The sequence below is a fragment of the Duganella phyllosphaerae genome, assembly GCF_001758785.1.
Classification (GTDB): Bacteria; Pseudomonadota; Gammaproteobacteria; order Burkholderiales; family Burkholderiaceae_D; genus Rugamonas; species Rugamonas phyllosphaerae.
This window is the reverse complement of sequence record NZ_LROM01000131.1, coordinates 1-106,483: the sequence shown is the minus strand read 5'-3', so window position 1 is coordinate 106,483 and position 106,483 is coordinate 1. Positions and strand designations below refer to the sequence as shown.

General features: G+C 64.3%; 96 protein-coding genes and 1 pseudogene. 34 read left to right on the top strand and 63 right to left on the bottom strand.

The features are described 5' to 3' along the window. From DUPY_RS28685 to DUPY_RS22755, 13 genes are all read right to left on the bottom strand, one after another. On the bottom strand, nucleotides 1-467 hold a 467-nt coding region (locus DUPY_RS28685), incomplete at its 3' end, for a hypothetical protein (RefSeq protein WP_371851816.1). Nucleotides 468-1,533: 1,066 nt separating this feature from the next. Beyond that, nucleotides 1,534-2,649 (bottom strand): ribonucleotide-diphosphate reductase subunit beta, encoded by a 1,116-nt coding sequence (locus DUPY_RS22810; protein WP_070251389.1) that lies wholly within the window; start codon nucleotides 2,647-2,649, stop codon nucleotides 1,534-1,536. Between the two features lie 129 nt (nucleotides 2,650-2,778). Further along, nucleotides 2,779-5,739, bottom strand: coding sequence for a ribonucleoside-diphosphate reductase subunit alpha (locus tag DUPY_RS22805; RefSeq protein WP_070251387.1), 2,961 nt, complete (start codon nucleotides 5,737-5,739; stop codon nucleotides 2,779-2,781). 311 nt (nucleotides 5,740-6,050) lie between these two features. Then, nucleotides 6,051-6,662 carry a 1,6-anhydro-N-acetylmuramyl-L-alanine amidase AmpD gene (gene ampD, locus DUPY_RS22800; RefSeq protein WP_070251385.1) on the bottom strand — a complete coding sequence of 204 codons (612 nt, stop codon included), beginning with the start codon at nucleotides 6,660-6,662 and terminating at the stop codon, nucleotides 6,051-6,053. After that, nucleotides 6,659-8,071 (bottom strand): sigma-54-dependent transcriptional regulator, encoded by a 1,413-nt coding sequence (locus DUPY_RS22795; protein WP_084640856.1) that lies wholly within the window; start codon nucleotides 8,069-8,071, stop codon nucleotides 6,659-6,661. The genes ampD and DUPY_RS22795 overlap by 4 nt, the downstream gene beginning before the upstream one ends. A gap of 14 nt (nucleotides 8,072-8,085) precedes the next feature. Next, nucleotides 8,086-9,780 (bottom strand): two-component system sensor histidine kinase NtrB, encoded by a 1,695-nt coding sequence (locus DUPY_RS22790; RefSeq protein ID WP_070251383.1) that lies wholly within the window; start codon nucleotides 9,778-9,780, stop codon nucleotides 8,086-8,088. A gap of 4 nt (nucleotides 9,781-9,784) precedes the next feature. Continuing rightward, a complete protein-coding gene (locus DUPY_RS22785; RefSeq protein ID WP_070251406.1) occupies nucleotides 9,785-10,090 on the bottom strand; it encodes a PP0621 family protein in 306 nt (101 codons plus the stop codon). Further along, entirely contained in the window at nucleotides 10,087-10,890 is an 804-nt protein-coding gene (locus DUPY_RS22780; protein ID WP_070251381.1) for a cytochrome C assembly family protein, read from the bottom strand. Before DUPY_RS22780 ends, DUPY_RS22785 begins: the two co-directional genes overlap by 4 nt. A gap of 58 nt (nucleotides 10,891-10,948) precedes the next feature. Beyond that, the gene (locus DUPY_RS22775) at nucleotides 10,949-11,743 is read right to left on the bottom strand and encodes an ABC transporter ATP-binding protein (protein WP_070251379.1); all 795 of its coding nucleotides are present in this window, start codon (nucleotides 11,741-11,743) and stop codon (nucleotides 10,949-10,951) included. Continuing rightward, nucleotides 11,740-12,579, bottom strand: coding sequence for an ABC transporter permease (locus DUPY_RS22770; protein WP_070251378.1), 840 nt, complete (start codon nucleotides 12,577-12,579; stop codon nucleotides 11,740-11,742). Before DUPY_RS22770 ends, DUPY_RS22775 begins: the two co-directional genes overlap by 4 nt. Beyond that, nucleotides 12,580-13,548, bottom strand: a complete 969-nt coding sequence (locus DUPY_RS22765; RefSeq protein WP_070251376.1) for an ABC transporter substrate-binding protein — start codon at nucleotides 13,546-13,548, stop codon at nucleotides 12,580-12,582. Nucleotides 13,549-13,645: 97 nt separating this feature from the next. Then, nucleotides 13,646-14,653 (bottom strand): M48 family metallopeptidase, encoded by a 1,008-nt coding sequence (locus tag DUPY_RS22760; protein ID WP_070251374.1) that lies wholly within the window; start codon nucleotides 14,651-14,653, stop codon nucleotides 13,646-13,648. A 5-nt stretch (nucleotides 14,654-14,658) separates the two neighbouring features. After that, nucleotides 14,659-15,750: a YjgN family protein gene (locus tag DUPY_RS22755; RefSeq protein ID WP_070251405.1), complete on the bottom strand. Its 1,092-nt coding sequence runs from the start codon at nucleotides 15,748-15,750 to the stop codon at nucleotides 14,659-14,661. 170 nt (nucleotides 15,751-15,920) lie between these two features. Here DUPY_RS22755 and ffh point away from each other — a divergent pair, with 170 nt between their 5' ends. Then, entirely contained in the window at nucleotides 15,921-17,288 is a 1,368-nt protein-coding gene (gene ffh, locus DUPY_RS22750) for a signal recognition particle protein (protein WP_026637523.1), read from the top strand. Between the two features lie 213 nt (nucleotides 17,289-17,501). Beyond that, nucleotides 17,502-17,933 (top strand): SWIB/MDM2 domain-containing protein, encoded by a 432-nt coding sequence (locus DUPY_RS27345; RefSeq protein WP_071651684.1) that lies wholly within the window; start codon nucleotides 17,502-17,504, stop codon nucleotides 17,931-17,933. A gap of 368 nt (nucleotides 17,934-18,301) precedes the next feature. Here DUPY_RS27345 and DUPY_RS22735 read toward each other — a convergent pair whose 3' ends face one another. Continuing rightward, nucleotides 18,302-18,862: a lytic transglycosylase domain-containing protein gene (locus tag DUPY_RS22735; protein ID WP_070251402.1), complete on the bottom strand. Its 561-nt coding sequence runs from the start codon at nucleotides 18,860-18,862 to the stop codon at nucleotides 18,302-18,304. A gap of 146 nt (nucleotides 18,863-19,008) precedes the next feature. Then, nucleotides 19,009-20,745 carry a proline--tRNA ligase gene (locus tag DUPY_RS22730; protein WP_070251369.1) on the bottom strand — a complete coding sequence of 579 codons (1,737 nt, stop codon included), beginning with the start codon at nucleotides 20,743-20,745 and terminating at the stop codon, nucleotides 19,009-19,011. A gap of 202 nt (nucleotides 20,746-20,947) precedes the next feature. Here DUPY_RS22730 and DUPY_RS22725 point away from each other — a divergent pair, with 202 nt between their 5' ends. Beyond that, nucleotides 20,948-21,571 (top strand): RNA pyrophosphohydrolase, encoded by a 624-nt coding sequence (locus DUPY_RS22725; protein ID WP_070251368.1) that lies wholly within the window; start codon nucleotides 20,948-20,950, stop codon nucleotides 21,569-21,571. Nucleotides 21,572-21,632: 61 nt separating this feature from the next. Continuing rightward, nucleotides 21,633-22,061 carry a DUF1841 family protein gene (locus tag DUPY_RS22720; protein WP_070251366.1) on the top strand — a complete coding sequence of 143 codons (429 nt, stop codon included), beginning with the start codon at nucleotides 21,633-21,635 and terminating at the stop codon, nucleotides 22,059-22,061. A gap of 203 nt (nucleotides 22,062-22,264) precedes the next feature. Here DUPY_RS22720 and mqo read toward each other — a convergent pair whose 3' ends face one another. From mqo to DUPY_RS22705, 3 genes are all read right to left on the bottom strand, one after another. Continuing rightward, nucleotides 22,265-23,899: a malate dehydrogenase (quinone) gene (mqo, locus tag DUPY_RS22715; protein ID WP_071651683.1), complete on the bottom strand. Its 1,635-nt coding sequence runs from the start codon at nucleotides 23,897-23,899 to the stop codon at nucleotides 22,265-22,267. 322 nt (nucleotides 23,900-24,221) lie between these two features. Continuing rightward, on the bottom strand, nucleotides 24,222-24,578 hold the full coding sequence (locus DUPY_RS22710; RefSeq protein WP_070251361.1) for a c-type cytochrome: 357 nt from the start codon (nucleotides 24,576-24,578) through the stop codon (nucleotides 24,222-24,224). Beyond that, nucleotides 24,575-24,919, bottom strand: a complete 345-nt coding sequence (locus DUPY_RS22705) for a c-type cytochrome (protein ID WP_070251359.1) — start codon at nucleotides 24,917-24,919, stop codon at nucleotides 24,575-24,577. Before DUPY_RS22705 ends, DUPY_RS22710 begins: the two co-directional genes overlap by 4 nt. A gap of 213 nt (nucleotides 24,920-25,132) precedes the next feature. Between DUPY_RS22705 and DUPY_RS22700 the strand changes: the two genes are divergently transcribed. Together DUPY_RS22700 and DUPY_RS22695 are read left to right on the top strand one after the other, a co-directional pair. Further along, nucleotides 25,133-25,987: an AAA family ATPase gene (locus tag DUPY_RS22700; RefSeq protein WP_070251357.1), complete on the top strand. Its 855-nt coding sequence runs from the start codon at nucleotides 25,133-25,135 to the stop codon at nucleotides 25,985-25,987. 12 nt (nucleotides 25,988-25,999) lie between these two features. Continuing rightward, the gene (locus DUPY_RS22695) at nucleotides 26,000-27,169 is read left to right on the top strand and encodes a vWA domain-containing protein (RefSeq protein WP_070251355.1); all 1,170 of its coding nucleotides are present in this window, start codon (nucleotides 26,000-26,002) and stop codon (nucleotides 27,167-27,169) included. A gap of 23 nt (nucleotides 27,170-27,192) precedes the next feature. Here the strand turns inward: DUPY_RS22695 and kdpE are convergent, their stop codons facing one another. From kdpE to DUPY_RS22665, 6 genes are all read right to left on the bottom strand, one after another. After that, complete coding sequence (gene kdpE / locus DUPY_RS22690; protein ID WP_070251353.1) at nucleotides 27,193-27,906, bottom strand: two-component system response regulator KdpE; 714 nt, start codon at nucleotides 27,904-27,906, stop codon at nucleotides 27,193-27,195. Beyond that, nucleotides 27,903-30,707 carry a DUF4118 domain-containing protein gene (locus DUPY_RS22685; RefSeq protein WP_070251351.1) on the bottom strand — a complete coding sequence of 935 codons (2,805 nt, stop codon included), beginning with the start codon at nucleotides 30,705-30,707 and terminating at the stop codon, nucleotides 27,903-27,905. The genes kdpE and DUPY_RS22685 overlap by 4 nt, the downstream gene beginning before the upstream one ends. 26 nt (nucleotides 30,708-30,733) lie before the next feature. After that, entirely contained in the window at nucleotides 30,734-31,309 is a 576-nt protein-coding gene (gene kdpC / locus DUPY_RS22680) for a potassium-transporting ATPase subunit KdpC (RefSeq protein ID WP_070251348.1), read from the bottom strand. 78 nt (nucleotides 31,310-31,387) lie between these two features. Beyond that, nucleotides 31,388-33,496, bottom strand: a complete 2,109-nt coding sequence (gene kdpB / locus DUPY_RS22675) for a potassium-transporting ATPase subunit KdpB (protein ID WP_070251345.1) — start codon at nucleotides 33,494-33,496, stop codon at nucleotides 31,388-31,390. Between the two features lie 37 nt (nucleotides 33,497-33,533). Further along, complete coding sequence (gene kdpA, locus DUPY_RS22670; protein ID WP_070251342.1) at nucleotides 33,534-35,357, bottom strand: potassium-transporting ATPase subunit KdpA; 1,824 nt, start codon at nucleotides 35,355-35,357, stop codon at nucleotides 33,534-33,536. Next, a complete protein-coding gene (locus DUPY_RS22665; RefSeq protein ID WP_070251340.1) occupies nucleotides 35,357-35,446 on the bottom strand; it encodes a potassium-transporting ATPase subunit F in 90 nt (29 codons plus the stop codon). Before DUPY_RS22665 ends, kdpA begins: the two co-directional genes overlap by 1 nt. Nucleotides 35,447-35,749: 303 nt before the next feature. Here DUPY_RS22665 and dapA point away from each other — a divergent pair, with 303 nt between their 5' ends. Continuing rightward, nucleotides 35,750-36,658 (top strand): 4-hydroxy-tetrahydrodipicolinate synthase, encoded by a 909-nt coding sequence (dapA, locus tag DUPY_RS22660; protein ID WP_070251338.1) that lies wholly within the window; start codon nucleotides 35,750-35,752, stop codon nucleotides 36,656-36,658. Next, complete coding sequence (locus tag DUPY_RS22655) at nucleotides 36,655-37,206, top strand: hypothetical protein (RefSeq protein ID WP_070251336.1); 552 nt, start codon at nucleotides 36,655-36,657, stop codon at nucleotides 37,204-37,206. Before dapA ends, DUPY_RS22655 begins: the two co-directional genes overlap by 4 nt. A 60-nt stretch (nucleotides 37,207-37,266) precedes the next feature. Here DUPY_RS22655 and DUPY_RS22650 read toward each other — a convergent pair whose 3' ends face one another. Further along, nucleotides 37,267-38,028, bottom strand: coding sequence for a TorF family putative porin (locus DUPY_RS22650; protein WP_070251335.1), 762 nt, complete (start codon nucleotides 38,026-38,028; stop codon nucleotides 37,267-37,269). Between the two features lie 13 nt (nucleotides 38,029-38,041). After that, nucleotides 38,042-38,290, bottom strand: a complete 249-nt coding sequence (locus DUPY_RS22645; RefSeq protein WP_229255471.1) for a hypothetical protein — start codon at nucleotides 38,288-38,290, stop codon at nucleotides 38,042-38,044. Nucleotides 38,291-38,520: 230 nt separating this feature from the next. Between DUPY_RS22645 and DUPY_RS22640 the strand changes: the two genes are divergently transcribed. From DUPY_RS22640 to DUPY_RS22630, 3 genes are all read left to right on the top strand, one after another. Next, a complete protein-coding gene (locus DUPY_RS22640; RefSeq protein WP_070251331.1) occupies nucleotides 38,521-40,518 on the top strand; it encodes a DNA topoisomerase IV subunit B in 1,998 nt (665 codons plus the stop codon). 13 nt (nucleotides 40,519-40,531) lie between these two features. Further along, nucleotides 40,532-42,877 (top strand): DNA topoisomerase IV subunit A, encoded by a 2,346-nt coding sequence (parC, locus tag DUPY_RS22635; RefSeq protein WP_070251330.1) that lies wholly within the window; start codon nucleotides 40,532-40,534, stop codon nucleotides 42,875-42,877. A gap of 144 nt (nucleotides 42,878-43,021) precedes the next feature. Beyond that, complete coding sequence (locus DUPY_RS22630; RefSeq protein ID WP_208600087.1) at nucleotides 43,022-43,489, top strand: cyclophilin-like fold protein; 468 nt, start codon at nucleotides 43,022-43,024, stop codon at nucleotides 43,487-43,489. Nucleotides 43,490-43,573: 84 nt separating this feature from the next. Here DUPY_RS22630 and DUPY_RS22625 read toward each other — a convergent pair whose 3' ends face one another. From DUPY_RS22625 to DUPY_RS22600, 6 genes are all read right to left on the bottom strand, one after another. After that, a complete protein-coding gene (locus DUPY_RS22625; protein ID WP_070251325.1) occupies nucleotides 43,574-43,873 on the bottom strand; it encodes a hypothetical protein in 300 nt (99 codons plus the stop codon). Between the two features lie 69 nt (nucleotides 43,874-43,942). After that, nucleotides 43,943-44,410 (bottom strand): hypothetical protein, encoded by a 468-nt coding sequence (locus DUPY_RS22620; protein ID WP_070251323.1) that lies wholly within the window; start codon nucleotides 44,408-44,410, stop codon nucleotides 43,943-43,945. 175 nt (nucleotides 44,411-44,585) lie between these two features. After that, entirely contained in the window at nucleotides 44,586-46,007 is a 1,422-nt protein-coding gene (locus DUPY_RS22615) for an IgA Peptidase M64 (RefSeq protein WP_070251321.1), read from the bottom strand. Between the two features lie 67 nt (nucleotides 46,008-46,074). Continuing rightward, nucleotides 46,075-47,337: a cyanophycinase gene (locus tag DUPY_RS22610; RefSeq protein ID WP_307188205.1), complete on the bottom strand. Its 1,263-nt coding sequence runs from the start codon at nucleotides 47,335-47,337 to the stop codon at nucleotides 46,075-46,077. Nucleotides 47,338-47,358: 21 nt separating this feature from the next. Beyond that, complete coding sequence (locus DUPY_RS22605) at nucleotides 47,359-48,666, bottom strand: cyanophycinase (RefSeq protein ID WP_070251317.1); 1,308 nt, start codon at nucleotides 48,664-48,666, stop codon at nucleotides 47,359-47,361. A 131-nt stretch (nucleotides 48,667-48,797) separates the two neighbouring features. Continuing rightward, nucleotides 48,798-51,593 (bottom strand): TonB-dependent receptor, encoded by a 2,796-nt coding sequence (locus tag DUPY_RS22600; protein ID WP_070251315.1) that lies wholly within the window; start codon nucleotides 51,591-51,593, stop codon nucleotides 48,798-48,800. 200 nt (nucleotides 51,594-51,793) lie between these two features. Between DUPY_RS22600 and DUPY_RS22595 the strand changes: the two genes are divergently transcribed. From DUPY_RS22595 to DUPY_RS22585, 4 genes are read left to right on the top strand one after another with little or no spacing between them, the layout of a single operon-like run. Then, entirely contained in the window at nucleotides 51,794-52,918 is a 1,125-nt protein-coding gene (locus DUPY_RS22595; protein ID WP_070251313.1) for a succinylglutamate desuccinylase/aspartoacylase family protein, read from the top strand. Between the two features lie 50 nt (nucleotides 52,919-52,968). Further along, entirely contained in the window at nucleotides 52,969-54,363 is a 1,395-nt protein-coding gene (locus tag DUPY_RS22590; RefSeq protein WP_070251311.1) for a YfcC family protein, read from the top strand. A 43-nt stretch (nucleotides 54,364-54,406) separates the two neighbouring features. Continuing rightward, entirely contained in the window at nucleotides 54,407-54,640 is a 234-nt protein-coding gene (locus DUPY_RS29285; RefSeq protein ID WP_071651682.1) for a colicin E3/pyocin S6 family cytotoxin, read from the top strand. Beyond that, entirely contained in the window at nucleotides 54,633-54,842 is a 210-nt protein-coding gene (locus DUPY_RS22585; protein WP_070251308.1) for a hypothetical protein, read from the top strand. Before DUPY_RS29285 ends, DUPY_RS22585 begins: the two co-directional genes overlap by 8 nt. Nucleotides 54,843-54,886: 44 nt before the next feature. Here DUPY_RS22585 and DUPY_RS22580 read toward each other — a convergent pair whose 3' ends face one another. Beyond that, nucleotides 54,887-55,321, bottom strand: a complete 435-nt coding sequence (locus tag DUPY_RS22580; RefSeq protein WP_070251306.1) for a GNAT family N-acetyltransferase — start codon at nucleotides 55,319-55,321, stop codon at nucleotides 54,887-54,889. A gap of 95 nt (nucleotides 55,322-55,416) precedes the next feature. On the opposite strand from DUPY_RS22580, the gene DUPY_RS28070 reads away from it, so the two are divergent. Both DUPY_RS28070 and argH read left to right on the top strand, forming a co-directional pair. Then, nucleotides 55,417-55,983 carry a hypothetical protein gene (locus tag DUPY_RS28070; RefSeq protein ID WP_141749645.1) on the top strand — a complete coding sequence of 189 codons (567 nt, stop codon included), beginning with the start codon at nucleotides 55,417-55,419 and terminating at the stop codon, nucleotides 55,981-55,983. Between the two features lie 119 nt (nucleotides 55,984-56,102). Beyond that, the gene (gene argH / locus DUPY_RS22570) at nucleotides 56,103-57,500 is read left to right on the top strand and encodes an argininosuccinate lyase (RefSeq protein ID WP_070251302.1); all 1,398 of its coding nucleotides are present in this window, start codon (nucleotides 56,103-56,105) and stop codon (nucleotides 57,498-57,500) included. Between the two features lie 10 nt (nucleotides 57,501-57,510). Here the strand turns inward: argH and DUPY_RS22565 are convergent, their stop codons facing one another. Next, nucleotides 57,511-58,167: a hypothetical protein gene (locus DUPY_RS22565; RefSeq protein ID WP_070251300.1), complete on the bottom strand. Its 657-nt coding sequence runs from the start codon at nucleotides 58,165-58,167 to the stop codon at nucleotides 57,511-57,513. A 303-nt stretch (nucleotides 58,168-58,470) separates the two neighbouring features. On the opposite strand from DUPY_RS22565, the gene DUPY_RS22560 reads away from it, so the two are divergent. Together DUPY_RS22560 and DUPY_RS22555 are read left to right on the top strand one after the other, a co-directional pair. Beyond that, complete coding sequence (locus DUPY_RS22560) at nucleotides 58,471-61,026, top strand: M4 family metallopeptidase (RefSeq protein WP_070251298.1); 2,556 nt, start codon at nucleotides 58,471-58,473, stop codon at nucleotides 61,024-61,026. A 229-nt stretch (nucleotides 61,027-61,255) separates the two neighbouring features. Then, the gene (locus DUPY_RS22555; protein ID WP_070251296.1) at nucleotides 61,256-63,076 is read left to right on the top strand and encodes a M4 family metallopeptidase; all 1,821 of its coding nucleotides are present in this window, start codon (nucleotides 61,256-61,258) and stop codon (nucleotides 63,074-63,076) included. A 10-nt stretch (nucleotides 63,077-63,086) separates the two neighbouring features. On the opposite strand, the gene DUPY_RS22550 is transcribed toward DUPY_RS22555, so the two are convergent. Continuing rightward, nucleotides 63,087-64,745: a CehA/McbA family metallohydrolase domain-containing protein gene (locus DUPY_RS22550; protein ID WP_070251294.1), complete on the bottom strand. Its 1,659-nt coding sequence runs from the start codon at nucleotides 64,743-64,745 to the stop codon at nucleotides 63,087-63,089. A gap of 111 nt (nucleotides 64,746-64,856) precedes the next feature. Here DUPY_RS22550 and DUPY_RS22545 point away from each other — a divergent pair, with 111 nt between their 5' ends. Beyond that, nucleotides 64,857-66,080, top strand: coding sequence for a M24 family metallopeptidase (locus tag DUPY_RS22545; protein ID WP_070251291.1), 1,224 nt, complete (start codon nucleotides 64,857-64,859; stop codon nucleotides 66,078-66,080). Nucleotides 66,081-66,201: 121 nt separating this feature from the next. Here DUPY_RS22545 and DUPY_RS22540 read toward each other — a convergent pair whose 3' ends face one another. From DUPY_RS22540 to paaA, 13 genes are all read right to left on the bottom strand, one after another. Beyond that, the gene (locus DUPY_RS22540; protein ID WP_070251289.1) at nucleotides 66,202-66,630 is read right to left on the bottom strand and encodes a hypothetical protein; all 429 of its coding nucleotides are present in this window, start codon (nucleotides 66,628-66,630) and stop codon (nucleotides 66,202-66,204) included. Nucleotides 66,631-66,715: 85 nt separating this feature from the next. Beyond that, entirely contained in the window at nucleotides 66,716-68,761 is a 2,046-nt protein-coding gene (gene paaZ, locus DUPY_RS22535; protein WP_070251287.1) for a phenylacetic acid degradation bifunctional protein PaaZ, read from the bottom strand. 19 nt (nucleotides 68,762-68,780) lie between these two features. Next, nucleotides 68,781-69,392 carry a phenylacetic acid degradation protein PaaY gene (gene paaY / locus DUPY_RS22530; RefSeq protein WP_070251285.1) on the bottom strand — a complete coding sequence of 204 codons (612 nt, stop codon included), beginning with the start codon at nucleotides 69,390-69,392 and terminating at the stop codon, nucleotides 68,781-68,783. A 1-nt stretch (nucleotide 69,393) separates the two neighbouring features. Next, on the bottom strand, nucleotides 69,394-70,608 hold the full coding sequence (pcaF, locus tag DUPY_RS22525; RefSeq protein ID WP_070251283.1) for a 3-oxoadipyl-CoA thiolase: 1,215 nt from the start codon (nucleotides 70,606-70,608) through the stop codon (nucleotides 69,394-69,396). 10 nt (nucleotides 70,609-70,618) lie between these two features. Next, complete coding sequence (gene paaK, locus DUPY_RS22520) at nucleotides 70,619-71,950, bottom strand: phenylacetate--CoA ligase PaaK (RefSeq protein ID WP_070251280.1); 1,332 nt, start codon at nucleotides 71,948-71,950, stop codon at nucleotides 70,619-70,621. Between the two features lie 9 nt (nucleotides 71,951-71,959). After that, nucleotides 71,960-72,409 carry a hydroxyphenylacetyl-CoA thioesterase PaaI gene (gene paaI / locus DUPY_RS22515; protein WP_070251278.1) on the bottom strand — a complete coding sequence of 150 codons (450 nt, stop codon included), beginning with the start codon at nucleotides 72,407-72,409 and terminating at the stop codon, nucleotides 71,960-71,962. Beyond that, on the bottom strand, nucleotides 72,402-73,979 hold the full coding sequence (locus DUPY_RS22510; RefSeq protein WP_070251277.1) for a 3-hydroxyacyl-CoA dehydrogenase: 1,578 nt from the start codon (nucleotides 73,977-73,979) through the stop codon (nucleotides 72,402-72,404). Before DUPY_RS22510 ends, paaI begins: the two co-directional genes overlap by 8 nt. Nucleotide 73,980: 1 nt before the next feature. Continuing rightward, nucleotides 73,981-74,787 carry a 2-(1,2-epoxy-1,2-dihydrophenyl)acetyl-CoA isomerase PaaG gene (gene paaG, locus DUPY_RS22505; protein WP_070251275.1) on the bottom strand — a complete coding sequence of 269 codons (807 nt, stop codon included), beginning with the start codon at nucleotides 74,785-74,787 and terminating at the stop codon, nucleotides 73,981-73,983. Nucleotides 74,788-74,799: 12 nt separating this feature from the next. Then, nucleotides 74,800-75,894: a 1,2-phenylacetyl-CoA epoxidase subunit PaaE gene (gene paaE / locus DUPY_RS22500; RefSeq protein ID WP_070251273.1), complete on the bottom strand. Its 1,095-nt coding sequence runs from the start codon at nucleotides 75,892-75,894 to the stop codon at nucleotides 74,800-74,802. Nucleotides 75,895-75,898: 4 nt separating this feature from the next. Beyond that, nucleotides 75,899-76,441, bottom strand: coding sequence for a 1,2-phenylacetyl-CoA epoxidase subunit PaaD (gene paaD / locus DUPY_RS22495; RefSeq protein WP_229255470.1), 543 nt, complete (start codon nucleotides 76,439-76,441; stop codon nucleotides 75,899-75,901). A gap of 116 nt (nucleotides 76,442-76,557) precedes the next feature. Next, nucleotides 76,558-77,310, bottom strand: a complete 753-nt coding sequence (gene paaC / locus DUPY_RS22490) for a 1,2-phenylacetyl-CoA epoxidase subunit PaaC (RefSeq protein WP_070251270.1) — start codon at nucleotides 77,308-77,310, stop codon at nucleotides 76,558-76,560. Between the two features lie 8 nt (nucleotides 77,311-77,318). Further along, nucleotides 77,319-77,627 carry a 1,2-phenylacetyl-CoA epoxidase subunit PaaB gene (paaB, locus tag DUPY_RS22485; RefSeq protein WP_070251268.1) on the bottom strand — a complete coding sequence of 103 codons (309 nt, stop codon included), beginning with the start codon at nucleotides 77,625-77,627 and terminating at the stop codon, nucleotides 77,319-77,321. Beyond that, nucleotides 77,624-78,613 carry a 1,2-phenylacetyl-CoA epoxidase subunit PaaA gene (gene paaA / locus DUPY_RS22480; protein WP_070251267.1) on the bottom strand — a complete coding sequence of 330 codons (990 nt, stop codon included), beginning with the start codon at nucleotides 78,611-78,613 and terminating at the stop codon, nucleotides 77,624-77,626. Before paaA ends, paaB begins: the two co-directional genes overlap by 4 nt. Nucleotides 78,614-78,757: 144 nt before the next feature. Between paaA and paaX the strand changes: the two genes are divergently transcribed. The 3 genes from paaX to DUPY_RS22465 all read left to right on the top strand — a co-directional run bounded on the left by paaX (nucleotide 78,758) and on the right by DUPY_RS22465 (nucleotide 82,225). Further along, entirely contained in the window at nucleotides 78,758-79,690 is a 933-nt protein-coding gene (gene paaX, locus DUPY_RS22475) for a phenylacetic acid degradation operon negative regulatory protein PaaX (protein ID WP_371851814.1), read from the top strand. A 102-nt stretch (nucleotides 79,691-79,792) separates the two neighbouring features. Further along, nucleotides 79,793-80,923: a M14 family metallopeptidase gene (locus DUPY_RS22470; RefSeq protein WP_070251397.1), complete on the top strand. Its 1,131-nt coding sequence runs from the start codon at nucleotides 79,793-79,795 to the stop codon at nucleotides 80,921-80,923. A gap of 105 nt (nucleotides 80,924-81,028) precedes the next feature. Then, the gene (locus DUPY_RS22465; RefSeq protein ID WP_070251265.1) at nucleotides 81,029-82,225 is read left to right on the top strand and encodes a hypothetical protein; all 1,197 of its coding nucleotides are present in this window, start codon (nucleotides 81,029-81,031) and stop codon (nucleotides 82,223-82,225) included. Between the two features lie 96 nt (nucleotides 82,226-82,321). Here the strand turns inward: DUPY_RS22465 and pmbA are convergent, their stop codons facing one another. Then, nucleotides 82,322-83,686, bottom strand: coding sequence for a metalloprotease PmbA (gene pmbA, locus DUPY_RS22460; protein ID WP_070251264.1), 1,365 nt, complete (start codon nucleotides 83,684-83,686; stop codon nucleotides 82,322-82,324). Nucleotides 83,687-83,780: 94 nt separating this feature from the next. Between pmbA and yjgA the strand changes: the two genes are divergently transcribed. The 3 genes from yjgA (at nucleotide 83,781) to DUPY_RS22445 (ending at nucleotide 85,757) form a co-directional block, all read left to right on the top strand. Beyond that, nucleotides 83,781-84,380, top strand: coding sequence for a ribosome biogenesis factor YjgA (gene yjgA / locus DUPY_RS22455; protein ID WP_070251262.1), 600 nt, complete (start codon nucleotides 83,781-83,783; stop codon nucleotides 84,378-84,380). Beyond that, nucleotides 84,370-84,987: a molybdopterin adenylyltransferase gene (mog, locus tag DUPY_RS22450; RefSeq protein WP_084640854.1), complete on the top strand. Its 618-nt coding sequence runs from the start codon at nucleotides 84,370-84,372 to the stop codon at nucleotides 84,985-84,987. Before yjgA ends, mog begins: the two co-directional genes overlap by 11 nt. 104 nt (nucleotides 84,988-85,091) lie before the next feature. After that, entirely contained in the window at nucleotides 85,092-85,757 is a 666-nt protein-coding gene (locus tag DUPY_RS22445; protein ID WP_070251260.1) for an alpha/beta hydrolase, read from the top strand. 130 nt (nucleotides 85,758-85,887) lie between these two features. On the opposite strand, the gene DUPY_RS22440 is transcribed toward DUPY_RS22445, so the two are convergent. Both DUPY_RS22440 and DUPY_RS22435 read right to left on the bottom strand, forming a co-directional pair. Next, nucleotides 85,888-86,886 (bottom strand): serine hydrolase domain-containing protein, encoded by a 999-nt coding sequence (locus DUPY_RS22440; RefSeq protein WP_229255469.1) that lies wholly within the window; start codon nucleotides 86,884-86,886, stop codon nucleotides 85,888-85,890. 304 nt (nucleotides 86,887-87,190) lie between these two features. After that, nucleotides 87,191-87,745 carry a carboxymuconolactone decarboxylase family protein gene (locus DUPY_RS22435; RefSeq protein ID WP_070251258.1) on the bottom strand — a complete coding sequence of 185 codons (555 nt, stop codon included), beginning with the start codon at nucleotides 87,743-87,745 and terminating at the stop codon, nucleotides 87,191-87,193. 118 nt (nucleotides 87,746-87,863) lie between these two features. Here DUPY_RS22435 and DUPY_RS22430 point away from each other — a divergent pair, with 118 nt between their 5' ends. Next, a complete protein-coding gene (locus DUPY_RS22430; protein WP_070251256.1) occupies nucleotides 87,864-89,222 on the top strand; it encodes an aspartate aminotransferase family protein in 1,359 nt (452 codons plus the stop codon). 9 nt (nucleotides 89,223-89,231) lie between these two features. Here DUPY_RS22430 and DUPY_RS22425 read toward each other — a convergent pair whose 3' ends face one another. The 4 genes from DUPY_RS22425 to DUPY_RS22410 all read right to left on the bottom strand — a co-directional run bounded on the left by DUPY_RS22425 (nucleotide 89,232) and on the right by DUPY_RS22410 (nucleotide 93,809). After that, nucleotides 89,232-90,086, bottom strand: a complete 855-nt coding sequence (locus DUPY_RS22425; protein ID WP_070251254.1) for a fumarylacetoacetate hydrolase family protein — start codon at nucleotides 90,084-90,086, stop codon at nucleotides 89,232-89,234. A gap of 96 nt (nucleotides 90,087-90,182) precedes the next feature. Continuing rightward, nucleotides 90,183-91,073 carry a 2OG-Fe(II) oxygenase gene (locus DUPY_RS22420; protein ID WP_070251251.1) on the bottom strand — a complete coding sequence of 297 codons (891 nt, stop codon included), beginning with the start codon at nucleotides 91,071-91,073 and terminating at the stop codon, nucleotides 90,183-90,185. A 4-nt stretch (nucleotides 91,074-91,077) separates the two neighbouring features. Continuing rightward, nucleotides 91,078-92,412 (bottom strand): MFS transporter, encoded by a 1,335-nt coding sequence (locus DUPY_RS22415; protein ID WP_229255468.1) that lies wholly within the window; start codon nucleotides 92,410-92,412, stop codon nucleotides 91,078-91,080. A gap of 5 nt (nucleotides 92,413-92,417) precedes the next feature. After that, nucleotides 92,418-93,809: a KamA family radical SAM protein gene (locus DUPY_RS22410; RefSeq protein WP_070251249.1), complete on the bottom strand. Its 1,392-nt coding sequence runs from the start codon at nucleotides 93,807-93,809 to the stop codon at nucleotides 92,418-92,420. Between the two features lie 236 nt (nucleotides 93,810-94,045). Here DUPY_RS22410 and DUPY_RS22405 point away from each other — a divergent pair, with 236 nt between their 5' ends. Together DUPY_RS22405 and DUPY_RS22400 are read left to right on the top strand one after the other, a co-directional pair. Continuing rightward, nucleotides 94,046-94,513 carry a cache domain-containing protein gene (locus DUPY_RS22405; RefSeq protein WP_070251247.1) on the top strand — a complete coding sequence of 156 codons (468 nt, stop codon included), beginning with the start codon at nucleotides 94,046-94,048 and terminating at the stop codon, nucleotides 94,511-94,513. A gap of 24 nt (nucleotides 94,514-94,537) precedes the next feature. Next, nucleotides 94,538-96,235, top strand: a complete 1,698-nt coding sequence (locus DUPY_RS22400; RefSeq protein WP_070251244.1) for a methyl-accepting chemotaxis protein — start codon at nucleotides 94,538-94,540, stop codon at nucleotides 96,233-96,235. On the opposite strand, the gene DUPY_RS22395 is transcribed toward DUPY_RS22400, so the two are convergent. Next, on the bottom strand, nucleotides 96,137-96,712 hold the full coding sequence (locus DUPY_RS22395; protein ID WP_070251242.1) for a DNA-3-methyladenine glycosylase: 576 nt from the start codon (nucleotides 96,710-96,712) through the stop codon (nucleotides 96,137-96,139). The two genes, DUPY_RS22400 and DUPY_RS22395, sit on opposite strands and share 99 nt — an antisense overlap. 200 nt (nucleotides 96,713-96,912) lie before the next feature. On the opposite strand from DUPY_RS22395, the gene DUPY_RS22390 reads away from it, so the two are divergent. From DUPY_RS22390 to DUPY_RS22380, 3 genes are all read left to right on the top strand, one after another. After that, a complete protein-coding gene (locus DUPY_RS22390; RefSeq protein WP_070251240.1) occupies nucleotides 96,913-97,785 on the top strand; it encodes an HDOD domain-containing protein in 873 nt (290 codons plus the stop codon). A gap of 15 nt (nucleotides 97,786-97,800) precedes the next feature. Then, on the top strand, nucleotides 97,801-99,021 hold the full coding sequence (locus DUPY_RS22385; RefSeq protein WP_070251238.1) for a DUF2863 family protein: 1,221 nt from the start codon (nucleotides 97,801-97,803) through the stop codon (nucleotides 99,019-99,021). 140 nt (nucleotides 99,022-99,161) lie between these two features. Next, nucleotides 99,162-100,364, top strand: a complete 1,203-nt coding sequence (locus DUPY_RS22380) for a tetratricopeptide repeat protein (RefSeq protein ID WP_070251236.1) — start codon at nucleotides 99,162-99,164, stop codon at nucleotides 100,362-100,364. Nucleotides 100,365-100,549: 185 nt separating this feature from the next. Here DUPY_RS22380 and DUPY_RS28480 read toward each other — a convergent pair whose 3' ends face one another. The 4 genes from DUPY_RS28480 to DUPY_RS28475 are packed head-to-tail and all read right to left on the bottom strand — an operon-like array spanning nucleotide 100,550 to nucleotide 101,666. Then, nucleotides 100,550-100,711: a hypothetical protein gene (locus tag DUPY_RS28480; protein ID WP_167359100.1), complete on the bottom strand. Its 162-nt coding sequence runs from the start codon at nucleotides 100,709-100,711 to the stop codon at nucleotides 100,550-100,552. Next, a complete protein-coding gene (locus DUPY_RS22375; RefSeq protein WP_070251234.1) occupies nucleotides 100,708-100,932 on the bottom strand; it encodes an addiction module protein in 225 nt (74 codons plus the stop codon). Before DUPY_RS22375 ends, DUPY_RS28480 begins: the two co-directional genes overlap by 4 nt. A gap of 52 nt (nucleotides 100,933-100,984) precedes the next feature. After that, nucleotides 100,985-101,491 (bottom strand): DNA-deoxyinosine glycosylase, encoded by a 507-nt coding sequence (locus DUPY_RS22370; RefSeq protein ID WP_070251232.1) that lies wholly within the window; start codon nucleotides 101,489-101,491, stop codon nucleotides 100,985-100,987. A 37-nt stretch (nucleotides 101,492-101,528) separates the two neighbouring features. Next, nucleotides 101,529-101,666 carry a hypothetical protein gene (locus tag DUPY_RS28475; RefSeq protein WP_167359099.1) on the bottom strand — a complete coding sequence of 46 codons (138 nt, stop codon included), beginning with the start codon at nucleotides 101,664-101,666 and terminating at the stop codon, nucleotides 101,529-101,531. A 165-nt stretch (nucleotides 101,667-101,831) separates the two neighbouring features. Here DUPY_RS28475 and DUPY_RS22365 point away from each other — a divergent pair, with 165 nt between their 5' ends. Together DUPY_RS22365 and DUPY_RS22360 are read left to right on the top strand one after the other, a co-directional pair. Continuing rightward, the gene (locus DUPY_RS22365; RefSeq protein ID WP_070251230.1) at nucleotides 101,832-102,740 is read left to right on the top strand and encodes a DMT family transporter; all 909 of its coding nucleotides are present in this window, start codon (nucleotides 101,832-101,834) and stop codon (nucleotides 102,738-102,740) included. Next, nucleotides 102,737-103,228: a GNAT family N-acetyltransferase gene (locus tag DUPY_RS22360; protein ID WP_070251228.1), complete on the top strand. Its 492-nt coding sequence runs from the start codon at nucleotides 102,737-102,739 to the stop codon at nucleotides 103,226-103,228. The genes DUPY_RS22365 and DUPY_RS22360 overlap by 4 nt, the downstream gene beginning before the upstream one ends. A gap of 182 nt (nucleotides 103,229-103,410) precedes the next feature. Here DUPY_RS22360 and DUPY_RS22355 read toward each other — a convergent pair whose 3' ends face one another. The 3 genes and pseudogenes from DUPY_RS22355 to DUPY_RS22345 form a co-directional block, all read right to left on the bottom strand. Next, a complete protein-coding gene (locus DUPY_RS22355; protein ID WP_070251391.1) occupies nucleotides 103,411-104,955 on the bottom strand; it encodes an ABC transporter permease/substrate-binding protein in 1,545 nt (514 codons plus the stop codon). 88 nt (nucleotides 104,956-105,043) lie between these two features. Further along, nucleotides 105,044-106,288: an imidazolonepropionase gene (gene hutI / locus DUPY_RS22350; RefSeq protein WP_070251226.1), complete on the bottom strand. Its 1,245-nt coding sequence runs from the start codon at nucleotides 106,286-106,288 to the stop codon at nucleotides 105,044-105,046. Nucleotides 106,289-106,297: 9 nt separating this feature from the next. Next, nucleotides 106,298-106,483: pseudogene (locus DUPY_RS22345) on the bottom strand (HutD family protein); the annotation flags it as partial.

Sequence of the window (106,483 nt, the reverse complement as noted above, 5' to 3'; positions counted from 1 at the left end):
GCCTTAGGTGCGGCTTTCGCTGATGGCTTGGCGGCTGCTTTTGGAGCGGCTTTGGCTGCTGGCTTGGCGGCGGCTTTTTTCGCTACCGGTTTGGCGGCGACAGCTTTCTTCGCTACTGGCTTGGCTGCTGCCTTAGGTGCTGCCTTAGCTGCTGTTTTAGCTGCTGGCTTGGCGGCTGCTTTTGAAGCTGCCTTCGCTGCTGCTTTTGGAGCTGCCTTCGGTGCTGCTTTCGCTGCTGGCTTGGCGGCTGCCTTCGGTGCTGCTTTCGCTGCCGGCTTGGCGGCGACAGCTTTTTTCGCTACTGGCTTCGCTGCCGGTTTGGCGGCTGCTGCTTTGGCGGCGACAGGCTTTTTGGCTGCGGTGTTGGTCGCGGCGGCTTTAGTAGCCGGCTTTTTTGCTGCTGGTTTTTTTGCGGCGGTTGCCATAACTAGTTCTCCTTCATCGGGGATGGGAAAATTCACATACAAGATTTAAAACCCGTCCGACCCCGGATTGGGCCAGGCGAATTATTCATCGGCGCAAACGATGTCGGTTGCGCTAATGAATTCGGCACTAGCTGAACTGCTGCAACCCCTCACGAGTGCAGCGCTTCAGCCATCGAGCTGTGCGCCGTCCGTGGCCGGCGCGGCGTACAGCATAAAATCTTGTTGCGACGTGTGCGGCAGGTCGGGCGTATCCTCAGCTCCATGACCTTCGTCGCAGCCACCATCGCTTTCGCTTCAAACAAAAAACCGCCCGGCCTGAACCCGGTCAGGCAAGACGGCTATTCGAAAACGGTGTGGTCTTGTGCATAGGTGTGAATCAGTGTCCCGGTATTCTGTCTCGCGGTCAGTGTTTACATACACGCTTTTTCATGTTCGTAAAGTACACGAAAACCTTATCGGTGCGCAACCAGCACAGCAGCGAATCGCCGGCTTTTTTACTTCATATGCTCGGCATTTCACATACGTGCCGCGCCGCGCTTCCATCGCGCCGCGCCGTCGCACCGCATCGCGTGCGCTCGTCCGCGTGGAGAAGCGCGTCTGCCACGCCGCACGAAACTTGACCGCTTCAAAGCGCACCAGTCTCCGCCTGGGTGTCTGCGTTTGCGACGCGCTCCGCGCACATCGCTCGCCACCCGCTTCCACATCCGCAACCGCACGCGCATCGCTTGCGCGCTGTCGCCACATACCGTTTTCAAATTCGTCGCGATTATGAGACAGAGTCCGGCGAATGGCAAGCACAAAGCAGTGGTGCACCGCATGTCTACTGCGTTTGGGAGGTACGCACCGCGCGGCCGCATCATGTAAAACCGCGTTAAGCGATTCGGCGCCGACGACGAAAACCCTTGCAGGCATTGGCGCGCTTCGATGCGGCGTCAACGCCGAACCGCATCTCGAGGGACGTGCGCTTACGCTATGGGTGCACGCCGAATCCATGGTGCTCGGCTATCGCACGATGCGGCCATCTCCACCACGAGAACAAGCCGGCGCCGTCGGGACGAAAAAAAACCCGGCGCAGCTGGCCGGGTTTTTGGTGGAGCGTGGCGGAAGCTTAATCCCAGTTCAGCGCGCCGCCGGTCTGGTATTCGATCACGCGCGTCTCGAAGAAGTTGCGCTCTTTTTTCAGGTCGATCATCTCGCTCATCCATGGGAATGGATTTTCTTCCTGGTCGAAGAGCGTCTCGAGGCCGATCTGGGTGGCGCGGCGGTTGGCGATGAAGCGCAGGTAGCCCTTGAACATGGTGGCGTTCAGACCGAGCACGCCGCGTGGCATGGTGTCTTCGGCGTACGCGTATTCGAGGTCCACGGCCTGCAGGAACAGCTGCTTGATCTCTTCCTTGAAGGCCGGAGTCCACAGCAGCGGATTTTCCATCTTGATGGTGTTGATCAGGTCGATGCCGAAATTACAGTGCATCGATTCGTCGCGCAGGATGTACTGGTACTGCTCGGCGGCGCCCATCATCTTGTTCTGGCGGCCCAGCGCCAGGATCTGGGTGAAGCCGACGTAGAAGAACAGGCCTTCCATCAGGCAGGCGAACACGATCAGCGACTTGAGCAGCTTCTGGTCGCTTTCCACGGTGCCGGTGGTGAAGGCGGGGTCGGTCAGGGTCTCGATGAACGGGATCAGGAATTCATCCTTGTCGCGGATCGATTTGACTTCGTTGTAGGCGTTGAAGATCTCGGCTTCGTCCAGGCCCAGCGACTCCACGATGTACTGGTAGGCGTGGGTGTGGATCGCTTCCTCGAAGGCCTGGCGCAGCAGGTACTGGCGGCACTCGGGCGCCGTGATGTGGCGGTAGGTGCCCAGCACGATGTTGTTGGCGGCCAGCGAGTCGGCGGTGACGAAAAAGCCGAGGTTGCGCTTGACCAGGCGACGCTCGTCGTCGGTCAGGCCGTTCGGGTTTTTCCACAGTTCGATGTCGCGCTGCATGTTCACTTCCTGCGGCATCCAGTGGTTGGCGCAGCCGGCCAGGTACTTGTCCCACGCCCACTTGTACTTGAACGGTACCAGCTGGTTGACGTCGGTTTTACCGTTGATGATGCGTTTATCGTCGGCGTTGACGCGGCGCGCCACCTGCTCGGCGGTGGTGCCTTCGCCTTCCAGCGCGGCAGGGTTGATGGCCGCTGGTGCGGCCGGTGCGGTGTCTTCGTCCCAGGAGAGCGACATGATGTAGTTCCTTGTATATATATGTATGGTCCCGGCAGCCCGGGACGGCGCTTGGGCTAGCGGTGCGCGGTTACGGCGGCGATGGCTTAGCAGTGGCTATAGCGTTCACCGTCACCGCACCGTGGCAGATTATTGGCAGGCTTCGCATTCCTCGAAACCGTCGTCGCCAGGACGCAGGTAGCAGGCTTCGCCATCGGCGTCGTCGGCGGTGGCAGCGACGGCGGACACCGCCGCCACCGTCACACCGGCCGACACCGGCGCGACCGGAGCCGCAGCCTTGGCGCTGGCCGACATGCCGCCATCGACTGCCACGGCGTTCAGGGCGCCGGTCTTGGAGGTCGATTTCTCGGTATGGGTGGCCGAGGTGGTGCGCAGGTAGTAGGTGGTTTTCAGGCCGCGCAGCCATGCCAGCTTGTAGGTCTCGTCCAGCTTTTTACCCGAGGCGCCAGCCATGTAGATGTTGAGCGACTGGGCCTGGTCGATCCACTTCTGGCGACGCGAAGCCGCTTCCACCAGCCAGCTTGGCGACACTTCGAAGGCGGTGGCGTAAATGTCGCGCAGGTCGTCCGGGATGCGGTCGATCTTGGTCAGCGAACCGTCGAAGTATTTCAGGTCGGCGATCATGACTTCGTCCCACAGCTCGCGGGCCTTCAGGTCGCGCACCAGGTAGCCGTTGATCTCGGTGAACTCGCCCGACAGGTTGGACTTCACGTACAGGTTCTGGAAGGTCGGTTCGATGCAGGCCGACACGCCGATGATGTTCGAGATGGTGGCGGTCGGGGCGATCGCCACGCAGTTCGAGTTGCGCATGCCGAACTTGGCGATGCGCTGGCGCACCGGGGTCCAGTCCATGGCCGCCGACAGGTCCTGCTCGAGGTAACCGCCGCGCTCTTCGGCCAGCAGCTTGATCGAGTCTTGCGGCAGGATGCCACGGTCCCACAGCGAACCTTTGTACGACGCGTAGTGGCCACGCTCTTCGGCCAGCTCGGTCGAGGCCAGGTAGGCGTAGTAGCACACCGCTTCCATCGAGGTATCGGCGAAAGTGACGCACTCCTGCGAGGCGAACGGCACACGCATCATGTGCAGGCAGTCCTGGAAGCCCATCACGCCCAGGCCCACCGGACGGTGGCGCATATTGGCGTTGCGGGCCTTATCGACGGCGTAGTAGTTGATATCGATGACGTTGTCGAGCATGCGCATCGCGGTGCGGATGGTCTTTTGCAGCTTGACGTGATCGAGCTTGCCTTCTTTCATGTGCGCCGGCAGGTTGACCGAGCCGAGGTTGCAGACGGCGATTTCGTCCGGACCGGTGTTCAGGGTGATCTCGGTGCACAGGTTGGAGCTGTGGACCATGCCCACGTGCGACTGCGGCGAACGGATGTTGCATGGGTCCTTGAAGGTGATCCATGGGTGGCCGGTTTCGAACAGCATCGACAGCATCTTGCGCCACAGGTCGAGCGCGGCGATTTTCTTGAACACGCGGATTTCGCCGGCGGCAGCCTTGGCTTCGTAAGCGACGTACGCTTTTTCGAAGGCCTTGCCGACCAGGTCGTGCAGGTCCGGGGTGTCCGATGGCGAGAACAGGGTCCAGTCGCCCTTTTCCATCACGCGCTTCATGAACAGGTCGGGAATCCAGTTGGCCGTGTTCATGTCGTGAGTGCGGCGGCGGTCGTCGCCGGTGTTCTTGCGCAGGTCGAGGAATTCTTCGATGTCCATGTGCCAGGTTTCCAGGTAGGCGCAGACCGCGCCCTTGCGCTTGCCGCCCTGGTTGACCGCCACGGCGGTGTCGTTGACCACTTTGAGGAACGGCACCACGCCTTGCGACTTGCCGTTGGTGCCCTTGATGTGGGCCCCCAGGGCGCGCACTGGCGTCCAGTCGTTACCGAGGCCGCCGGCAAACTTGGCCAGCAGCGCGTTTTCCTTGATGGCGTCGTAGATGCCTTCGAGGTCGTCCGACACGGTGGTCAGGTAGCACGACGACAGCTGCGAGCGCAGCGTGCCCGAGTTGAACAGGGTTGGCGTGGACGACATGAAGTCGAACGACGACAGCAGCTGGTAGAACTCGATGGCGCGCGCTTCACGGTCTTGTTCGTTGAGCGACAGGCCCATGGCCACGCGCATGTAGAACGCCTGCGGCATTTCGATGCGCACGTCGCGCACGTGCAGGAAGTAGCGGTCGTACAGGGTTTGCAGGCCGATGTAACCGAATTGCAGGTCGCGGTCGGCGACCAGCGCCTTGGCCAGGCGCTCCAGGTCGAACTCGGCCAGCTTGGCGTCGAGCAGTTCGTTCTTGATGCCGTTGGCGATGTATTGCGGGAAGTACGTGATGTACTCGGCGGCAGCGGCGCCTTGCGCGACTTCCTTGCCGAAGACTTCCTTGCGAATCGTGTGCAGCAGGATGCGGGCCGTCACTTGCGAGTAGGCCGGGTCTTTTTCCATCAGCGCGCGCGCTGCCAGGATGGCCGACTTGTGCAGTTCTTCGACCGGCACGCCGTCGTACAGGTTTTTCAGGGTTTCGGCGACGATGGCGTCGGCATCGACGTGCTTTTCCAGGCCGATGCAGGCGGCGTTGATCAGGCTCGTGACGCGGCTCATTTCCAGCGGCTTGCGTTCGCCGTTTTCCAGCACGTGGATTTGCGGCGCGGTGATGGCGGCGGCGCCACCTTGGGCTTCCTTGGCCAGGCGGCGCTCTTCCATGTGCTTGGCGCGGTACAGCACGTAGGCGCGGGCCACGTCATGCTCGCCCGAGCGCATCAGCGCCAGTTCCACCTGGTCTTGCACGTCTTCGATGTGGAAGGTGCCGCCCGAAGGCTGGCGGCGCACCAGGGCCGAGACCACGCTGGCGGTGAGCTGCTCTACCAATTCGCGGATGCGGGCCGAGGCGGCGCCCTGGCCACCGTTCACGGCCAAAAAGGCCTTGGTCACGGCGATCGCGATTTTCGACGGTTCAAACGCGACGACCGCGCCGTTACGGCGGATGATGCGGTAGTCACCGAGGTCGCTGGCGGCCGTGGACGGGCTGCTGGCGGCGCTCGCAGCGGCTGCTGGGACCAGCGCTGGATTGAAGGTGGTGTCTTGAGTAGATTGCATTAAAGCTCCCCGGTAACAGCGTGCAGCCGATGCTGCGCGATGTATGTTGTAAATAAAAATGGCAAAAATAAAGCATGCAGCCGGGCGAACCAGGCTGGCCGTTGGTGCTCAATGTGTTGCTGAATGTATTACTGAATGTCGTGCTGAATCAGGTGTTGCCCTGGCCCCGAGCCGTACAATTAGGTGAAGAACCAGTGCCTTGAGAACTACTACATCTAGTGGCAAAGCGAATTCCATGCACTGATTGTAGTAGCCGCCAAGTACCCATGCAAGGGTATTTTTTGGCGGTTAAGGCAATTTTTCGATTGACTTTACGGAAGCCCTTTCACCACGCGCAATCCGGGGTTAGCGGGTACTAACGATTCACATGATTCACTATATTTTTGCCAATCAAAAAACGCGCCGGGGTCGGTTTTACGGCCCGGCGCGACGTGTTCGTGCCCTTGTACATCGGTCACCGGGTAGCGCGCCAGCAAGGCCGCAGTCAGGTCCCCCAGCGCCGCGTATTGCGCCGCCTCGAACGGCGTATGGTCGTTGCCTTCGAGCTCGATGCCGATCGAAAAATCGTTGCATTTTGCCCGCCCCCGGAACTGCGAGACGCCGGCATGCCAGGCCCGGGCGCCGGCTGCGGCGTACTGCACCACGCGGCCGTCGCGCCGGATAAAGAAGTGGCTCGACACCCGCACCCCGCGCAGGTCGGCCAGCGAGGGGTCAACATTATAATCGAGGCGGCCGGTAAACAGGTCCGACACCTGCGGACCGCCGAAGCGCCCGCCCGGCAGACCGATGTTGTGGATGACCAGCAGGGAGATGTCGTCGGGGTCGGGCCGCGCGTCGATGAACGGGCTGTCATAGCGCGCGGCCGCCGGCCACCAGCCGTCGGCGTCGATGGCAGCTACCGCCACTGCTACTGCTTGCTTCATGTTTCAGGTTCCTGGATATTGAGTTTTTGCATTTGATAGCGCAACTGGCGGAAGCTGATGCCCAGCAGTTGCGCGGCCTGGGTGCGGTTGAACTGCGTCTGCGCCAGTGCCCGCACGATGATATCGCGCTCGATGGCGCTCAGGTAGTCGGGCAGGTTGGCCGGCAAGGCGCCTGGCGCTGGCGATGAGGATGACGCAGCGGCAGCAGACGACGGCGCGGCCGGCGCCGCATCATCGCTTGCCGGTCCGCTCAGGCCAGACTTGAGCGCCAGGTCGGCCACTTCGATCACGCCGTCGTTGGCAAATGCCAGCGCCCGTTCGAGGATGTTTTCCAGCTCGCGCACATTGCCGGGAAAGCGGTAGCCGGCCAGCGCTTCGAGCACGCCCGGCGCCAGCGCCGCCTTGTGCGGGCCACCGAGGCGCTCCAGGATGGCGTCGGTCAGCGCCGGCAAATCACCCTGGCGTTCGCGCAGCGGCGGCACCGCCAGCTCGATCACGTTGAGGCGATAGAACAGGTCCTGGCGAAACGCGCCCTGCTCCACGCAGCGCGCCAGGTTTTTGTGGGTGGCGCTGATCAGGCGCACATCGACCGGCTCTTCCGACGTGGCGCCGATCTTGCGCACGCGCCGCTCCTGGATCGCCCGCAGCAATTTCACCTGCATCGCCAGCGGCAAATCGGCCACCTCGTCGAGCAGCAGGGTGCCGCCGCTGGCGGCCTGGAAAAAGCCGTCGCGGTCATCGGCGGCGCCCGTGAAAGCTCCTTTGCGATAGCCGAAAAACTCGGCTTCCATCAGCGCCTCGGGGATCGCGCCGCAGTTCACCGCGATGAAGGGCTGGCCGGCGCGCGGACTGCGGGCGTGGATTTCGCGCGCGGCCAATTCCTTGCCGCTGCCCGATTCGCCGTGGATGGCGATCGGCGCCATCGACCGCGCCAGCCGGGCGATCTGCGCGCGCAGCGCCGCCATCACGGCCGACCCGCCTTTCAGGGGGCCATCGACGTCGTCGACATCCACCGCGCGCGCACCGGGCGCGGCGTCGTGCACGCGCAGCGCCGAGCGCACCAGCAAGCGTAGCTGGTCGAGGGCGACCGGCTTGGCGATGTAATCGAAGGCGCCGGCCTTGAGCGCCACCACCGCGTTGTCGGCGCTGCCAAAGGCGGTGACCACGGCGATCGGCGTGTTCTTGTACGTGGCAGCGACTTCACGCACCAGTTCGAGCCCGAGGCCATCGGGCAGGCGCATGTCGGTGAGGACCAGCTGATAGGGGTGGCGGGCCAGCAGCGCACGCGCCTCGGCCACGGTGGCGGCGCTGTCGACATCGAGCCCCATTTTAACCAGGGTCAGTTCGAGCAGTTCGCGCAGGTCGGCTTCATCGTCGACGACGAGCACGCGGGGAGACCTCACGCCCATGGGCAGCCTTTCGATTACTTTTGCGGTGGTGCGAAAGTGATGACAAAGCGACCGCCGGACCGGCGAGCTGCGCGATGCGTATCGTGGCTGTCCTCGAGACCATCATCGATAGCGGCACTATCGAGGCGGTATTCATAATCGAGCCGCGCTTCATTATTCAAACACATTTCGCGCGCCAGATACAGCCCCAGCCCGGTTCCTTTGCTCGATGTGGTGTAAAACGGTTCAAACAGATGCGCGCGCACCTCGCCGCTGATGCCGGGACCATCGTCCTGCACGTGCAATTCGAGCCAGTTCGGCTGCCGCACCAGGTCCAGCCGCACCGACGCCGGCGCGCCGCTGGCATAGCGCAAGGCATTGCCGACCAGGTTGGCGATCACCTCGCGCAGGTGCAGCGGGTCGAAATGCACGGTGGTCCCGGGCGCCACCGAGAGTGCGATGACGTCCGGCTGCAGGCCCTCGGTCTCGACGAATTCGTCGCGCAGTTCGGCCAGGAAGCTGTCCAGCGCCAGCGGCTCGTACCGGACGTGGGATTTGCGCGACAGCTGCAGGATGTCCTCGACGATGCGGTTGACTCGCTTGACGTTGTCGCCGACGATGCGCAGCAGGCGCCGCTGGCCGGGATCGTCGATGTCTTCTTCCAGCAGCGCGTTGGCGTGGCCGATCGCCGACAGCGGATTGCGCACCTCGTGGGCGATGCTGGCGGTGAGCCGGCCCATCGAGGCCAATTTCAGCTGCTGCGCGCGCTCCTCGATCTCGCTCACCTCCTGCAGGAAGATCACGCTGCGCGACTGGCCGGGACCATCCCCGCCCTCACTCACGCCGCCCAGGTCCACGCCCGCAAACCGGGCCTTGAGGCGGATGCTGAAATACGGCTTCAAGGTGATGAAGGCGGTATCGAGTGCGGGATCGGCGCGCCACTCGGCGTAGGCCAGCGCCAGCGGCGCATGATCTTCCGATGCCGACAGCTCAGTCCCCGTCAACCCCAGCATGCGCTGGGCGGCCGGGTTGCCGGCCCGGATGCGGCCGTCGGCATCGACCACCAGCACGCCGTCGGCCACGTTGGCCATCACCAGCCGGTTCACCGCCTGCTGCACGCCGATCTCCACCCCGCGCCGGATCGCCAGTTCCTCCTGGCCGATCAGCCGCGCCGCCATGCGGTTCACCACCAGCACGGCGGCAAAATAGGCGGCGCCGTACAGGCCCGATTGCAGCATCGGGCTGCCATCGTTGGCCGCCATCTCCAGCACCTCGATCAAGCCCACGCCCAGCATGAACAGGGCGACCAACGCGGTGCAAAACAGCGCCAGCACCAGCGGCGCCAGGATGGCCGTGCCGGCCAGCGGAAACAGGTACAGGATGGCCAGGCCGCTGCGCAAGCCGCCGCCGTCAACATATAAAAGAGAGATGATGGCCAGGTCGCAGGCGATTTGCGTGAGCACCTGCACCAGGAAGCGGCGCTGCAGGTACACCGCCATCAGCGCGAAGACGATGGCCAGCACCAGGTAGGCCACGCAGATCCACAAATACAGGTAGTGGCCGGAGGCGCGCAGGCCGCGGCCGTCAAAGCTCAGGTAGACCAGCAGCACCAGCGCGATGACGATGCGGGTGACGTTGAGGGTTTGCAGCGAGCGCCAGAAGGTGGCGCGGGTGGTCCCCGAAGCACTGGAGTCGCCGGGCGAAGCCGAAAGGGCTTGCAGGCGCTCCATGGCGTCAGTTCGGTGGCAGGGCGGCGTGCGCCTTGCTGCAGTAGATGGCGCCGTCGAAACGCACCGCTTCGCTGGCCGGGAAGAACACGCCGCAATGCGCGCATTCGAGCATGGTTTCGGCCTCGATCGCGGCCTGCGAGGTTGCGCGCGGGGTTGCGTGCGGCGCGTAGCCACCGGACGCTTGCGCTTGTTGCCGCTGCTGCGCTTCGCGCATCTGTTGTTCGGCGCGCTTTTGCGCACCGCGTATCTTGCTGCGGATCGCGAAGACGACCAGGCAGATCAAAGCTGTCCAAAACAAAATGCGGCTCATGCCCATCCCTTATGCAATACCACTTCAAACACGAAACGGCTGCCGACATACGCCAGCAGCAAGGTGGCGAACCCCGCCAGGGTAAAACTGAGCGCCGTCTTGCCGCGCCAGCCACGCAGGCGCCGGCCCGCCAACAGCGCCGCGAACAGCAGCCACGACAACATGGTAAACGCCGATTTATGGTCCCACTTGAGCGCCTGGCCGAACAGTTGTTCGGAAAACACGATGCCCGACAACACGGTCAGGGTGAGCAAGGTAAAGCCGATGCCGATCATGCGGAACAGCAGTTTTTCCATCGTCAGCAGCGCCGGCAACTGGTCGAGCGCGCCCGACAGAAAAGTCTTGCGGTCGGTGGCCGCGTGCAGGCGCGCCTCCTGCAGCGCCATCAGCACGGCGTGGAAAGCGGCAATCGTCAGGGTGCTGTAGGCCAGCGTGGCCACCGCGATGTGCCAGCCGAACAGCGGGGTCTTGTCACCGAGCGGGATCAGGGCGCCCGGATAGATCGCTTGCAACGCGACCGTGAGCGCGGCAGCCGGCATCACCAGGCGGCGCAGGCCGTCGAGGCCGAAATTGCGGTTTTCGATCCAGTACGCGGCCACCGACACCCACAGCGCCGACGACAGCATGGCGGCAAAACCGAGCCGCAGCGAGCCGTCGGCCGCGACGTCGGTCCACAACCCGGCGCCATGCACCATCCAGGCCACGACCGTCACCGCCGACACCAGCGTGCCACGGCGCGACGGCAAGGCGGCGCAAAGGAGATACAGCGCGATGGCTGCGATGAACAAATAGGTCTGCATGCACCCAGTTTACACTATCGCTCACTCGGCGGCAGCCATCCGTTCGCCCCAGTTCTGCCTAATCGACCGCCGCCATGCGCAGTTCGTCGTGGTGGTGGCGTTGTTGTTCCTCCATCACCAGCTGGCCCAGCTCGCGCTTGAGGGCATTGAATGCAGCATCGGCCGGGTCGCGCAGGCGCGGCAGGTCCACCAGCACATCGCGCTTGACGGTGCCGGGACGGTACGTCATGACCACGATGCGGTCGGCCAGGTAGATCGCTTCCTCGATGCTGTGGGTAACGAACAGGATGGTCTTGTTCAGCGCCGCCCACAGCCGCAGCAGTTCGTCCTGCAAATTGCGGCGGGTGAGCGCGTCGAGCGCGCCGAACGGCTCATCCATCAGCATGATCGGCGAATCGAGCGCCAGCACGCGCGCGATCGCCAACCGCTGGCGCATGCCGCCCGACAGGTCCTTGGGATAGCGGTGGCGAAAGTCGGCCAGCGCCAGCATGGCCAGCAATTCATCCACCCGGGCGGCTGTCGCCGCCGCGCTTCTCCCCTGGATGCGCAGGCCGAAACCGATGTTGTCGGCCACCGTCATCCACGGGAACAGCGCGTATTCCTGGAACACCATGCCGCGCTCGGGGCCGGGACCGGTCACCAGCCGGCCGCCGGCGGTGATCCGGCCGGACGTGGGCGGCGCGAAGCCGGCCACCGCGTTGAGCAAAGTGGACTTGCCGCAGCCGGAAGGCCCCAGCAGGCAGACGAACTGCCCTTGCGGGATGGCCAGGTCGATGCCCTGCAAGGCCACCATGTCGCGCCCGGCCGCGTGGAACACCTTGCCGACGTTGTCAATCAAGATATGTGGATTCATTGCTGCTCCAGGCCGCGGTGCCAGCGCAGCAAATGGTTATTCAAGCGGTTCATCGCCACGTCGATCGCCAGGCCCAGCAGGCCAATGGTGACCATGCCGGCGATGATCTTGTCCGACCAGAAGTACTCGCGCGCTTCCAGGATGCGGAAACCCAGGCCGTTGTTTACCTCGATCATCTCGGAGACGATCACCACGATGAAAGCGGTGCCGATGCCGATCCGTACGCCCGACAGGATGTACGGCACGGCAGCGGGCAGGATCACGCGCAGGAACAGGATGGCGCCGCTGGCGCCGAGGTTGCGCGCAGCGCGCAGGTAGATGCCATCGACCTGGCGCACGCCGGCGATGGTGTTCATCAGCACCGGGAAGAACGCCCCCAGCGCGATCAGGAACACCGCCGGTGGATTGCCAAGTCCGAACCACAGGATGGACAGCGGAATATAGGCGATCGGCGGAATCGGCCGCAGCAGCTGCATCATGGGATTGAGCCAGCGGTAGGCGCGGGCGTTGGCGCCCATCGCCAGGCCGAGCGGCAGCGCCAGCCCGGCGCCGATGGCAAAGCCGACCGCCACGCGGTACAGGCTGCCGAGCGAATCGACGACCAGCTCACCCGAAACGGCCCAGGCCAGCCATCCGCCCTGGCTGGCATCGTACGACTGCAGCGGCAGCAGGTACTCGAGCAACTTGTGCAACACCGCCAGCGGCGACGGCAGCACCTGCGGGTTGACCCAGCCCAGCGTGGTGGCGGCCTGCCACAGCACGATCACCAGCGCCGGCACGATGGCGCCGACCAGGCTGGCGCCGGCGCGCTGCAGGAGCAACGGAGCGGCGGCCATCTATTTCACCCCCAGGGTTTTCTTGGCCGCCGCCAGCAGGTCGGTGCGCACCCACTCGTGGGCGGTGGGCGCGTGGCGCAGGCGGCCCACGCCGGTCTTGAGCATGGTCTCGGCGGTGACCTGGATATGCTCGGCCGTGATGTCGTAACTGAACGGCGAATTGCCGATGGCGTCAACAAAATCGGCGCGACTGAGCTGGCCCTTGAATAGTACCTCGCGCACGTATTTCTCGGCGGTGGCCGGCTGCTCGATGAAGGTCTTGGTGGCCTGCACGAAGCAGCGCATGAATTTTTCGGCCAGCGGGCGCTGCTGCGTATAAAACTTCTCCGTCATCACCATGGTGCGCACCGGTTCGCCGATCGGGGTGTCGTACGGTTTCAGGATTTCGCTGCCAAAACCCTGGCTCAGCGCCTGCGACGACTGCGGCTCGGACTGCATCATGGCGTCGATGTTACGGCCCAGCAGTGCGTGGTTGAGGTCGGGATAAGCGAGGAACACCAGTCGCACATCCTTGCCCGGCTGGTCGGACGCGGTCATGCCGTGCTTGTGCAACTCGGCCAGCAGCAGCACGTCCTGGATGGCGCCACGGGTGACGCCCACGCGCTTGCCCTTCAGATCGCGCACGCTCTTGAGCTGCAGGTCGCTGCGGCCCACCAGCCGCGCCCCGCCCCGGGCAAAGCCGGCCACGACAAAAATCGGCGCGCCACCGGCACGGCCGAGAATGGCGGCCTCCGATGCCGTGGTACCAACGTCGAGCTCGCCGGCGATGATGGCCTGCATCACGTCCAGGCCCTTGGCGAAGACGTGTTCTTCCACCTTGAAGCCGCACTGCGGGGCGATTTCCTTGATATACGAGACGGCGCCGAAATGGGCCAGTTTGATATTGCCGAGCCGGACCACCTGCTGGGCACCGGCGCTGTGACAAACTGAAATGAGGGCCAGCAGGCAGCCCAGTGCTTTGAGGTTCATCCGATACTCCTGTTAGTTGTCTATCGGTAAGATATACCTTGAGGCAACTAATCAGGCTTTGCGGCGGGTCAACCCGGCGTGTGCTGGTGGAAAGGTGCTAGCGGGCGGCGCGGATACGGGCGATGCGCTCGCCGGTGGCCGGGTGGCTCGACAGGTAAGACGCATCCTGGCCGCCGCTGGCCTGGCCCAGCTTGACGAACGCCTGCGCCATGTGCTCGGGGTCGATGCCGTTATGGCGCAACATCGCCACCGCGTAGTCGTCGGCTTCGTACTCGGCCTCGCGCGAGTATTTCATGTCCAGCGCCACCGTCGGCAGCGCCGTCAGCATGGCCGAGAGATCGCCGAAGATCACCCAGGTACCCGCTGCCACGGCCGAGCTTTGCACCAGCCGCCGCGTCAGGTGGCGCCGGTGCAGGTGGCCCAGTTCGTGCGCCAGCACGGCCATCACCGCCTGGTCGTCCTTGAGCAGGTTTACCAGCTGGTCAGTCATCACGATGTCGCCCGACGGCAGCGCCAGCGCATTGGGGCCGATGCGGCTGCTGCGAAACACCAGCTTCCAGGTCGGCGCATCGGGCTCGGGCGCGACCAGCGCGGCGAATTGCCGGCGCAGCTGCTCCTGGCGCGCGGCCGGCAACCTGGTCGGGCCCAGCACGCGCCGGTCGAGTACCTCCAGCACGCCCTGCCCCATCTGGCGCTCCACGCTGACTGGCAGGGTGTTGGCCACCCAGCCGGCGGCAGCCGGCAGCAAATATACATACGACACCACCACCACGCCCACTGTCACCCCCAGCGCAACCAGCACGCCGCGCCAGCTTTGCTGGGCGCGCACCACGCCGGTATCGCGGTGGCCGGTGCCGGCCAGCAGCTGCGCAAAAGCGGCGCGGTCGTCCACCTCGAGCCAGGCGCCGTCCTCGAAGCTGACCTTGCGCGCGGCATGGCGCGCGCGCTCGGACACCCGCAAGCTGGCCAGTGGCGCGCTGCGCTCGACGTCGCCGGACAGGTGCGCCACGCCGTCCGTCACAGTCAAGGTCACGCGGTGCAGGCGCGAGGTCTTGCCGTCGAAATAGCGGCCGGTGACGCCGGTGCTGGCATTGCTGGTGTCCATACCGGTCACAGCGAGAAGTCGAAGTCCATGAAGTCGGACACGCCCTCGCCGGCGGCGTTGACGTCGGCGCTGGTGCTGGCGACGAATTCGTCCAGGCTGCCCGCAGGGATGATCATCAGCGATTCGATCCGGTAGCGCATCATGCGCACCTGGGCGAACGGCAGGAACAGGCCCAGCGTGAAAATCACGCCCAGGATATTGGTGACGATGATGAACAGCATGCGGCCGGTGCGCACCTCGGAGCGGAATTCGTGCTGGTCCAGGCTGGCGTTATTCCACACCAGGTTCTGGATCAGCGCGATCAGCAGCGGCGCCATCGACAGGATCAGCAAATAGAACAAGGCGATGCCGATGAACATGCCCGGACCGAAGCCCTGGGCGATCGCCTCGGCCTCGTTGCGCCCGGCGAAGGTGCTCGCCGCTTGCGCTGCAAACAGCACCATGAAGACCACAAAGGCGACGATGCTCACCAGCAGGAAAGCGCCGAACAGCTTGTAGAAACTGCCCACGCTGGCGCGCGTGGCGAACCGCGCCTGGCCGAAGCGGCTTTCATTGAACTGCCAGGCCTTCAGGCGCTGGTAGATATACGGCGTGGCCAGGCCGAACGTGACGATGTTGAGCAAGGGGCGCAGCAGGCAGTTGATGTAGGCGTCGCGCAGCTGGCCGTCGAAGCGGAAGCGGATGCCGCGCCAGGCCGAGTTATGCAGCTGGAACTGCAGGCTGCGCCAGATAAACCACGGCACCACCGCCGCCATCACCAGGAACATCACCACGGCCAGCAGCGGCGACACCTTGCCGGCCAGCGCGTAGGCGCCCACCACCACGGCAGCGACGATGCGGCCCTTGAGGATGGCGATCGGGTTGCCGTGGTATTCGAAGCTGCTGCCGGCCAGCTCGGTGCTGGAGTAGAAATACTGGTTGCGGCGCACCTTGGCCCAGGCCGAATAAATGCCGAGGGTGACAATGCTGAGCAGCAGGTTGACGATCCAGATGCGGAAATACTCGCTGCCGCTGGCGTGGAATTTCAGGTGCTGGGGCGGCGTTGCCGGTGCGGGTGCGGGCGCAAACGCCGCCCCCGGTTTTTCGAAGTCAACCATGTTGTTGATCACCTTGTTATCAAAACAGGAACCATGCGCCATTGCCAATATATTGTCAATAAGAAATTGACAGCCAGTCGTGGTGGCCGTTGTTGTCCGCGCGTCCTGAGGTAAAATGACGGCCATTGTCCGTCCGGACCCTGCCCTATCACCGCTTCCACAGGTTCATCATGCTAGATAATCTTACCCAACGCCTTGCCAAGGTGGTCAAAACCATGCGCGGCGAGGCGCGTCTGACCGAGGCCAACACCGCCGAGATGCTGCGCGAAGTGCGCATGGCGCTGCTGGAGGCCGACGTCGCCCTGCCGGCGGTGCGCGAGTTCATCGCCCGCGTCAAGGAAAAAGCCATGGGCGAGGAAGTCATCTCCTCGCTCTCGCCAGGCCAGGCACTGGTGGGCGTGGTGCAGCGCGAGCTGGCCAGCCTGATGGGCGCCGACCTCGGCCCCGAAGCGACCCAGTTGAGCTTTGCCCAGCAGCCGCCCGCCATCATCCTGATGGCCGGCCTGCAGGGTGTGGGCAAGACCACCACCGTCGGCAAGCTGGCCAAGTACCTGAAAGAAGAGAAGAAAAAGAAAGTGCTGACCGTCTCGGCCGACGTCTATCGTCCCGCCGCGATCGCCCAGCTGCAATCGGTCACCGCGCAAGTGGGCGCCGACTTCTTCCCGTCCACCGCGCAGGACAAGCCGGTCGATATCGCGCTGGCCGCGCTGGACTGGGCCAAAAAGCACTACCACGACGTGCTGATCATCGATACCGCCGGCCGTCTCGGTATCGACGAAGAAATGATGAAAGAGATCGCTGCCGTGCACAGCGCGGTCAAGCCGATCGAAACCCTGTTCGTGGTCGACGCCATGCTGGGCCAGGATGCGATCAACACCGCCAAGGCCTTCAACGACGCGCTGCCGCTGACCGGTATCGTGCTGACCAAGCTCGATGGCGATTCGCGCGGTGGCGCGGCGCTGTCGGTGCGTCACATCACCGGCAAGCCGATCAAGTTTGCCGGCGTGTCGGAAAAGCTCGATGGCCTCGAAGCGTTCGATCCGGCCCGCATGGCCAGCCGCGTGCTGGGCATGGGCGACATCATGGCGCTGGTGGAAGAAGCGCGCAAAGGCGTGGACAGCAAGGCCGCCGCCGACCTGGCCAACAAGATGAAGAGCGGCGCCAAGTTCGACATGAACGACTTCAAGGCGCAGCTGGGCCAGATGAAAAAGATGGGCGGCATGGCCAGCCTGGTCGATAAACTGCCGGCGCAGTTCCAGCAGGCCGCCGGCAACGCCAACATGGGCCAGGCCGACAAGCAGGTGCGGCGCATGGTCGGCATCATCGACTCGATGACGCCGCAGGAACGCGCCAAGCCGGAACTGATCAAGGCCACCCGCAAGCGCCGCATCGCGGCCGGCGCCGGCGTGCAGGTGCAGGAAGTGAACCGCATGCTCAACCAGTTCGAGCAGATGCAAACCATGATGAAAAAGCTGTCCGGCGGCGGCATGGCGAAGATGATGCGGTCGATGAAAGGCATGATGCCGGGGATGCGCTAAGGCGCACTGCAAACGGGCCGGAAACCGCGCCAATACAGGGAAAACAGCCGGTGCATGCCCCTGCGGGGTGCACTGGCGCGCATAGCCACAGAATTACGTGGTGTTTCCAGGCCAAAACGCGAAAAACGCTTGCATAAGGCATAAATCCCCACCAATATTAGCCGGTGCGATCAATTGCGCAATTTTCCATGTGTTCGTTAAGGAGGCTCGAATATGGCAACAGCCAAAAAAACCCCAGCAGCACCCGCCAAGAAGGCCCCGGCAGCAGCCGCAGCCGCTGCCGATAAACCGGCCGCTGCCAAAAAAGCAGCCGCTCCCAAAGCAGCAGCCCCAAAAGCAGACAAGCCAGCAGCAAAGCCCGCAGCAAAAAAAGCCGCAGCCCCTGCAGCACCGCGCAAGCCGAACGCCGCTTTCATGAAAGCGCTGACGCCGTCCGCATCGCTGGCCGCCGTGGTCGGCGAAGCACCGCTGCCGCGTACCGAAGTGACCAAGAAAGTCTGGGATTACATCAAGAAGCTGGACCTGCAAGATCCGGCCAACCGCCGCATGATCAATGCCGACGACAAGCTCAAAGCTGTCTTCGGTGGCAAAGCCCAAGTTTCGATGTTTGAAATGACCAAGCTCATTTCGGACCACCTGAAGTAATTCTCAGTGCTGCGGCCCCGCGCCGCGCCGGGATGCCCCCACCGCTCACGCGCTGGGGGCATTTCTTTTTTGGGAACCTCAAAAAACCTGCTGCGCGATCCGCTATCGCCGCTCCGTTGCTCCGTTGCTCAGCGCACCTCCGTACGCTTGCGCTACTCGCGACGATAACGAACCGCTCGCTACGGTTTTTTTCGAGGTTCTCCCCCTTCGGGGTCAGTGCCGACATTTAGACACGAACCCATCACTACAACGACCAATACCGTGCGGTTAAGTTCAATAATGTCCGAATGTCGGCACTGACCCCGAAGCTTACGTTCGATACCGCTTGACGAAAGACATAGGGACACCCCCCGCGGGGGGAAATTCCGCTATTTCCAGTTATTCCACGCCTTGAGCACCGCGTTCGGGTAGTCGGGCCTGCCGCGGCTGCCGTTGTAGCGACCGAGCGCCAGGTACAGGTTGCCGCCTTCCATGTCGAGGTACATGCGCAGGATGGCGCAGCCGTAGCGCAGGTTGGTTTGCATGTGGAACAGCGCGCTGCGGTTGCGGTCGCCGATCACGTTGGTCCAGAACGGCATCACCTGCATATAGCCACGTGCGCCGGCAATCGACACCGCGTACTTGCGATAGGCCGACTCCACCTGGATCAGCCCCAGCACCAGGCCGGGATCGAGCCCGGCGCGGCGCGCCTCGTACCAGGCGGTGGCGAGAAATTCGTTGCGTGTCTGGTCGTCGGGCAGCTTGCGCTGCAGCCGGGCCGACATGGTGGCCAGCCACAGTTGGTAGCGCTGGCGGTCGGCGTCGTTGCGGAAAGTGGGACTCGGTGGCGCCGGGTCCTTGATGGCGTTGGCCAGCGCCAGTCGCACGGAATCGGCAAGGGCTTCTTCCTTCTGGTTGCCGGCAATGGCAGCGCCGGGCAATGCCAGCATCACGATAAACGCCACAAGACACCGCCAAGCACCAAGCCGTCGTTCTCGCGTAAGCGGGAACCCATAGACCGCCTCCTCGGAGGCAAAGTATGGATTCCCGCGTTCGCGGCGTTTCGCCGCCGCGAAATGACGGATTAAAGTTCCGCTCACTGCGCCAGTTTGCCTTGCACGAAACCGAGGATCTCGGCCACTGGAACAGCCGTCGCTTCGGCATCACGACGGCCCTGGTACTCGAGATTGCCCTCTTTCAAGCCACGGTCGCCGATCACCACGCGGTGCGGCACGCCGATCAGTTCCCAGTCGGCAAACATCTGGCCCGGACGCAGGCCACGGTCGTCGACAATCACGTCGATGCCGGCAGCGACCGCCTCGGCATACAGCTGCTCGGTCGCTTGCTTGACCGCTTCGCTGCGGTCCATGCCCATCGGGCACAGCACCAGTTCGAACGGCGCCAGCGAGGTTGGCCAGATGATGCCCTTGTCGTCGAAGTTCTGCTCGATCGCCGCGCCCAGGATGCGGGTGATGCCGATGCCGTAGCAACCCATCTGCAGCGGCGCCGGTTTGCCGTTTTCGTCGAGGAACGTGGCCTTCATGGCGGCCGAGTAGGCAGTGCCGAGCTGGAACACGTGACCGACTTCGATGCCGCGCTCGATGGTCAGCACGCCCTGGCCGTCTGGCGACGCATCGCCTTCGACCACGTTGCGCAGGTCGGCCACGATCGCAGGTTCGGCCACGTCGCGCCCCCAGTTGGCGCCCGTGTAGTGGTAGCCGGCGTCGTTGGCGCCGCAAATGAAGTCGGCCATGTTGGCGACGGTGCGGTCGGCCACCACGGTCACTGGCGCCTTGGTGCCGATCGGACCCAGGTAGCCAGGCACGCAACCATAGACTTCGGCGATTTCTTCTTCGGTCGAGAAGCGGTGGTCGGCCAGGCCGGCCACCTTGGCCACCTTGATCTCATTGAGTTCATGGTCGCCGCGCAGCAGCAACATGAAATACTGTTTGGCTGTTTTGCCGTCCTTTTCGGTTTCCACGGTCAGCGCCAGGGTTTTGACCGTCTGCGACAGCGGCAGGCCCAGCTGGGCCGCCACCAGTTCGCACTTGGTGGCGTCGGGCGTGGCGACCTTGCTCAGCGCCTGGGCGGCTGCGGCGCGCTCGGCGGTGGCTGGCAGCGCCTCGGCCGCTTCCATGTTGGCGGCGTAATCGGACGTGGGGCAATACACCAGCGCGTCTTCGCCGGTATGGGCGATCACGTGGAATTCGTGCGAACCGCTGCCGCCGATAGCGCCGTTATCGGCCGCTACCGCACGGAACTTCAAACCGAAACGGTTGAAAATACGCGTATAGGCGTCATACATGATCTGGTACGAAGCCTGCATGCCGGCCAGGTCGCGGTCGAACGAGTACGCATCCTTCATGGTGAACTCGCGGCCGCGCATCAGGCCGAAGCGTGGGCGGCGTTCGTCGCGGAACTTGGTCTGGATGTGGTAAAAATTCAACGGTAACTGGCGGTAGGATTTGATCTCCGAACGCACGACGTCGGTGATCACTTCCTCGGCGGTAGGCTGGAAGGCGAACTCGCGGCCGTGGCGGTCCTTGATGCGCAGCAATTCGGCGCCCATCTTGTCCCAGCGGCCGGTTTCCTGCCACAGCTCGGCCGGCTGAATCAGCGGCATCAGCAGTTCGACGGCGGCGGAACGGTTCATCTCTTCGCGCACGATGGCTTCGACCTTGCGGATCACCCGCAGGCCGATCGGCATGTACGTGTAGATGCCCGAACCGAGGCGCTTGATCATGCCTGCGCGCATCATTAACTGGTGGGAGACGATCTCTGCATCGGCTGGTGCTTCTTTAAGCGTGGAAATAAAAAAACGTGAGGCGCGCATACGGTGAATTCTTTTTAAAAAGAGAGAGTTATAATCAACCTAATTTTAAAGGATTAGCTGGCTGATGCGTCCATACTTTATACAAATGCGTTCAATACATGGCCCTTCGACCGATTTCGTACCGCGGAATTCCCGCCGAAGCGTCTTTTTGTGGGCAAAAATATAAGCAGGGAGCTCAGTCGCAGAAAGTTTGAGGTGCAATATGCTGGATCGTGAAGGGTTTCGGCCCAACGTCGGCATCATCCTGCTCAACGCCCAGAACGAGGTGTGGTGGGGCAAGCGGGTGCGCGAGCATTCATGGCAGTTTCCACAAGGAGGCATCAAGTACGGAGAAACGCCTGAGCAGGCGATGTATCGGGAGCTGGAAGAGGAAATCGGTTTGCGGGCCGAGCACGTCAAAATCGTCGGTCGCACCCGCGACTGGTTGCGTTACGAGGTGCCCGACCACTTTATCAAGCGGGAAATCCGCGGCCATTACCGTGGCCAGAAACAGATCTGGTTCCTGTTGCGCATGTGTGCGCGCGACAACGACGTCAATCTGCGCCTGACCGACCACCCCGAGTTCGATGCCTGGCGGTGGCACGAGTACTGGGTGCCGCTCGATGTCGTGATCGAATTCAAGCGCGATGTCTACCAGCGCGCGTTGCAGGAACTGTCGCGGTTCCTCACCTGGCCGCCCAACGGCCAGGAGCGCCGCCACGGTTCGCGCTACCTGCGCCAACCGCGTGCGGGTGCGGGCGCCGGCGCGGAACTGGAACGGCGCGTGCAGGTGGCCGACCCTGCGGCCATCATCACGCCACCCACGGCAATCAAGACCGGCAGCTGAGGTCCTGACGAATGTACCCGCCCCGGCATGACAATGCCGTGGCGGGTACAATGTCGCCATCATGTTCAATCCCTCTTCCGACGATGTACGCCGCTTCTTTTGCGAGGTTTTCCGCAAGCAGCGCGCCAATGACATCCTGACCCCGCTCGAAGCGATGGCGTCCGACTGGGTGCGCCACCACCCCGAATACCACGACGTGCTCACCGACGTCGAGTCCGCGCTGGGCCGCAATTACTCGGTCGAAGGCGCGCAGGCCAACCCGTTCCTGCACCTGTCGATGCACCTGTCGATCGACGAACAGATCTCGATCGACCAGCCGCCCGGCATCCGCGACGCCGCCACCGCCCTCACCCTCAAGCTCGACGACGCCCACGCGGCGCAGCACGAAATCATGGAATGCCTGGGCGAGATGATCTGGAACGCCCAGCGCAACGGCACGCCGCCGGACGGTGCTGCTTACGTGGAAGCAATCCGTCGCCGCCTCCGCTAGCCACTACCGGCCATCGCGCCGCCGCTGCCGTCATCCTCGCGAACGCGGGGATCCATGGAACGGCTGATCCGTTCCAACTCAGATCGTAGCCAGTTCGACTCACAGGTTCCATGGATCCCGCCTGCGCGGCGATGACGGATTAACGGTCCCCGCATGAAAAAAGGCCACGCATCGCGTGGCCTTTCAGTTTCAGTAAGACAGAGTTACTTCACAACCGGCGCCGCCAGCGCTGCCGCCGGCACCACGGCTGGCGCAGGTTGCGCGCTGCCGGTTTCGTCCAGCGTGAACGCTTTCAGGCCCAGCACCGAGCTGCTGTACTGGCGAATCTGGTTGGCCAGCACGGGATCGCTATTGAGCTTGTGACCATACGAGGGCACCATGGCCTTCATCTTGGCATCCCACTCCGGCGTGGCCAGCTTGGCCTTGAACGCGGTTTGCAATACCTTGATCATGATCGGTGGCGCGGTCGAAGCGCCTGGCGAGGCACCGAGCAGAGCGACGATGCTGCCGTCAGCCGAGCCGACCACTTCGGTACCGAACTGCAGTACGCCGCCTTTTTCCGGCAGATCCTTGACGATCTGCACGCGCTGGCCGGCGTTTTGCAGGGTCCAGTCTTCCATCTTCGCTTCCGGCAGGTATTCGCGCAGGGTAGCCAGGCGGTCTTCCGGCGAGTTCAGCACCTGTTCGATCAGGTACTTGGTCAGCGGAATGTTGTCCCAGCCAGCTTGCAGCATCGGACGCACGTTGCCGGTGCCGATCGACGCTGGCAGGTCCACCCACGAACCGTTTTTCAGGAACTTGGTCGAGAACGTTGCGAACGGTCCGAACAGCAGGGCTTTCTTGCCGTCAATGATGCGGGTGTCCAGGTGCGGTACCGACATCGGTGGCGAACCGACCGATGCCTTGCCGTACACCTTGGCGGCATGCTTTTCCACCAGCGCCTGGTTGGTGGTGACCAGCCATTGGCCGCCGACCGGTACACCGCCGTAGCCCTTGGCTTCCGGGATGCCCGATTTTTCCAGCAGCGGCAGCGAACCGCCGCCGGCGCCCACGAACACGAACTTGGCGCGCACGGTTTTCACGGCATTGGTGTCGAGGTTCTTGACGGTGACGTTCCAGTTGCCGTCGGTGCCGCGCTTGATGTCTTCCACTTGCGTGCGCAGGTTGACGGTGGCGCCGTGCGAGTCGGTCAGGTGCTTGACCAGTGCGCGGGTCAGGTTGCCGAAGTTGACGTCGGTACCGATTTCCATGCGGGTGGCGGCGATCTTTTGCGACGGGTCACGGCCGGTCATCACCAGCGGCGCCCATTCGGCGATCTTGGCCGGGTCTTCCGAGTACAACATGCCCTTGAACAGGTTTTCCTTTTGCAGTGCAGCATAGCGCTTGCGCAGGAAATTGATGTTGTCATCGCCCCAGACAAAGGCCATGTGCGGCACATTGTTGATGAACGTGGTCGGCGCACCGAGGTAACCACTCTTGACCTGGTAGGCCCAGAACTGCTTCGACACTTCGAACTGCTCGTTGATTTCAACGGCTTTCTTGGTTTCGATGTGGCCGTCGGCCGCTTCCGGAGTGTAGTTCAGTTCGGCGAATGCCGAGTGGCCGGTGCCGGCGTTGTTCATCGCGTCCGAGCTCTCGGCCGCCACTTTGTCCATGCGCTCGTAGAAAGCCATGGTCAGGGTGGGATCGAGTTCCTTGAGCATGGTGCCCAGAGTGGCGCTCATGGTGCCGGCGCCGATCAACAGGACGTCGACCGGTTTGTCGTCGGTGGGTGCCGGCGGTTTGCTGCATGCGGCCAGGATCAGGCACGACATCAGGATAACAATTGACTTACGCATACGTAACTCCGTGGTGGTGATCGTGATGGGACAGTGCGGCCGGGCCATTGCCAGGAACGATGACTAGGTATCGAAGGTGGCTGTCTGCCGCTGAATCGAGGCGGATGAGGGGGTGACGGCTGCCGGCGCAAGCACGCATAAAGTTGCGCGCGTGTCCATAGTTAAAATCAAGGATATCGATTTTATCAGTGTACTCCTGGCGCCAAAATGGGGATAACACTTACGCAAACGTGCTCAAACTACGTAGTTACTAACCGCAGAACGATGTAAAAAAGCCACGACAACCGGAGATTGGCGTGGCTTTGATGAGTGGGAGAAACGATCAGCGATGCACGGCCATCGTCCCCGGCAAGCTATGCAGGTAAGCGGCCAGGTCCTTGATGTCCTGGTTGCTCAGCGGCTTGACCTGGCCGGTCATGATGGCGTTGTTGCGGCCGTAAGCGCCGTCACCGCGCTTGTAGGCGGTGAGCGCATGTTCGAGGTAGTCGCGGTGCTGGCCGGCCAGCTTCGGATAGCTGGGGTCGAGCGGCGTGTTGTAGTCCTTGCCGTGGCAGGTAAAACAGTTGTACTTGTCGGCCAGCGCCTTGCCATTGGCCACGTTGCCGGCGGCCTGGGCCGTCATGGAGATTGCGGCGCACGCGAAGGCGGCAACCAATGTTTTGATAGTGAGGTGATTCATTTTGCGCTCCCGGCCCTGGTTTGCTGCGCATAGAATGCGGCGACGTCGGCAATGTCCTGGTCCGACAGGCTGGCGGCGATGCCACGCATGCTCGGATGCTTGCGGTCGCCTTTCTTGTAGGCTTGCAGCGCAGCCTCGATGTACTTGGCGCCCTGGCCGCCGATCATCGGCACTTGGTAGACTTCCGGGAACGTGGCCTTGTAGCCGGGGATGCCATGACAGCCGATGCACATTTCGATCTTTGCTTTGGCGGCCTGGGCATTGCCCACGATTTCCGCCGCCGTTCCCGCCTGGGTAAAGCCGACTAAAAGAAGAAATGGAAGTGCTGTGATTTTTTTCATGGTCTTTGCTAGGTGGGTAATCGACGCCGGCTACTGAACACTTGACTTTTGCACTACCAGTGCAGGGATTCTAACCTAACAAATTTGACAAAGCTACACAGTCACGTCGCTGGAAACAACACCGGCGGCGCCGTCTTTTGCAGTGCAGCGTAAAGCGCTCACGCCCCTTCTCCACTATACTTGGTGCCATCGTCCACGCTCCGAGACCCACGCATGCAAGCTACTGCCCGCTTTGAAGGTTCCGATCAATACGTCGCCACCGCCGACCTCAAGCTGGCGGTCAACGCCGCCCTCACCCTGCAGCGTCCGTTGCTGATCAAGGGCGAGCCCGGCACCGGCAAAACCATGCTGGCCGAGGAAGTGGCCGCGGCACTGAACATGCCGCTGATGCAGTGGCACATCAAGTCCACCACCAAGGCCCAGCAGGGCCTGTACGAATACGACGCCGTCTCGCGCCTGCGCGATTCGCAACTCGGCGACGAGCGCGTGCGCGACATCCAGAACTACATCGTCAAGGGCGTGCTGTGGCAGGCGTTCACCGCGCCGGCGCCGGTCGTGCTGCTGATCGACGAGATCGACAAGGCCGACATCGAATTCCCCAACGACCTGCTGCGCGAACTCGACCGCATGGAGTTCTACGTGTACGAAACGCGCGAGATGGTGCGCGCCGTGCACCGGCCGCTGGTGATCATCACGTCCAACAACGAAAAGGAACTACCCGACGCCTTCCTGCGCCGCTGCTTCTTCCACTACATCCAGTTCCCCGACCGCGAGACGATGGCGCGCATCGTCGAAGTGCACTACCCGCATTTGAAACGCGAACTGCTGGCGCAGGCCCTGCAAACCTTTTACGCCGTGCGCGACGTGCCCGGCCTGAAGAAAAAGCCGTCCACCTCCGAATTCCTCGACTGGCTCAAACTGCTGATGGCCGAGGACATCGGCCCCGAAGCGCTGCACGGCGTGGACCACAAGTCCATCGTGCCGCCGCTGCACGGCGCCCTGCTGAAAAACGAGCAGGACGTGCACTTGTTCGAACGGCTGGTGCAGATGGCAAGGGCCAACCGTTGACCGGGCGCTGAGATGCTGATCGATTTCTTTTTCACCCTGAAAGACGCCAAAATCCCGGTGTCGATCAAGGAGTTCCTGACGCTGCTGGAAGCGTTGCAAAAGAACGTGATCGACACGTCGCTCGACGACTTTTACTACCTGGCGCGCCTGACGCTGGTCAAAGACGAAGCCCACTACGACAAGTTCGACCGCGCCTTTGGCCTGTACTTCAAGGGCATCGCCGCCCACTTCGACGAAAAGAGCGAGATCCCGCTCGACTGGCTGCTGCAAAAGATGAAGCGCGAGCTCACCGACGAACAAAAGGCGCAGCTGGAAAAATTCGGCTACGACAAGCTGATGGACCGCCTGGCCGAGCTGTTAAAAGAGCAGAAGGAGCGCCACGAGGGCGGCAGCAAGTGGATCGGCACCGGCGGCACGTCGCCGTTCGGCCACGGCGGCACCAACCCGGAGGGCATCCGCATCGGCGGCAAGGGCGGCAACCGCACGGCGGTCAAGGTGTGGGAAGAGCGCGCGTTCAAGGACTACGACGGCGAGCGCGAAATCGGCACCCGCAACATCAAGGTGGCGCTGCGCCGGCTGCGCAAGTTCGCCCGCGAAGGCGCCCACGAAGAACTGGCGCTCGACGCCACCATCCACGCTACCGCCAGCAACGCCGGCTTCCTCGATTTAAAAATGCAGCCCGAGCGCAAGAACAACATCAAGGTGCTGATGCTGTTCGACGTCGGCGGTTCGATGGACGACCATATCGAGCGCACCGAGGAACTGTTCGCCGCCTCGCGCACCGAATTCAAGAACATGGAGTTCTACTACTTCCACAATTGCGTGTACGACTTCGTGTGGAAGAACAACCGCCGCCGCCAGTCCGAGCGCTTCAATACCTGGGACATCCTGCGCAAGTACCCGCCCGACACCAAGCTCATTTTCGTCGGCGACGCCACCATGAGCCCCTACGAGGTGCTGCACCCGGGCGGCTCGGTCGAGTACAACAACAGGGAAGCGGGTAGCGAGTGGCTCACGCGCTTTACCAACGCGTTTCCGAAGTTCGTTTGGTTGAATCCCGAGCCGGAAGGCTCGTGGCAGTACCGGCAGTCGATTGCCATCATCCGCCAGTTGATGAACAACCGCATGTATCCGATCACGATCGATGGGCTGGAGCGGGCGATGCGCGCGCTCAGCAAATAGAGGGGCCGCTCACGAGCAGCCTGCTAGCCAGGCAACTGCAAGCGGTAACCAACCGCTGTCTCGGTCAGCAAAAACTTCGGCTGGGCCGGATCGGCTTCGAGCTTGTGGCGCAGGTGGCCCATGTAAATGCGCAGGTAGTGGCCGTTTTCCGACTGCGATGGCCCCCACACGGCGCGCAGCAGCTGCGGGTTGGTCATCACCCGGCCCGCATTGGCCACCAGCACCGCCAGCAGCCGGTACTCGGTGGGCGTGAGGTGCACATTCTCGCCGCCGCGCGTCACGCGGCGGTTCTGCAAATCCACGGCCACGTCGCCGAAGTTGATCAGGCCTTCCTTGCTGGCCGCCGGCTGACGCTGGCGGCGCAAGGTCGCGCGCACGCGGGCCAGCAGCTCCCCTACCCCGAACGGCTTGGTCAGGTAGTCGTCGGCGCCAGCATCGAGCGCGCGGATCTTGTCCGCTTCATTGACCCGGGCCGAGAGCACGATCACCGGCGCCGACGACCACTTGCGCAGGTCGAGCACGAAGTCGATGCCGTCGCCATCGGGCAGGCCCAGGTCCAGCACGATCAGGTCGGGCTTGCGGGTGCCGGCGTCGATCAGGCCCCGTTGCAGCGTGGCCGCTTCGAACACCTGCCAGCCCTCCTCTTCCAGCGCGGCGCGCACGAAGCGGCGGATTTGCGGCTCGTCTTCCACCAGCAAGGCGGTAGGCGCGGTGGCGAGATGGTCATGCTCGGTCATGGTGTCTCCGGTTCGGCTTCCAGCTCGGGCATGGCCGGTGGGGTGCCCAGTGGCAGGGTGAAGGTAAAGGCGGCGCCGCCGAGCGGCGCCGCGTGAGCGGTGGCGCTGATACGGCCGCCATGCGCTTCGACGATGGCGCGGCAAATTGCCAGCCCCAGGCCGACGCCGGGCTTGGCCGATTCGCGCTCGCCCCGCGTGAATTTTTCGAAGATCGCTTCCTCGCGCCCTGGCGGCAGACCGGGGCCGTCGTCCGCCACGGTGATATTGATCCACTGGCCGTGCAGCGCGGCGCCAATGGCGATGGTCGATCCGGGCGGCGTGTACTTGGCGGCGTTTTCCACCAGGTTGGCCAGCACCCGCTCGATCAGCACGGCGTCGTAGCGCAGCAGCGGCAGGTGATGGGGCAGCTCAGTGCGCACGTGGTGGCTTTGCAGTTGCGAGCCGCTGGCGCGCAAGGCGCTGCCCACCACTTCCTCGAGCGGCTGCCATTGCAGGTTGAATTTCACTTCGCCGCTCTGGATGCGCGCCATGTCGAGCAGGTTGGTCACCATGGCGCTCATGCGCAGCGCCTCGTCGTGCAGCGCCACCGCCACCTCGCGCTGGGCGTCGGGCAGCGGCGGTTTGGCGCCGGCCAGCGCTTCCGACAAGCCGACGAGCGACGTCAACGGCGTGCGCACGTCGTGCGACAGTGCCGCCAAGAGTGAATTGCGCAATCGCTCCGACTCCATGTTCACCAGCGCGTTCTGCGCCACCTCGATGTAATGCACGCGCTCGAGCGCAATCGCGGCCAGCGCGGCAAAGGTATCGAGCTGCTGGCGTTGTTCGGGAATCAGGAGCCAGCGCTGGCGCAGCGGCTCGATCGCCAGCACGCCCCGGGTGCGCATCGGCGCGACCAGCGGCAGGTAGAACAGCGCACTGGCCGGCAGCGTATCGGTACCCAGGCCCGCACTCTCGGCATTGTCGAACGCCCACTGGGCAATGCCCACGTCGAGCGTGACGCCGGCAGGCGGCGGCAGCAGGCGGCCATCGGCGTCGGGCAGCAGCAAGGTGGCGCGGGCGCGGAAGGCGTTTTCGATGAACAGGCGGGTGGTGTCGAAGATTTGCTCGGTTTGCAGCGCGCCCGACAGCTCGCGGGCGAACTCGTACAGGGAGCGCGAGCGCTTCTCGCGCTGCGCCGCCACCCGCGCCTGGAAGCGCAGACCAGACGTCAGGTGGCCTGTGATCAGGCCCACGGCCAGCATCACCATGAAGGTGATCACGTACTGGAAGTCGGAAACGGCAAAGTCGAAGCGCGGCGTGACGAAGAAAAAGTCGAAGCAGGCCACGCTCACGCAGGTGGCCACCACCGACGGGCCGCGCCCGAAGCGCACGGCCGTGAGCAGCACGCCGAGCAGGAACAACATGGCGATATTGGCCAGGTCCAGCCAGGCCAGCAGCGGCATGGCGGCCAGTGCGATGGCGATGCTGGAGACAACCGCCACGGCGTAGCCGGTGGCGCGTTGCTGTTGCCACGGCAGGCGCACGCCGGAGGCTCCCGGCGCTCCGCGTACATCATTGCCAGGTTCGCCATAGCCGTCCGCGTGGTCGGCGTCGGCAGCGGCATCGGCGCCCCAGGCGGTACCCGTGCTGTTTTTGCCCGGGTTGGCCGGCGCCTCGATGCTGGCCGCGCCGATTTCCACCAGGTCCAGGTCTGGCGCATAGCGGGCCAGGCGCTTGATGTGCGGCGTTTGCCACGGCCAGGATGAGCGTGAGCGTCCCAGCACGAACTTCGACAGGTTGTGGCTGCGCGCATACTCCACCGCCGCCAGCGCCACGTCGCGGCCCGGCACCACGGCCGTGGTGGCGCCCAGGTCTTCGGCCAGTTTCAAGGTGCGCAGGATCTGCTCGCGGCGCGCGGCGGGCAGCTTTTGCAGCGCCGGCGTCTCCACGTAGATCGCGTGCCAGTCAGTGCCCAGCTGGCCGGCCAGGCGCGCCGTGCTGCGCACCGTGTGCTCGGCGCCGGGATTCGGACCCACGCACGCCAGCAGCGCGGCGCCGGTTTTCCAGATGTCGGCAATCGACTGCTCCACGCGGTACGCGCGCACATCGTCCTCGATACGGTCGGCGGTGCGGCGCAGCGCCAGCTCGCGCAGGGCGATCAAATTCCCCTTGCGGAAGAAGTTTTTCGAGGCCCGCTCGGCCTGCGGCGCCTGGTACACCTTGCCGCTTTTCAGGCGCGCCAGCAGTTCGTCGGCCGGCAGATCGACCAGCACCACCTCGTCGGCCTGGTCGAACACGGTATCGGGTACCGTCTCGCCCACGCGGATGCCGGTGATGCCGCCCACCACGTCGTTGAGGCTTTCCAGGTGCTGGACGTTGACGGTGGTGAGCACGTCGATGCCGGCGTCGCGCAGTTCTTCGACGTCCTGCCAGCGCTTGGGGTGGCGCGAACCGGGCGCGTTCGAGTGCGCCAGTTCGTCCATCAGGATCAGCGGTGGATGGCGCTCGAGCGCGGCATCGAGGTCGAATTCGGCCAGGGTGCGGCCACGATGCTCGACCGCGCGCGGCGGCAGGACCTCCAGCCCGGCCAGCATGGCGGCGGTCTCGCTGCGTCCGTGGGTTTCCACCACGCCGACCAGGACCTCGTTGCCCTCAAGCTGAAGCTTGCGGGCGGCAGCGAGCATGGCGTAGGTTTTGCCCACCCCGGCCGACGCGCCAAAATAAATGCGCAGCTTGCCGCGCGCGGCGCGCCGCTCCCGGGCCTGGACTTGCGCCAGCAAGGCGTCGGGATCGGGGCGCTGGCTATCGTGGGGAATGGACATGCGGCGATTCTACCTGAGCGGATAAATCAGCGGCCAGTCTGGTCGAGCGCCAGGTTGAGCGCCAGGACGTTGACGCGCGGCTCGCCGAAAAAGCCCAGGTACTGCGGACGCGTATGCTGCTCGATCAGCGCCAGCACCTGCTTGGTGTTGAACTGGCGGGCAGCGGCCACGCGGGCGGCCTGGTAGCGGGCGGCGGCCGGGCTGATCTCGGGATCGAGGCCGCTGGCCGAGGCGGTCACCAGGTCCACCGGAATGGGCTGGGTGTTGGAGGGATCAAGCGCCTTGAGGGCGTCGATACGGCCTTTCACGGCGTCGATCTGGGCCGCGTTGGTGGGGCCGAAGTTGGTGCCGGAAGAACCGGCGCCGTTATTGGGCATCGGACCGGTGCCCGACGGGCGGCCCCAGAAGTATTTCGGTGAACTGAACGACTGGCCGATCAGCGACGAGCCGACGGTTTTGCCGTCGACCTGTACCAGGCTGCCCGCCGCTTCGGCAGGAAAGGCGGCGGAGGCAACCCCGGAGACGGCCAGCGGGTAAAGCACGCCGCAGAGAATGGTGAGTGCGCCGAAGATGACCAGGGCGGGACGGAAGTGGGATGTCATGACAGCTCCAATTATTTAAGTTAACTCTGAATCCGTCATCCCCGCGGAAGCGGGGATGACGGATTAAAGGCTGGTGGTTCAGACAAGATGCAGCGCAGCGAGCACCATGTCGATCAGCTTGATGCCCACGAACGGCAGCACGATCCCGCCCAGGCCATACAGCAGCAGGTTGCGGCGCAGCAGCGCTACCGCGCCAATGGCCCGGTACTTCACGCCCTTGAGCGCCAGCGGTATCAAGACCACGATGATCAGCGCATTGAAAATCACCGCCGACATGATCGCCGACGACGGGCTGGCAAGTTGCATCACGTCGAGCGCCTTCAGTTGCGGATAGGTGCCCACGAATGCCGCCGGGATGATGGCGAAATACTTGGCAATGTCGTTCGAGATCGAGAACGTGGTCAGCGCGCCGCGCGTCATCAGCATCTGCTTGCCGATTTCGACGATTTCCAGCAGCTTGGTCGGATTCGAGTCCAGGTCCACCATGTTGCCGGCTTCCTTGGCCGCTTGCGTGCCCGAGTTCATCGCCACCGCCACGTCGGCCTGGGCCAGCGCCGGGGCGTCGTTGGTGCCGTCGCCGGTCATCGCCACCAGGCGGCCTTCGGCCTGGTACTTGCGGATCAGTTTCAGCTTGTCTTCCGGCGTGGCTTCGGCCAGGAAGTCGTCCACGCCCGCTTCGGCAGCGATGGCGGCAGCGGTCAGCTGGTTGTCGCCGGTGATCATCACGGTCTTGATGCCCATGCGGCGCAGCTCGCCGAAACGCTCCTTGATGCCGCCCTTGACGATGTCCTTCAGTTCCACCACGCCCATCACGCGGCCACCATCGGTGACCACCAGCGGCGTGCTGCCGCGGCGCGAGATGTCGTCCACCGCGCGGCCCACTTCGGCCGGGTAAGCATTGGGCTGGCCCAGCGACTCGACGTAGCGGCGCACGCTGTCGGCGGCGCCCTTGCGCACGGCGCGTTCGCCGATATCGACACCGCTCATGCGGGTTTGCGCGGTGAACGGCACGAACACGGCGTTCAGGGACGCCATTTCGCGTTCGCGGATGTTGAACTTCTGCTTGGCCAGCACCACGATGCTGCGCCCTTCCGGGGTTTCGTCGGCCAGCGAGGCCAGTTGCGCCACGTCGGCCAACTGCTGCTCGGTCACGCCGGGCGCCGGCACGAAACTCGATGCCTGGCGGTTACCGAGCGTGATGGTGCCGGTTTTATCGAGCATCAGCACGTCGACGTCGCCCGCCGCTTCCACGGCGCGGCCGGAGGTAGCGATCACGTTGGCCTGCATCATGCGGCTCATGCCAGCCACGCCGATGGCCGACAGCAGGCCGCCAATCGTGGTCGGAATCAGGCACACCAGCAGCGCGATCAGCACCGTGATGGTGACCGGCGTGCCCGATTGGGCAGCCTGCACCGAGAACAGCGAGAACGGCAGCAAGGTGATGGTCACGATCAGGAACACGATGGTCAAAGCGACCAGCAAGATGGTGAGCGCGATCTCGTTCGGAGTTTTCTGGCGCTTGGCGCCTTCCACCATCGAGATCATGCGGTCGAGGAAGGTCTCGCCAGGATTGACGGTGACCTTCACCACCAGCCAGTCCGACAGCACGCGGGTACCGCCGGTGACCGACGAAAAGTCGCCGCCCGACTCGCGGATCACGGGGGCCGATTCGCCGGTGATCGCGCTTTCGTCCACCGAGGCTACGCCTTCGATCACTTCACCGTCGATCGGGATGACATCGCCCGCTTCCACCAGGATGTAGTGTCCCTTGACCAGATCGGTGGCCGGCTGCGGCAGCCAGGTGGTGCCGTACTTGGGCGTGGCCAGCTTCTTGGCGCTCACGGTTTGCTTGAGGTTGCGCAGCGACGCCGCTTGCGCCTTGCTGCGGCCTTCGGCCAGCGCCTCGGCAAAGTTCGCGAACAGCACCGTGAACCACAGCCAGACCGAGATCGCCAGGATAAAGCCGGCCGGCGCCTCGCCCTGGCCGAACAGCGCCTGCAGGTACAACAAGGTGGTGATGATGCTGCCGACGTACACGACAAACATCACCGGGCTGCGCACCTGGGTGGCAGGGCTGAGTTTTTTGAACGAGTCGGCAATCGCCGGCAGCAGCAGTTCGGCGTCGAACAGGCGCAGCTTTTTAGGCGCCGGATTGGCGGGGCTGGCGGGGTTGGTAAACAGCGTCATTTCTTTTGGAGTCGTTGACATGATGGGATCCTGCGAATTAATGAGCAAACATCTGCAAGTGTTCAACCACGGGACCGAGCGCCAGCGCCGGCACGTAATTGAGCACGCCGACCAGCACCACCACGCCGATCAACAGGCCGATGAACATCGGGCCGTGGGTGGGCATGGTGCCGGCATTGGCGCCCAGGCGCTGCTTGCCGGCCAGCGAACCGGCCACCGCCAGGATCGGCACGATCACGGCAAAGCGGCCGAACCAGATCGCCACTGCCAGCAAAGTGTTGTAGAACGGCGTGTTGGCGGACAGGCCGGCAAACGCGCTGCCGTTGTTGTTGGCGGCCGAACTCAGGGCATACAGAATTTCGGAGAAGCCGTGGGCGCCGGGGTTGAGGATGCCGGCGCGACCAAGATCGGTCATCACCGCCAGCGCGGTACCGGCCAGCACCAGGGTCGGCGTAACCAGGATGGCAATCGATGTCATCTTCATTTCGTACGCCTGGATTTTCTTGCCCAGGTATTCGGGCGTGCGGCCGATCATCAAACCGGCGATGAACACGGCCAGGATGGCGAAGATCAGCATGCCGTACAGGCCCGAACCGACGCCGCCGAAGATCACTTCACCGAACTGCATCAGCACCATCGGGATCATGCCGCCGATCGGGGTAAACGAGTCGTGCATGGAGTTGACCGCACCGCAAGACGCTGCGGTCGTGACAGCGGCGAACAGCGTGGAAGCGCTGATGCCGAAGCGCGTTTCCTTGCCTTCCATATTGCCGCCCGATTGCAGGCTGCTGGCCGTCTGGTCGATGTGCAACGCCTGCAGCGCCGGGTGGACCTGCTGTTCGGCGCTCATCACCACCAGCGTGGCGGCGACAAACAGCACCGTCATGGCGCCCAGCACCGCCCAGCCCTGGCGGCGGTCGCCGACCATGCGGCCGAACGCGAAGCACAGGCCGGCCGGGATCAGGAAGATCGCCAGCATCTGCACGAAGTTGGTCAGCGCGGTCGGGTTTTCATACGGGTGGGCCGAGTTGGCGTTGAAGAAGCCGCCGCCATTGGTACCCAGCATCTTGATCGCTTCCTGCGACGCCACCGGCCCCATGGCCAGGGTTTGCGTCCTGGTGGTCAGCGTTTCGGTCACCGGCTGGCCCTTGGCATCCTTGATCGGCTGGTTGTCGGCGTCCACTTTCGGCTGGGTGTAGGTGACTGCGTCGATCAGCTGCACCTCTTTATAGGCCGAGAAGTTCTGGATCACGCCCTGGCCGGCCAGGAAAATCGCCAGGATCAGCGACAGCGGCAGCAGCACGTACAGGGTCGAACGGGTGACGTCGGCCCAGAAATTGCCGATCGATTTGCTCGAGCGCGACGAGAAGCCGCGGATCAGCGCAAAGCACACGGCCATGCCAGTGGCGGCCGAGAAGAAGTTCTGGCCGGTGAGCACCAGCATCTGGGTCAGGTAGCTCATGGTCTGTTCGCCGCTGTAGCCCTGCCAGTTGGTGTTGGCGACAAAGCTCACTGCCGTGTTGAACGCGGAATCGGGGCTGACATTGGCCATGCCCTGGGGGTTCAACGGTAAAAATGCCTGCAGGCGCTGCAGGCCGTAAACGGCCAGGGCACCGAGGGCGTTGAACGACAGCAGTGCAATGGCGTAAGTTTTCCAGCCCTGGCCCTGCGCCTGGCCGTCCTGGTCGGCGATGCCGGCGGCGCGGTACAGCAGGCGTTCGAGCTTGCCGAGCCAGCCCAGGCCGGGAATGGCGGCGACAGTGCCATCGCCTGCCCGGGCCAGCACCACGCCCAGCGGCCAGGCCAGCGCCAGCAGCACGACCAGGAACATCACCAGCAGCACGATCGATTGGGTGGTCATCACAGTTCCTCCGCTTTCAGGAGCGCGAGCACCAGGTACACCAGCAAGCCGGCGGACGCGATACCACCGATCACGTAGAAGATGCTCATGGCTGGCCTCCCAGCTTGTCGCAGCCGACGGCCATCGCCCAGATCGCGACGGTGAAGGCCGCGATCACACCAATAAATATAAAATCCATCACACCCTCGAAGGTCTTGTTTTGATGGATGAGAGGTTAGCGGCAGGGGTCTAAAGATTTTGTAAAGACTTGGCTGGCGGGTGTAAACAAACTGTAAACGCGCCGTAAAAACCCGCCCCTTTTACGGTTTGTTTACGCGGGCCTGGGTACTATTTAGAACATTTTTACAGGCGCAGGCATAGGCTGGACCTCTCTTCCACCACTTGTACTCATCATGAATATTTCGTTTCGCGGCATCTGGGTGCCGCTGGCCACGCCCATGGACCACGGCGAGATCGACCTGGCCCGCCTGCAAACGCTGGCCGACCGCCTGATCGCCGAGGGCGCACATGGCCTGGTCGTCTGCGGCACCACCGGCGAGGCGCCGCAGCTGGACCTGGCCGAGCAATCGACCGTGCTCTCGGCCGTGCTGGAAACCGCGCACCGCCGCTGCCCGGTGCTGATGGGCGTGGGCGGCAGCGACACCCATGCCGCCGCCGCGAAGGTTCGCGAGTTCGACGACACTGAACTGGCCGGCTACCTGGTGGCCACCCCGGCCTACGTGCGACCGTCGCAGGAAGGCCTGCTGCGCCACTTCGAAACGATCGCCGACGCCACCGACCGTCCCATCGTGCTGTACAACGTACCGGCGCGCACCGGCGTGAACCTGGAACTGGCCACCGCGCGCACGCTGGCGCAGCACCCGCAGTTTGCCGCCATCAAGGAAGCGGGCGGCAGCCTGCAAAGAATGGAAGAGCTGGTGCGCCACACGCCGCTGGCCATGCTGTGCGGCGACGACGCGCTGCTGTTCGCTGCGCTATGCGCCGGTGGCCACGGCGCCATCTCGGCCGCAGCCCATATCCGCGTCGATTTGTTCGTGCAAGTCTATGACCTGGTCCATGCCGGCCACCTGGCCGAGGCCATGACCCTGTTCGACCATCTGCTGCCGGTGATCCACCTGCTGTTCTCGGAACCGAATCCGGCACCCTTGAAGGCCGCGCTGGCCATGCAGGGCCTGCTGCGCGACGAGCTGCGCCTGCCCATGACGCCCGCCAGCAGCCCCTGCCGCACCCGGCTGGCGGCCGCGCTGGCGGCGCTCGATGCCATACCAGCGTATCATCGTCACGAGGAGGTAACAGCATGATCGTCGCACTCACCGGTAACAACGAACACGATGGCAACCACGCCGTCTCCGACCTGGCCGAAGAACTGGCGCTGCTGCGGGTAGCCGCCGGCAACCGCGTGCTGCTGGTCTGCCCCGAACCCTGCGCCTACGATCCCCAGCTCTACGACGACCTGGTGATCGACGCCTCGCATAATCAGGCGCGCGATGCGGCCTCGCTGGCCGGCGCCGCCGTCATCGTCGCGCTGCTGCGCCGCGCCGACCTCGAACACCAGGACCACGCCGCGCTGCTGGCGCGCCTGCGTGAGGCCAGCGCCGCCAATCCCGGCGCCAGGCTGCTGGTCACCGTGGCCCACGGCAGCGAACCGCTCACGCCGCACCAGACCGGATGCCTGCTGGTATTCGTGGCCCAGCTGCCGGGCGCGCGCCTGGCCGACACCCTGGTGCTCGACCACGACACCTATCACTCGCACCACAGCGCCTTCGAGGCAGATGCCTACAAGACCGCCAACGTGCTGTGCGCGCCCGAAGTGCGCCACCTGTATCGCCAGGTGTTCAGCGGCAGGTAACGAAAATCGAGCCGGGCGGAATGAAACCCGGCCGGCTCGATCAGAACAGGTAAAAAATGATCAGAAGGTTTTGCTGATGGTGAGCACCAGCGCGGTCTTGCCGGTGAACTTGCCGTTCACTGGCGACGCGTACGCGGTCTTGCTGGCGTTCGTCCCCACCACGGCCAGCGCACCGGAGACGATGCCGAAGTCGCGGGTGACGCCCACTTTCCAGTCGGTGTAGTTCGATACGTCGTTGTTCTTCACCTTCTGGTGGCCGGCGTGCAGGTTGATGGTATTGCCCTCGCCTGCCTCGATATTGGCGCCAACATCGAGGTAGCCGCTGTTCTTGCTATCGACGAAGCCGAACAGGTTGGTCACCGAATGCGAGTACTTCACGTAGGCGGGACCGAAGCCCAGCTGACCATACACCTCGGTGGTATTGGCATTGGCAAAGCCGGCGACGTTTTTCAGGCCGTTCGACGGGTACACATAAGTGAGCACACCGACGTCGTAGGAGACCGCATCGCTCAGCTGTCCGCGCTTGCCGCCATAGATGTCGAGTTCCACGTCGCCATCGCCGCCGGCATCCCTGGTCCACTTGATCGACGATGCCCAGGCGCCGAGATACAGGCCGGTGGGGTTGTTGACGTAATCGGCACCGCCCTGCACGGCCGGCTGCAAACGGGTTTGCGAGATGCCGCGGAAGCGGTAGTCGGAGACCACGGCGGCGTTGAAGCTTACCTCGTTATCGGGCTTAGCTGCGACCGCAGCTTCCTGGGCGTGCACCGCACCTGCGGCAAAAGCGGCGCCGAGCGCGGCGGCCAGTAGTAATTTGTTCATGTTGCGCTTTCCATTAGTAGTGGGATGTCTGAGTAAATCGCCCGAACTCCGCGCCGGGCAGCGACTGCATCACCGCATCCATCACCGGCGTGACCATCGCAGCGCCCACGCACAGCCACACCTTCATGCGGGTGCCTTGTTCGCAGATTTCGATGCGGATGAATTCGAGCGAATCGCCGCAGATGCGCGTGACCATGCGGCGCAACTGGGTGACCGCTGCCGTGTCGACCTTGAGCGTCATTACGCAAGGGAACTGGTTCATAACGACTCCGATGAGGGTTGTGCGATGGAGTCAGCTTATCGGGCGGCCCGTAAAAACGGTCTAAAAAGACGGGGGCCTCCTGTAAACATCGTGTATAAATTGCCGCTGTTTGCTCCGGTTGAGGATAGAATACGCAAACACGCACAATTGACTGTACATAAACCCAGTACATAGTCCCAGTACTCAGTTCAGCACCTAAACCAGCATCGACATTATCAGCTTGATCACGTATGGCCACTAAAAAACCAGTTTCCGACTATAGCGAATCCTCCATCCGGGTCCTCAAGGGCCTGGAACCAGTCAAGCAGCGCCCGGGCATGTACACCCGCACCGAGAACCCGCTGCACATCATCCAGGAAGTCATCGACAACGCCTCGGACGAAGCACTGGGCGGCCATTGCAAGAACATTATCGTCACCCAGAACGCCGACGGCAGCATCACGGTGGAGGATGACGGCCGTGGCATTCCGGTCGGCCTGCACCCCGAAGAAGGCGTGCCCACGGTGGAAATCGTGTTTACGCGCCTGCACGCGGGCGGCAAATTCGACAAGGGTTCGGGCGGCGCCTACGCATTCTCGGGCGGTTTGCACGGCGTGGGCGTCTCGGTCACCAACGCGCTGTCCAAGCGCCTGGAGATCACGGTCTGGCGCAAGGAACCCAATGGCACCGGCCTGCACCACCTGGTGTTCGAGCATGGCGACGTGGTCGAACCGCTGACGTCCGTGGTCGCGCCGCGCGACGGCAAAAAATCCGGCACCCGCGTGACCGCCTGGCCCGATGCGAAATACTTCGACTCGCCGGCGATCTCGCAAACCGAGCTGCAACGCCTGCTGCGCTCCAAGGCCGTGCTGCTGCCGGGTGTGACCGTCACGCTCACCAACGCCAAGACTGGCGAATCGCAGACCTGGCAGTACAACGACGGCTTGCGCGGCTACCTGACCGAGGCGCTGGCGCAGGCGACCGACGGCGAAACCCTGATACCGCTGTTCGAAGGCGCGCAGTTTGCCGGCCCCGACACCGAAGGCTTTGCCGAAGGCGAAGGCGCGGCGTGGGTGGTGGCATGGACCGAGCAAGGCGCGGTGGTGCGCGAATCGTACGTGAACCTGATCCCCACGCCCAACGGCGGCACCCACGAATCGGGACTGCGCGACGGCCTGTATGGCGCCGTCAAAAACTTCGTCGAGATGCACTCGCTGCTGCCAAAAGGCGTCAAGCTGCTGCCCGAAGACGTGTTTGCGCGCGTGTCGTTCGTGTTGTCGGCCAAGGTGCTGGACCCGCAATTCCAGGGCCAGATCAAGGAGCGCCTCAATTCGCGCGACGCAGTGCGACTGGTCTCCACGTATTCCAAGCCGGCGCTCGAGCTGTGGCTCAATCACCACGTCGACTACGGCAAAAAGCTGGCCGAACTGGTGATCAAGCAGGCGCAATCGCGTCTGCGCTCGCTGCAAAAAGTGGAAAAGAAGAAGTCGTCGGGCGTGGCGGTTTTGCCGGGCAAGCTGACCGACTGCGAATCGACCGATGTCACCCGCACCGAATTGTTCCTGGTCGAGGGCGACTCTGCGGGCGGTTCGGCCAAGATGGGCCGCGACAAGGAATTCCAGGCCATCCTGCCACTGCGCGGCAAGGTGCTCAACTCGTGGGAAACCGATCGTGACCGCCTGTTCGCCAACAACGAGATCCACGATATCTCGGTGGCGATCGGCGTCGATCCGCACAGCGCCACCGACACGCCGGATTTGTCCGGTCTGCGCTACGGCAAAATCTGCATCCTGTCCGATGCGGACGTCGATGGATCGCACATCCAGGTGCTGCTGCTCACCCTCTTCTTCCGCCACTTCCCGGGCCTGATCGCCAACGGCAATATCTGCATCGCCCGCCCGCCGCTATATCGCGTCGATGCGCCGGCGCGCGGCAAGAAGCCGATCCAGAAGCTGTACGCGCTCGACCCGGGCGAACTGGTGGCCATCGAGGACAAGCTGCGCAAGGATGGCCTGAAGGAAGGCGCCTGGTCGATCTCGCGCTTCAAGGGCCTGGGCGAGATGAACGCCGAACAGCTGTGGGAAACCACGATGAACCCGGACACGCGCCGCCTGCTGCCAGTGGCCCTGGGCGAGTACGAACACGGCGCCTCGGCCGCACGCTTCAATATGCTGATGGGTAAAGGCGAAGCTGCCGCCCGCCGCGCCTGGATCGAAGAACACGGCAACGAAGCCGAAGCAGATATCTAATAGAACCACTGACATGACTCAAGCAAATCTCTTTGACGAATCGCTGCCCGACCCGGACGGCGCCCTGCCGCCCGGCGGCCCCACCGACGGCGGCGAAACGCTCACGCTGTCCACCTTTGCCGAACGCGCCTACCTCGATTACGCCATCTCGGTGGTCAAGGGCCGCGCCCTGCCCGATGTGTGCGACGGCCAGAAGCCGGTGCAGCGCCGCATCCTGTATGCGATGAACGAAATGGGCCTCAACTCCACCGCCAAGCCGCGCAAATCGGCCACGGTGGTGGGCGACGTGCTCGGTAAATTGCACCCGCACGGCGACCAGTCGGTGTACGACGCCATGGTGCGCATGGCGCAGGACTTCTCGCTGCGCTATCCGCTGGTCGATGGCCAGGGTAACTTCGGCTCGCGCGACGGCGACGGCGCGGCAGCGATGCGCTACACCGAAGCGCGTTTGACGCCGATTGCCAAGGTGCTGATGGACGAGATCAATCTCGGCACCGTCGACTTCCAGGCCAACTACGACGGCTCCACCGAGGAACCGAGCCTGCTGCCGGCACGCCTGCCGATGGTGCTGCTCAACGGCGCCTCCGGTATCGCGGTGGGCCTGGCCACCGAAATCCCGTCGCACAACCTGACCGAAGTGGCGCAGGCGGCGGTGGCGATGATCAGGAATCCCAAGATCACCCACGGCGAATTGATGGCGCTGATCCCCGGCCCGGACTTCCCGGGCGGCGGCCAGATCATCACCACGGCCACGCAGATCAGCGACATGTACGCCAATGGGCGCGGCAGCATGAAGGTGCGCGCGCGCTGGAAGATCGAAGAGCTGGCGCGCGGCCAGTGGCAGGCAGTCGTCAACGAACTGCCGCCCGGTACCTCGTCGCAGAAGGTGCTCGAGGAAATCGAGGAGCTGACCAATCCCAAGGTCAAGATGGGCAAGAAGGCGCTGTCGCCGGAACAGCTGGCGCTCAAATCGCTGATCTTGAATTCTCTCGACACCATCCGCGACGAATCGGGCCGCGCGGCGCCGGTGCGCCTGGTGTTCGAACCGAAGTCGAAAAACCAGGACCAGACCGAATTCATGCTGATGCTGCTCGCGCACACGTCGCTCGAGTCGTCGGCATCGATCAACCTGGTGATGATCGGCGGCGATGGCCGTCCGCGTCAAAAAGGGCTGACCGAGATTTTGCAGGAATGGATCGAGTTCCGCTTTACCACTGTCACCCGCCGCACCCAGTTCAAACTGGGCAAGGTCGATGCGCGCATCCATATCCTGGAAGGCCGCGAGACCATCCTGCTCAATATCGATGAAGTGATCCACATCATCCGTAACTCGGACGAGCCCAAGTCCGCGCTGATGGAGCGCTTCCGCCTGTCGGAAATCCAGGCCGAAGACATCCTGGAAATTCGCCTGCGCCAGCTGGCGCGCCTGGAAGCGATCAAGATCCAGCAGGAGCTGGCCGAACTGCGCAAGGAACGCGGCACGCTGCAAGACCTGCTCGACAACCCGGCGTCGATGAAGCGCCTGATCATCAAGGAAATCGAAACCGACGCCAAGACCTACGGCGACGCGCGCCGTACCGTGATCGAGGAAGCGCAGAAAGCGGTGGTCGAACAGAAGGTGGTGGACGAACCGGTCACCGTGATCATCTCGGAAAAAGGCTGGATCCGCGCCCGCACCGGCGTGGGCCACGACGCCAGCCAATTCACCTTCAAGGCTGGCGACGCGCTGTATGGCGCATTCGAGTGCCGCACGGTGGACAACCTGCTTGCCTTCGGCAGCAACGGCAAGGTGTATTCGGTGCCGGTAGCGGCCTTGCCGAACGCGCGTGGCGACGGCGTGCCGGTCACCACCTTGATCGACCTGGCCACCGGTGCGCGCATCCTGCACTATTTTGCCGGTAGCGGCGCCACCCAGCTGATGCTCACCACCAGCGCCGGCTTCGGCTTCATCGCCAAGGCCGCCGACATGGTCAGCCGCATCCGTGGCGGCAAATCGTTCATCACCCTGGATGATGGCGACGTGCCGCTGCCGCCATCGGTGGTCGGTCCCGAAGCCAATGCCGTGGCAGCGCTGTCGGCCAATGCGCGGGTGCTGGTATTCGGCCTCGATGAGATGAAGGTGCTGACCAATGGCGGTCGCGGCGTGATCGTGATGGAGCTCGAGGACAAGGAAACCCTGGTCTCGGCCAAGCCGATCAGCCAGAAAGGCGTGATCGTCAGCGGCATCGGTCGTGGCGCCAAGCCGCAGGATGTGAGGCTGTCGGCATCCGCCCTGGCCGAGCACATCGGCAAGCGCGCCCGCAAGGGCAAGGCGTTGGCCACCCGCATCAAGCCGAGTGGCCTGACGCCGATTGTCTGACCCGGTGATTTTTATGGGTCGCAGGGGCATAATCCTGCGACCTATTCATGAAACTATGTCATAAGCTCTTGCAATTGCGGCACGTTTCGCACCCGTGGTTGGGCCCTACAATCGGTGCTCCTCCAACTTTGCCGGAACGTCGCCATGCCACTTGCCTCCTCGTCTGCCGCTGCCATCGTCGTCTCGCTATTGCTGGCCGGCGCTAGCCTGGCGGCCGGTGCGCAGAACGCGCCGTCCCGTACCGTTCCCGTGAAAATCCGTATCGTCACCGAGCATGGGCCCATCGTGGCTTCGTTATCGGACACGCCCGCCAGCCGTGATTTCCTGGCGCTGCTGCCGCTCAAGCTCACCCTGGGCGACCACGCCGCCACCGAAAAAATCGCCGACCTGCCCGAGCGCCTGAGCAAAAAGGGGGCGCCAGCCGGCTATGCGCCGCGCACCGGCGACATGGCGTATTACGCGCCATGGGGCAACCTGGCCCTGTACCACAAGGATTTCAGATATTCGGACGGCTTGATCAAGCTGGGGCAGATCGACGAGGGCCTGGCGATCTTGCGCAGGAGCGGCGCCATGCGCGTGACGGTCGAACGCGTGGAGCCAGCGCAGCCGTGATCAGCTGGCCTCGAATAGCTGGCCCGAATAGCTGGCCTCGAATAGCTGGCCGCGATCAGCTGGCCGGGGTGGGCTGGCCGTGATTTAGCGCGCCGCCAGCAGCCAGTCGCGGCCGCGGTCGTCGAACGCTGCGGCGATCACGTCTTCGGGCAGGCTGTAGACGGTCGCCCACGTGGCCCGGCCGTCGGGACCATTCGATGGAAAGCTGGCCGTTTCGATCGGCCAGTGGTACTTGCGCTTCAAGGCGCGCACGATGGCTGCCAGCGTGACGCGGCCGCGCAGCGGTTCGGCGCCGGTCTGGTCGGCGTTGGAGAGCAGGACGGCCAGTACGGCGCCGCGCGCGGTGCGGGGACCAGGGAATACGGGAGTGAGTTTGCGTGTCATGCCTGCATTCTAAATAAAAAAACGGGCACACCCTCGCAGGTGCGCCCGTCTTTACATCAGCTCAGCAGATTAGTGCTTGGCTGCGGCTTCTTTGAGGTCAGCAGCGGCTTTGGCGCGCACTGCGTCGGTCTTGTTGGCGGCCAGCGCTTTGTCTTCGGTGGCGTCAACGGTTTTCTTGATCGCTTTGGCGTCCGCTTTCACGGTTTTCTTTTCAGCTTTTTCAACTGCCTTGGCGACGTCTTTCTGGCCTTCGGCAGCTGCTTTGGCTTTGTCTTCCGGGTCAGCTTTGGCCACTTTTTCGTTGGCTTTGGCAGCTTCGGTGTTTACCTTGGCTTGCTGTTCAGCGTGTACCTGGTCAGCTTTGTTGACAGCTTTGTTGGCTTTTTTGTCGGCCTTGGCTTCAACCTTGGCTTCTTTTTGCTGGGCCTTGGCGATGTCCTTGTTGGCTTCGGTCTGGGCGCGGGTTACTTCCGGCGTTTGGGCGAAGGCGGCGGTAGCGAACAGGCCGGCGATCAGGGTAGCGACGATTTTGCTCATGATAGTTCCTCTCAATTATGTTTGGATACGTTCTTATTTAGTGGGCCGGACCGTTCAGTTAAGTTAAACGATCCCGCCTCTAAACGCTTTCCGCTTTTTTGGTAGAAGCGCTAGGTCACGTAATCAGAATATCCAAAAGCACAAAATTTGACTGTTCGGTACCGTACGTAACCCCCTATTTGATTGCAGGACGGGAATACAGATCGATGATGGTAGTGACGGCGTCAGCGCACACCGCGCAGAATTTATCGCTGCGATCGAACATCAGGCACTGCATCTCGGGCCGGTAATAGCCCTTCGCTTCATAGTTGGCGCCCTCGAACGCGCCCACGGTGTGCAGGTGCGGATCGCGCGAGAACAGCGCCTTGGACTGCTCTAGATCCCTCTGGAACAGCGCGCTCATTTCCGACTCGGGACGGTTGGCGGCACGCAGCGCCGCGCGTTCTTTCTGATAAGCGCGCGACGCGGTTTCATACGCTTCCTTCGGCCACGGCGTGGGCAGCGGCGTGCCGTCCTTGACGAATTTTTTCCATTTCAGCTTGGCCGGGTCGCGCAGCGCGGTGGCGTTGGGTTCCCAAGGTTCGCGGCGGACGCCGCCGGTGGCGTAGGCGACGGGCGACGTGTAGTACTCGTCGGCCAGGCCGGCGAAGTGGTGGCCGAATTCGTGCACGAACAGGTAATTGGCCCAGTCGTTATTGGCCGCCGCCGTACTGAACTGGCCGAAGATGCCACCGCCACCGTAGGTGTCGTTGTTGACCAGGATTTCGATGAACTCGTACGAGGCGTTCTGCGCCAGTTCGCGCAGCGCACGGTTGTCCGTGGTGAGCACATAGCGCTCGCTGCCGAAAATGTCGTAGCGCGTGCCCAGCGGCGAGGCGTGATGGACACCGGTCGAGGGCCGCGACACGCCCGATTCGGCAGTGGGCACTGCCAGCGCCCACACGTTGAAGTCCTTGGCCCGTTCCTTGAATGGCGAGACGCTGAACAGGTGGTCGGCCAGCTTGCGCGCGGTCGCCTCGAATTTCTTCATCTCGCCGGCGGTGTAGCCGTCGCCGAGTATCAAGAGATCGACTTTGTCTTTCGGCGCGCCGTTGACGCGGATGGCGATCGGCTTGACTGGCGCAGCGGCCTGCTTGCGCACCACGTCCATGGCGTCGGCGTCCACCCGAGTGGTCCACACCACCGAGAACGCACCGCGCTCGTCACGCTTCAGGATGCGCACGCGCACCGGCTTGTCATGCTTGGGGAAGCGTACCGATTCCTGGAAGCCGCGGTTGGTGTGGGCCGCTTCTTCGGTACTGGCCCATTCCGCGAACACGGTGGAAAAGCCGCGCGAATACAGCAACTCGCCGCTTTCGGCATCGACCACTTCCACCAGGTTGTTGCCGCGGTTGGTGTCGTCGATGGTGCGGCTCATGGCGCCGGGCCACGGCAGCGGTTCGATCACCACGCGATCGACCGCGTATTGTTCGGAAAGAGCGTTGCCGCTGTGGAGGTAGTCGAGGCGGACGGTGGCCGGTTGCGGCGCTGGCGCGGCCATAACGTTGGCACAGGTGGCCGCCAGCAGCAGCGCACCGATCAGGGATTTACAGGACATGCAGGCCTCGCGTAGGTCGAAACGACCATTCTAGTGCCTGCATCCGCAACCGCACAGTACTCTGTGCTCAGTTGGACAGCACCGGCACCGGCTCTGACGCGGCGTCGAGCTGGCGGATATCGAGCCGCAGATTGAGGATCGAGTAGTTGTGCGTCTCCGGTTTTAAATAGGCGACGCTGTCGGGCGTCTTGCGGAAGGTGAACTGGAACGCCGGCGGCTGCACGCCCTCCCCCATCTCGCGCCCGCTGGTGGCAATCCCGATCGCTTCGTTCTCGTGGTTGTTGACCAGGTTTTCCATCAGCTCCACCACCGCGTTGCGGCCCAGGATATCGCTCGAATACACGGGCTGGCGCGCCAGTTCCCGGCCATCGGCCAGACGGCCGCCGGCCTTCTCGGGGGCCGGCGTGAAGGTGTGCGTGGCCAGGTCGTAGCGGTCGCCCCGGTCCAGGTAGCTGAGCACGGCGTTGGAGACGTTGAAACCGGCGCGCGCACTGTCGGTGGTGGCGTGCGTCAGGTCGATCAGCAGCGCGCCCTTGACGCCGATGATTTCCACCTGGCGGCGCCGGTCCACCACCATGGCCGTGTTCTCGTCGATGCCGAGGCCGACCTTGTAGCCCTTCTTGAGCATGGCCGGAATCATGCGCGCAAAGCGGCCACGCACCAGCAGGTGCTGATCGACGAAGACGTCGTCGCCGATGAAACCCAGGCCGGGGGCGATGTCGCGGCCATCGGCCACGCCGGAGCGCAGGGTGGCCAGCACCGAGTTGGGGGCGTAAAACATGGTGCTGCTCATGATGGCGGCGCCGGCGCTGTCGCCGGCCACCACGCCGCCGCGCCGGTACACGTCCCATACGGCGTCGAGCACGGCGGTGCGGCTGCCGTCGGCGCGCACCAGCGCTTCGGTGATGCGCGACTGGTCGCCGCCAGGGAAGAACACGCCGCCGGCGCTGCGCACGGCGCTGGCCAGTTCGGCGTCTTCGGCCACCTTGCGAAAATCGGTATCGGCCAGGCGCACCGACAGCGGCACCACGAAGGCGGCCGCGCCATAGCTGTTCAAGCGTTCCGAAATCCACTGGCCGGCGCGCTCGGGATTGGCGCTGGCCGACGGCAGCACGGCGATGCGCGCGCCGGGGCCGCCGGCCAGGGTGACGATGCGTTGCCAGATTTCGGCGTTATCGGCCTTCAGGCCGCCGCCGACGATGACCAGCGATCCTTGCGGCGCAGTGGCAGCATTGGTGGCCGCAGGCGCTGCAGGTGCTGCAGCTTGCGCCAGCGGCAGCGCCGCCAGCAGCGCGGCCTGGAACAGGGTTCGCAATCGCAGGGAGAACATGCGCATGGGCCTGAGTTCGATTTACCTGTAGCGATAGAGCGGCTGTTGCAGCTGGATCGGCCGGATATCCATGCGCAGCTTCAGCACCGAATAGGCCTCCACCTCGGTCGAGCTGTAGCCGACGCTGTTGACGGTCTTGCTGAAGCGGAATTCGAAGCCCATGTCCGGGTACGAATCGCGCGGATTGCCGAAGGCAATGCCGATCGCATCCTGCTGGGCGTTGTCGATCAGGTTGACCATCAGGTCGAGCACTGCGTTATTGCCGAGGATATCGTTGGTATAGACTACGCCCCGGGTGTCGGGCTGGTTGGGGTCGAGCTTGTTGTCGGCCTTGTCGGGCGATGGCGTGAAGTCGCGCGTGACCAGGTTGAACTTGTCGCCCCGGTCCAGGTAGCTGATGGTGGCGTTGCTGATATTAAAACCCTTGATGGCGCGGTCGGTAATCGCCGCCGACAGGTCGAGCAGCAGCGCACCGCTGTAGCCGATGATTTCCACGTCGCGCTTGGCGTTGACCACCATGGCCGTGTTCTCGTCGATACCGAGGCCGATCTGGTAGCCTTTTTTCAGCATCACCGGGATCATGCGGGCAAAGCGGCCGCGCACCAGCAAGTGCTGGTCGATGAAAACATCGTCGCCCACGAAGCCGAGGCCCGGTGCGATTTCGTTGCCGTCCGTCACACCTTGCTTGAGCATGTCGAGCGTGGACTTGGCGTCGTAAAACATGGTGGTGCTCATGATGGCGGCGCCAGCGGAAGAACCTGCCACCACGCCGCCTTCGCGGTACACGTCCCACACCGCTTCGAGCGCGGCGGTACGGGTGCCGTCCTGGCGCACCAGCGCCTTGGTGATGCGGGCCTGGTCGCCGCCGGTGAAATAGATGCCGGTGGCCGAATGGATCAGGGCGACCACTTCCGGGTCTTCGGCGGCCTTGCGGTAGTCGCTATTGGGCAGCGTGACGCCCAGCGGGATGAAAAACGCCTGGGCGCCATATTGGTTGAGCTTGTTGACCGTGTTCTGGGCGGCGTTTTCAGGATTGATCGAGGCCGAGCCGAACACGCCGATGCGCGCGCCCTTGCCACCGGCCAAGAGCACGATCCGTTGCCAGACCTCCGCATTGTCGGCGCGCAAGCCGCCACCGATAATCACCAGGTTGCCCGCCGGCGGCGCCACCACCGGCTTGGGCGGGGGCACCGCCTTGGCAGGTTTGACCGCCTTGCCGGTGGCTTGGGCCTTGGCTGCCGCGCCTTGCGCCGCGTGTACGCCGAAGCTGGCAAACACCAGCAGCCAGAGCACGAACAGGCGCTGGCACGTAAAACCTGAAAAATTCATGTTGCCCTTCCAAAGTGAAACCGGCGCCGGGGCTTGCGCGCGGCGCCGTCATAGTCCTGATGATACCAATCAATTACCTAAGGCTATATTACATTGTTGAGCGGAAGTAGAAACCATGAATTTAATCGTGCTCACTTGAAAGCGTAGTTAGCGGAAGCAAAGAAACGGCGGCCGCGCGGATCGGTATAGGTGGGATCGTAGCCGGACAGGAAGTAATACGCCTGGTTGGAGAACGGTGGCGTGCGATTGAACATGTTCTGCATACCGGCGCGCAGCTTGAAGTTCTTGTTGATTTGCCACGCGCCGGTCAGGTCCCACAACGAGTACGAGGTGACCTTGTTCGGCGCCACCACCGAGCCATCGTCGAGATTGATGGCCGAATTCTGGTCGTGGTAACCACTCGAGAACGTGTTCGACAGGGTGGCCGACAAGGGACCATTGTCCCAGTCCATCGAAATCGTATGGCGCCAGCGCTGCACCACGCCGTCGGTGACGAAGCGGCCCAGGTTGCTCACGAACGGGTCGCCCTTGGCGTTCTGGATCTTGGAATCGAGCACATAGGTGCCGGACAGGCGGCCGCCGAAACGGCCGGCAAAGGTCTTCACGCCACTGTAGTCGAGCACCAGGTCCAGGCCCGAGGCGATCTGGGCGCCACGGTTCTCCTTGCGCAGTTCGATGTAGTCGATCTCGTTGTCTTCGTCGCGGATCACCAGGTTGCCGTACTTGGCCGGATTGTTGAGGATGATGTCGTCACCGATTTCGCTGATCAGGTCGGTACGCTTGATGCGCCAGTAGTCGAGCGTCATCGAGGCATTGCGCGATGGCTGGATCACCATGCCGATCGAGGCCTGCTTGCTCTTCTCCGGCTTCAGGTTGGCGTTGGAATAGCGGCGCGTGTCCCAGTTGAACGCGCACTCGGCGTAGTCGTTGTTGACCGTGGCGCAATAGACCGGATCGGGCAAGGTGGCGGTAGCGCTGTAGACAGTAGGACGGTACAGCTCGTTCATCGACGGTGCGCGGAAGCCGCGGCCGGCCGAGGCACGGAACAGCATGGTCTTGGTCGGCGTGTACGTGAGGCCTACCTTGGGGCTGGCCGCGCCGCCCACCACCTGGTAGTGGTCGTAACGGGCCGACACTTGCGCTTCCCATTGCTTGCTGAACGGCAGCAGCAGCTCGCCGAAGATGGCTTTCACCTTGCGGCTGTTGGCGGTCGCCCCGCCGCCTTCCGGCGCGAAGTCGTCATTGATGTTGTCGCTCATCAGGAGCGCGGATGGCGTAAACGTGTTGCGCTCGCGGCGCCATTCGCCGCCGATGGCCAGGCCGGCATCGCCCCCGGCCAGGGTGCCCACCGAGTGCGACACCTTGAAGTCGATCGAATCCATGGTGCCCTTGGCGCGGCGCACTTCGTCGTTGACCTGGATGCTGTCGAGCAGGGCCACGCCGGCCGGGCTGGACGGGCCGAACGGGTTGATCAGGCCGTCGATGATGCCCTGGCGCACTTCGTTGTACAACACGTAGCCGTGGGTATCGCGGTCCTTGATGGTGTTGACGCTGTGGTTGAAGCCCATGTCGTAGTCCCAGCCGTTGGCGCTGCCGGTCAGGCCGACCACGTAGCGCTGGCTTTCGCTGGTAAGTTCGCTGGTGCGGCGGCCGGCTTCGTTCAGGCGCACGCGCAATTCCACTTCGCCGAGCACGTCGTCGTCGGCGCTCGCTTCGGGCGATAGCATGTTGTAGCCGGCCAGCGCCGGGATCACGCTGTAGTCCACGTAGGCGCGCACCCGTGCCGACGAACCGACATACGACGTGCGCGAACGGCTCAGCGCCACTTCGGCGTACAGCTGCGTGCTAGGGGTAATCTGGAACACGCCGCGCGTGAGCGAATTGAGCTTGTTCGATTTCGGGAACAACTCGGTGTCGCCCATGTAATCGTAGGTGCAGGCCTCGGAGCCACCGGTGCCGCTCGGCAAATACAGGTTGGCTGGCGGCGCGCAGTTGGGCACCGACGGGTTGATCGTGGTCCTGGTGATCGGCTGGCCGTTGATGGAAAAGCCTTGCGAGTTCAGGTAGTCGCGCTGGGCGCCGGTCAGGCGGATATTGGCGGGCGACGTAAAGCCCGACAGCAAGTGCGGCAGGCGCTCGGGTACGCGCAGGTCGCCGACGAACTTGCGCTGCGACGTGAACAGCGCGCTGGTGGCCTGGATATCGGCCACGGTGAAGATGTTGAAACCATTCGTGTCGAGGTCGCCGAAACCGGCGGTGATGGTGGCGGTACGCTTGCCGGCGCCGCCTTCCTGCGTCTTGTTGCCGTAGGTGCTCAGCTCGATACCCTTGAAGTCCTTGCGGGTGATGAAGTTGATCACGCCGCCAATGGCGTCGGTGCCGTACAGGGCCGAGGCGCCGTCGAGCAGGACTTCCACGCGCTGGATGGCCGAGGCGGGGATATTGTTGAGATCGACGCCGGTATCGTCGCCGGGCGAGGCGAAGTTGGCCATGCGGCGGCCGTTGAGCAGCACCAGCGTGGACGAGGTGCCGATGCCGCGCAGGTTGGCGCTGTTGAAGCCGCGCTGGTCGCCGCCGACGTTGATGCTGGCGCCGTCGGTGAGGCCGCCCACGTTGGATGACAGCCGGGCCAGGATCTCGGACGCGGTGGTCACCCCCACTTTTTCGATCTCGGCGCGGGTGATCACCTGCACCGGCAGCGCGGGTTCCGATTCGATGCGCTTGATGGCCGAGCCGGTGATTTCCACGCGCTGCACCGGCTTGGCGACCTGGGTTTCGCTATCGGCAGTGGCGGCTGCGGTGACCGGCGCCTGCTGCGCCAGCGCCTGCTGACCGGCCAGCCCCATCAGCCCGACCATCCCCAGGCCCAGCGTGCGGCGCACCGCGTGAGCCATCGTCGAAATTCGCATGCCGTGCAGGTCAGCCATAGTATTCTCTTCTTAGGTGGTAATGTTATAAACAAATACATCGTTAAAATCGACTGTACGCATAAGCAGCCAAAAACTCAAGGAAGCGCGGTCCGATACATGCACTATGATTTACTTTGTGAAAATAGTGCTACATACTCAAGCGTTTTGCACCATTTCTGCCCACCTTCAGCCCACTTTTTTACCAGTCGCCCGCCACCATGCAAGCACAAAAACATCCCCTTTCCGGCCTGCACAGCGCCAATACCTACGAGCTGACCAGTTTTCACTTCGGCACGCCCGGCGCCGGCAAAAAAGTCTATATCCAGGCCTCGCTGCATGCCGACGAGGTGCCCGGCATGCTGGTGGCGCAATGCCTGCGCAAGCAATTGACCGCGCTGGAACAGGCGGGCCGCATCACCGGCGAGATCATCCTGGTGCCGGCCGCCAACCCGATCGGGCTGGCGCAGGCGATCCAGGGCGCCGCCTTCGGCCGCTTCGATCTGACCACCGGCATCAACTTCAACCGCAATTACAAGCATGTCTTCGACGACCTCAAGGTGTCGCTCGACGGCCAGATGGGCCAGGACGCCCAGCAGAACGTGCGCCTGGTCCGCGAACACGCGCGCGCCTCGATCGCCACCTGGCAGCCGAAGACCGACGCCGAAACCCTCAAAAAAGTGCTGATGACCCTGGCGGTGGACGCCGACATCGTGCTCGACCTGCACTGCGACAACGAGGCCGTGATGCACCTGTACGCCGGCACGCCGCTGGCCGACGCGGTGGCGCCGCTGTCCGCCCTGCTCGGCGCACACGCGCTGCTGCTGGCGCTGGAAGCGGGCGGCGAACCGTTCGACGAAGCGTGCAGCCGCCTGTGGTGGGATCTCGACAATCACTTCAAGGGCGCCTACCCGATTCCGCCGGCCTGCGTGGCGGTCACGGTGGAGCTGCGCGGCGAAGCCGAGGTGAGCTACGACCTGGCCGAGCGCGACGCCAACGCGCTGCTGCGCTACCTGGCCCTCAACGGCGTGCTGACGGACGATGATCCGGCCGCCGACCTGCCGGCGCCGCTGTGCGCCGCCACGCCACTGGAAGGCGTGGAACCGCTGTACGCGCCGCACCACGGCGTACTGGTCTACACCCGCAACATGGGCGACAAGCTGCAGCCGGGCGACGCCATCGCCGACCTGATCGACCCGGTCAGCGGCCACACCACGGTAATCCGCGCCAGCGTGGCCGGCGTGTTCTTCGCCCGCAGCGCCCACCGCCACGTGCTGCGTGGCATGAACGTGGGCAAAGTGGCCGGCGCCACCGCCTTCCGCGCCGGCGACCTGCTCAGTCAATAAACCAATAAGCCAATAAGCCGATACGCCTCACTTCATAGCGACAATAAAAAATGGCCATCAAAAAATTCAAGCTACCGCATACCTTTGTCCTGCTGTTCATCATCCTGGCCCTGATCGCCACCGCCACCTGGCTGGTCCCCGGCGGCAAGTACGATACCCACCTGGTCAACGGCAAGCAGCTGATCGTGGCCGACAGCTTCCATTACGTGCCGAGCGCGCCGCAGGGCGTGGTGGCCCTGCTCAAGGCGCCGATCAAGGGTTTCGTGGAAGCGGCGCAGATCATCGCGTTTGTCCTGATCGTCGGCGGCGCGTTTGCGGTGCTGCACAAGACCGAGGCGGTCGATTCGATGATCAAGGCGCTGGCCGCCGCGCACAAGAATTCGCGCTTCATCCAGAAGGCGTTGATCCCCGTGTTTGTCACGCTGTTTTCGATCGGCGGCGCCACCTTCGGCATGAACGAGGAAGCGATACCGTTCATATTGATTTTCGTGCCGCTGGCGCTGGCACTGGGCTATGACACGATTACCGGCGTGTCGATCCCGTTCCTCGGTTCGCAGGTCGGTTTTTCGGCGGCATTCTTAAATCCGTTCAACGTCGGCATCGCCCAGGGCATCGCCGGCGTGCCGGTGTTTTCCGGCTGGGGCTACCGCCTGATCGCCTGGACCATCGCCACCGCGATTACCGTGGCATTCTTGATGTGGTACGCAGCGCGCGTCAAAAAAAATCCGCAGTTGAGTCCCACCTATGCGCTCGACCTGGAAAAACGCAAGGAGCAGCCGGAAGGCCTGGGCGAGTTTACCGGCATGACCGCGCGCCACAAGCTGGTGCTGTGGATGTTTGCCGGTTCGCTGGCGATCATGGTGGTGGGCGTGGTGCATTACGGCTGGTACATCGACGAAATCGCCGCCCTGTTCCTGACCATGGGCGTGGTGATCGGCCTGGTCGGCCGGCTCGATTCGGGCCAGATCGTCGACGGCTTCATCCAGGGCGCGCGCGACCTGGTGGGCACGGCGCTGGTGATCGCGCTGGCGCGCGGCACCATGATCCTGGCGCGCGACGCCCAGATCATCGACACCATGCTGCACGCTTTGACGCCACTGGTGCAGTCGTCGTCGCCGATCTTCACGGCGTGGAAAATGTTCGGCATCCAGACCGTGATCAATTTCTTCATCCACTCCGGCACCGGCCAGGCCGCGCTGACCATGCCGATCATGGCGCCGCTGGCCGACCTGGTGGGCGTCACCCGCCAGACCGCCATCCTGGCCTTCCAGTTTGGCGAACTGACCACGCCGATGATCCCGACTTCGGGCATCACCGTGGGCGTGCTGGCACTGGCGCGGGTGCCGTGGATTACCTGGGCCAAGTGGATGATTCCGCTGCAGCTGATCTACGCGGTGATGGCGCTGGCGCTGCTGGTGCCGCCGGTGTTGATGCATTGGCAGTGACGTAGGATGGAACTTCTTCGGGGATATGCTAGTCTAAAGTTGCATGTCCCCGAAACCGATCCCCAAGCCATCGTACCTTGACGAGTGCATCAGTCTTGGCGCTCGCGACGGTCAAAGACGTTGGCGTTCCAAGGATGGAACAAAACTCTATACTTGGGACTACACGCACGGCGACATAGAAGTCTTCAATAAACGAGGTCGCCACTTGGGCAGCATTGATGCGATCAACGGGAAATTTATCAAAGATCCAGTGCCTGGGAGGAGAATAGATGTCTAACTTTATTGACATGTGCCGTACGGGTGACGCGCAGCCTGAGGACATCGATGACTTTATCGACGCGTGGCATGATAATCCCGGCTCTGTGCCGCTTTACATATTTCTTGGCATGACCAGGGAAGAATACTCATCTTGGGTTGAGAACGTTGCAAGTCTGCCCGAGATTCTGAATGCACGCGACCATAAACCAAGCATCGCCTGATACCGCTGGAAGCGGTGGCAGACGACTGCTGGGCCTGGCGCCGATCAACTCGACGGATAGACATAAATCTCCGGGAAGTATCGCTCCATCAACGACGCCGGCCGCAATGGCGCGGTAAAGCCGAATCGTGCGTACAAGCCATGGGCGTCGCCCGTGGCCAGCGTGAAGCGGCGCAGTCCCTGCAAGTCGGGATGCGCCAGCACGGCTTCCATCAGGCGCTTGCTATAACCATGGCCGCGATACGCCGGCAGCACGAATACATCGACCAGATTAGCGAAAGTTGCGCCGTCGGTCACCACCCGCGCAAAACCGATCTGGCCGCCGTTGGTATAAGCGCCGAAGCACAAGGAGTTGGCCACCGCCCGATCGAATACGGGACGTGGCAGCCCCCTAGCCCAGCTGGACTGTTCACTCAAAAAACGGTACACCAAGTCAAGATCCAGCGCAGTCCGGTCGGTGCATATTTTCAAAGTAGTCATGGCGAGCCTAGCGAAAACAGCGATATTGACATGGTTTTAGGCAATTGGAACCCTTCTCTGCTAGCCGAGTCCAACCAACCATAGGTACCAAGTGCTTGATATGCAAATATAGCTGGCACGCGCTGACTTCGGCGGCATTCTTTGCATCGCTCCATGTCTGCGAGGTCGCGGTAAGAAACGGCGTTGATGCAGCACTGACGGCGACCTACGGCGCAGAATGGCCGTGGAATCCTACCTTTGAACACAGCCTTCCAAATCCGCGTGGATCGCACTTCAAGCCGCAGGATGAATTGCGCCGCGCACGTGCCAGGATGGTCAAAGGCGCAACCGGCAAGGTGATTGCAAAACTTAAATTTGCCTTTTGGTGCCACGCTTTTACCAGCCGCTACCAAGTGCGCGTATGGGATGCCAATATCAGACATGCGTTTCCCAACCTGCCTGCGGCCTACAGCGCGGCCCTCAACCGACAGGCCATCTATCTCGATCTCGATTCATTGCGCAAGTTCCGTAACCGCATCGCCCATCATGAACCTATCCTTGCCGAGCCCCTGCCGCAACGTCAGCAAAGCATTCGAACGCTGATCCGCTGGCGGTGCATCGAGGTTTCGGAATGGCACGCGACGTGGGAAGCAGTGAGCCAAAATATGGCCACCAAGCCATGATTAGCATGGCAAAGTCGGCAATGTTGACATATTTTTGTGCAGTAAGCGGTTTATAATCACCGCTGACTTTTTACCGCCCCGATACACGGCTCCTCAGTGCACCTCTTCAGAAAACCATCATGACTGATCAATTCTCCAAAAAAAGCGAAGCCTGGTCGGCCCGCTTCAACGAACCTGTTTCCGACCTGGTCAAGCGCTACACCGCTTCGGTCTTCTTCGACAACCGCCTGGCCAAGGCCGATATCCAGGGCTCGCTGGCCCACGCCGAGATGCTGGCCGCCCAGGGCATCATCAGCGCGGCCGACCGCGCCGAGATCGAGCGCGGCATGGCGCAGATCCTGGCCGAGATCGAAGCGGGCAAGTTCGAATGGCTGCTGGACCTCGAAGACGTGCACCTGAATATCGAAAAACGCCTGACCGAACTGGTGGGCGACGCCGGCAAGCGCCTGCACACGGGCCGTTCGCGCAACGACCAGGTGGCCACCGACATCCGCCTGTACGTACGCTCGGCCATCGACGACGTGGTCGGTCTGCTGGGCGCCCTGCGCGGCGCGCTGACCGACCTGGCCGAGAAAAATGCCGACACCATCATGCCGGGCTTTACCCACATGCAGGTGGCGCAGCCGATCACGTTCGGCCACCACATGCTGGCGTACGTGGAAATGTTCGGCCGCGATGTCGAGCGCATGCAGGATTGCCGCAAGCGCGTCAATCGTCTGCCGCTGGGCGCCGCCGCCCTGGCCGGCACCACGTTCCCGATCGACCGCCTGCGCGTGGCCGCCACGCTGGGCTTCGACGACGTCTGCCACAACTCGCTCGACGCCGTCTCCGACCGCGACTTCGCCATCGAGTTCACCGCAGCGGCTGCGCTGATCATGATGCACGTGTCGCGCATGTCGGAAGAGCTGATCATCTGGATGAGCCCACGGGTTGGCTTCATCGACATCGCCGACCGCTTCTGCACCGGCTCGTCGATCATGCCGCAAAAGAAAAATCCGGACGTGCCGGAACTGGCGCGTGGCAAGACCGGCCGCGTGTACGGCCACCTGACCGGCCTGCTCACCCTGATGAAAGGCCAGCCGCTGGCCTACAACAAGGACAACCAGGAAGACAAGGAACCGCTGTTCGACACCGTCGATACGCTGGTCGATACGCTGCGCATCTTTGCCGACATGGCCGGCGGCATCACCGTCAAGCCCGACAATATGCGCGCCGCCGCGCTGCAAGGCTACGCCACCGCCACCGACCTGGCCGACTACCTGGTCAAAAAGGGCCTGCCGTTCCGCGATGCCCACGAAGCCGTGGCGCACGCCGTGCGCGCCTGCGACGATTTGAAGATCGACCTGTCGGAAATGTCGCTCGAGCAGTTGCGCGCCTATTCGCCGCTGATCGGCGACGACGTGTTTGCCGTACTGACGCTGGAAGGCTCGGTTGCCGCCCGCGACCACGTCGGCGGCACCGCACCGAACCAGGTGCGCAAGGCGATTGCCCGCGTGCGCTCGCAGCTGGAAGGTTAAGCAGCGTCGGTCAGTGCATCTTGAACCGGGCCAGCGTGGAAAACGCCGGCCCGGTCTGGTCTTGCTCGATCAGCACCGTCAGCTCGGTATTGGTGCAGATCATGTTGACCAGGTTGACGCGGTCCCAGGCCAGCTGCCTGAGGATGGCTTGATAGGTGCCCGGTTCGCGGCTTGCCGCCGGCGCCAGGTGCAAGGTCAGCGCGTTCAGGTCGTCCAGCCGTGCCAGCAATTGCTCACCCTCGAACGCCGCTTCCACCAGCGGCGCCAAGGTGCGGCTGCAAATCACCATCACCTCGTTGACCCCGCGCGTGACTGTCAGGAACGCGCCGCGCAGCGGCCCGGTTGCGGCCAGCAGCTTGCGGTGGCACTCGTGGATGGTGTCGCTGTGGCGGAACGTGTACTCGGTCAGTTCGGTGCGCGTGGTGAGCTCGCCGGTCTTTTGCACCAGCACGATGTTCCCTTCCGGTGGTTCCGGCAGCCGCTCGGCCAGGCGGCGCAAGGCCGTCACCACGGCCGCTTGCCCGACCGGCTTCCATAAATCACTTTCGAGCTGCGGCTGCAACTGCCGCGCCAGCTCCGACAGGTTGATCAGTCCCCGCTTCAGCCCTTCCGTCAGAAAGGCCGACTCCCGCACGATACGTTCAACTTTAGTCGCAATCGACAACATTAACTATCCCCACGCTCTGTAGATGGCCGGCGGACTGCTATCGTCTCGTCCGGCTTCAAACAGTGTAATTCGTACCGGTAACAATCGTGCGATTTTCACGGAAATATTGTTCAGAGTGTTGCATCGCGGCCCACCCTAAATTGCAGAGTTCGCCTTTAGGTAAAGGCGCTATGCGATGACTCATCTGAGCCATTTCTTTCTTGCCCGACCCATTTTCGAGGTTTTTTGACTTGCCGATGGCAAGCGGAATAGTGTCGCCATTCCGGTCGGCATCACGTCGCCGTGTCACCATTGGGAGAAGAAATGAACTTACGTAAGACCCTGCTAGCCGCCTCCATCGCCGCCATGCCGCTGATGGTCACGACGCCCGCCTCGGCTGCAGCTCCGGTTGCGACTCCAGCTGTAACCGCCACGCTACAGGACCAATCGCTGCTGGCCACGCTGGCACAACGCGACACTCAACGCGGCCTCGGCAGCGACAACAGCTTCCGCCTCGCCAACCAGCATCCCGGCGTGGACGGCCAGAAGATCACGCGCGTGCACCACACCTACAAGGACCTGCGGGTGTTCGGCTCCGAAGAGGTGGTGGTGACCGATGGCGGCGGCAACATCGTCAGCCTGTCGGTGGCCGACAAGCGCGCCGGCCTGGACGCCAACGTGGCGCAGGACAGCAACCCCGACCGTACGGTGGCCCTGGCAGGCCCGCAAGCCACGCCACTCGATAACATCAAGCCCGCCTTCAACGCTGACGCCGCAATTGCCCGCGTGGCCAAAAAAGTCGCCCCCACCGGCGAGCACCGCTGGCCACCGACCGCCGAGCTGCTGATCTACCCGGTGATGGCCACCGTGCGCACGCCCGAGGCCGCCGACAAATCCGAAGACGCGCTCAACGCGCTCGACCTGCAGGACGTGGTGCAGCGCTACGCCCTGGCTTATTATGTGCAAACGCGCATGATCGTCGACCGCAAGCCGGTCTACCACGACACCATCATCGACGCCAGGACCGGCGACGTGCTGGCCCAGTGGCAGGCACTGCAAACCGTGGTGGGCACCGGCAACAGCCAGTACAACGGCGCCGTGCCGATCAGCACCAGCCAGAACGGCAGCAATTTCCAGATGCTCGACACCACGCGCGGCACCGGCGGCAAGTTCGGCGGCATGGCCATTACCAACGCCAACCATAGCTCGCAGCAAAACCCCAGCCCCGGCAACGTGTACACCAACAGCACCAACACCTGGGGCGACGGCAAGCAGTACATTCCCGGCGGCAGCACCACCAACGCCAACGGCCAGACTGCCGCCGTCAACGCGTTGTGGGGCCTGATGAACACCTATGACACCAACAAGAACGTGCTCGGCTGGCAGTCGCTCGACGGCAACAACACCGCGAGCTATATCGCGGTCCACGTGGACAATGCCTACGACAACGCCTTCTACGACTCGGGCTGCAAGTGCATGTTCATCGGCGACGGCGGCCAGTATTTCTACAACCTCGGTTCGATCGACGTGATCGGCCATGAAATGTCGCACGGCATTACCGACGCCACGTCCAACCTGGTCTACGCCGGCGAATCTGGCGGCCTCAACGAATCGCACTCGGACATCGGCGGCGACATGGTGGAAGCGTACGCGCGCGCCGGCGGCACCGGCACCGTGATACCGGCCAGCGGCAACGACTGGATGACCGGCAAGGAAATCGCCCGCGATGGCCAGCCGCTGCGCTACTTGTACAAGCCCAGCAAGGACGGCCGCAGCCCGGACGCCTGGAGCACCAACCTGAAGAACATCGACGTTCACTATTCCAGCGGCCCCAACAACCGGATGTTCTACTTCCTGTCGCAAGGCTCCAAAGCCGAGTCCGGTGACTACAACAGCCAGTATCTGACCAGGAGCCCGGCCGCGATGACCGGCATCGGCAACGACAAGGCGTACCGGATCTGGTTCAAGGCGCTCACCACCAAGTTCACGTCAAGCACCAACTATGCCGACGCCCGCGCCAAGGTGTTGCAGGTGGCGCAGGAACTGTACGGCGCCAGCTCGAAGGAAGCGATCGCCGTGCAGCGCGCCTATGCCGCGATCAACGTGGGCGCCGACATAGACGAGGCCGGCAGCAGCGGCGGCGTCAGCATCGCCACCCAGCCGGCCAGCGTGGCGGTCACCGTGGGCGCCACCGCCTCGTTCAGCGTGGCGGCCAGCGGCGGCACGCCGCCGTACACCTACACCTGGTACCGCAACGGCACGCTGATCGCGGGCGCCACCGGCCCCACTTATTCGCTCACGGCCACGCAGGCCGATAACGGCGCCGTGTTCACGGCGCAGGTACGCGACGCGTCGTCACCGGCCAAGACCGCCACCTCGGGCGAAGCCACGCTGACGGTGGTCACCGCAGGCAGCGGCGGCGAACGGATCACCAACGGCGGCTTCGAAGCGGGTACCACGGGCTGGGCCGGCAGCACCACCGCCATCGGCAGCTTCAGCGGCCAGGCGCCGTTCGAAGGCCAGCGCTTTGCCTGGCTGGGCGGCAACGGCAAACGGACCACCGATACGCTCACCCAGAGCGTGACCATTCCGTCGTCGGCTGCCAGCGCCAAGCTGAGCTTTGCGCTGCACATCGATACCGATGAAATCGGCCGGGCCACTTACGACCGGCTGGTGGTAGCAGTCAAGAGCAGGTCGGGCGCGGTGCTGGGCACGCTGGCCACGTACTCGAACGCCAACGCCGCCGACGGCTACCAGGCGCGCACCTTCGATCTGTCCGCGTACAAGGGGCAAACGGTGACGTTATCGTTCGTGGCGACCGAGGATTCGTGGCAGCAGACGTCGTTCGTGATCGATAAGGTCAGTTTGGTTGCGCAGTAAGCCCTCAACCCGCAAACCCGTGCGGGGTCGGACCCCGTACGGGGTCCGACCCCATTCGGTAGAGGTGACTTATCGAAACGGGTAGTGACCGGGGTTCCCGGTTACGGCAACTTGATCTGCCACAGTACCCCCTCCTCCCCGTCGTTCTAGCGTGGCCTGTCCGCTCAGGCGGACTCGGCGCCATCATCCGATGCACGCCGGAATCGTCATCAGGGTTCAGGAGGATACGATGAATCTGCACACGTCTCTATTGCTGCTCTCCACGCTGGCCACTGCGGCATCGGCATCGGCCCAGCCGCTGTCGCCCACCATGATGGGCGGGCCGGTGGCGCCGCCTTCGGCGCAGGAAAGCGCCAGTCTGCTGGCGCGCCTGGCCACCCTCGACCAGGCCGGCGCCACAACCCGCACGCTGACCGCGCCCCAGTACAGCTTCCGCCTGGCCGCCCACCACCCCGGGGCCGAAGGCCAGAAAATCTCGCGCGTGCAGCACACTTACCAGGGCTTGCGCGTGTTCGGATCGGAAGCGGTGGTGGTGACCGACCCCGCCGGCGCCATCGTCAGCGCTTCGGTGACCGACCGCCGGCCCGGCGCGCAAAGCCCGGCTGCCGGCGGCGCCGAGGGCACGGCTGCTGCTCCTGCACCGGCCGACCTGAAACCGAAGCTCTCGCCGCAGCAGGCCATTACCGTGGCGATCCGCTCGGTGCGCGAAGGGATGCCCAAGATCGAACACCGCTGGCAACCGGTGGCCGAACTGCTGCTCTACCCGGTCGTCGCCACCGCGCGCACGGCGGCAGCAGCCACCAAGCCCGAGGCCGAACTCAATGCGCTCGATGTGCACGAAGTGGTGCAGCGCTACGCGCTGGCGTATTACGTCAAGACGCGCATGGTCAAGGACCAGCAGCCGGTGTACCACGACACCATCGTCGACGCCAGGACCGGCGAGATCATCGCCCAGTGGCAGGCGCTGCAAACGGCCACGGAAACGGGTACAGGAAACAGCCAATACAACGGCGTGGTGGCGCTGTCCACGTCGCAGAACGACAAGCGGTTCCGCATGCTCGATACCACGCGCGGCAAGGGCGGGCGCTTTGGCGGCATGGCGATTACCAATGCCGATCACAGCTCGATGGTCAACCCCGATCCCGGCGACGTCTATGCCCACACCAGCAACACCTGGGGCGACGGCCAGCAGTACACCGGCGGCAGCACCAGCGACGCCAACGGCCAGACCGCCGCCGTCAACGCCTTCTGGGGGTTGATGAACACCTACGACACCAACCGCAACGTGCTCGGTTGGCAGTCCCTCGATGGCAACAACACCGCCACCCACATCGCCGTCCACATCGACCGCGAGTACGACAACGCTTTTTACGACGACCGCTGCAAGTGCATGTTCATCGGCGACGGCGGCACGTATTTCTACAACCTGGGATCGATCGACGTGATCGGCCACGAGATGTCGCACGGCGTCACCGCCGCCACGGCGGACCTGGTGTATTCGGGCGAATCGGGCGGCCTCAATGAGTCGCACTCGGACATCGGCGGCGAGATGGTGGAAGCGTACGCGCGCGCGGGCGGCACCGGCGCGGCGATTCCCGACAAGGGCAACGACTGGATGGTGGGCCAGGAGATCAGCCGCGACAAGAAGCCGCTGCGCTACATGATCAAGCCCAGCCTCGATGGCAAGAGCGTGGACGCGTGGAGCACGTCGCTCAGGCAACTCGACGTGCATTATTCGAGCGGGCCGAATAACCGCATGTTCTACTTCCTGGCGCAGGGCTCGAACGCCGATCCGGCCAGCGACGCCCACAGCAAATACCTGGTGAAGTCGCCGCAGGCGATGACCGGGATCGGCAGCGACAAGGCCTACCGCATCTGGTTCCGGGCCTTGAGCACCAAGTTCACGTCATCGACCAACTACGCGGTGGCGCGCGCGAGGGTCCTGGAGGCGGCGCAGGAGCTGTACGGCGCCGGCTCGAAGGAAGCCTTGGCCGTGCAGCGCGCCTACGCCGCCATCAACGTCGGCGCGGACATCGACGAGGCCAGGTGATGCCGGACGATCAACGTACCGTGACGAACACCGGGTTCGAATAGAACCACAGGCTGCGGTAGTTGCGGTCGTTGATGTCGTTGAAGCGCTGGGTGGCGTCGGCGGTGCTGGTGCGCTGGTCGGCCAGCGGCTCGCCAGCTTGGGTCAGGCCGGCCACGTCGGTGCCCAGGTTGGTGCCGCGCAGGCGGAAGTACTGGTTCCTGGTCGCGGTGGTTTCATAGGTGATGGTGTTGTAACCATCCGCGTCCGTCTTCCAGTCGGCGCTGGTGAAGCGCTTGACCACGCGGGTGCTGGCATTGGTAGCCACCGCATAGGCGGCGGTGCCTTGCGCGGCCTTGGCGCCCACGTCGCCGACGATCAGGTCCACGTGGTCCACCACCGGTTTCACGCTGGCCGAGGCGCCGCTATCCACCGGCTTCTCATAGTTGTTCTTGGCCGGGCTCTTGAAGCGGATGGTGACCACCACCTTCTCGCCGCTGGCCACTTTCAGCTCGCCGCCCATTTCCTTGCGGTCGCTGGTACTGGCCAGGTTGAAGTCGAGCGCGTTCACCAGGTCGCCGTACACCGAGAACATTTTGCCCGAGCGCAGGCCCTGCAGCAGGTCTTTCGCGGTCGGCGTGCCGGTGGCGCTGTTGAACACGTAGTTCTTGGCGTATTCGCCCGGGAAGTAGCCGCTGCTGTTGCTGCCAACGATTTTGAAGTGGGTGTCGGAGTCGGTCAGGTTCCACACCCGGCGGCCTTCGCCCAGCAGCGCATCCCACACGCCGCCCAGCTTGGCCACCACGTAGTCGGTGCCGCCGTAGGCGCGCAGCGGCGCGTTTTCGGCCGTGTAGGCGGCCGTGTAGCCGCCACGGTCCGGTTCCATCTGGTTGCCGACCATGCCTTCGATGGCGAACATGATGTCGGGCGCGGTGTCGTTGAAGCGGCGGAAGTCTTCCACCGTGTAGCTGCCCTTGTTGCGCGACGGGTGGTTGATCACCGCGTAACTGGTGGTCGGGTAATTGTCCTTGAGCCAGGAGATGGCCTTGAGCGCATCGTCGCCAGTCTTGTTGTAGCGGGTATCGCCGTACTTGGCCTTCCAGGCCGTGAGGTCGGCGGCGTCGAACATGGCGGCATCGCGGGTGGTAAACAGGTACTCGAATTCGCGCACGCCACGGGTGCTCACGGCCAGCGGAGCGCCGGCCGACTTGTCGCTGCCTTCGAAGATGCCGATGCCGATGTGGTCATGGGTGGGCATGTCCCACTCGAAACCGGAGAAGATCAGCTTGTCCGCATAGGTGCCGACACTGCCGCCTGCCTGCAGGGCGGCGAGGCGCGGCATCTCGTAGCGTTCCACGCCGGTGGCCATCGGGATCGGCGCGGCCAGCAGCACGCCCTTGTCGTCGCGGGTCGATACGCGCAGGTGATTGGTCACCGCCATCCAGTCCAGGCCATAGATGGTGAAGGCCTTGCCGAGGATTTTGTCGAGGGTCTGGCTCACATCGGCGTCGGCCGACTGCGTGGTGTGGGTGTGCAGGTCACCGGCAATCCAGCGGCCCTGGGCAATCGGCGGGACGTTGTTCTGGATGGTGTCGTCGTCGCTGCCACCGCAGGCGGCAAAGGCGATGGCGATGGCAATCGCAGCGGGAATGAGCATGTAGCGTGGGGACAGGCGTGGCAGGTGCGGCATTGTAATTCCTGAAAGTAGGTTCATGGTGGCGGCACGATACCAGCCCCCTGTTACGCCTTGATGACAGCTGCTATGATCGCGGATCATCATTCAATTCAAGCAGGAATAGCTATGGCAATAGGCGGCAAGACCATCGACGAGGCGCTGGCCTCGTTATCCGACATGACGGCAGGCGCGGTTCCGATCAAGAAGGAAGAGCACCTGGCGCGCGTGGCGCGCGCCCAGGCCTTCATGCGCGAACAGGGCGTGGCGGCGATCTACATCAACGCCGGCGCCAACCTCACCTACTTCACCGGCACCAGGTGGCATGCCAGCGAACGCATGGTGGGCGCCATCCTGCCCGCCAGCGGCGCCATCGAATACATCGCGCCCGCCTTCGAGGAAAGCACGCTGAAAGACTTCATGCTGGTGGACGGCCCGGTCAACTGCTGGGAAGAGCACGAAAGCCCGTACCAGCTGTTCATCGACACGCTGGGCCGCATGGGTATCGCACCCGATGCCGGCGCCGCGCCGCGCATCGGCATCTGCGAGAGCGCCGCGTTCTTCATCTACGACGGCATCCGTCCGCTGGCCGCAGGCTATGCACTGGAAAACGCCAGCCTGGTCACGGCCCACTGCCGCACCCGCAAGTCGGCCAACGAAATCGCGCTGATGCAGCGCGCCAAGGACATGACGATGGCCGTCCACGTGGCAGCCGCGTCGATCCTGCGCGAAGGGATCAGCACCACCGAGGTGGAACAGTTCATCGATCGGGCGCACCGCAAGGTGGGCGCCTCCGGCTCGTACTTCGTGATCGTGCTGTTCGGCGAAGCGACTGCCTATCCGCACGGTGTGAGCTACGTGCAGACCTTGAAGCCGGGCGACACGGTGCTGATCGACACCGGCTGTAAACTCCACAACTACATCTCCGACATCACCCGCACCTATGTGTACGGCGAAATCAGCGAGCGTCAGCGGTCGGTGTGGAACAGCGAGAAGAAGGCGCAGCTGGCGGCGTTCGAGGCGGCGCAGCTGGGCGTGCCGTGCGAAGCGGTGGACCAGGCGGCCCGCCGTGCCCTGGAAGAAGATGGTTTTGGCCCAGGCTACAAGCTGCCAGGCCTGCCGCACCGCACCGGCCACGGCATCGGCCTCGACATCCACGAATGGCCGTACCTGGTCGGCGGCAACAAGACGCTGCTCGACGTGGGCATGTGTTTCTCGAACGAGCCGATGATCTGCATCCCCGGCGAATTCGGCGTGCGCCACGAGGACCATTTCTACATGACGGAAAGTGGTCCGAAGTGGTTTACCGAGCCGGCGCATAGCATCGACGACCCGTTTGGCCTGAACCTTTAGGGAACCTCGAAAAACCGTAGCGAGCGGTTCGTTATCGTCGCGAGTAGCGGAAGCGTACGGCTGTACGCTGAGCAACGGAGCGGCGATAGCGGATCGCGCAGTAGGTTTTTCGAGGTTCCCTTTAGGCCTTAAGGTCTTTCACTGCGCGGTAAAAGCGCAGCGGCACGGTGGCGGTGAAGATGCTGCCCACCGTGCGGCCCACCACGATCGGGCTGTAGATGCGGCGCATCGGCGAGGCGCTGCGGTGAGTAAACACCTGGCCCTGCGCCGATTCGCCGGTGGGCACATAGCCGAACATGGCGATGCGCGCCAAAAAGGCCGTGCTGTCGGCCACGGCCACCGTGCCGCGCACCGGCAGGTGCTCGATGGCAGCAGCGCCGATATAGCCGGCCACGCCAAGCATGGCAATCCGCAAAATCCCCACGAAATCGAACCCGCGCGGCAGCAGCCCCACCGCCAGCAGGCAGGCCAGTGCCACGCCGAAAGTCACCCAGGTGCGCGGGTTTTCCAGCGGGTTGAGTACGAATTGAGTCTTGGTAAAGAGTGCCATGGCGCCGCCTGCTGAGGGAAAGCGCTATTGTGCAGGGTGGGCGTTGAAAAGGAAAGCACCGCCCTGCACAGCCAGCAGCGTTGTTTTATGTGCGCTTCATCACCAGGGTCAGGATGTCGTAACTGGCCACCAGTTCGTCGTGCTGGTTGGTGACCTGCACGTCCCACGCCACCACGCCCTGCCCCACGCCCTTGTCGTCGGTGCGGTTGCGGTCTACCTTGCGTTTGCAGGTGAGGCGGGCGCGGATGGTGTCGCCGATGGCTACCGGCGCCACGAAGCGCAGGTTGTCGAGGCCATAGTTGGCCAGCACCGGTCCCGGCGCCGGCGAGACGAACAGGCCGGCGGCGGCCGACAGCACGAAGTAGCCGTGGGCGATGCGCTGGCCGAACTGGGTGTCTTTGGCGGCGATCTCGTCGAAGTGCATGTAAAAATAATCGCCCGAAACGCCGCCGAAGTTGACGATGTCCGCTTCGCTGACCGTGCGCCGGTGCGTGAGCAGCGAGTCGCCGATGTGCAGCTCTTCGAAGTACTTGCGGAACGGGTGCACTTCGCTCTCCTGCACCCGCGCCCCGCGCACGTATTCTCCGGTCACCGCCGCCAGCATGGTGGGCGAACCCTGCACCGCTGCCCGTTGCAGGAAGTGGCGCACCGCGCGGATGCCGCCCAGTTCTTCGCCGCCGCCGGCGCGCCCAGGGCCGCCGTGCTTCAACTGCGGCAGTGGTGAGCCGTGGCCGGTGGAGTCCACTGCCGCTTCGCTTTCCAGGATCAGCACCCGGCCGTGTGACGCGGCGGCCATCGGCACCGCGTAGGCGGCGATCGCCGGCTCCCTGGTTACCAGGGTGGAGACCAGGGAGCCCTTGCCGCGCGCGGCCAGCGCCAGCGCCTGGTCGATGCCGTGGTAGCTGATGATGGTGCTCACCGGGCCGAACGCCTCGACATCGTGCACGGCGTCGTTGGCCATGCCGTCGCGGCACAGCAGCAGGGTCGGCGCAAAAAACGCGCCATCGGCCACGCCGTCGCCCACCGGATTGAAACCGTCGCGCTCACCGAACAACACCTCGTTGCCCTGCGCGAGCAGCGCCAGGCGTTCACCAACGTCGCGCTGCTGGTCTTTCGAGGCCAGTGCGCCCATGCGCACACCTTCCACGGACGGGTCGCCCACGCTCACCTTGGCCAGGCGCTCGCGCAGGCGCGTGCCCACCGCATCGACCATTGTCTCGGGCACGATGATGCGCCGAATCGCCGTGCACTTCTGCCCCGCCTTGCCGGTCATCTCGCGCGCCACTTCCTTGACGAACAGGTCGAACTCGGGATCGTCGGGCGTGACGTCGGGCGCCAGGATGGCGCAGTTGAGCGAGTCCGCTTCGGCCGTAAACGGCACCGAGTGGGCGACGAGGTTGCGGTTCACGCGCAGCTTGGCGGCCGTGTCGGCCGAGCCGGTGAAGGTGACAGCATCGAAACCTTCGAGGCGGTCGAGCAGGTCACCGGTGCTGCCGATGACCAGTTGCAGCGCGCCTTCTGGCAACAGGCCCGACTCGTGAATCATGCGCACCACGGCTTCGGTCAGATAGCTGGTCGCCGTGGCCGGCTTGCCGATGCACGGCATGGCGGCCAGGAAGCTGGGGGCGAATTTTTCCAGCAAACCCCAGATCGGGAAGTTGAAGGCGTTGATGTGCACCGCCACGCCGCCGCGCGGCACCAGGATGTGGGTGCCGGCAAAGCCGCCGTTTTTACCGAGTGCCATGGCCGGGCCTTCGTGCAGCACGTTGGACGACGGCAGCTCGCGCCCGCCCATGCTGGCGTAGGCAAACAGGGTGCCGGTGCCGCCTTCGATATCGACCCAGCTGTCGGCGCGGGTGGCGCCGGTGAGGTGCGAGATCGCGTACAGCTCTTCCTTGCGCTCGACCAGGTACAGCGCCAGCGCCTTGAGGATGGCGGCGCGCTGCTGGAAGTCGAGTTTCATCAGCGCCGGCACGCCGGTCTTGCGCGCATAGTGGACTGCTTCGCCGAAGTCGATGGCGTCTGCGTGGGTGTGGTAAATCAGCCCGCCGGTGAGGGCATTGTGCAGCGGCGTTGCTGCCTCGCGGCCGATCCAGCGGCCGCCGATCAGGCTTTGCAGGGTTGGAATCATCTAGGGTCTCCTCTATTCGTCACGCCGAAGCGTTCTTGTGCAGATGCAGTGGCAAGGCGCTGTCCCATTCGACGCGCGGACGTTCGGCCTCTACTTCGGTCAGCGCTTCCACCTCGCGCATGGTGTTCATCGAGCGCACCGCCAGCTCGTGGTAATGGCCGGTGCCGGTGGTCTTCCAGGCGATTTCGTCGTCGCGCAGCGGTCGCACCACCCTGGCCGGCGTGCCGACCACCAGGCTGCGTTCCGGTATCTCCATGCCAGCGCGCACAAAGCTCATCGCTGCGACAATCGACTCGGCGCCGATCACGGCGTTATCCATCACCACGCTGTTCATGCCCACCAGGGCATTGCGGCCGATGCGGCAGCCATGCAGCACGGCGCCGTGGCCGATGTGGCCATCGACGCCCACCACCGTATCGGCGCCGGGAAAGCCGTGCATCACGCAGGTGTCCTGCAGGTTGGCGCCCTCTTCCAGGATCAGTCGCCCGAAGTCGCCGCGCAGCGCGGCCAGCGGGCCGACGTAGCAGCGTGGGCCAACGATGACGTCGCCGATCAGCACCGCGCTGGGATGGACGTACGCGGTGGGGTGCACCACCGGCGTGACGCCGTTGATTTCATAGACCTTGACCATGTCAGCCCACCCGCTCGATGATCACCGCAATGCCCTGCCCCACGCCGATGCACATGGTGCACAGTGCGTAGCGGCCGCCGGTGCGTTCGAGCTGCGTGAGAGCGGCCAGCACCAGCCGCGCGCCCGAGGCGCCCAGCGGGTGGCCGATGGCGATCGCCCCGCCGTTGGGGTTGACGTGGGCAGCATCGTCGGCCAGGCCCAGGTCGCGCGTGACGGCCAGCCCTTGCGCGGCAAACGCCTCGGTCAACTCGATCACGTCCATCTGGTCGATGGTGAGGCCCACCAGCGCCAGCACCTTGCGCGAAGCCGGGGACGGGCCGAAGCCCATGATGCGCGGCGCCAGGCCGGCGGTGGCCATGCCCAGCACGCGGGCGCGCTTGCGCAGGCCGTACTGTTCGGCGGCAGTGTGCGACGCCAGCAGGATGGCGCACGCGCCGTCGTTGACGCCCGAGGCATTGCCGGCGGTGACGGTGCCGTCTTCACGCACCACGCCCTTGAGTTTTGCCAGCGTCTCGATGGTGGTGTCCGGGCGCGGATGCTCGTCGGTGTCGAAGATTTTTGGATCACCTTTTTTTTGCGGCAGCACCACCGGTACGATCTCGTCGCGGAATATGCCTGCCGCGTTGGCAGCGGCCCAGCGTTGCTGGCTGCGCAGCGCAAATGCGTCCTGGTCCGCGCGGCTGATGTCGAACTGCTGCGCGACGTTTTCGGCCGTCTCTGGCATGCTGTCGATGCCGTATTGTTCCTTCATGCGCGGGTTGACAAAGCGCCAGCCCAGCGTGGTGTCTTCGATTTTGGCGGTGCGCGAAAAGGCGCTGTCGGCCTTGCCCATCACGAATGGCGCGCGCGTCATGCTCTCCACGCCGCCGGCGATGACCAGGTGCGCTTCGCCCGCACGGATGGCGCGCGCGGCGCTGCCCACCGCGTCCAGGCTGGAGCCGCACAGGCGGTTGATGGTGCTGGCCGGGACCTCGACCGGCAGGCCGGCCAGCAGCGCGGCCATACGGCCCACGTTGCGGTTGTCTTCGCCGGCCTGGTTGGCGCAGCCGTAGTACACGTCGTCCACCCTGGCCCAGTCCACTGACGGGTTGCGGGCGATCAGCGCGGCGATCGGCAGCGCTGCCAGGTCGTCGGTGCGCACGTGGGCCAGGGCGCCGCCGTAGCGGCCGAACGGGGTGCGGATGGCGTCGCAGATGTATGCGGAGTTGTCAGTCATGTCGTGTCCTTTACTGCCTGGGGCGTTGATCGACCACGCGGCGGGCCTTGCCGGTCAGTGTGCGTTCGATGCCGTTGGGTGCAACCAGCCGGACCTTGGCCGAAACGCCCACGTTGGTCTTGATGCGGATTTCCAGCTCATTTGCCAACTGCTGGGCCAGGGCTACGTTGTCGCCGGCGAGCATATTGCCGGCCTCCGGGCGCAGTTCGGCCAGCACCTCCAGCTGGTCCAGGTGGCCGTCGCGCTTGATGATCAGCTGGTACTGGGGCGCGAGCAGCGGCATTTTCAGAATCAGTTCCTCGATCTGCGACGGGAATACATTCACACCACGGATGATCAGCATGTCGTCCGAGCGGCCGGTGATCTTGCCGATGCGGCGCATGGCTCTCGACGTTGGCGGCAGCAGCCGGGTGAGGTCGCGCGTGCGGTAGCGGATGATGGGCAGCGCCTCCTTGGTCAGCGAGGTGAATACCAGTTCGCCCTCCGCGCCGTCGGGCAGCACCTCGCCGGTGTCGGGGTCGATGATCTCCGGGTAAAAATGGTCTTCCCAGATCACCGGGCCATCCTTGCTCTCGATGCATTCGCTGGCCACACCAGGGCCCATCACCTCGGACAAACCATAGATGTCCACCGCGTCGATGCCGGCGCGCTGCTCGATTTCGCGGCGCATGGCGTCGGTCCACGGCTCGGCGCCGAAGATGCCGACCTTGAGCGAACTGGCGGCGGGGTCGAGCCCTTGTCGCTGGTATTCCTCGATGATGTTGAGCATGTACGACGGCGTGACCATGATGATCGATGGCTTGAAGTCCTCGATCAACTGCACCTGGCGCTCGGTCTGGCCGCCCGACATCGGCACCACCGTGCAGCCGAGCCGCTCGGCGCCGTAGTGTGCGCCCAGGCCGCCGGTAAACAGGCCGTAGCCATAGGAGATATGCACCATGTCGCCACGCCGGCCACCGGCCGCGCGGATCGAGCGCGCCACCACGTTGGCCCAGGTGTCGATGTCGTTCCGGGTGTAGCCGACCACGGTGGGCTTGCCGGTGGTGCCGCTCGAGGCGTGTACCCGCACCACCTCCTCGCGCGGTACGGCAAACATGCCGAACGGGTAGTTCTCGCGCAGTTCCTTCTTGCCGGTGAACGGAAATTTGGCGAGGTCGGCCAGCGATTTCAGGTCGCCCGGATGAACGCCGGCCGCATCGAACGCCTGGCGGTAGTGCGGCACGTTGTCGTACGCGTGTTGCAGCGTCCACTGCATCCGTTGCAATTGCAGCGCCTGCAGTTCGTCGCGGCTGGCGCGTTCGATCGGCTCCAGGTCCGATGGTTCGGGTGTGCGTTGTACCATGCCTGCTCCCTAAGTTGATGCCAGCACGTGGCCGCCCACGCGCAGCGATTTGCCGCGAAATAGCGCGACCGTACGGCCTTCCTGGTTGATCACCGCGACGTCGTACACGCCGCTCTTGCCCGCCAGCGCCTGCTCGCGCGCGGTGGCGGTGAGCACGTCGCCCGGCCGGCCCGGCGCCAGGTAATCGATGGTGCAGGACGCGCCCACGGTGGTGAGGTTGTAGCTGTTGCAGGCAAACGCAAACGCGCTGTCAGCCAGGGTAAATATGAAACCGCCGTGGCAGCTGCCGTGGCCATTGAGCATGTCGGCGCGGATCGTCATCGACATGGTGGCGTGGCCGGGACCGACGCCATCGAGCGTGATGCCCAGCCCTTGCGAGGCAGGGTCGCGCGCATACATGGCGGCCGCCACCTTCCCGGCCAGTGCCTGCGCAGTCAGATCATTCAACGTCTCATGCATGGATGGTTGCTCCTGAAGCGTGCTTGCGCCGCAGCAGCGGCGACACGCGATAGCGGTCTTCGCCGTAGCTGGCGGCCAGGTGGTTCAGTACCGTGACGACATGGCCCACGCCGATGGCGTCGGCCCAGGCCAATGGCCCGCGTGGATAGTTGACGCCCTTCTGCATGGCCAGGTCGGCGCCTGCCGCATCGCACACTCCCTGGTTGACGGCATCGGCCGCCTCGTTGGCCAGCATGGCCACGGTGCGCATGACCGCCATGCCAGGCACGTCGTCGAGCCGGGTGACGGTGAGACCCGCCGCTTGCAGCAGGCCCACCACCGACAGGTAAGCCTCGGGTGCGCACTGGTCGGCGCAGGCGACGGCGATGCGGGTAGCGCTGGCGTAGTCGAAGGCCAGGTCCACCAGCACGGTATCGGAGTGCTGGTTGTCGGCGGCGCGCTGGGTGGCGCTGCGGCCGTCGGTGAGATACACGGCGGCGCCGTTGCAGTGGAAGGCCGGTGCGTCGTCCACGCTCTTCTCCACCTTGCGATGGGCCACGTCGATGCCGGCGGTGCGCAGGCGCGCCGCCAGCGCGTCGGTCACGGCGCCGCCATGCGGGTGCGTGGCCGCTGCCAGCGCAGCTGCGTCACGGGTGTAGCTGACATATGCAGGGATGGGCTGCGGCGCCTCGGCCTGCGCCGGTGCGTTCACCGCGCCATCGCCGTAGCGGTAACAGCCGCGGCTGGTCTTGCGACCGAGGAAGCCGGCGTTGACCAGCTCCTGCTGCAAGACCGACGGCGTAAAGCGTGGATCGTTGAAGTAGGCTTCGAACACCGACTGCGTCACCGCGAAATTGACATCATGGCCGATCAGGTCCATCAGCTCGAATGGGCCCATGCGGAAACCGCCGGCCTCGCGCAGCACCGCGTCGATGGTGGCCGCGTCGGCCGCGCCTTCGGCCAGCAGGCGCCAGCCCTCCGCATAGTACGGGCGCGCCACCCGGTTGACGATGAAGCCGGGCGTGGAGCGCGCGTGCACCGGGCTCTTGCCCCAGGCGGCGGCCGTGTCGTACACGGTCTGCGCCACCGCGCTGTCGGTGGCCAGGCCTTCGACCACTTCCACCAGCGCCATCAGCGGCACCGGATTAAAGAAGTGCATGCCCACCAGCCGGCCCGGCACGCGCAGTTGAGCGCCAATCGCCGTGACCGAGATCGACGAGGTGTTGGTGGCCAGGATGCAGTCGTCATCCACCAGGTTTTCCAGCTGCGCAAACAGGGCGCGCTTGGCGTCGAGGTTTTCGACAATCGCTTCCACCACCAGGCCCGGTTTGGTGGCGGCCAGTTCGTCCAGCGTCAGTGACGGTTGCAGCCGGGCCAGAGAAGCGGCGGCATCGACGGGGCTCATGCGCTGTCTGGCCACCAGTTTATTCAAGGCCAGCGCGATATCGGACATGGCCTTGGCCACCGGTTCCGGGCGGCTGTCGTACAGCTTGACGGTGTAGCCGGCAACGGCTGCCACCTGGGCGATGCCGGCGCCCATGGCGCCGCTGCCGATGACGGCCACCACCCGTTCTCGAGACAATGCGGTCATGTCATTTCCCCGTAAATTGCGGTACGCGCTTTTCCATGAAAGCAGCTACGCCCTCGCGGTAGTCGGAGGTAGCACCCAGCTCGCTCATCATGGTGCATTCGAGCATGAGCTGCTGCTGCAAGGTGTTATGAGCACTGGCGTGGATGGCCTGCTTGGTAAACGCCAGCCCTTGCGTGGGGGCGCTGGCGAAGTGGCGCGCCAGCTTGTCGGTCTCGGTGGCCAGCTCGGCGTCGGGCACGGCTTTCCAGATCAGGCCCCACTGCTCGGCCTTTTCGGCGGTGAGTTTTTCGCCCAGCATGGCCAGTCCCATGGCGCGCGCGCTGCCGATCAGGCGCGGCAAAAAGTACGTGCCGCCGGTGTCCGGGATCAGCCCAAGCTTGCAGAACACTTCCACGAACGAGGCCGAACTGGCCGCCAGCACGATGTCGCAGGCCAGCGCCAGGTTGGCGCCGGCGCCGGCCGCCACGCCGTTGACCGCGCAGATCACCGGCATCGGCAAGGCGCGCAGCGCCAGCACCAGCGGCGCGTAGTTCTTTTCCACCGAGTCGCCCAGGTCCACCGGACGGGTGCCGGGGGCATTCGATACGGCGCGGTCGGACAGGTCCTGGCCAGCGCAAAAACCGCGCCCGGCGCCGGTGAGCACCAGTACCCGCACGCTCTTGTCGGCGCCAACCTTGCGCAGGGCGTCGCGCACCTCCTCGTGCATGGCCTGGGTGAAGCTGTTGAGTTTATCGGGGCGGTTGAGGGTGAGCGTGGCCACCCCGGCGTCGATCCCGAACACGATGTTTTGATAGTCTTTGGCGTTCATGCTGTCTCCTGGTTATTCGGCCTGGTCGAAGTCGAGCACCACCTTGCCGGTGATGGGGAAGCTCTGGCAGCTCAGTACAAAGCCGCGCGCCACCTCGTAGTCTTCGAGCGCGTAATTGATGTCCATGTCCACCTGGCCTTCGACCAGCTTGCAGCGGCAGGTGGAGCACACGCCGCCCTTGCACGAGTAGCGCATGTCGATACCGGCGCGCAGGCCGGCGTCGAGCAGCGATTCCTGGTCCTGCGCCATGGTGAAGCTGGTGGCGCTGCCGTCCATGATCACGGTCACTTCGGTGTTCTGGTGCGCGCCGGTTTCCATCGCCGCGTGGGCCCTGGCTTTGCGCGGACCGTTGGCGCCGGTAGCGCCGGTGGCTAAAAACAGTTCGACCTTGATCGCCTCCTTCGGCATGCCCGCTGCCTGCAACGCCGCCGAGACGCCCAGCATCATGTCTTCCGGCCCGCAGATGAAGGCGACGTCGACGTCATCCACCCGCGTCCAGTAGCGCAGAAACTCGGTGCACTTGTCCTGCGTGATGCGGCCGTTGAACAGGTCGATGTCCTGCTGCTCGCGGCTCATCACGTAGGCGATGCGCAGGCGGTCAAGATAGACATCTTTGAGGTCGGAGAGTTCCTCGCGGAAGATCACCGACGAGCTGGCGCGGTTGCCGTAAAAGAGCGTGAAACGGCTGTGCGGCTCGAACGCCAGCGTGGTCTTGATGATCGACAGGATGGGCGTGATGCCGCTGCCGGCCGCAAAAGCCAGGTAGTGCTTGCGGTTGGCAGCATCGAGCGGCACGTTGAAGTGACCCGACGGCGGCATCACGTCGAGCACGGCGCCGGGCTGCAGGTGATCCACGGCCCAGGACGAAAACAGCCCGCCCTGGGTGCGCTTGATGGCCACCCGCAGCGTGTCGTCCTGCACGGCCGAGCAGATCGAGTACGACCGGCGCACGTCTTCGCCGTCGATGTGCGCGCGCAGGGTCAGGTGCTGGCCCTGCTGGTAGGCGTAGCTGGCCCGCAGCGCGGGCGGCACGGCAAAGGTGACGGCGATGGTATCGCGCGTTTCGTGGCGTACCTGGGAGACGGTCAGGGGATGGAATTGGCTCATGATCTCAATGACACTTGAAGTAATCGAACGGTTCGCGGCAGTCCAGGCACTTGTAGAGCGCCTTGCACGGCGTGGAGCCGAACTGGCTGGTGACTTCGGTATGGGTGGAGCCGCAGTTGGGACAGGCGATACCGAGCTTTGGCGCCTTGCGCGAAATTGCTGATGCGGGGCCCAGGCGGCTGATGTCGATCACCTGTTCGGCCGGCGGCGCGATGCCGTAGTTACGCAGCTTTTGCTTGCCGGCGTCTGTCATCCAGTCGGTGGTCCAGGCGGGAGCAAGCTGGGTGTGCAGCACCACCTCAAGCACGCCACGCCCATGCAGGGCGTCGCTAATGGCGTCGCCGATCACCTGCATGGCGGGGCAGCCGCTGTAGGTGGGCGTGATCGTGACGTGACAGGCGCCGTCGTCGGCCACGCGCACGCCGCGCACGATGCCCAGGTCGGTGATGCTGATGGCGGGGATTTCGGGGTCGGGGATTTGTGCGAGCCAGCCGGCCACCTGCTCCTCGTCGAAGCCTCCATCTTCAGATCCGTCATCCTCGCGCATGCGGGGATCCATGGACCGCGTGATCGGATGCTCAGTATGGATTCCCGCCTGCGCGGGAATGACGGATTGAAGGTTGGCGGGAGAAAGAACCGTCTTCGTCGCTTTCATACGCCCCCTCACCACTGCGCATTCGGATACGCGCGCTGCAAGAACTGCATCTCGGCCAGGATGAACCCCAGGTGCTCGGTATGGCGTCCCTGCTTGCCGCCGCTCTGCATCCAGGCATCCTGCGGCGGCATCACCAGCGTGGCTTCGGCAAAAATCTCCGCCACGTGCGCCAGCCACTGCGTGCGCAGTTGGTCCGCTGGCGGGGCGATGCCGGCTTCCACCATGGCCTGGTCGACGGCGTCGTAGCCGAATACTTCGCCGCTGTACATCCACAGCGCGTCGGCGGCGGCCTGGGTTTTGGCGTGGCTGATATCGGTGCCGTCGCCCATGCGCACCACCAGGTCGCCGCTGCGGCGCAGGTGGTACGTCACTTCCTTCAAGGACTTTTCGGCGATGGCGGCGATGCGTTCGTCGCTGCTGTGCGTGAGGCCGGCGATCAGGAAGTAGTGCCAGGTGTCGAAGTAGAACTGCCGCATCATGGTGTCGGCGTAGTTACCGTTCGGTTGTTCGAGCAGCAGGCAGTTCTTGAAGTCGTGGGCGTCGCGGTGGTAGGCCAGGCGGTCTTCGTCGCGGCCCGCGCCCTCCAGCTCGGCCGCGTATTCGTACCACAGGCGGGTTTGCCCCAGCAGGTCGAGCGCCACGTTCGACAGCGCCATGTCTTCTTCCAGCGCCGGCCCTTTGCCGCACAGGCGGCTCAGTTGCTGGCTCAGGATCAGGGCGTTGTCGCCCAGGCGCAGCAGGTAGTTTACTTTGGCATCCATCGATGGCCTCACAGGTTTTTCACTTCTTCCGGCATCGGGAAGAAGGTGGGGTGGCGATAGACCTTGCTGTTGGCCGGCTCGAACAGGGCGCCCTTGTCGGACGGGCTGCTGGCGACGATGTCGGCCGCGCGCACCACCCAGATGCTCACGCCCTCGTTGCGGCGCGTGTACACGTCGCGCGCATTGTTGACCGCCATTTCGGCGTCGGGCGCATGCAGGCTGCCCACGTGCTTGTGCGCCAGGCCGTGCTGGCTGCGGATGAAAACTTCCCACAGCGGCCACTCTTTGCTGGTTTGGGTACTCAGTTGCGTGCTCATGCGACTTCCTTCACTGCTGCGTGTTTGTCGGCGTGCGCCACCAGGGCCTCGCGGAACCAGGCGCCCTCCTCCCAGGCCTGGACACGGGTGCGCAGGCGCTCGCGGTTGCACGGGCCATTGCCCTTGAGGACGTTGTGAAATTCGGCCCAGTCGATGGCGCCGAATTCGTAGTGGCCGGTCTCGGCGTTGAAGCGCAGGTCGGGGTCGGGCACGGTCAGGCCCAGGAACTCGGCCTGCGGCACGGTTTGATCGACCATGCGCTGGCGCAGCTCGTCGTTGGAAAACAGCTTGATGCGCCACTGCGCCGATTGCGCGCTGTTGACCGACTCGGCGTCCGACGGGCCGAACATCATCAGCGACGGCCACCACCAGCGGTTCAGTGCATCCTGCGCCATGGCCTTTTGTTCGGCCGTGCCGCGCGCCAGCGCCAGCATGATGTCGTAGCCCTGGCGCGCATGGAACGACTCTTCCTTGCACACGCGGACCATGGCGCGCGCATACGGACCGTACGAGCAGCGGCACAGCGGGATCTGGTTGATGATGGCCGAGCCGTCGACCAGCCAGCCGATCGCGCCCATGTCGGCCCACGACAGCGTGGGGTAATTGAAGATGCTCGAATACTTGGCCTTGCCACTGTGCAGGGCAGCGAGCAGCTCGTCGCGGCTGACGCCCAGGGTTTCGGCGGCGCTGTACAGGTACAGGCCGTGGCCGGCTTCATCCTGGATCTTGGCCAGCAGGATCGACTTGCGCTTGAGCGTGGGCGCGCGCGTAACCCAGTTGCCTTCCGGTAGCTGGCCGACGATTTCCGAATGGGCATGCTGCGAAATCTGGCGGATCAAAGTCTTACGGTAGGCGTCGGGCATCCAGTCCTTGGCCTCGATGCGCACGCCGGCGTCGATGCGGGCCTGGAAGGCGCGCTCGTCGTCGGCCATGTCGGCGGTGGTGCGGACCGTGCTCAAGCCGGTCTCTACTTGTTGGGCGTACATGCTGTCTCCTCGTTTGACCTCGGTTGAACTCATAATACGATACACAATTCGTTTACGCTACCGGTTTTTTGAGTCATAACGAAATTCCGCATTTAAATACCTTGCCGGGCGTTTCACCCGGTAAACTACGGTTTTCAGCTTTTGTTGGCCGCCATGCACTGCTCCGACTGGATCACCGACTTCCTTGCCCACGACCCGCCGCGCTCGAAATCGCTGGTGGTGACCATCTTCGGCGACGCCATCGTGCCGCACGGCGGCATGGTGTGGCTGGGCAGCCTGATCGAGCTGCTGGCGCCGTTCGGCGTGAACGACCGGCTGCTGCGCACGGCCGTGTTCCGCCTGGCGCAAGAGGGCTGGCTCGGTGCGCGGCGCGATGGCCGCCGCAGCGCCTACGCCATCACGCCCGACGCCATGGCGCGCTTTTCGCACGCCTACCGGCGCATCTACGCCGAACCGCACGCGCACTGGGACGGCAGCTGGACCCTGGTCATCAGCGGCGAAGGCGCGTTGACGCCGGCCGAACGCACGGCCGTGCGCAAGGAACTGTTGTGGGAGGGCTACAGCGTGATCGCACCCGGCATCCTCGGCCATCCGGCCGCCGAGCCGGCGGCGCTGGCCGAGGTGCTGGCTCGGCTGGGCGTGGCCGGTAAACTGTTCGTGGTGCGCGCGGCCACCGTGCCCGGCGTGGGCGCGCGGTCGCTGGGCGACCTGGTGGCCAGCGGCTGGGACGTGCGCGAAGTGGCGGCCGGCTACGGACAATTCCTGACAAGGTTTGCGCCGCTGGCCACCGCACTCGATGGCGGCGTGGCCGACCAGCTGACGCCGGAGCAGGCCTTCGTGATCCGCACCCTGCTGATCCACGCTTACCGCAGGGTGCAGCTGCACGACCCGCAACTGCCGGCCGAACTGCTGCCCGCCCCCTGGCCCGGCACCCAGGCCTACGCGCTGGCGCGCCAGCTGTACCTGGCCGTGCACACGGCCGCGGAACAGCACATCGACAGCGTGCTGCGGCGCGAAGACCCGGAGGCGCCGGTGGCGGAGGCGGCCTTTTATGCGCGGTTTGGCGGCTTGCGTTAGGGCGGCTCTCCCCTGCGGGCGTGCCGCCCAACGCCACCACCCTGTATGATGTCGCCACTGCGCCACAAGCGCTCGACACTGAATTCAACGGGACACACCACCATGCCTATCAAAATCAGCCAGCAGTTCGACGCCGGCGCCATCGACGTCATTTCCGCCGACAACCCGGCCGCGATCGACCTGAACATCCGCAAGGACTCGCACGCCGACATCACCCAGTGGTTCTACTTCCGCGTGCAGGGCGGCGCGTCCACCCCGCTGGCGCTGCGCTTCCTCAACGCCGGCAAGACCGCCTACCCGGACGGCTGGAAGGATTACCAGGCCGTGGCCAGCTACGACCGCGACAACTGGTTCCGCGTGCCGACCTCGTTCGATGGCGAAGTGATGACGATTAACCACACGCCCGAATACGACAGCGTCTATTACGCCTATTTCGAGCCGTACTCGTGGGAACGCCACCTGTCCCTGCTGGACAACGCGCAACTGTCACCGCTGGTCAAGCATATCGACCTGGGCAGCACCATCGACGGCCGCGACCTGAACATGCTGGTCATCGGCGATCCGGAAGCGGAACAAAAAGTGTGGGTGATCGCGCGCCAGCACCCGGGCGAGACCATGGCCGAGTGGTTCGTCGAAGGCATGGTCGAAGCGCTGCTCGATCCGGCCAACCCGTTCGGTCGCAATTGCCTGAAAGAAGCCGTGTTCTACGTGGTGCCGAATATGAACCCGGACGGCTCGGTACGCGGCAACCTGCGCACCAACGCTGCCGGCGCCAACCTCAACCGCGAGTGGCTGAACCCGACCATGGAGCGCAGCCCGGAAGTATTCCTCGTTAAAAACAAGATGCTGGAAACCGGCTGCGACCTGTTCCTCGACATCCACGGCGACGAAGGCCTGCCGTACGTGTTCGTGGCTGGCAGCGAATCGCTGCCGACCTGGACCCCGGACCAGGCCGAAGGCCAGCAATACTTCATCGACAACTTCCTGATTGCCAGCCCGGACTTCCAGGACGAATACGGTTACGGCGAAACGCCGTACACCGACGAAACCCTGACCATGGGTTCGCCACACATCACGCACCAGTTCGGTTGCCTGTCGCTGACGGTGGAACTGCCGTTCAAGGACAACGCCAACGATCCGGATGCCGACACCGGCTGGAACGGCGCCCGCAGCGCCGAGCTGGGCAAGGCTGTGCTGCAACCTGTTCTACAGACGCTGGTCGCGCAGCAGTAAGCACTTACCCGCCCTCCTGGCCTGCGCCAGGACAAGGCGGGCGCTGCCCGCAAAAATACACTGGCCTCCAGCGGCGCCACCCGGCGCCTTTCCTGGAGGTCCAGCATGAACATCCTGTCATCGGCATGCAGCACGGCTGCCGCCCTGTTGCGCCGCACCGGCTTCACACCTCGTCACCATGTCGAGCGCTGTCCGCGTGTGCGCCGCCTCACGCCTGCTGCGGCCCTGGCCTGCCTGGCCCTGCTGGCCGCCTGCAGCACACCGTACAGTCCGCCCGAGATCCTCGACGCCAACACCCGCTTCCCCGGCCTGGTCGACCTTCCCGCGCAAGCGGAGGGCCGTACCGAAGACGTCCTGCTGGTGCACGGCATCTGCACCCACAATGCGCGCTGGGCGCAGCAGGTGGTCGCGCAATTGATGGCGTCGATCAACGGCGCCAGCATGACTACCAGCCGCAGCGCCAGTGTTGACGCCAACGGCATCGAGATCGTATCGGCCACGGTGGCGACGCCCGCAGGCCGTCTGCGCTTCAACGCCCTGATCTGGTCCCCCCTCACCACGCCGCTCAAGCGCCAGCTGTGTTACGACCAGGCCGACAAGTCGGCCATCTGCACCGGCGCACCGCCGTACCCACACCAGCGCGCGCTTTTGAATGCACGCCTGAAAGACACGCTGATCGACGATTGCCTGCCCGATGCGCTGATCTACCAGGGCGTGGCGCGCGAGGCGATCCAGCTGCGCATGCGCGACGCCATCGTGCGCGTGCTGGCCGACAGCGACGCGCCCGACAATGTACCGCTGGTGGTGATTGCCCACAGCATGGGCAGCAAGATCATGTTCGACACGCTGCTACGGATGACGCAGGAGGCGCCCGGCTCTCACGCGGCGGTCGCGGCGCAGCGCACCATGGCGCGGATGCGGATATTGGTGATGGCGGCGAACCAGGTACCGCTGCTGTCGCTGGCCGATCAGCAGGTCGATATCGCAGCCGCGCGAGCAGCGCCGTCAGACAGCCTGCAACTGCTGCTGCAACAGCGCGGCAGCGAGGACCGGCGCCGCACCATGGCCCCGCTGACGCTGGTGGCGTTTTCCGATCCCAACGATCCGCTATCGTACACGCTGCCGCCGGAGCGCTACGCGGGACAAGGTGTTGCGGTATATAACATCCTGGTATCGAATGCGCCGACCTGGCTCGGTTTGCTCGAGCGGCCCGATGACGCCCACCTCGACTACTTGAAGAATCCCGACGTGGGCCGGCTGGTAGCCTGCGGGGTGCCGGCCAGTGCCTTGTGCACACAGTGAACCCCGCACTACCCGGTAGCGATACGCATGCCGTACCGCGTGGGGTCGGACCCAAGCGGGTCCGACCCCGGCCTGGCCGAATTCAAGAAGACGGGTTCAGGCCCCGCCCACCACCATCTTCTCGATCAGGATCGAGCCGGTCTGCTTGGTGCCGCGCATCATGGTATCCGCCCCCACCGCCACGATCTGCGCCAGCATGTCTTTCATGTTACCGGCAATCGTGATCTCCTCGACCGGGTACTGGATCACGCCATTTTCCACCCAGAAGCCCGAGGCGCCACGCGAGTAGTCGCCGGTGACGTAGTTGGTGCCCTGCCCCATCAGTTCGGTGACCAGCAGGCCGGTGCCGAGCTTGCGCAGCATGGCGGGAAAATCGTCGCCGGGCGTCGTCAGCGACGACGAGAGCGTGAGGTTGTGCGAGCCGCCGGCGTTGCCCGTGGTTTGCATGCCCAGCTTGCGCGCCGAGTACGTGGACAGGAAATAACCCTGCACCACGCCATCCTTGACCACGTCGCGCGCGCGCGTTTTCACGCCTTCGTCGTCGAACGGCGCCGAACCGACCGCGCCGATCACGTGCGGGTCTTCATGGATCTGCACATGCGATGGCAGCACCTGCTGGCCCAGCGAATCGACAAAGAAGGTCGACTTGCGGTACAGCGCCCCGCCCGACGTGGCCTGCACGTAGGCGCCCAAGAGGCCAATGGCCAGCGGCGCCTCGAACAGCACCGGGCAGGTACGGGTGGCGAGGCTGCGGGCATGGAGCTTGGCCAGCGCGCGCTCGGCGGCGTAACGGCCGATCGCCTCGGGCGAGGCCATGCGCGCCGCATCGCGCACCGACACGTACCAGTCGTCGCGCTGCATGCCGGCGCCACGCCCGGCAATCGCCGCCATCGACACCGTGTGGCGCGAATACGGGTAGCCGCCCATGAAACCGCGCGAATTGGCCGAGACAAAATGCGACTGCTGCGCGTGCACGCCCGCGCCCTCGCTGTTGGTCACCCGTGGATCGACCGCAAAGGCGGCCGCTTCGGCGCGCTTGGCCAGTTCCACGGCGCCGGCGGTGTCGATGTCCCATGGGTAGAACAGCTGCAGGTCGGGCGGTGACATTTCCAGCAGGTCGGCGTCGGGCAGGCCGCCACAATCGTCCTCGGCGGTAAAGCGGGCGATGTTGTAGGCCGCTTCCACCGTCGCTTTCAGGGCAGCGGTGGAAAAATCGGACGTGCTGGCGTTGCCGCGCCGCTGGCCGATGTGGACGGTGACGCCCATGCCCTTGTCGCGGTTTTGCTCGATGGTTTCGATACGGTTCTTGCGCACCGAGACCGACAGGCCGCTGCCCTCGCTGAAATCGACCTCGCAATCGGTGCCGCCCTGCGCTTTTGCGTAGCCGAGCACGTCGCGTGCAAGCTGTTGCAACTGGTCTTGCGTGTGGCTGAACATCTGGCTGAAATGCGGATCGGACATGGGCGGTTTTCGTCGGTCGGGTACTAAACCGGGTATCATAGCAGTCGTTCACAGTTTACAGGGACGGCTGCGCGCCGGACCGAAAGTTAATAATATGGTAAATCCAAACCGCGGCGCCGTCGGCTTCAGCTCGACCGAATTCGAACAGGAATACGAGCGCCCTTCCAAATCCGAGATGAAACGCCAGGTCGACGCCCTGCAAAAGCTGGGCGAAGCCCTGGTGGCCGAGCCGCGCGACCGTGTCAAACGCGTGCCGATGCCGGAAGATGTGCGCGACGCCATCCTCGAGTGCCAGACCATCACCAACCACGAAGGCCGCCGTCGCCAGATGCAGTTCGTCGGTAAGAAGATGCGCACCCTCGACGAAGCGGAAATCGCCGCCATCCAGCAAACCATCGATGGCTGGAAAGGCGCGTCCAAGTCAGACACCGCCGCCATGCACGCGCTGGAACGCCGCCGCGACAAGCTGCTGGCAGACGACAAGGCCCTGACCGTGCTGCTGTCGGAAAACCCGGAACTCGACGCGCAGCACCTGCGCACCCTGATCCGCAACGCCCGCAAGGAGCAGGCCGAGAACAAGCCGCCGAAGGCCTACCGCGAAATTTTCCAGATCCTCAAGCAGGTCGAGGCCAAGAAGAAGAAAGACGCCACCGCCGAAGTTGACGACGCCGACACCGAAGAAGATGACGAGTAACGTGGAAGCCATGCTGGTGATCGGCCTGGTGTCGGTCTCGGACCGCGCCAGCGGCGGCGTGTACCAGGACCAGGGCATCCCCGCCCTGCAGGACTGGCTGGCGCGCGCCATCACCACGCCGTACCGCGTAGAAACACGACTGATCGCCGACGAGCGCGCCCAGATCGAAGCCACGCTGATCGAGCTGGTCGATACCGCGCGCTGCCACCTGGTACTGACCACCGGCGGCACCGGCCCGGCGCGGCGCGATGTCACGCCCGAGGCCACGGTGGCCGTGGGCACCAAGGAAATGCCGGGCTTCGGCGAGCAGATGCGCCAGATCAGCCTGCACTTCGTGCCGACCGCCATCCTCTCGCGCCAGACTGCCGTGATCCGCGAAACGCTTGATCACGCCGCGCTGATCATGAACCTGCCGGGCCAGCCCAAGGCGATTGCCGAAACGCTGGGCGGCTTGAAAGACGCCGACGGCAACACGGTCGCTGGCGGCATCTTTGCCGCCGTGCCGTATTGCATCGACCTGATCGGCGGACCGTACATGGAAACCGATCCTGTCGTCTGCAAGGCGTTTCGTCCCAAATCGGCGCTCCGGCCCGCGCCGGCCGCGTGAAACCTTCCGTTCAGGCAAGGCGGCGCCGCTTTTTGTCGCGCGCCGCCATCTTGTTCCTGATGCCAGTTCTCCCCTCCATCGCAACCGCCACTCCGAGGAAACCTATGAGCCTGCTACACACCATTGAAAAAGAAACCGGCGCCAACCCCACCGTCGCCATCATCTGGATGCACGGCCTGGGCGCCGACGCCAACGACTTCGTGCCGATGCTGCAGGAGCTGGACCTGCGCGACCTGCCGGCGATCCGCTTCATCTTCCCCAATGCCGACACCATGCCCGTCACCGTCAACGGCGGCTACGTGATGCGCTCGTGGTACGACATCGTCGCCACCGACCTCGGTCGCCAGGAAGACGAAGCGGGCCTGCGCGCCTCGCAGGCAAAAGTGGAAGCGCTGATCGCACGCGAAAAAGAACGCGGCATCGGCGCCGACAAGATCATCCTGGCCGGCTTCTCGCAAGGCAGCGCGATGACCATGCAAACCGGCCTGCGCCAGAAGGAAAAGCTGGCTGGCATGATGTGCCTGTCGGGCTACCTGCCGATCGCCGCCAAGGCCACCACCGAGTTCACCCAGGAGAGCCTGGGCACGCCGGTCTTCATGGCCCACGGCCGCATGGACCCGGTCGTCCCGCTGGCCCGCGCTACCGCCTCGCGCGACCTGCTGCAACAGTGGGGCTACCAGGTGGAATGGCACGACTACCCGATGCAGCATTCGCTGTGCCAGGAAGAGGTCAACGATATCAGTGCCTGGCTCAAGCGCGTGCTGGCTTAAGGGAACCTCGAAAAACCTACTGCGCGATCCGCTATCGCCGCTCCGTTGCTCAGCGTACAGCCGTACGCTTCCGCTACTCGCGACGATAACGAACCGCTCGCTACGGTTTTTCGAGGTCCCCTTGACTTCGTTACGCCAAGGCAGCGGCGACGAGCTGCTGCCAGTCCCGGTCCACGCGGTCGGTATTGGCCAGCAAGATCACCGACTGCTGCCGCTGCGGCAATCGCAGCAGTATGGTATTGAAACCCCACAGGCTGCCGCCGTGGAACACCACATCGTGGCCATCGTGCTGCACCCACTCCAGTCCACAGCGGTAGTCCGGTATCGAACCGTCTTGCAACGCCGAGGGTTCGAGCATCGCGCGCAGCACGCTGCCGGGCTCGGCCCACTGGCGATGCCACTCACGCTCCCATAACACCAGTTCCTCCACGCTCGCAACCATGCCGCCATCGCCGACCGTGTTGGCGTTGCCGAGCTGCTGCTTGTAGCCGAACGGGCGCGCCGCGTCTTCCTCGTAGCTGAACACGCGGTGTGGCAACACGTTCTGGCGATCGTCGTCGAAGCCCGAGTGTTTCATGCCCAGTGGCTGCAGCAGCTGTTCCTTCACGTAGCGCGCCAACGGTTGTCCGCTCAGCCGTTCGACCAGGGCGGCGAGCAGGATGTAATTGCTGTTGCTGTAACGATGCGCGGTGCCGGTCGGCATCGCCACCTGGTCCATGCGGGTGATCAGCGCCATGATCTCGCGGTTGCTGAAATAGTCGGCCTCGTGGCGGCCGGGCTGGCATTGCAGAAACTGGAAATAATCGGGAATGCCGCTGCTGTGATTGAGCAAGCTGCGCAGCGCAAACGGCTGTTCGAAGCCGGCCAGTTCCGGCGAGTGTACACACACATCGTCATCGAGCGCGATGCGGCCCGCCTGCACCAGTTGCATGATGGCAGCAGCAGTGAACTGCTTCGATTCCGACGCCAGGTAATACATCGAACGCGCCGAGAGCGGCACGCCCAGTTCCAGCGACGCCAGGCCGTGGTGCAGTTCGAACGTGACTTCGCCGTGCTCGAGCACGAGGGCGCTGAAGCCGGGGCCGTCGCCGGGGAGTGTGGACTGCAGGTATTGAAAATGCTGAATCAAGGGGGTATGCATTAAGCTGGCATCCACACGGCCACCGACATTGACAGACATGGCGCAGGGGAAATTAAAAAACAAGGCCAAAAACGGGAATGGCCCACCGAAGTGGGCCATTCTAACTCGCTTGTTCCCGGGGGAAGGCCTAAGCCAACAAGTCCCAGAAAGCACAGTGTAATTATACGTGAATCCACAACCAGACTGGTCAAGAGCCGCTGTAGTGAAACCGCTGAATGGCTGAGGCAATGGGAAGTTGTTACGGTCGCACTGGCCGCCAGACCGTAAATTGGCTCTGGCTAGGATGCTCTTTTCAATCCGGCAATAACGGCGCATCCGTCCCCGGCACCGCCGTCTGCGCCGCGTTCATCACCATCGCCAGGAACGTGTAATAGCCGTTGATGCCCATCAGGTCCACTACGCCGTGCTCGCCGAAGGCGGCCAGTGCGGCGGCGTAGGTGGCGTCGTCCACCCGTTGTTGCTGGTGCAGTTGCAGGCAAAATTCCAGCACCAGCGCTTCGTCGGCTGGCAGTCCCACCGGCTGGCGCCGTTCGGCAATCGCGGCGATGGTTGCCTCGGCGATGCCGTATTCGCGCGCGATCGGGGCGTGGATCGCCCATTCCACTTGCTGGCTCCACTGGCGCGCCGTGACCAGGATCGCCAGTTCCGTCAGGCGCGTGCCGAGGGCGCTGCGGTAGCGCAGGTATTCGCCCATGCGCTGGGCGGCCGACATCAATTCGGGACTGCGTATCAACGGTACGAACGGCCCGTACAGCGCGCCGCGCGGGCCGTCGATCACCGCTTGCGCCGCTACCTGCTGGCTGGCGCTCATCTGCGCGAACGGTATAGGTCCCAGGCGATCGGTCATGTGCTTACTCCTAGTAAAGTTTTCTGAGCATGGTGCGGCATAGATCAACAGAAGACAAGCTGAACGACGATATTGTCTGCTGGCAATCACAAGAACCCACCTGCCAGAAAGGATGTCCATGAACCGCCCCAGCGCCGCCCATCACCCCAGCCACCTGATTCACCGCAACCTGCGCCACATGCCGCCTGTCGTCGGATCGGCATCCGGCATGATCGTGCACGACCGCGACGGCAAACGCTATCTCGACGCCAGCGGCGGCGCCGCCGTGTCGTCGCTGGGACATGCGCATCCGGAGGTGCTCGCTGCCATGCACGCCCAGATCGACCGCAACGCCTACGCCCACACGGCTTTTTTCACCTGCGAGGCGGCCGAGGAACTGGCCACGCGGCTGGCCAACGACGCCCCGGGCGACCTCGATCACGTGTACCTGGTGTCGGGCGGGTCGGAGGCGATGGAGACCGCGCTCAAGCTGGCGCGCCAGTATTTTGTGGAAAGCGGCGAGGAGCAGCGCAGCGTGTTCATCGCCCGCCGCCAGAGCTACCACGGCAATACGCTCGGTGCCCTGGCCATCGGCGGCAACGAATGGCGCCGCAAGCCGTTCGCACCGCTGCTGATCGACGTGCCGCGCGTGGCGCCGTGCTTCGAGTACCACGACCGCGCGCCCGGCCAGAGCGTGGAAGACTACACGGCCGCCCTGCTATGCGAGCTGGAAGACACCATCGTCAAGACCGGACCGGCGCGCATCATCGGCTTTTGCGCCGAGACCGTGGTGGGCGCCACCGCCGGCGCCGTGCCGCCCACGCCCGGCTACTTTCGCGGCGTGCGCAGCCTGTGCGACAAGTACGGCATCCTGTGGATCGCCGACGAGGTGATGTGCGGCATGGGCCGCACCGGCACGCTGTACGCGTTCGAGCAGGAAGGCGTGCTGCCCGACCTGGTGGTCCTCGGTAAAGGACTGGGCGCCGGCTACCAGCCAATCGGCGCGGTGCTGGCGCGCACGCCGATTATCGACCGCCTGCGCGATGGCAGCGGCGTGTTCATGCATGGGCATACGTATATGGGCCACCCGGTGGCCGCCGCCGCCGCGCTGGCGGTGCAGCAGGTGATCCGGCGCGACAACCTGCTGGGCGCCGTCACCGGCCGTGGCGCCGTGCTGCGCACGCAGCTGCGCGAGGCACTGGGCCACCATCCCCACGTGGGCGACATCCGTGGCCGGGGCCTGCTGATCGGGGTGGAACTGGTGCGCGACCGCGACACCAGGGAGCCGTTCGATCCCGCCTTGAAACTGCATGCGGCGCTCAAGCAGCAGGCCATGGCATGCGGGCTGATGGTGTACCCGATGGGCGGCACCATCGACGGCGTGCGCGGCGACCACGTGCTGCTGGCGCCGCCCTTCATCGCCAGCGACGCCGACCTGGCCGAAATCACCGAACGGCTGACCAGGGCGGTCACGCTGGCGCTGGCCAGCATGCGCTGACAGCGGTGATTACTTGCGTGGCTGCCAGTCGATCACTTCCTGCTGCTGCTCGCCCAGTCCGGGAATGCCCAGCCGAACCTGGTCGCCCTTTTTCAGGAAGCGCGGTTTCGGCAGGCCCATGCCCACGCCCGGCGGCGTGCCGGTGGCGATCACGTCGCCCGGTTCCAGCGTCATGAATTTCGACAGGTAGCTGACGATCTGCGCCACCGTGAAGATCATGGTGGACGTGTTACCGGTTTGCATGCGCTTGCCGTTCACTTCCAGGTACAGGTCGAGGTCTTGCACGTCGCCGATGTTTTCCGGCGTGACCAGCCAAGGGCCGACCGGGCCGAAGCTGTCGCAACCTTTGCCCTTGTCCCATTGCGGGCCGCGTTCGAGCTGGTACGAGCGCTCGGAGACATCGTTGACGACCGTGTAGCCGGCCACGTATTTCAGCGCATCCTCTTCCGTCACGTACTGCGCGCGCGAGCCGATGATGATGCCCAGCTCCACTTCCCAGTCGGTCTTTTTCGACCCCTTGGGCAGCATGATCGGATCGTCCGGGCCGGTGAGCGCGGTGATGGCCTTCATGAACACGATCGGTTCTTTCGGCAGCGGCATCTTCGCTTCTGCCGCGTGGTCAGAGTAATTGAGGCCGATGCAGACGAACTTGCCGACGTGCTTGACCGGCACGCCGAAGCGCGGGTTGCCGCGCACCAGCGGCAGCGTGGCCGGGTCGATTTTTTCCAGCTTGCGCAGTGCCTTGGGGGCCAGCTGCGCCGCGTCGATATCGTCGATGACGGCGGCCAGCGAGCGCAGCTTGCCCTCGTCGTCGATCATGCCAGGTTGTTCTTTGCCGGGACGGCCGTAGCGCACAAGTCTCATGGTTCACTTTCAATCGGTACAGGACTTGGCATTGTAACGCCGTGGGGCCGGACAACCTACTGCGCAGCCCGCTACGGTTCTTCGGCCCCCCTTGCCTCAGCCGTAACGCTCCTGCCGCAGCCATTTGTTGGCGATGATCTTGGTGCCGGTGACCACCGGCGCACCGCCGTGCAGGGTCTGGCGGTCGGGCTGGTGGTTGCTGTCGGTGTTGAGAAACCACAGCGCGCTGCCCTTTTTGGGATACACCTCGAGGCCCAGGCCGGGGAAGATGGTGCCGCCGCCCTGCTCCACCTCGGTCAGGTACAGAATGAAGGTGGCCAGGCGCTGACCACCGCGCGCCAGGTGGCTGCGGTGGCCGGTGGTGTCGGGGTCGAGCCAGTCGTAGTGGGGCCGGTATTCCTGCGTGCTCGCATATTTTTGCAGCTGGAACGGCTCACCGCATTCGGCCGGCCAATGCGCCAGCGCGGCCAGGCGCCGTTCGATGCGCTCGGCGATATCAACCTCGCCGCGTTCAATAAACGCCATCTCGCTGGTGCGGCCCTCGTGCACCACGCTCGAGCCGTCGTCGGCGCCGGTGACGGTGGAGCGCGAATAGCCGCTGCTGGAGCCGGACTCGCAATGCGCGACGATGGCGTCGCATTCTTCGCTGCCCAGTACGTTGCCGAGCAAGATCACCTGCGGGCTCTTGAGCACGAACAGGATCTCGACTTCGCGCTGGTCCACCACGATCTTGTTGCGCGTGGTGTCGATGAACGGCATCACCTGGGCCGGCGTGAAAATGCTGGCGCCGGCGTCTGCACCACCACGCTGGCGCACCGCCTCGGCGAGCGCGGCGCGCGCCACCTCCATGGTGTACTGGCCGGAGCGGGCCATGCTGTTGGCCATGTCGAGCGGGCTGCAGCCACGCGCCAGGTTGGCGGCGATCCAGTCCTGCCACGACGGTGGCAGCGAGGCGAGCACGGCAGCAGTGGCGAAAGCGTCGGGCATGGGATTATCTGGTGCTGGTGGCCGGGTGATGGTCCATTCTACCGGAAGGCGCCGGACGCCTCCAGCGCCGCCAACCGTACCAGGCCAGTCCCGGCGCCTGCAGCGCAATCAGCAACGCAAAGCCCGCCTGGTAAGCCTGCGCCGGATACTGCCCGCGCAGGTTCGGCTGCCAGCCATCGAGCACCAGCCCGAAGCCGGCCTGCACCGCGAACGCGCCCAGAAAAATCAGCAGGTTCAGGCAGGTGGTCGCGCGCCCGGTCAGCCGGCCCGGCAAGCCTTGCGCGACCATCGTGTACTCGATGCCGGTGACCGTACCCACCAGGGTGAACAGCACCGCCAGCACCGCGTAGCCGGGTCGCCAGCCGCACACGAAACCGGCCTGCACGATGATGAACAGCGCCACGCCGGCAGCGGCCACCCGCACCGGCCGCACGCCGCGCTTTCCTGCCCACTCGGTGATCATGCCCACCACGATCGCCCCGACGATCACTGCGCCCATGCCCACGTACAGCAGCCAGCTGACCTGGTCTTCGGAGTAGCCGGCCACGTCGCCGAGCCAGCGGCCGAGCCACAGGCCCTGGATGCCGAAGAACACCATGTGCGGCACCAGCACCAGTTGCGCCGCCTCGCGAAACGACGGGTGGCGGCATATCTCGGCCATGGCCGCGCGCAGCGGCTGGCGCTGCACGACGGCCGCCTGCGGTGGCGCCAGCAGCCGGATCAGCACGGCGGTAAACATCAGCGCCGACGCCAGCGCGATGAACAGGCTGCGCCAGTCCACGTGCTCGAGCGCGATGCGTACCGGCAGCGTGGCTGACGCCGCACCCAGGCCGCCGGCGGCGATCAGGTAGCCCTGCACCGACGGCAGCCGCGCCGGCGTGATCCAGGTCGACAGCGCCTTGACCGCCGCCATGAAGCAGCCGCCCACGCCGAAGCCGATCACCGCGCGCGCCACCAGCAGCTGGGCAAAATCGCGCCCACCCGCAAAGGCCAGCGTGCCCAGCGCCGCGATGACCAGCATCGGCAACTGCACCAGCGCCGGCCCCCAGCGGTCGAGCGCCACGCCCACCGGCAACTGCGCCAGCGCGAAGGCAAAGAAGAACGCGCTGGTGAGCAGGCCCAGCTGGCCGGGCGTGAGCGCCAGCGCGGCGGTCAGGTCCGGCGCCAGCGTGGCGTTGATCATCCGCATCAGCTGGGACAGGTAGTGGCCCAGCGCGAACGGCAGGAACACCGTCAGGAACACCATGCGCCGCGACAGGGCCGGCGCGGTGGCGGCCGGCGGCGGTACGCCGCGCCCGGCGTGGTTGGCGTCGCCCTTGTGGCGGTCGGCGTCGCGCATGGTGGTTATGCTGCGCGGCTGCCGGCGGTCACCAGCTGGATCACCTTGCGCTCGCCGGCCAGTGCGTGGCCATGACCATGCTCGCTGCGGCTGCCGCCCGCTTCCTCGAAGAAGAATTTGTCCTGGCCGAAGGCCGGCTTGAGTTCATCGAGCCACGTCGCCTGCGCATCGAACCTGGCGTAAAACGGCCGCCGCACCCAGTCCGGATTGCGCGCTTGCAGGAACTGCAGCGCAAACACTTTTTCGCCGCCGATGGTGACCACGCCGTCGATCACCACCTTGCCGGGGAAGGCGCTCATCGACGGTCCGCGCACGGTGCGCGCCAGGCCAGACACCATCTGGTACGCGGCCTGGAAAATCTCGTGCGCGCGCACCAGGGGCAGCTGGAAGTAGTCGTGCGGACCGGTGTCGCGCTCGACGAACATGTAGTACGGAATAGCGCCCAGGCGCACGCCGGTCTGCCACAGCTCGGCCCAGCTTTTCGGGTCTTCGTTGATGTGGCGGATCAGCGGTCCCTGCATGCGCAAGGTGGCGCCGGTGCCGACGATGCGCTTGACTGCCTGCTGGGCGATCTCCTGGCGCAGTTCCACCGCGTGGTTATAGTGGCCCATGATGGCCATGTTCTCGCCGGCGGCGACCACCCGCTCGAACAGGCGCAGCAAGTCGTCGGCATCGCGGTCGCTGACGAAACGCTGCGGCCAATACGCCACCGACTTGGTGCCGATGCGGATGTTCTGGATGTGCGCCAGCTCGGGCGCCAGCAGCGGTTCGATGATCGCTTCGAGCGAACGGGTATTCATCACCAGCGGGTCGCCGCCGGTGATCAGCACATCGGTCATGTGCGGCTGGGTTTTCAGGTAGGCGGCCAGGCCGGTCGATTCGCGCGCGTCGAATTTCAGGTCGTCCATGCCGACGAACTGCGGCCAGCGGAAGCAGAATGTGCAATAGGCGTGGCAGGTCTGGCCGGCGCTGGGGAAGAACAGCACGGTCTCCTGGTACTTGTGCTGCAAGCCGCGCAGCGGCACGCCCTCCAGGTGCGGCACGTTGTGCGTCATCTGCCCGGCCGGGTGCGGATTCATTTGCAGGCGCAGCTTGCGCACCAGCGCGGCCAGCGCCGCCGGGTTGGCATTGCCCAGCACCAGTTCGCGCAGCCGGGCGTAGTCGTTGGGCGCAAGCATGTCGCGGTGCGGGAACACCAGCCGGTAAATCGGATCGTCGGGAATGTTGTTCCAGTCGATCAGCTGGTCGAGCACGTATTCGTTGGTGCGAAATGGCAGCACGTGCGACACCACCTGCACGGCTTCCTGCAAATCGGGCGCGAGCCAGTCCCATTGGCGCGCGTTGCTGATGGTCTGTCGGGTGTACGGCTTGAACTTGGCGGGAGCGTTGGTAGTCATGGCTGGATTCCTGTGGCAGTGGAAGGGCGAAAACTCGATGCTAGGGCGGCCATGCGCGCAGTAAATTGCCATTAATCAAGTGATCCTTGGAAAGTTTTGAGGTCTTGAGGCAAGTGACGATACTGCGACAGCCGGACTTTCCTTACGGCTATAACTTGCGGCATCGCAATTTGATGGCAGCTCCGCGCCGGTACAGTTCACCTCTCCCTCCACTCTTTCCCATAAGGAAATTCGCCATGAAACTGCTACCCGTGCTGGCCACCTTTACCGCTGCCGCCATGCTGTCGTTCTACGCCCTGCCGGTGCACGCTGCCGAGCCGACCGAAAAAGACGCCATCGCCATGGCCGAACGCGGCGCCGCCTTCATCAAGGCTCACGGCAAGGACGAGATGATCCGCAAGGTGGCCGCCAGGGACCCGAGCTTCATCCAGGGATCGCTGTACGTGGACATCCGCGACCTGAACACGGGCATCGTGCTGGCGCACCCGGTCAACCCGTCCATCGTCGGCAAGGATCTCACCGACGTGCCGGACGCCAGCGGTAAAAAATACCGGCGCGAGATCATCGATCTCGCCGCCAAAAAAGGCAGCGGCTGGGTCGATTACCAGTACAAGAATCCCGCCACCGGCAAGCTCGAACCGAAGACCACCTACATCCTGCGCGTGGGCGACGTCGTGCTCGAAGCCGGCATTTACAAGAAGTGACCCCATCCCAGACCGGAGAGCGCCATGCTGAAAAAATTACGGATCGGCCCCAAACTGCTGCTTGCGCCCGGCCTGGTGCTGGTACTGCTGATCGTCACGGCAGGCGCCGCGTCGATCGGCATGGTGCGCCAGAACGCCTCGCTGGAAAACCTGGTGCAGGTGCGCGCCGCGCGCCTGAAAACCACGGCCGACGTGGCCGGCGAGGCGCGCTATGCCCATGCCCACATCTACCAGTTGCTGGCGTGGGTAAACGGCAGCTTCGCCCAGAGCCGCCTCGATGACCTGGGCCTGCAGATCAAGACCCGCCACGCCGGCATCGAAGACCAGCTGCGGCGCCTGGCTGCCGCCGCCACCCAGGGCGACGAGCGGCGCTACGTCGAGCAATCGCTGAAGGCGCTGGCCGAGTACCGCAAGGCGGTACTGGAAACCATGGACATGGCGCAGATGGACCAAAGCATCGCCACCAACGCCATGGCCCGCGCGGAAAAGCAGTTCCTGGTGCTCAACGACCAGCTGGCGCAGTTGTCGCAGCTCGAAAAAAGCCTGAGCGAAAAAGCCCACGCGCGCGCCAGCGCCGACTTCCACGCGCTGACCACCGCGATGGCGGTGCTGGTGCTGCTGTCGATCGCGCTGTCGCTGGGCGTGACGATGGCGGTGCGGCGCGCCATGCTGCGCGATATCCGCGGCATCGGCGAGGTGGTGATCGCATTGGCCGAGGGCCGCCTGGGCGCCGGCCGCGCCAACCTGGGCCGCGATGAAATCGCCGACACCGCGCGCCTGCTCGACCAGAGCATGGGCAATCTGACCCGCACCATTTCCACCATCCTCGGCGCGGTGCGTTCGATCGACACGGCCGCCCACGAAATCGCCAGCGGCAACCAGGACCTGTCCACCCGCACCGAAATGCAGGCCAGTTCGCTCGAACAAACCGCCAGCGCCATGGACAGCCTGACCCAAGCGGTACAGCAGACCGCCACCAACGCGCGCGAAGCGTGCCAGCTGGCGGCGGGCGCTTCCGACATGGCGCAGCGCGGCGGCGCCGCCGTGCAGCAGGCGGTGCAGACCATGGCCACCATCCGCGCCAGCTCGCGCCAGATCGTCGACATCATCAGCGTGATCGACGGCATTTCGTTCCAGACCAATATCCTGGCCCTGAACGCGGCCGTGGAAGCGGCGCGCGCCGGTGAACAGGGGCGCGGTTTTGCAGTGGTGGCGTCGGAAGTGCGCACGCTGGCGCAGCGCTCGGCGGCGGCGGCCAAGGAGATCAACGCGCTGATCTCGGCGTCGGTGGCCACCATCGACAGCGGCAGCGCCTCGGTGCACCAGGCCGGCGAGCGGATGGTCGATATCGTCGCGTCGGTGCAGCAGGTCAACGACATCATCGCCCGCATCAGCGCGGCCAGCGCGGAACAGGCGCAGGGCATCGCGGAAGTGAACCAGGCGGTAGGCCAGATGGACGACGTCACCCAGCAGAACGCGGCGCTGGTGGAACAGGCGGCGGCAGCGGCCGAGAGCCTGCAGGAGCAGGCGGTGCACCTGTCGCAGGCGGTGTCGGTGTTCCAGCTGGGCGGCGCTGACGCTACCGACGTGGCGGTGGCGGAATTGGTGGCAGCGGCGCCGCCGTCACTGGCGGAACGGCTTGCTCAGAAAGCGCGAGCCCGCCAGGCCAAAGCGCCACGGCAGCTCCACGGCTTTCGAAATGCCGATGCGCGGGCCGGCTAGTACCTCGATGACGGTAGCGGGGTCCGGCGCGCTCACCTGAAACGGCAGGCCGTCGAGCGGCAGGTTGTTGTCGGCACGGGTGACGCCCAGCGCCTGGCACAAACGGCCCGGGCCAGAGCACAGCAGGCGCTCGTCGTCCAGGCCGCGCCTGGCTCGCATCTGCTCGAGCCCCACCAGCGGTTCGATGGCGCGCAGCAGCACCCCGGCGCCGTGGCCATTCTCGCGGCAGACGAAATTGAGGCACCAGTGGATGCCGTGCGAGCGGTACACATAGCTGCGGCCCGGCGGGCCAAACATGGAAAAATTGCGCGGCGTCTCGCCGATATAGCAGTGCGAGGCCGGTTCCTCGCGGTCGTAGGCCTCGGTCTCGACAATGCGCCCGCCCACGCCGTTCACCAGCACGGTGACGCCGATCAACTGGCGCGCGACGACATGCGACGGCGCTTCGAAATCAATTCCGGCAATGATTTTGCTCATGGCCAGATTGTAAAGGAAGCCACAAAAAAACTGACAAAACGTTATCAAACGTGCGGCCGCGATGCAAATAGCGGACGAAATATGTTCAAGAAGCAATAAAAAAGCCAGAAAATCGCGCAAGCTGCCAGCGCTTGCGGTGATAATGACGGGTACGCATGTGCCGCTTTTGCGCCGCCCACCCATTCCGACGATCCCGCACCATGACCACAGTTGCAGCCCGAGCAGTGCCTATGCCAGCAGAAAACGCGGTGGAAGAAGCGCTGATGCGCTCCATCCGCATTCCGCCACGGCCGAGCTTGCTCGTGGACCTGCAACGCGAACTGGCCAAGGCCGATCCCTCGCCGCGCACGATTGCCCGCATCATCGGCAACGACGTCGGCATGTCGGGCGCCCTGCTGAAATTGGCCAATTCGCCCTTCTTCGGCGCCGCCCGCAAGGCCAAGTCGGTCGAACAGGCCATCAATTTCCTGGGCCTGGACCTGTGCGCGTCCACCCTCACCGGCTTGCTGGCGCGGCGCGCCATCGACGGCCAGGGCGCGGACCTGAGCGCGTTCTGGGAAATCTCGATGCGGCGCGCGCAGGCGCTGATGTTCACTTCGCGCCGCTTGCGCATCGCCCCCGCCGACATCGCCCACACGTTCGGCCTGTTCTGCGACATCGGCGTGCCGCTGCTGATGGACCGCTTTGCCGACTACGCCGCCACCTACGACGACGCCTGCGACGAACCGCGCCGCCGCTTCACCGAGATCGAGGACGAGCGCTTCAGCACCAACCACGCGGCCATCGGCTGCCTGCTGGCGCGCAACTGGGGCCTGTCGCCCGACGTCTCGTGGGCGATCCTGCTGCACCACGACTACCGCGTGCTCGACGACCCCGCCACCGACGACGCCGTGCGCTCGCTGGTGGCGCTGACCCTGCTGGCCGAAAAAGGCATCGAGCGCTTCTTCGGCCGCACCCTGTCCCACGAGTGGGAAAAAGGCGGCGAACTGGCCTGCCAGCACCTTGGTCTGACCGAGGACGAAGTGGCCGACCTGCTCGACGAGCTGCACGAAGCCTTTCACAACGAACGATAAAGATCCCCCATCCGCATGCCCAAGAATAAGCGTCCCGTCCCCCGTAAATCCGCCACCTCGCCTGAAGTCAAGGATGAGCAGAACACCACCGAACTGTGCGCGCTAGCGCTGGACCTGTCGGACGGCGAAGCCAATCCCGACATCGTCGCCGCCGCCACCCGCGCCGACCTGGCGCAAAAAGCCATCGAGTTCCAGCGTCTGCTGCGCCGCCTGCTCACGCAAGGCAAGGACGAGGTGCTGTACGGCGCGGTGGAACTGGCGCGCGACGAATCGGTGGACGGCTACCGCTACCTGAAAAACGCCATCGAGGAAGGCGCCGCCAACCTGGTGCTGCGCCGCGAAGGCTCGGCCGACATCGAGATCGACGCGTTTGCGATTCCCGTGTTCGTGCACAGCCAGGGCGGCCTCGATCCGGCGTTCGATTTCCAGGACAGCGCCGCCTACGACGCCGTACTGGCCAGCCTGACTACGGCCGGCCTGGAAAGCCCGAAAGCCAAGGTGGTCCTGGTGAGCCACGCCTACGACCTCGAAGAAGTCGAACGTATCAGCTACGGCCAGCTGCACGCCATGCTGCGCGAGGCAGCCAATTCGCTGACCGAGAAAAAACTCACCGCTGCTCCTGCTTTGGAACGAAGCATGGCGCAGGGCTGGACGGCCACCGCGTTTGGCCTCGAGGACAGCGCGGTGGAAGTGCGCTTCCTGCTCGGCTTTGCCTTGAAGCGCGCCGACGACCCGTTCTACCAGGTGCCGAAAAGCGAAAAAGCGGCCGACGCCTATTTCGCCAAACGGGCCGACGCCTATCAGCAATGGACCGCCGATTTCGCGCCGATGGTGGCGCGCTGCCTGGGTCGTGGCCGCGGTGTTGATGCCAACTTGACGCTCAACTTCCTGTACCAGGACCTGTTCTTCGGCGCGCGCGAGCAGGCCGTGGCCGAATACGCCACCCTGCAAATCCTCGCCACCATGAACGGCGCCATGACCGGCCACGCGCCGGACCAGCTGTCGGCCATCATCGCCCCCACCGACATCGACGACGAAATGCTGCTGCGCGTGCAACTGTCCGCTGGCGCCACGGTGCTGGCCACGGCCGACAAGCCACTCGATCTCACCGCCGACCTGGAAGTGGAAGTGGACGACCTGCGCGACGCACTGGCCAGCATTGGTCTGGCCGACGTCTCGGTCGCGCTGCGGTTCGATGCCGACGGCAACGCGGTCGATGTGCGGCCGCTGGCGTGACGAACTTTTTTTGTCTTTGACTTCGGCCCGATAGCGGCGGATACTTTTTCTTCAAGCGGAACATAGAGTCCGCTGCCTGGCGGTGCCGGCATGGTGCGCCGCAGCGGCGCACGCCACTGGCGTCGCCGAAGGAGACGATCATGAAGCCATCGACACCACTGCGGCTGGGACTGTTCGCGTCCCTGCTGCTGGTCTGCAGCGTGTTATCCGGTTGCGCCAACCTCGGCGCCACGCGCGTACCACCGCCCGGCCTGTTCCAGGACCAGTCGTTCAACCAGCCGGACAAGCCGATCGACACGGCCCAGCTGTTTGCCGTCGACGACGCCATGCGGCGCTATCTGCACGACGAGCTCGGCAGTTCGAAAAAGACCGCAGACAAGCGCCAGGCCCTGTTCGACGCGCTGTACCGGCGCGATCAGCTCAAGCTCGAATACGATGCCGTCATTACCCGCACCGCAGCAGAAACCTTTGCTGCGCGCTCGGGCAACTGCCTGTCGCTGGCCATCATGACCGCTGCGCTGGCGCGCGAGCTGAACTTTGCGGTGCAATTCCAGCAGATCGACGTGGGCGAAGTGTGGAGCCGCAGCGGCAATCTGTATTTTTCCAGCAACCATGTGAACCTGGTGCTCGACCGCAAGCGCATCGATGCCGGCAATGCCGGCCTCGGCTATACCCTCAACGCCGACCATCCGCTGGTGGTCGATTTCATCCCGATCCCGGACACGGCGCGCAGCCGCGCCCAGCCGTTGACGCAGGCCACGGTGGTGGCCATGTACCTCAACAACCGGGCCGCCGAGCTGCTGGCGGCCGGCCACGTGGACGACGCCTACTGGGCGGCGCGCCAGGCCGTGGTCGCCGCCCCGGATTTTCTCAACGCCTACAACACCCTGGGCGTAATCTACCAGCGCCACGGCGACCATGCAGCCGCCGAGCGCGCGCTGCGCCATGCGCTGGGCGGCGCGCCCGACAACACCGTTTACTTGTCCAACCTGGCGCAGACGCTGGACCACGCCCAGCGCCCGCAGGAAGCGGAACTGCTGCGCGCACGGCTGCGCCTGCTGGAACCGTATCCGCCGTTCTACTTCTATCACCAGGGCCAACAAGCGATGGCGCGCGGCGATTATCAACGCGCGCGCACCTTGTTCCAGCGCGAACTGGACCGCGTACCGAACTACCACGAGTTGCACTACTGGCTGGCGGTGGCCAATTACCAGTTGCACGACGTGCGCGCCGCCGAACGCCACCTGCAAGCGGCGATCGACAACAGCACCTCGCGCGACACCCACGACCTGTACGCGGCCAAGCGCAACCGGCTGCGCGAGGCGGCGCCGAAACAGCAGTAAAATAGTGAGATGGTACGTAGCTCGACAACATCTTGTGGCATATTGCCAATCGGCTATTTCCGAATCTGCCAATAACCCGGTCGTCGCCGTTGATGGGCAACTGCGATCACCCTGACTTCACCTGGGGTCAATTGGTAAATCAGGTCATAGGGAAACCTGCGGAGAGCGTAACGGCGCCGCTTACCTCAAAATACAGAACCCAATTGAGTCGAACCAAGGATCAGTGTCACTGACCTCTCGAACTCGGCCAAGAAGGCTTGCGCTAATCCGACACCCGCTTGTGCGCTGTAAAAATCAGCAGCTTCCTGCAACTCTAAAAGTGCTGCGGGAGCGATCGTCAGCTTCACTTGAGACTCGCACGAATCTGGGCCAGGGCCTCATCAACTGGAATAGCTTTTACCGTTCCATTTTCAATTTCAGCGATACGGCGCTCGACCTCAGCTGCCAGTGCTTCGTCAGCCGGTGCATCGTTTTCGAGACTGGCAATCAGCACCTGCACGATCGCTTCGCGCTCGTCCGTCGTAAGCTTCATTGCTTCAGTAGTGATCAATTCAATTGGCGTTTGCATGGCGCTCTCCTTCAAATCCTATCCTACCCCATTGAAGCGCTGCTCAGTTCAGTCAGAAAGCAACCGAATCAGACATCTCCCGCAACACCATCCACTGCGTCAGTTTTTCCGCATACGCCAAGGTATAAGCCGGACTGCTCGACGGCAGCGCGGCGATGCGGTAGTGCGCGGCGTGTTCGCCCAGCACCTTCATGCCCAGCTTGTGGGCGGTGCCGCCGTTGAAGGCGATGGCGGTGATCCGGGGATGGCGCGCCAGGAGCTCGGGCAAGTCGTTGTCGTCGCGGTGGCGGATCGCGCTGTCCAGGCTGCCGGTGCGATGGGCTGCCGCCACCACGTCCCATAAACCGACGCCGTGACGCAGCAGGGCCTGCAGGCGCTGGTCATACGGCAGCGGCACCAGGTCGGTGCCGATCACGGCCGAAATCAACATCCAGAAACGGTTTTGCGTGTGTGCGTAGTACTGCGCCTGGGCCAGCGATTTTTCGCCGGGCAAGCTGCCCAGCACCAGCAACCGCGTGTTGGCGTCGACGACCGGGGCGAAGCACTGTTTTCGTTCCATTGCGCCATTCGTGAACAAGATGGCGGCAATTGTACCGTCAACGGAACAGCGAGTGGCCGAACAGGGTTTGGACGGCGCTCTGGATCGGCTCTTCGGACAACATCAGCACCAGGGCGGTGCTCACGGCAACGTAGAGAATCACGGAAACAACTTTAATTTGCAGCGCGGTTTTCATGACCGCCTCCGGTTCAAGTGGTGTATGCACGAATTCATCATAGTTCGTTTTTGATAATTTTCCCTTGTCTTTACATAATTTAATGTGATCAGCCAACACCGGGGAAAAGGGTCCCGGAAAAATGGCAGCTAGGCAAGTTACTGGCCGGACAGCTATACTGGTTTGATGTCAACACCGCTGCTCTTCATTACCGCCTGCCTGATCTGGGGCTCCACCTTCTTCGCCATCACGCTGCAATTGGGCGAGGTGGCGCCGGCGGTCTCGGTGGCCTACCGTTTCGGCCTGGCTGGCGCGGTGCTGTTCGCCTGGTGCGCAGTGCGCGGCGACAAGCTGTGGCTGCCTTGGCGCGCGCAGCGCTGGCTGCTGGCGCAAGGCCTGGCCACTTTCGCACTCAGCTATATCTGTACCTACACGTCCGAGCAATACCTGGTCTCCGGGCTGGTGGCGGTGCTGTTCGCCTTGATGGTGTTCTGGAACCCGCTGTTCAACCGCTACGCCTTCGGCACCGCGGTCAGCCGCCGCACGTTTGCGGCCGGCGGCGTGGCCATCCTCGGCGTGATCCTGCTGTTTTCCCATTCCATCGCCGGCGCCTGGCGCGACCTGTCTCTTGGCGGCAGCGGCCACTTTTTATTGGGCCTGGTGCTGGCGCTGCTGGCCACCATCGCCAGCACGGTCGGCAACTTGCTGGTGATCAAGGTGCGCGAGCATTCATCGAATGTGTTGCTGGGTATGGCGTGGGCCATGACCTGGGGCAGCCTGCTGGTGGCGGCGTGGGTGCTGGTGAGCGGCCAGCAGTTCACTTTGTCGCGTGCGCCGCAGTACTGGGCGGGCTTGCTGTACCTGTCGCTGTTCGGCTCGGTGATCGCGTTTGCCGCCTACTTCACGCTGATCCACCGCATCGGCTCGGACAAGGCCGTGTACATTGGCGTGGTCACGCCGGTGATCTCGGTGTTGCTGTCGATCCAGCTCGAACATTACCGTCCCGGCGCGGTCGAATGGGCAGGCATGGTATTGTGTCTGTCCAGCGTCGCCTGGGCGTTGCAACCTCCTTCTGTTACCGTCAAAAATACATGAGTACATCAGAACTGATCATCCGCCCGGCCGAACCGGCCGACATCCCTGCCATCTTCGGCATGATTTTCGAACTGGCCGTCTTCGAAAAGCTCGAACACATGGTCGTCGCCGACGAAGCCATGCTGCACGAGGCGCTGTTTTGCGACAAGCCCACCTGCGAGGCCATCGTCGGCGAGACCGACGGCGAAGTCGTCACTTTCGCGCTGTTCTTCCATAATTTTTCCACCTTCCTGTGCAAGAAAGGCCTGTACCTGGAAGACCTTTACGTCAAGCAGTCGATGCGCGGTCGCGGCTACGGCAAGCAGATGCTGGTCGCGCTGGCGCAAATCGCCACCGAGCGCGACTGCGGCCGCTTCGAGTGGTCGGTGCTGGACTGGAACGCCAGCGCCATCTCGTTCTACGAAGGCATGGGCGCCACCATCATGCCCGACTGGCGCATTTGCCGCGTTACCGGCGAAGCGCTCACCCAACTGTCTGCCCAGCGCTAAAAAAATTCCCGCGACACGGGAAGTCATCGCGGGACTGAACCCGTTGTCAGGGGGAGGGAGACGTTGCAACGGGTTCACTATAGCCGCGCCCTGCCCGCCCGCGGACAGGCATTACAATCCCTTACGCGCTGCAAAATCTGCTTACACGGCTTTACATCAACCGGCAACTTCCCCGTACCGGCTTACAGTCGTGGCGCGGGCGCCCGGCTGGCAAAACGCTCGAGCAGCTCGAACACGGCCTGCGTGAGCAGCGCCAGCACCGCTGCCGGAATGGCGCCGGCCAGCAGCATCTGGTTGTCGTTGAGCGCCAGCCCGATCGTGATGCGCTCGCCAAAACCGCCGGCGCCGATGAAGGCGGCAATGGTGGCCGTGCCCACGCTCATTACCGCTGCCGTTTTCACCCCGGCCAGAATCACCGGCAGCGCCAGCGGCAGCTCGATCAGCCACAGTCGCTGGCTTGGGCGCAAGCCCAGCGCCAGCGCGGCCATGCGCAAGCCGGGCGACACCTGCAATAGCCCGGTGCAGGTGTTGCGCACGATGGGCAGCAGCGCGTACACCACCAGCGCGATCAGCGCCGGCACCGTGCCTATCATCCCCAGCAGCGGTATCAGCAAGGCCAGCAGCGCCAGCGACGGCACCGTTTGCAGCACGCCGGTCACGCCCAGCACCAGTTGCCGCAGGCGCGGATAGACCGCTGCCAGCACGCCGAGCGGTACGCCCATGAGGCAGGCCAGTCCCACCGCCACCAGGACCAGCATGAGGTGCTGGCGCGTGAGGCGGCCCAGGTTTTCATCGAATATTTTGCCGGCCAATCCGGTGCGCCAGGACGATGCCGGCCGGGCATCCGCTGCGGTCGATGCGCCAGTGGTCGATGCTGCGGCGCTTGGCGCCACATTGGCCTTGGCGCCCGCCGGTCCGCCGGCGGCCAGCCACTCGCGCGCCACCTGGCTAAAACTCTTGCCGTCGATTTCAGCGGCTGCATTCATGGCGATCATGGCGTCGGCGCTGATGCGTCCTTCCAGCTTTTCGATGGCCGTCCACGCTGCGGGGAAACGCCGGACGGCATCGAGCCGGTACAGCAGCACGGCATCATAACGGGGGAAGTAAGCAAGGTTATCGTCCAGCACGCGCAAGCCGTACTGGCGAATCTTGGCGTCGGTGGAGTAGATGTCGATAACGTCGGTCTGGCCCCGGCGCAGGGCCTCGTAGGCCAGGCCGTGATCAAGGCCTTGCGGACGCTGCGGCAGGCCGTAGGTCCTGGCCAGGCCCGGCCAGCCGTCGGCGCGGCCGATGAATTCGTGCGACAGGCCGAAGCGCAGCGCCGGCTGTTTGGCGAGGTCGGCGATGGTGCGGGTATCGGCGGCATCGCCGCGCATGGCCAGCGAGTAGGTATTATTAAAACCCAGAGGCACGGCGATACCCAGGCCCATGGGCGCCAGTTCCTTGCGCATCTGCTCGAGCGACGTCGCCTTGGGATGCTTGAGGATTTCGAGGTCGATGGTACCCAGGTATTCGGCATAGACATCGATGCGGCCGGCCTGCAGGGCAGCGAGCACGATGGCGGTATTGCCGAGGCCCTGCAAGTGCGTGACCCTGGCGTGCGGCGCGGCCACTTGCGTGAGCACCTCGCCCAGGATGTACGACTCGGTGAAGCGCTTGGAGCCGACGTGCAGGGTATCGTCAAGGGCATGCGCCGGAACGCACCAGGAGCACAAGGTGCACAGCATGAAAATCAGGGGCAGCCAGGCTGGCGGTCGTGCGTGCACAAAGTCTCCGAATCAGTGGTCAATCCGGCCAGCTTACCATTGGCTGAACTTACCCGGCCGGGAGCACCTGTGGCGAACGCAATATGCCAGCGTTGACCACGCCCTGGCACGGATTGAAGCCGATCGCGTACGCCAGCTCACCCGGGCGGGCGATGCGCCACAGCGCGAAATCGGCGCGCTTGCCCACCGCCAGCGTGCCCACCTGGTCGTGCAGGCCCAGTGCGCGCGCCGCGTGCACGGTGCAGCCGGCCAGCGCTTCCTGCGGCGTCAAGCGCCACAAGGTGCACACCATGTTCATCGCCAGCAGCAGCGAAGTCATCGGAGAAGTGCCGGGGTTGCAGTCGGTCGCTACCGCCATCGGCACGCCCAGCGCGCGCAAGGCGCTCACCGGAGGCGGGTTGGTGTCGCGTAAAAAATAATAGGCGCCGGGCAGCAACACGGCCACGGTGCCGGCAGCGGCCATGGCGGCGATGCCTTCGGAACTCAGGTGTTCGAGGTGGTCGGCGGACAGACCGTCGTAGCGCGCCACCAGTTCGGCGCCGCGCTGGTCGGACAGTTGCTCGGCGTGCAGCTTGACCGGCAAGCCGTGTGCCTGCGCCGCCTGGAACACGCGCTCGGTCTGCTCATGCGAAAAGCCGATGCGCTCGCAAAACGCATCGACCGCATCGACCAGGCCTGCAGCCGCCAGCGGCGCGATCATCGCGCACACGGCGTCGATGTAGTCGTCGGCGCGGCCCACGTATTCGGGCGGCAGCGCGTGGGCACCCAGGAAGGTGGTGGCCACCTGCACCGGCAGCTCGCGCCCGATGCGGCGTGCCACGCGCAGCATTTTCTCCTCCGACGCCAGGTCGAGGCCATAGCCGGACTTGATTTCGATGGTGGTCACGCCCTCGGCCAGCAGGCTGCGCACGCGCGGCAGGCTTTGCGCCAGCAGTTCGTCGGCGCTGGCGGCGCGCGTTGCGCGCACGGTGGACATGATGCCGCCGCCGGCGCGGGCGATGTCCTCGTAGGTGGCGCCGTTGAGGCGCGCTTCGAATTCGCCGCTGCGGTTGCCTGCGTGGACGATGTGGGTGTGGCAGTCGATCAGGCCGGGCGTGAGCCAGCAGCCGCCGCCATCGTGCACGGTGGCGGCCTGGTTTGTGGGCAAGGCCGCCCGTGGTCCCAGCCAGGCAATGCGGCCGTCCTTGACGGCAATCGCGCCATCGAGGATCGCCCCGTAGCCGCTCTCGTCATGGGCGCCATCGCCGGCCATGGTAGCCAGGTGCACATTGATGAACAACAGGTCCCACGCCATGGGCAGCCTTTAATTGGCGATGAGATCGACGACGAACACCGTGGCCTGGGCCGATTCCAGCGTCCAGTCCTGTTCGCCCTCGAGCACCAGCAAGTCGTAGCGCACCAGCGCCAGCCGTTCGCGCGCGCTGCACACCGACAGGCTCTCGCCATCGGCCAGGAAGACCAGCGTGGTGCCGCTGCGGCGGGGCAGCGG

Excerpts from the sequence above, each read along its gene's own strand:
- dapA (WP_070251338.1), top strand. The coding sequence starts at position 35,750 with ATGAATATTTCGTTTCGCGGCATCTGGGTGCCGCTGGCCACGCCCATG.
- DUPY_RS22380 (WP_070251236.1), top strand. The coding sequence starts at position 99,162 with ATGAAGCCATCGACACCACTGCGGCTGGGACTGTTCGCGTCCCTGCTG.
- kdpE (WP_070251353.1), bottom strand. The coding sequence starts at position 27,906 with ATGACCGAGCATGACCATCTCGCCACCGCGCCTACCGCCTTGCTGGTG.
- DUPY_RS22775 (WP_070251379.1), bottom strand. The coding sequence starts at position 11,743 with ATGAATCCACATATCTTGATTGACAACGTCGGCAAGGTGTTCCACGCG.
- paaE (WP_070251273.1), bottom strand. The coding sequence starts at position 75,894 with ATGAGCCAATTCCATCCCCTGACCGTCTCCCAGGTACGCCACGAAACG.
- pmbA (WP_070251264.1), bottom strand. The coding sequence starts at position 83,686 with ATGTCCGATCCGCATTTCAGCCAGATGTTCAGCCACACGCAAGACCAG.
- DUPY_RS22405 (WP_070251247.1), top strand. The coding sequence starts at position 94,046 with ATGAAACTGCTACCCGTGCTGGCCACCTTTACCGCTGCCGCCATGCTG.
- paaA (WP_070251267.1), bottom strand. The coding sequence starts at position 78,613 with ATGTACGCCCAACAAGTAGAGACCGGCTTGAGCACGGTCCGCACCACC.
- paaI (WP_070251278.1), bottom strand. The coding sequence starts at position 72,409 with ATGCATGAGACGTTGAATGATCTGACTGCGCAGGCACTGGCCGGGAAG.
- paaC (WP_070251270.1), bottom strand. The coding sequence starts at position 77,310 with ATGGATGCCAAAGTAAACTACCTGCTGCGCCTGGGCGACAACGCCCTG.
- DUPY_RS22790 (WP_070251383.1), bottom strand. The coding sequence starts at position 9,780 with ATGGAGCGCCTGCAAGCCCTTTCGGCTTCGCCCGGCGACTCCAGTGCT.
- paaK (WP_070251280.1), bottom strand. The coding sequence starts at position 71,950 with ATGGTACAACGCACACCCGAACCATCGGACCTGGAGCCGATCGAACGC.
- DUPY_RS22540 (WP_070251289.1), bottom strand. The coding sequence starts at position 66,630 with ATGGCACTCTTTACCAAGACTCAATTCGTACTCAACCCGCTGGAAAAC.
- DUPY_RS22730 (WP_070251369.1), bottom strand. The coding sequence starts at position 20,745 with ATGCGCGCCTCACGTTTTTTTATTTCCACGCTTAAAGAAGCACCAGCC.
- DUPY_RS22795 (WP_084640856.1), bottom strand. The coding sequence starts at position 8,071 with ATGGGCGTGAGGTCTCCCCGCGTGCTCGTCGTCGACGATGAAGCCGAC.
- kdpC (WP_070251348.1), bottom strand. The coding sequence starts at position 31,309 with ATGACATCCCACTTCCGTCCCGCCCTGGTCATCTTCGGCGCACTCACC.
- DUPY_RS22595 (WP_070251313.1), top strand. The coding sequence starts at position 51,794 with ATGCAAGCACAAAAACATCCCCTTTCCGGCCTGCACAGCGCCAATACC.
- kdpA (WP_070251342.1), bottom strand. The coding sequence starts at position 35,357 with ATGACCACCCAATCGATCGTGCTGCTGGTGATGTTCCTGGTCGTGCTG.
- DUPY_RS22425 (WP_070251254.1), bottom strand. The coding sequence starts at position 90,086 with ATGAGACTTGTGCGCTACGGCCGTCCCGGCAAAGAACAACCTGGCATG.
- DUPY_RS22465 (WP_070251265.1), top strand. The coding sequence starts at position 81,029 with ATGAACATCCTGTCATCGGCATGCAGCACGGCTGCCGCCCTGTTGCGC.
- ffh (WP_026637523.1), top strand. The coding sequence starts at position 15,921 with ATGCTAGATAATCTTACCCAACGCCTTGCCAAGGTGGTCAAAACCATG.
- DUPY_RS22645 (WP_229255471.1), bottom strand. The coding sequence starts at position 38,290 with ATGAACCAGTTCCCTTGCGTAATGACGCTCAAGGTCGACACGGCAGCG.
- DUPY_RS22400 (WP_070251244.1), top strand. The coding sequence starts at position 94,538 with ATGCTGAAAAAATTACGGATCGGCCCCAAACTGCTGCTTGCGCCCGGC.
- mog (WP_084640854.1), top strand. The coding sequence starts at position 84,370 with ATGACGAGTAACGTGGAAGCCATGCTGGTGATCGGCCTGGTGTCGGTC.
- DUPY_RS22780 (WP_070251381.1), bottom strand. The coding sequence starts at position 10,890 with ATGCAGACCTATTTGTTCATCGCAGCCATCGCGCTGTATCTCCTTTGC.
- DUPY_RS22700 (WP_070251357.1), top strand. The coding sequence starts at position 25,133 with ATGCAAGCTACTGCCCGCTTTGAAGGTTCCGATCAATACGTCGCCACC.
- DUPY_RS22445 (WP_070251260.1), top strand. The coding sequence starts at position 85,092 with ATGAGCCTGCTACACACCATTGAAAAAGAAACCGGCGCCAACCCCACC.
- DUPY_RS22620 (WP_070251323.1), bottom strand. The coding sequence starts at position 44,410 with ATGAGCAAAATCGTCGCTACCCTGATCGCCGGCCTGTTCGCTACCGCC.
- DUPY_RS22630 (WP_208600087.1), top strand. The coding sequence starts at position 43,022 with ATGCCACTTGCCTCCTCGTCTGCCGCTGCCATCGTCGTCTCGCTATTG.
- DUPY_RS22470 (WP_070251397.1), top strand. The coding sequence starts at position 79,793 with ATGCCTATCAAAATCAGCCAGCAGTTCGACGCCGGCGCCATCGACGTC.
- DUPY_RS22685 (WP_070251351.1), bottom strand. The coding sequence starts at position 30,707 with ATGTCCATTCCCCACGATAGCCAGCGCCCCGATCCCGACGCCTTGCTG.
- DUPY_RS22655 (WP_070251336.1), top strand. The coding sequence starts at position 36,655 with ATGATCGTCGCACTCACCGGTAACAACGAACACGATGGCAACCACGCC.
- yjgA (WP_070251262.1), top strand. The coding sequence starts at position 83,781 with ATGGTAAATCCAAACCGCGGCGCCGTCGGCTTCAGCTCGACCGAATTC.
- DUPY_RS29285 (WP_071651682.1), top strand. The coding sequence starts at position 54,407 with ATGTCCCCGAAACCGATCCCCAAGCCATCGTACCTTGACGAGTGCATC.
- DUPY_RS22640 (WP_070251331.1), top strand. The coding sequence starts at position 38,521 with ATGGCCACTAAAAAACCAGTTTCCGACTATAGCGAATCCTCCATCCGG.
- DUPY_RS22725 (WP_070251368.1), top strand. The coding sequence starts at position 20,948 with ATGCTGGATCGTGAAGGGTTTCGGCCCAACGTCGGCATCATCCTGCTC.
- DUPY_RS27345 (WP_071651684.1), top strand. The coding sequence starts at position 17,502 with ATGGCAACAGCCAAAAAAACCCCAGCAGCACCCGCCAAGAAGGCCCCG.
- DUPY_RS22615 (WP_070251321.1), bottom strand. The coding sequence starts at position 46,007 with ATGTCCTGTAAATCCCTGATCGGTGCGCTGCTGCTGGCGGCCACCTGT.
- DUPY_RS22545 (WP_070251291.1), top strand. The coding sequence starts at position 64,857 with ATGGCAATAGGCGGCAAGACCATCGACGAGGCGCTGGCCTCGTTATCC.
- DUPY_RS22665 (WP_070251340.1), bottom strand. The coding sequence starts at position 35,446 with ATGAGCATCTTCTACGTGATCGGTGGTATCGCGTCCGCCGGCTTGCTG.
- DUPY_RS22805 (WP_070251387.1), bottom strand. The coding sequence starts at position 5,739 with ATGCAATCTACTCAAGACACCACCTTCAATCCAGCGCTGGTCCCAGCA.
- argH (WP_070251302.1), top strand. The coding sequence starts at position 56,103 with ATGACTGATCAATTCTCCAAAAAAAGCGAAGCCTGGTCGGCCCGCTTC.
- paaB (WP_070251268.1), bottom strand. The coding sequence starts at position 77,627 with ATGAGCACGCAACTGAGTACCCAAACCAGCAAAGAGTGGCCGCTGTGG.
- DUPY_RS22415 (WP_229255468.1), bottom strand. The coding sequence starts at position 92,412 with ATGCGCGACGCCGACCGCCACAAGGGCGACGCCAACCACGCCGGGCGC.
- DUPY_RS22590 (WP_070251311.1), top strand. The coding sequence starts at position 52,969 with ATGGCCATCAAAAAATTCAAGCTACCGCATACCTTTGTCCTGCTGTTC.
- DUPY_RS22695 (WP_070251355.1), top strand. The coding sequence starts at position 26,000 with ATGCTGATCGATTTCTTTTTCACCCTGAAAGACGCCAAAATCCCGGTG.
- DUPY_RS22420 (WP_070251251.1), bottom strand. The coding sequence starts at position 91,073 with ATGCCCGACGCTTTCGCCACTGCTGCCGTGCTCGCCTCGCTGCCACCG.
- DUPY_RS22580 (WP_070251306.1), bottom strand. The coding sequence starts at position 55,321 with ATGACTACTTTGAAAATATGCACCGACCGGACTGCGCTGGATCTTGAC.
- paaY (WP_070251285.1), bottom strand. The coding sequence starts at position 69,392 with ATGGTCAAGGTCTATGAAATCAACGGCGTCACGCCGGTGGTGCACCCC.
- paaZ (WP_070251287.1), bottom strand. The coding sequence starts at position 68,761 with ATGATTCCAACCCTGCAAAGCCTGATCGGCGGCCGCTGGATCGGCCGC.
- DUPY_RS22625 (WP_070251325.1), bottom strand. The coding sequence starts at position 43,873 with ATGACACGCAAACTCACTCCCGTATTCCCTGGTCCCCGCACCGCGCGC.
- DUPY_RS22705 (WP_070251359.1), bottom strand. The coding sequence starts at position 24,919 with ATGAAAAAAATCACAGCACTTCCATTTCTTCTTTTAGTCGGCTTTACC.
- DUPY_RS22435 (WP_070251258.1), bottom strand. The coding sequence starts at position 87,745 with ATGACCGATCGCCTGGGACCTATACCGTTCGCGCAGATGAGCGCCAGC.
- DUPY_RS22510 (WP_070251277.1), bottom strand. The coding sequence starts at position 73,979 with ATGACCGCATTGTCTCGAGAACGGGTGGTGGCCGTCATCGGCAGCGGC.
- DUPY_RS22605 (WP_070251317.1), bottom strand. The coding sequence starts at position 48,666 with ATGAATTTTTCAGGTTTTACGTGCCAGCGCCTGTTCGTGCTCTGGCTG.
- DUPY_RS22365 (WP_070251230.1), top strand. The coding sequence starts at position 101,832 with ATGTCAACACCGCTGCTCTTCATTACCGCCTGCCTGATCTGGGGCTCC.
- DUPY_RS22785 (WP_070251406.1), bottom strand. The coding sequence starts at position 10,090 with ATGAGCCGCATTTTGTTTTGGACAGCTTTGATCTGCCTGGTCGTCTTC.
- parC (WP_070251330.1), top strand. The coding sequence starts at position 40,532 with ATGACTCAAGCAAATCTCTTTGACGAATCGCTGCCCGACCCGGACGGC.
- hutI (WP_070251226.1), bottom strand. The coding sequence starts at position 106,288 with ATGGCGTGGGACCTGTTGTTCATCAATGTGCACCTGGCTACCATGGCC.
- paaG (WP_070251275.1), bottom strand. The coding sequence starts at position 74,787 with ATGAACGCCAAAGACTATCAAAACATCGTGTTCGGGATCGACGCCGGG.
- kdpB (WP_070251345.1), bottom strand. The coding sequence starts at position 33,496 with ATGACGCTGTTTACCAACCCCGCCAGCCCCGCCAATCCGGCGCCTAAA.
- DUPY_RS22600 (WP_070251315.1), bottom strand. The coding sequence starts at position 51,593 with ATGGCTGACCTGCACGGCATGCGAATTTCGACGATGGCTCACGCGGTG.
- DUPY_RS22650 (WP_070251335.1), bottom strand. The coding sequence starts at position 38,028 with ATGAACAAATTACTACTGGCCGCCGCGCTCGGCGCCGCTTTTGCCGCA.
- DUPY_RS22375 (WP_070251234.1), bottom strand. The coding sequence starts at position 100,932 with ATGCAAACGCCAATTGAATTGATCACTACTGAAGCAATGAAGCTTACG.
- DUPY_RS22765 (WP_070251376.1), bottom strand. The coding sequence starts at position 13,548 with ATGAACCTCAAAGCACTGGGCTGCCTGCTGGCCCTCATTTCAGTTTGT.
- DUPY_RS22370 (WP_070251232.1), bottom strand. The coding sequence starts at position 101,491 with ATGGAACGAAAACAGTGCTTCGCCCCGGTCGTCGACGCCAACACGCGG.
- DUPY_RS22385 (WP_070251238.1), top strand. The coding sequence starts at position 97,801 with ATGCCCAAGAATAAGCGTCCCGTCCCCCGTAAATCCGCCACCTCGCCT.
- DUPY_RS22390 (WP_070251240.1), top strand. The coding sequence starts at position 96,913 with ATGACCACAGTTGCAGCCCGAGCAGTGCCTATGCCAGCAGAAAACGCG.
- DUPY_RS22550 (WP_070251294.1), bottom strand. The coding sequence starts at position 64,745 with ATGCCGCACCTGCCACGCCTGTCCCCACGCTACATGCTCATTCCCGCT.
- DUPY_RS22355 (WP_070251391.1), bottom strand. The coding sequence starts at position 104,955 with ATGCTGTGCACCTTGTGCTCCTGGTGCGTTCCGGCGCATGCCCTTGAC.
- DUPY_RS22565 (WP_070251300.1), bottom strand. The coding sequence starts at position 58,167 with ATGTTGTCGATTGCGACTAAAGTTGAACGTATCGTGCGGGAGTCGGCC.
- DUPY_RS22720 (WP_070251366.1), top strand. The coding sequence starts at position 21,633 with ATGTTCAATCCCTCTTCCGACGATGTACGCCGCTTCTTTTGCGAGGTT.
- DUPY_RS22430 (WP_070251256.1), top strand. The coding sequence starts at position 87,864 with ATGAACCGCCCCAGCGCCGCCCATCACCCCAGCCACCTGATTCACCGC.
- DUPY_RS22810 (WP_070251389.1), bottom strand. The coding sequence starts at position 2,649 with ATGTCGCTCTCCTGGGACGAAGACACCGCACCGGCCGCACCAGCGGCC.
- DUPY_RS22585 (WP_070251308.1), top strand. The coding sequence starts at position 54,633 with ATGTCTAACTTTATTGACATGTGCCGTACGGGTGACGCGCAGCCTGAG.
- DUPY_RS22410 (WP_070251249.1), bottom strand. The coding sequence starts at position 93,809 with ATGACTACCAACGCTCCCGCCAAGTTCAAGCCGTACACCCGACAGACC.
- DUPY_RS28475 (WP_167359099.1), bottom strand. The coding sequence starts at position 101,666 with ATGAAAACCGCGCTGCAAATTAAAGTTGTTTCCGTGATTCTCTACGTT.
- DUPY_RS22555 (WP_070251296.1), top strand. The coding sequence starts at position 61,256 with ATGAATCTGCACACGTCTCTATTGCTGCTCTCCACGCTGGCCACTGCG.
- DUPY_RS22560 (WP_070251298.1), top strand. The coding sequence starts at position 58,471 with ATGAACTTACGTAAGACCCTGCTAGCCGCCTCCATCGCCGCCATGCCG.
- DUPY_RS22710 (WP_070251361.1), bottom strand. The coding sequence starts at position 24,578 with ATGAATCACCTCACTATCAAAACATTGGTTGCCGCCTTCGCGTGCGCC.
- pcaF (WP_070251283.1), bottom strand. The coding sequence starts at position 70,608 with ATGACTGACAACTCCGCATACATCTGCGACGCCATCCGCACCCCGTTC.
- DUPY_RS22395 (WP_070251242.1), bottom strand. The coding sequence starts at position 96,712 with ATGAGCAAAATCATTGCCGGAATTGATTTCGAAGCGCCGTCGCATGTC.
- paaD (WP_229255470.1), bottom strand. The coding sequence starts at position 76,441 with ATGCGCGAGGATGACGGATCTGAAGATGGAGGCTTCGACGAGGAGCAG.
- DUPY_RS22360 (WP_070251228.1), top strand. The coding sequence starts at position 102,737 with ATGAGTACATCAGAACTGATCATCCGCCCGGCCGAACCGGCCGACATC.
- DUPY_RS22770 (WP_070251378.1), bottom strand. The coding sequence starts at position 12,579 with ATGGCCGCCGCTCCGTTGCTCCTGCAGCGCGCCGGCGCCAGCCTGGTC.
- mqo (WP_071651683.1), bottom strand. The coding sequence starts at position 23,899 with ATGCGTAAGTCAATTGTTATCCTGATGTCGTGCCTGATCCTGGCCGCA.
- DUPY_RS22735 (WP_070251402.1), bottom strand. The coding sequence starts at position 18,862 with ATGCTGGCATTGCCCGGCGCTGCCATTGCCGGCAACCAGAAGGAAGAA.
- DUPY_RS22760 (WP_070251374.1), bottom strand. The coding sequence starts at position 14,653 with ATGGACACCAGCAATGCCAGCACCGGCGTCACCGGCCGCTATTTCGAC.
- ampD (WP_070251385.1), bottom strand. The coding sequence starts at position 6,662 with ATGAAGCAAGCAGTAGCAGTGGCGGTAGCTGCCATCGACGCCGACGGC.
- DUPY_RS22610 (WP_307188205.1), bottom strand. The coding sequence starts at position 47,337 with ATGTTCTCCCTGCGATTGCGAACCCTGTTCCAGGCCGCGCTGCTGGCG.
- DUPY_RS22755 (WP_070251405.1), bottom strand. The coding sequence starts at position 15,750 with ATGGTTGACTTCGAAAAACCGGGGGCGGCGTTTGCGCCCGCACCCGCA.